Source organism: Pantoea sp., assembly GCF_028283705.1.
GTDB lineage: Bacteria > Pseudomonadota > Gammaproteobacteria > Enterobacterales > Enterobacteriaceae > Pantoea.
This window is the reverse complement of sequence record NZ_JAPWKD010000018.1, coordinates 1-115,343: the sequence shown is the minus strand read 5'-3', so window position 1 is coordinate 115,343 and position 115,343 is coordinate 1. Positions and strand designations below refer to the sequence as shown.

Below are 115,343 nucleotides of genomic sequence, written 5' to 3'. Positions count from 1 at the left end.
ATCGCTGATTGCCTGCGTCATCTGGCCGTCGGTACGGGCATCGCGATAGCTCACTGCCTCGCCAACCCGCTGTCCATCAGCATCCAGCAACACCAGGTCAACACCCCAGGTATCGATACCGATGCTGTCCGGCACGATACCTTCCTCATCCAGCTGTTGTAGCCCGCAACGTATCTCCTGCTCCAGATGGTCCAGATCCCAGCAGTCGTAACCGGCACGACGCACGCGTTGATTAGCAAAACGGCGCACTTCCCGCAGGGTGATGCGCTGAGACGCGGAGGTCCATTGAGCGAGCATTATGCGCCCGCTGGATGCGCCTAAATCAATGGCAACAATGTTACGCATACTCATGGCGAGTTCTTCCTGTGATGAGATGCGTACAGAGTAAAAATCCTGCCGTCTGGTCACCTTCCCCTTACTGCCAGCGCGCCAATACTGCTGGCACCGTTACAAAGATGTTCGTGAGACAGCTCACAGAACCACACAAGCATCGGGTTGTGACCTTCGCCGCATTTTCCCGAACAACACGCGAGATCTTGAAAAATTAGCCATTTTCCTGCATTGCCCGGTTGAAAATTCAAGGTAAGGTGGCAGCCGCCTGAGTAGACTCGGTTACGATTTTGTTAATAATGAGAGGCGAGCCATGACCGTTCTACACAGCGCAGATTTTTTCCCTGCCGGGGATTACGCCATCGCCATCGAGCCGCGCGTGCCGCAGCAGGCGTTTCCTGAACATCACCATGATTTCCACGAAATTGTGCTGGTAGAACAGGGTTCCGGCATTCATGTGTTCAATGGTCAGCCGCAGGCGCTATGTGCCGGTTGTGTGTGTTTCGTTCGCGATCACGATCGCCATCTTTATGAGCAAACCGACAACCTGTGTCTGACCAACGTGCTGTATCGCAGTCCGGCGGCCTTCCGCTTTCTCTCCGGTCTGCAAGCTTTGCTACCGCGCGAGGAGGATGGCAATTACGCGTCACACTGGCGGATTAACCACAAGGTGATGGACCAGGCCTTGCAGATTGTTACGCAGATGAATCCGCCAGGCGTCTGGTCACTGGAGAAGCAGGCACGTCAGGAACAGTTGTTCCTGCAACTGCTGGTGTTGTTGCGCGAGGCGGGTCACAACGACGAAGCCCAGGATCAGGAAGCCCGATTGCATCGGTTGCTTGACTGGCTGAATGAGCACTACAGTGAAGAGATTGTCTGGGAGGCACTTGCTGACCAATTTTCACTGTCGCTGCGCACCCTGCATCGTCAGATGAAGCAGCAAACCGGGAATACGCCGCAACGCTACCTGAACCGGTTGCGCTTGCTACAGGCGCGCCACCTGTTACGGCACAGCGATTTGCGCATTACGGATATCGCCTTTCAGTGTGGATTTGGTGACAGCAACCATTTTTCCACCTTGTTCCGGCGGGAATTTGGCTGTGCACCCAGAGCGGAGCGCCAGCAGATGTTGTGATTAGGAGTGACCCTCATGTCGCTAATATTGTCGCGCGAAGACTATTTCCCGGCACCCTCTTTGCCGATTGCGGTAGCTGAACGCCTGCCGCAGCCTTCTTTCCCGCCGCATCGTCATGAGTTCAGTGAAATTGTGATTGTCTGGCGCGGCAACGGCTTGCATGTGCTCAACGATCGACCATGGCTGATTACCTGTGGCGATGTGTTTTATATCCGTGATAACGACTGCCACAGCTATGACAGCGTCAACGATCTGGTGCTGGACAATATTCTCTACTGTCGTGACCGCTTTCATCTTGGACTGGACTGGAGCCAGCTGCTGCCGCCCGACGATGCGGAATCGCCCGGTTGCTGGCGCTTAACCACGCGCGGCATGGCGCTGGCACGCGGGGTGATCACCCAGCTGGAGCGGGAAAGCCGCAAAAGCGATCCTCTCTCCATTCAGCTTTCTGAAGCGCTTTTTTTGCAGCTGGCGCTGATACTGCGCCGCCACGGTTATGCGGCGGATCGTCCCTGGGTATTGCCGGAGGGAGAACAGCTGGACCTGCTGATGTCTGCCTTGCAGGGCGCGATTGACCGTCCTTTCGACCTCGCTACGTTTTGCGAGCAGAATCAATTAGGTGAACGGGCACTCAAACAGTTGTTTCGCCAGCAGACCGGCATGACCATCGGCCATTATCTGCGTCAGCTACAGCTATGCCAGGCGAAATACCTGCTGCGTACTCAGGATTGGTTAATCAGTGAAGTGGCCGCCCGTTGCGGCTTTGATGACAGCAATTATTTTTCGGTGGTATTTACGCGTGAAACCGGCCTGACGCCGAGTGCGTGGCGGCAGCGTTTTTTGCCAAACCGCCCGATAATGGTGAATGAAACACATTAAATCATTGCGGCGCGATAATTCGCGCCGCAATGATTAATCAGGATGCCATGCCCAGCCCGACTATATTCGCCGCAATGATGATCACCACACAGCCCAGCGACAGTACACGTACCGGACGTTGCCCAACAGCTTTCCATTCCTTCATGACCAGCCCAACCAGGCCACCACACAGCACATACAGGCTCATATGCAGCATCCAGCTGACGAAGTCATACTGTGCCGGGATTTTGGCGTGTCCCCAGGCATAGAAGAAGAATTGCAGATACCACATGGTGCCGCCCAGCACGGCGAAGGCGATGTTAGCAATCAGCATCGGCTTCGCAATTGAGAAATCGGCCCGTACAGAGAGATCCGACTTCACCGCCAGACGGATAAAGCAGTAGGCCAGGTTAACCAGCGCCCCTCCCCCCATGATCACTACATAACTGGGCAATGCCACATACAGCGGGTTAATGCCAAGATTCGCCGCGGCCTCGTGCATCGGTTTCGCAGCGTCCATGGCAAAAGACATGCCGGCTGAGAAGATGCCGCAAATCACCGCCAGCACCAGCCCCTTCTTCAAATTGAACTCTTCCGCATTGATGCCCAGGGCGCGTTCTTTTAACAATCCGGCGCGTGAGACGATGGCGACGCCAATCAACGCCACAAACACGCCGAGCAACGTTAATCGTCCGCCTTCCGAGCTGAACAACTCGACAAAGCGGCCCTGGAGCAGCGGCGTCATCAGCGTACCTACCACCAGGGTAATCCCTATGGCGATACCGATGCCCATCGACATACCGAGATAACGCATCGTCAGCCCGTAGTTGATGTTGCCGATACCCCACATGGCCCCAAACAAAAACACCGGCAGCAACTGCGAAAAGCTGAAGCTACCGTAGTAGGCCCAGAAATTCGGTAACAGCACCGCACTGACCACCCAGGGTAAAATCAGCCATGACATCACGCCACCGACCGACCACATGGTTTCCCATGACCACTTTTTCACCTGTTTAAACGGAGCATAAAAGCATGCGGCACTGGCGGCACCCACCAGATGCCAGAAAATACCTGCAATGATGGCACTGTTCATTGTTATTCCTTCGTAAGGTTGAGGCCAACAGGAAACCGACGGTCTCCCGATTACCCGAGAGTCTACGGCGGTCAGCTTTTACTCAGCCTTTGGATGGTTGCCGGGGAACGGGCGGAGTTGGCAATATCCGGTGGGTATTCAACATTCGGATCACAAATCCGCATTTGCAGGCAGTTACACAGGTAAAATAGATAACTCATTTATTATTATCGATTTTTTCCGGGAATGTTGTGTTGATCAGCACAGTTTTAACCTGATTGCCAGACTTCCTCTTAACATGGCAATCACACAAAGCACGGATCATGCCTTCCCCCGGCCGCAATTAATCCGTATAACGTTGAGGAAAATCATCAGGACGAAGGATTGGGATGAACACCAAATGGTTGACGCTGATGCTCTCAAGGCCGGTGAGCCGCGTGATGCTGGATGATATCCGCGCGATTGTGCCGCCTGAGTCACTCAACATCTTCATTAATGGACTGGAAGAGACCCGCTATGCCCGTGTTGAATGCGTGCAAAGCGAGGATAACTGCGCCCTGCTGGCGTCGGCTATCGTGGTCTGGCGGCAACTTGGGCATATTCATAGTATTCAGTATCAAAAAGGTGAACATCTGCGTGAAGTTGACGATGCCACGCAGTTTCAGCTGTTCAGTATGATGAAAACGCATCGTGCCCTGGTTCAGCTGGGCTGAACCCGCATTCACTTTAGGATAATCATGAAAATCGGACTGCTTTTTCCTATCGCCATTATTGTTGCCGGTGTCAGCTTTCTGGCCTGGTTTATTGCCAGCGGCGCGATGATGCCAGGTTCCTGAGGTTTTCAGACTCTGCCGACCCACATAGTAACCTGCTGAATACGCAGCATTTCGCCAGTTATGCTGCGTTTATCATGTTGTTCTTCCCGTCTTTGCCATCCACACGCCCGTCCTGGCAGCCATAAAAAGGTGCTACACCTTGATCTGTTTCACTCTGCATTTCACACAAATTTAACGAAACCGATCGCGGAGACCCTACAGATGACAACGCACCATCAACATTTCATTAATGGCGAGTTTGTTGCAAACCAGAATGATAAATGGATTGAAGTGATTAACCCGGCCACCGAAGCGCTGCTGTCACGCGTGCCGGAAGGCACAAAGCAGGACGCCAGCCAGGCCATTGCAGCGGCAGAAGCGGCGCAACCCGGCTGGGAGGCGTTACCGGCGATTGAGCGCGGCAACTGGCTGCGTAAAATCGCCGCCGGTATTCGTCAACATGAGACGGAATTGACCGCTACCATCGTTGCCGAAGGCGGGAAAACCCAGGGGCTGGCGCAAACCGAAGTACTGTTTACCGCCGATTATCTTGAATATATGGCGGAATGGGCGCGACGCTACGAAGGGGAAATTGTTAACAGCGACCGCCCCAACGAAAACATTTTTGTCTTTAAAAAGGCGATTGGCGTCACCACCGGCATTCTGCCGTGGAATTTCCCTTTCTTCCTGATTGCGCGTAAAGCGGCACCGGCGCTGGTCACCGGCAATACCATCGTGGTCAAACCAAGTGAACTAACCCCCAACAACGCGGCGATCTTCGCCCGTATTCTGCATGACATCAGCCTGCCTAAAGGGGTGATTAACTTTGTTTACGGTTACGGTCCGGAAGTCGGCCAGGAGCTGGCGGCGAACCCGAAAGTCGGGCTGGTAAGCCTGACAGGCAGCGTCAATGCCGGTATCGCCACCATGGAAGCCGCAGCGAAGAACGTCACTAAAGTGTCACTGGAACTGGGTGGCAAAGCCCCGGCTATCGTGATGGATGATGCCGATCTCGATCTGGCGGTGAAAGCGATTGTCAGTTCACGGGTGATCAATACCGGGCAGGTGTGTAACTGTGCCGAGCGCGTTTATGTGCAGGAAGGCATCTACGATCGCTTTATCAACGCGCTGACTGAAGCCTTTAAGCAGGTGAAATTCGGCAATCCTGCGGAACTGACTGACATCGATATGGGTCCGCTGATCACCGCTGCGGCACTGGGGCGCGTCGAACAAAAAGTGGCGAAGGCGGTTGAGCAAGGCGGCAAAGTTCTGCTGGGTGGGAAACGTGCTGGCGATAAAGGTTTCTACTTTGAACCCACCATCATCACCGGCGTACGTCAGGAGATGGAGATCATGCGTGAAGAGATCTTTGGACCGGTGCTGCCAGTCATGACGTTTAAAACACTGGATGAAGCGATCACGCTGGCAAATGACTGTGAATATGGACTAACGTCGTCGATCTATACGCAAAACCTCAATACCGCAATGATCGCCCTGCGTCAGCTGAAGTTTGGTGAGACCTATATCAATCGCGAGAATTTCGAAGCGATGCAGGGTTTCCATGCGGGCTGGCGTAAATCGGGCGTCGGCGGTGCCGATGGCCGTCACGGGCTGGAAGAGTATCTGCAAACCCATGTGGCGTATTTGCAGTTTTCGTAAAAAAGACTTGCGCGATAAATCGCGCCGCTACGGAACAGTACGTTTCTTGACCGGGTCGGCATCAATGCCGACCCGGTTACGGTTATCGCAGTGGGTTAACTCAGGCGCTGTTTACTGCGCACCAGCGCGATACCACTCAGCAATGCCACTGCCATCAGATAATAGCTCGGTGCCAGGCTGGTGCCGGTCGCGCTAATCAGCAGAGTACAAATCAGCGGCGCAAAACCACCAAACACCGTCACCGCGATGTTATAGCTGATAGCCATGCCACTGGCGCGGGTACCCACCGGAAACAGGTCAGCCATCACCGAAGGTACCGTCGAGAAATACACCGACTTCAGCAGCGCCATCCAACCCACCAGCAGAATCAGCGTCGTCGGGGTGGTGTGGTTCACCACCATCTTAAACGCCGGATAGATGGTCACCAGCAGCAGAATAAGCGATCCCCACATCAACGGCACACGCCCGACTTTCTCAGCCCACAGCCCCATCAGCGGCGTAACCACGGTCAGAATCACCCCGGCCAGCAGCGTGGCAGTGAAGGCCGCCGCCCCCGGCAGATGCAGCGTTTTGGTGGCATAGGTCGGCACATAGTTGAGCATGTAGTTGACCGCAGTGGAGATCACCATCAACCCGATTGCCAGCAGCATCAGCTCTTTCTGGCGGCCAAACAGGCGCTTCAGCGGTGCCGCTTCCGGCTGTTGTGCAGCGAAGCTGGCCGGTTCATGCACATGGCGACGGATATAAATACCCAGCGGACCGATCAGCAAACCAAACGCGAACGGAATACGCCAGCCCCACTCCTGAATCTGGCTCTCGGTGAGGATCTGCGTCAGACCCAGACCAAACGCCGACGCCATCAGGGTGCTCGCCCCCTGGGTGGCGAACTGCCAGCTGGCGATAAAGGCTTTGCGCTCTGGAAAATGCTCAACCAGGAACGCCGTCGAGCTACCGAACTCGCCACCGGCGGAGAATCCCTGAATCAGGCGCGCCAGCAGAATCAGTACCGGGGCAATCAGGCCAATCGAGGCGTAACCCGGCATAAAGGTAATAATCGCTCCGCCCAGCATCATCAGGTTGATCGACAGCAGCAGCGCCTTTTTACGGCCATGACGATCGGCGTAGTTGCCCAGCACAATCGCCCCCAGCGGACGAATCAGGAAAGAAACGCCGAAGCTGCCAAAGGTCAGCAGCAGCGATACCGAGGGATCGCTGGTCGGGAAGAAAGCATGGGCGATATAACTGGCGAAGAAGCCATATACCGCAATGTCGAACCACTCCAGTGCATTGCCGATACAGGTGGCAAACAGCGTTTTATGCAGGCTGGGTTTGACCACGCTGGCCGGTGCGCTTTGGCTAAGGCTGCTCATTTGGCACCTCCGGCATGGGCACGGTGACGGGCTATCAGTTCCTCGCCCTGCTCACCCAAATCCCACAGCAGGCGCGTCATGATTTGCAGACCCTCACGCGCAATGGATTTCAGCATATGCTCGTTGACGCCATGCTGACCGCAGGCCGGATACGAGTGCGGCACCCACAACGTCGGCAGGCCGAGGATATCGGAGAACACTTCGTTCGGCAGTGAGCCACCGAGATTCGGCAACAGCGCCGGTTTTTTCCCGCTGATCTCCGCCATGCTTGCCAGCACCCAGTGCACCAGCGGATCGGTGGGATCAAGGCGCGTGGCTGGCGATCCGCGCATAAACTCCACTTTTACTTGATCAAAGCCATGTTGTTGCAGATGCGCCTCGATGTGCTGTACCAGGTTTTGCCAGTCAGTCCCGACGACAAAACGCAGCTGACAAACTGCGCTGGCCTCACCAGGAATGGCGTTCATCGGCCGTGCCGGATTGCCGGTGAGAAACGCCAGCACTTCCAGCGTGTTCCAGCCATACAGGCGTTCGGTTGGCGTCAGTCCTGGCTCACCCCAGTTAACCTCAATCTGCGGGTCGCCTGGCATGCCCCCTACTTCGATATCACTCAGAATGGCACGCACTTCATCCGTCAGTGAGGTCGGTTTCAGCGCCGCCACCTGCAATACGCCATTGGCGTTCACCAGCGAGGCAATCGCATTCGCCAGCTGAGTACCGGGGTTGGTCAGCAGACCGCCCCAGTTGCCGGAGTGGTAGGCATTGTCGCGTGCGTTAATGGTAAGACGAAAGTTGACGCAGCCGCGCGAACCAAGGAACAGCGTCGGGCGTACCGCATTGAGGCGCGGGCCGTCAGAGGCGATAAACAGGTCCGCTTGCAGCAATTCACCGTGTTCCTGGCACAGCTGCGCCAGCCCCGGCGAGCTGATCTCTTCGCCCATTTCAAACAGCATTTTACAGTTAAAGCCAAGCCGTCCGCCGCGCACCTTGAAGACCTGTTCCAGCGCCGCCAGATTGACGCAGTGCTGACCTTTATTATCAGCGCTGCCGCGACCGTACCAGCGATCGCCCTCTTCGGTCAGCTGCCACGGTGATAATCCGTCACGCCAGTTTTCATCATCGCCAAATACCACATCGCCGTGACCGTAACTCAGCAGCGTTGGCAGGGCCGGATTCTCCATACGCACCGCAACCAGGAATGGACGCTGGGCGGTGACCGGGTTGTCGATAAAGTGCAGCGTAAACCCGAGTGCCGCCAGTTGCGGCCCGATTTCCTGATGCAGGTAGTGATGCAGTTCGTCATCGCGATCCGCACGCTGGCTTTCAGTCACCAGCGCCACGCGGCGCGCCAGTAATTGCTGGAATTCCCCGCTGTCGAAATAGTCGCTGGCCTGATTAACGACCTGTTGTACCGTCATGTTTGCCCTGTCTTTTGTTGGTTTTATCATCATCCTTATCTTTGCGGAAAGGCTGATTTGCCACAATTATCAATTTATCGAGTAAGATTTGCTTTTAAAGCAAAGGTTAGCTGCCCGATTACGAGGCATGCACCATCAGGAGGCAGGTCAGTGCTCAGCAGTGAAATTCGTTATTTTATGGCGGTTGCCAATGCCGGATCGCTCAGCGCGGCCAGCGAGCAGTTGTTTGTCGCCATTTCGGCGATCAGCCGCCAGATTCAGCGGCTGGAAACTGAAGTCGGTGTGCCGCTGTTTGACCGCCACGCCCGTGGCATGGTGCTGAACGAAGCCGGAGAAATCTTTGCCCATCATGTGCGGAAAAATATGCTGGATATGGAATATGCCCTGGCGGAAATTAAGGGACTCACCGCCGTGCGCCGCACGCAGATTCGAGTGGCCTGCACCGATGGCATGGCGTTTACCCTGCTGCCGCGTCTGTTTGCCGAGTTCCGCGCCAGTAACCCAGGCGTGCTGTTCAGCCTGAAAGTGGCCAGCACCCAGGGCGTGGCTGAGTTAATTCGTAACGGCGAGTGTGATCTGGCGTTGCAGTTCAGCCTGTATGCCGAGCGAGGCGTTGAAGTCATCGGCTCCTGGCCCGCGCCAGTGCAGCTGGTGATGCATCATAACCATCCACTGGCGCAGGCTGATGAGGTGACGCTGGCTGACCTGGGCCAATATCCGCTGGCGTTACCGGAGCAAAACACCACAGTGCGCCAGTTGTTTGATCTTTCCTGCCATATGAGTGGCTATGTTATCGAACCGGTGCTGACCTGCGATAACTTCTCCACCCTGTTCCATTTTCTGCTGCGAACACCGCTGGCGGTCACCATTTGTAGCCCGTTTACCGTGTTGTATGAGGCGCAAACTCACGGGTTGCTATTGCGCTCGGTGCGCATTGATCAATTGAACCAGCGAACGCTGCAATTGCAGACATTATCAGGACGGCCGCGTAGTGCCGCCCTGAATTTGTTCCTCGATTTTCTGCACCAGCAGCTGAACACACTGGAACAATCGAGCGGTTAAAATCCGATTTCTCGCGATTAGTTGACTTCGATGAGTCTGCATCGTTATACAAGGCATTAATTAATAATTTGATTTAGTCGTTCTGCGAACGAACGCCCCGTTAAATTGATAAGGACTCCCGATGACAGATCAACTCGCCCGCCAGCTGACTCAGCGGTTTTACCGTTATCTGGCCATTTCCAGCCAGAGCGATGCCAAATCCACTACGCTTCCGAGTACCCCCTCACAACATGCCATGGCTGAGCTGCTGGCAGCAGAGCTGCGCGAGCTGGGGCTGGAAGAGATCGTCATCGACCAACATGCCACGGTAACAGCATTGAAGCGCGGTAATCGCCCTGAAGCCCCACGCATCGGGTTTATCACCCATATCGATACTGTTGATGTCGGGTTGTCGGCGGATATCCACCCACAAACCTTAACCTTTACCGGCGACGACCTGTGCCTGAATGCCGTGCAGGATATCTGGCTGCGCGTGGCTGAGCATCCTGAAATCGTACCCTACCTCGGCCAGCAAATTATCTTTAGCGACGGTACCAGTGTACTCGGTGCAGACAACAAAGCGGCGGTGGCGGTGGTGATGACGCTGATGGAGAATTTACAGGGTGATCATGGCGATATCGTGGTGGCCTTTGTACCCGACGAGGAAATTGGCCTGCGTGGTGCCAAAGCGCTCGATCTGGAACAACGTTTTGACGTCGATTTTGCCTGGACCATCGACTGCTGCGAGCTGGGCGAAGTGGTCTACGAAAACTTCAATGCCGCCGCTGCTGAGATTATTTTTACTGGCGTTCCGGCACACCCGATGTCCGGCAAAGGCGTGCTGGTGAATCCGCTGCTGATGGCGCATGACTTTATCCAGCGGTTCGATCGCCAGGCGACGCCGGAGCACACCGAAGGACGCGAAGGCTATATCTGGTTTAACGATATGCAGGCCAATGCCAGCCGTGCGGTGCTGAAAGCATCGATTCGTGATTTTGATCTCAATGGCTTCGATGCGAAGAAGCAGCAACTGGTGGAAATCGCCGATGAGATTGCCGCACAGTATCCCACCGGACTGGTGGCGCTGAGCATCAATGATGTCTACAGCAATATCAGCAATGCTATCGGTGAAGATCGGCGAGCGATTGATTTGATATTTGCCGCACTGGCGCAGCTGGGGATTGAACCGAAGGTGATTCCGATGCGAGGGGGTACTGATGGGGCAGCGCTATCGGCTAAAGGCTTGCTGACACCGAATTTCTTTACCGGTGCACACAACTTTCATTCGCGTTTTGAATTCCTGCCGGTGCCGTCGTTTGTGAAGTCGTATCAGGTTGCGGAAGCCTTGTGTTATCTGGCAGCCAGATAAACTCGCGCAATACGGTGTGCATCATTATTGATGCACACCGTAATAGGTTATTTCGCCACGCTAACGTCGATACCCGGGAAGAATTTCGCCGCCAGTTTGGTCACGGTGCCATCAGTCTGCACTTTGGTGATCGCCGCATCCAGCTCCTGCTTCAGCCTGGCGTCACCCTTACGCAGGCCAAAACCGATGCCTGAGCCGAGGATAGTATCGTCTTCCACTGGCTTGCCAACGAAAGCAAAACCTTTGCCCTGCGGCTTATCAAGGAAGCCGGACTGACCCGCGGCTGACATCACCAGCGTGCCATCCAGACGCCCGGCGACCATGTCGTTATACACCTGGTTTTGATCCTGATAGGACGTTACGGTCACGCCCTCCGGCTCCCAATGCTTTTTGGCATAGGTTTCCTGGATGGAACCCTGCAATACGCCGATGTTTTTCCCTTTCAGCGATTCTGCAGTCGGCAGCAGACCCTGGCCCTCTTTCGCCACCAGCATGGTCGGAATACGGTAAATCGGTTTGGTGAAGTCGATGCTTTTCGCGCGTGCTTCGGTGATGTTCATCGCTGAGTTGATGGCATCAAATTTCTTGGCCTGCAACGCCGGGATCAGGGCATCAAAGCTGCTTTCGACCCAGCTGCATTTGAAGTTTCCGCTCTGGCAAATGGCTTTACCCAGCTCAATATCGAAGCCTTCCAGCTCGCCCTGGGCGTTGCGGCTTTCAAACGGTGGGTACTGTGATTCCAGACCGTAGCGTAAGGTCTCCTGGGCGAATGCATGCACAGAGGTCATCATGCCCAGCGCCACAAAAAGTACGTTTAATTTTTTCATTGTTATACCCCTAAGTTACCCTTTGACCCGGCAGAGTGCTTCTGCTCCGGCCTGTAATGTCGCGTCGTCTTTGGCAAACGACAGACGGATTAATTTATTGTCTGTGCCATCCATATAAAACGCCGACAACGGAATGGTCGCCACACCGCTCTCGACGATGAGACGTTTTACCATTTCGCTATCACTTTCGTCACTGAAATGTCCGTAACTGGCTAAAACAAAGAAGGAACCGGCGCACGGCAGCAGTTTAAACGGCGAATCCGCCATCAATGACATCAGACGATCGCGCTTCTGCTGGTAGAACGGCGACAGTTGCAGATAATTTTCCGGATGTTGCAGGTAATGGGCGAAACCCACCTGCATCGGGGTATCGGCAGCATACATCATAAACTGATGTACCTTGACGATTTCCGTCATCAGCGCGGCCGGTGCCAGCGCATAACCGACGCGCCAGCCGGTGACGTGAAAGGTTTTGCCAAAGGAAGAGACAATCACACTGCGCTGCGCCAGCTCCGGATGCGTCGCCATACCGCAATGCGGACGACCATCAAACACGATGTGTTCGTACACTTCGTCGGACAACACCACGATATCGGTATTACGCGTCAGTGCTGCCAGCTGATCCAGATCCGCCGGGGTTAACACCTGCGCACTCGGGTTGTGTGGCGTGTTGATGATGATCATGCGGGTACGTGGCGTAATGGTGGCTCGCAGTTCGTCCCAGTTGATGGCAAAATCCGGCACCTGCAATTTCAGGCCAATCGGCTTACCACCCTGCAAACGGACCACCGGCGCATAGCTGTCGAAGGCCGGTTCGAAGAAAATCACTTCATCACCTGGATGCACCAGCGCGGAAATCGCCATATAAATACCCTGGCTGGCGCTGCCGGTGATCAGCACTTCACTGCCGACATCGTACTGCTGGCCATACAAAGTATGCACTTTCTGCGCCAGCGCTTCTTTCAGTGCAGGCAGGCCCGTCAGCGGCGCGTACTGGTTATGACCCTCGCGCATCGCTTTGCTGACCAGCTCGACCAACTGTGGATCGCAAGGGAAATTCGGTGCGCCCTGTGACAGGTTGATGGCTTTATGCTGCGCCGAAAGCTGACCAATCACACTGAAAATAGTGGTGCCAACATCGGGTAATTTTGAAGAGGTCTGAACACTTGATTGAAGAGACATCGTAACTCCGCCAGATAGGTTGCATAACCACGTAATAAAATCAGATTTCTATTCAACGGCCTGCTGCTTGAGTCCACAAGCGAATTGTTGTCATAATAGCCATGACTTAAAATCATAGCTTGAGGCTGTTATGTCCCGCTCTGCTCTGCCGCTCAACGCCATTCACGCCTTTCTGGTCACGGCGCGTCACCTTAATTTGACGCGTGCCGCCAGTGAGCTTTGCATTACGCAGGGCGCGGTCAGCCGCAAAATTGCCGCACTGGAGAGCTGGCTGGGATTCGCATTATTCGAACGACACGCACGTGGGCTGCATCTGACCTCGCAGGGGGCGGCGCTGCTGCCTGAGCTGCAACAGGGATTCGCCATGCTGGTCAATGCCACAGAAAAAGCCAGCCGCAGCAATGTCTCGATACGCCTGAAAGCTCCCACCTGTGCCATGCGCTGGCTGGTGCCGCGTCTGGTGGCGCTGGAGCAACAGCGACCGGACATCCATGTAGCGCTCACCACCACCCTCGATCATGCCTCGCAACTGGATAACTTCGATGCGGCGATTGTCTACGGCATTGCCCCCGCCGAGGCCATCCATTTATTCGATGAGCGTCTTACCCCGGTGCTGGCCAGCAGCGTCACGCCGCCCGCTAGCGTGGCTGCCCTGTCCCGCTTCACCTTTTTACATCCCACCAATGACACCCGCGACTGGCAATTGTGGCTGCATGCACAGCAGGCCAGTGTTCCGATGGCGCGCAACCAGCATTTTGCCACCATGGATCTGGCGATCAGTGCGGCGATTCAGGGGTTTGGTGTGACGGTGGCGGATGTGTCGCTGGTGCAGAATGATCTGGTAAATGGTCGGTTGATCGCCCCGTTTGACCACTGCGTCTCTACCGGGGCGAGTTATAGCTTATTACAGCGAGCGGAACGTGATGCGCCACCCTTCCTGCAGGAACTGGTGGCGTGGTTGTGTCAGCCTCAGAATGAAACCCATTCGTCGGTGCTGGCGGATTTGGATTGAGCTACCGGCGGCGCGTTGAGCGCCGGACGGCGTAACACAGGCCCAGCCGGTGGTTTGGCCGTGACCGTAACCGGGGTGCTTGGCGCAAGGCGGAATTTCGCCACTGACGCCTGCAACTCTTCGGTCTGACGTTCCAGCGCGCTGGCCGCCGCAGAAACCTCTTCAACCAGTGACGCGTTCTGCTGTGTCACGCTGTCCATCTCCGTCACTGCCGTGCCCACCTGCGAAATCCCTTTGCTTTGTTCTTCCGAGGCAGCGGCGATGTGCTTCATGATCTCATTCACATCCTGAACCGATTTCAGGATGTCATTCATGGTATGACCGGCATTGTTCACCAGCTCTGAGCCTTTACCGACGCGCTGTACCGAATCTTCAATCAGGGTAGCAATCTCTTTCGCCGCATTGGCGCTGCGCTGGGCGAGGTTACGCACTTCGCTGGCAACTACGGCAAAACCACGTCCCTGTTCACCGGCACGCGCAGCTTCCACCGCTGCATTGAGTGCCAGAATATTGGTCTGGAAGGCAATGCTATTGATGACGTTGGTGATTTCAGCGATTTTCTTCGAACTGCCGGAAATCCCTTCCATAGTGGTCACCACTTCACCCACCAGACGGCCCCCCTGCTGTGCGGTCCCGGTGGCGGTTTCCGCCAGTGAACTGGCCTGACGCGCGTTGTCGGCGTTAAATTTCACCGTGGCGGTCAACTGCTCCATGCTGGCAGCGGTTTGCTCCAGCGCGGCAGCCTGCTCTTCGGTGCGGGAAGAGAGATCGTTGTTGCCTGCGGAAATTTCCGCCGCACCACGGTAAATGTTTTCCGTACCGCTGCGAATGGCGCTCACCGCTTCACGCAGGCTGTCCTGCATCGCGCGCAGTAACGGCACCAGTTTGCCCACACAGTTGCGGCCAAACTCCTGCACCGGCTGGCTGAGATCGCCCTGAGCGATAATGGCGAAGTGATCGCGAATCTTATCCAGCGGCTTAACCAGCATGGTGACGAGGTAGCGATCGGTAAACAGCAGGATCAACAGCCCCACCACTACCGCCGCCAGAATAATGACCTTCGTCACGTTAGTCAGTTTATCGACGTTGACACGCGTTTCATCCAGCTTGATAGCCGCCGCCTGATTAAAACTCTCTGCGCTGGCACCAAACGCACGGCTCAACGCCGGTGTGACATTATTGGCCTGCGCACGGTAAGCCTCCAGTGTGCCCTGCTGCGCCAGCGCGACCTGCGGCGCAATCCCTTCATCCAGCAGTTTTTGCCAGTTGGCGATCACGCTATTGGCAGTGTCCGCATCCATCGGCCCGGGAGCCATCGATTTAAACTGTTCCAGCTGCTGCTTCATGCTGTCCAGTGCCTGCTGTACCGGCCCGAATGCATCGGCCGGAGGTGTGGCACCTGAGGCACGGATTTCCATCACGCGCGACATGCGTGTGACCACACGAAAATATTGATCGTTGCCTTTGCTCAGCACCGTCATCTGATTGACCAACTGACGATCAACCTCGTTGCCGTCACCCAGAGCGTTTAGCGAGTGCACGCTAAATAGGCCGACGACGCACCACAGCAGGCAGAACAGCCCAAGAATGGTTAGCATGACGGCACGAATAGTAAAATTTTTTAAGATACCCATACGAAATCCCTTGATGTGAAACGCAATGGAGGCCCGATAAAATCGGGCATATTGCGTTTATCGGCAGTCGATTCAGAAAATGTACTGGTTTAGTAAGCTAATTAATTGCTGGATCGGCCACAGATACAAAAGGATTGTCTGAGCTAAATCAGAGGGATGCGGAAAAATTTGCCTTAAAAAAACGTTTGCGGAATTTAATCATTAGCAGGTTAATTAAAGTTTCACCATGCTGCGCATCATCAGGCGGAACAAGCGCAGTCGCCCACGCATAAAACGAGGCTGTAACCGCAGGGGATTGTCTTTATCCTGGCCAAACACCAGCGTCACATCTTCACTGGCACGCCAGGCGGGCCAGGCAACGTCACCCTGCAACTGATGGCTGAACTCATTGGCGTCCCGGGCAAACGTCACCCAAAAGGCGCTGACTTTGGCGGCAAAGGCATGGTCGGCTGCGGTATAACTGCGCCCTTCTGGCGGAGGCAGCGACTGCAGCGTATTAAAGACATAGGGGATTTCATTGCCGTGCCAGGCACCGTGAGGATAGAGATCGCGTGATTGTTCGGAAACATAATCGAACCAGTAACGCCAACCAGGCATACCAATATTATGTTGCGCTTTAACGATCAACAACGGCATCACCGTAAAGGCCATATCACGCGCCACGGCACGTCCCAGCAGGGCGTCATCATGAAGATCGTACAGCCACTTAATCACCCGATAGCTGAAGCGATTTTTACGTCGCAGCTGCTGAAGCACCTGGGTGGCATCGACACCAAAATACTCAAGCACGCTGGCTTCATCGCTATTGCTGCCAATCATCAAGGGCACCCGGTGCTGTTTGCCCGCCAGAAAAGTGGCCAGCATCGGCCGGGGCAACACCGTATCGCCACTGATCGGCACTGGCCCCAGCGCCAGCGGGCGTTGCAACGGCCAGAACGCCTCCGCAGGCAACTCGCGTAACTCGGAGGCAGAAGCGTCCTCCGTCAGCCCGAAATGCGCCACCACCTTTTTGCCCGCCTGCTGCGCTTCCGCACGCGGAATATCCGGCAGGCTATAGGCGCTCTGCACAATGCCTTTGTGGAACAATCCCTCGGCCAGCGGGGAACAACATAAAGACAATACGCTACGCGCCCCCGATGACTCACCAAACAAGGTGATATTGTGGCGATCGCCGCCAAATGCCGGGATATTGCGCTGCACCCATTGCAATGCCGCAATCTGATCGAGCAACGCGAAGTTATTCACCATGCCGCCATCGGGATATTCCGCATCCAGTGCCGGGTGGGAAAAAAAACCGAAATGCCCGAGGCGATAATTGAGAGTGACCACCACCACGCCCTGCGCGGCCAGCGCTTTGCCACGATAAGGATCGAGGCTGCCCGCGCCAATAGCAAATCCGCCGCCATGCAGCCACACCATAACCGGCAGCGGTCTGGAGGGGTCGATATCAGGCGTCCAGATATTCAGATAAAGGCAATCTTCGCTAAAACGCCCCGGATCACCGCCACCTGCCGCGACGCAGTAGTCCCGATTTTGCCAGCTGGCATCGCCCCATGCTGTGGCATCATGCACCCCCTGCCAGGGTTGCAGCGGCTGTGGTGGCCTCCAACGCAAGGCGCCAACCGGAGGGGCGGCATAGGGTATCCCCTTGAAGACAAAAAGATCATCATCCATTGTGCCTCTGAGTTCACCTTCCGCTGTCACGATCCTCAGACGTCGTTCGTTTTTCATCTCGGCTTCCCTGATCATGGATTCCTCCATTATTTGCAGGCCCGGCGTGATTGTCCATGTTGCTGAGGAATTTGCAGATTAAGCCGAAAACCCGCACGCGAGATTCAACATCCCATTCTGATTTTTTGTCGGGTTGCCATTTACCGATTAGATTTAATGTTACAGGTTGATCTGGCGAAATGGAGAAGCGCAATGTTCGGTGGCATTAATCAGCTGTTTACCCGGATGTGTGATCATCCGGACTTCGCTAAATTGTTGCTCCGCCTGACGTTTGGCGGATTACTGTTGTTTCATGGTGAATTTAAAGTCGTTCACGGTGTGGCATGGATTGAGCATCTGCTCACCGTCAGAGGTATGCCTGGCTTCATCGCATACGGTGCTTATATCGGGGAAATTCTGGCACCCGTGATGATGATCATTGGTTTCATGACCCGCCCTGCGGCGTTCATTATCGTGATCAACATGATTGTCGCTACGTTGCTGGTCAAAATGGGCGTGGTCTGGCACCTGACAGATGTGGGTGCATGGTCGCTGGAGACGGAAGCCCTTTACACACTTGGCGCACTCGCCATTATGTTTCTGGGGGCCGGAAAATACTCGCTGGTGCGGACTCCGCGCCTGCAATAATGATACCAAGCCGGTCCGCAGACCGGCTCTTTTTATGCCAATCCGCAGCGTACCAGACTGCGCTGCTGCATCTGCTGATACAACACCATTTCATCCTGCACCGCTGCACCCAGCGCGTTTTCAAATGCTTCACGGCTGGCATAGCCCGCACTGCGTACCTGGGCTTCATCCCCCAGATTAGACTGGAAAATCCCCGCTGCGCTTACCGGTAAAAAATCTTCATAAGTGATGGGTTCTGCCAGCAATCGACCTTCTTTCATCAGCTGCTCCATACTCTCTTCCGCACGCGGAGGAGACTGGACCCCCTTTTCCGTTAGCCGATAGCGGAACCATGCCAGCTGCTGTTCCCGCAGGCTGGTTTCATCATCAGGGAAGTCACTGAACACCGCAGCCAGATGTTGCTGATGGTGCTGATTATCAGGACCGGTTCCCGCTTCGGCCAGCAACTTATCATACAGCGCACGGCCTTTCGGCGTCAGCGCCACGCCACGCTGCTCGATTTCGCCGAACCGGGCGGTGTGCGTCCCCTGAAAGCCATCCTGAAAATGAACCGGCTCTTCCAGCGCCTTGAAGCTGGTCTGGCGCAACAGAATCGGCACCTGACGTTGCGGTGGGCCTTCGATCAGCGTTTTAGGATCGATACCGCGTGACGGCATCAGCGCCTGCACACGGTCAATATCCAGCGTGCGCGGGGTCAGGTGGTTGATATGACAACCGCGGAAACACACCACATCGGCGATCAAACGATGTTGCTGGCTCAGCGCACGATAGGTGGCGCTGTCTACCGTGGTATGCGCATGCCAGCGGAAGGTTTCCAGCGCTTCTTTGACAAATAACGCAGCATCGGCAGCGGTAAGCCCCCCCTGCTGCTGGTGTTTCGCAATCAGCGCCCGGCAGCCTGGGGTAAAAATATCGCGTGCCGCGAGGATAGCGGCAGCTTTGGCACGCAGCGCCTCATCGTTAATCAACTCCAGCCGCAACAGTGAGGTAAAAACGCGGAAGGGATTGCGCCGCAGCGCACTATCGCTGACAGGGCGAAACGCGGTGGAGTGCACCGGCACGCCAGCCTGTGACAGATCGTAGTACCCCACCGGATACATCCCCATGACGGCAAACATCTGCCGCAACAGGCTTAACTCCGCAGCCGTACCCACACGGATGGCACCATGACGCTCCACGCTTAAGCGGCTGAGTTCATCGGCAGCCGCCAGACGATTTTTCAGGGCGGGATTGGCTTCCAGCGTCCGTTCGTTAACGGCGCTGACCAGTTGCGTCAGAGTGCCATATTGCGGCACCTCTTGCTGGTACATCGCCGACATGGCCTGAGAAAACAGCGTGCGAATGGCATCACTGGCGAGAAAGTTGTCCATGATTATCACCTCGGGCTAAAGGGTTGTTGCTACTGTAGATCAACCGTTTAACACCGGGTAACAATTTCGTGGAACTGTGATCTCGCCTGCTTACTCTGGATCGCCAAAGCGAAATTTCAGGACCAGCATCACCGTGGTTAACGCCGCCGGGAATGCCAGCATCAGAAAGATATGACTGAATGACCAGCCGAGCGACAGCAATTCCGCGCCAACAAAGGCACTCAGGATGGCACCGACGCGCCCTACGCCATGCATCCAGCTGGAACCGGTCGCACGCGCATGGGTGGGATAATAACTGGCAGCAAGCGCGTTCATGCCGGTATTGGCGCCGTTAAAACAAAAGCCGCTGCAAAAGGCGATGCCACTCATCAATCCGACCTCGGCCGGGGAGAAGCCGAGGACGATAATCGCGATACCGCCACAAAAATAGATCACTGCCAGCGCCAGGTTGGCATTGACGCGGTCCATCAGCCAGCCAGCGAACAGTGAACCCAGGGTGCCGCCAGCCTGGTACATCGCGGTGATGATTGCGGCTTCGGTAACCGACATCCCCAGCGTATTCACCAGTGACGGCAGCCAGCTGCCAATCAAATAAACCAGGAACAGCCCCATAAAATAACCGCCCCACAGCATCAGGCTGCCAAACAGGTAACGGCGGGACACTACGGTGGCTATCGCGCCATGACGTGCTGCGGGTGGCTCGGCACTGTGAAAATGGCTATTGGCTTGCACTGCGCCCGGCATCATACGATCGAGAATGGCATGTATCCGCGCCGCAGGTGCCCGACGACTGATAAGAAAACGCACCGATTCCGGTAAACCGTGTAGCAGGAAAGGCAGTACCACCAGCGGCAGCACACCGCCGAGCAACATCACCGCATGCCAGTTATACCGCGGCAGCAACCAGGAGGCGGCAAAACCACCCGAGGCGGCACCGAAGGTGAAACCGCAAAATACCACGGTGATAATGAAGGAGCGACGGCGTTCAGGGGCGTATTCCGCCACCAGCGTACCCACGTTGGGCATGGCCGCGCCAAGGCCTAATCCGGTCAGGAAACGGAACAACATCATCTGTTCGATGTTTTGTGCCATCGCAGTGGCCAGCGTCCATATGCCGAAGAACAGTACGCTTTGCAGAATCAGCAGGCGGCGACCAAAACGGTCGGCCAGTGGCCCCGCCACCACAGCACCCATAGCCAGCCCCACCAATGCGGCGCTGATGACCATGCCGAGTTGATGATTGCTGACTCCCCAGGCGGCTTTGAGCGTCGGTGCGATAAAGCCCATCAGTGCGATATCCATACCGTCCAGCGCCACAACAATGAAGCAGAGTGCAATCAGGCGCTTTTGCCAGCTACTTAATGCGCTCTGATTAATGAGCTGGCGGACATCTACTGCTTCAACGCTGGTCACGTCTGAACCCCTGCTTCGGCTTACCGATTTAAACATCAGTTTTGGTAAAAAAAACGGCGCTTATGATAGCTCATCGTTAACAATAGCGGGCAGTAATTTTGAATGTAATTGAGAATTATTCAGGATTTGTGATCTTAACCCTCTGATATTACAGGCGGTGATAATGTATCAGGCAGCTTAATATGCGGTATTTCCCATGATTACAGCGACTTATGCGTTTAGCACAATACAATCTAAAATTGTTAATATAATTTTGCAGCCAGGTTAACAAAATTTCAGTTTGCCAGTTGCCTGCACGCTGGAAATCTCATTAAGTGTGAGGTTATGGACAAAAATATCCTTTTCAATCAGCGCATTCGCTTGCGCCACTTACATACCTTTGTTGCGGTAGCGCAGCAGGGCACCCTTGGCCGGGCAGCAGAGACTCTCAGCCTGAGCCAGCCTGCGCTATCGAAAACCCTCAACGAGCTGGAGGAACTGGCAGGTGCCCGTTTATTTGAACGTGGCAGACTCGGTGCGCAACTCACCACCCTGGGGGAACAATTTCTTACTCATGCGGTGAAGGTGCTGGATGCATTGAATCATGCCGGGCAGAGCTTCAACGCCCCGCTGCCAGGACGCCCAATGGTGATTCGTCTTGGCGCGCTGACGACGGCAGCGATGGGCATGCTGCCGCAAATTCTCGATCGTTTTCATCAGCAGCAACCCAACACCACGGTTCAGGTCGCGACCTTGCATAACAACGTACTGCTGGCGGGTTTACGGGCCGGAGAATTTGATATCGGTATTGGCCGCATGGCCGACAGCGAAATGATGGCTGGCCTGACTTATGAGTTGCTGTTTCTGGAGTCGCTGAAGCTGGTAGTGCGCCCGGAACATCCGTTATTAGGTGACAACGTCACACTATCACGCGCCATGCAATGGCCGGTGGTGATCTCCCCGGAGGGCACAGCACCACGCCGTATCGCCCAGCAGATGCTGGATGAACAGGACTGCTCCCTGCCCGCCAACTGCGTTGAAACCTCTTCCACCTCACTGGCGCGTCAGCTGGCGCTGCGTTACGACTATGTGTGGTTTGTGCCGTCCGGAGCCATTAAAGAAGATTTGAGCCATAACGCGCTCTGCGCCCTGCCCATCAGTTCCGTTGGACCTGGCGAGCCGGTGGGTATTATCACTCGCACCGGTAATACATTAAGCCTGAGCGCAGAAGTCTTAATGGCGACGATCCGTAAGTTCCACAGCTAGCGGCTGCGCTTGGCATGCCGTTCGCGGTTATCCAGGCGCGCCTTATCAGTTTTACGTAATCCAACGTAGAGCGCTCCCGCGCCGCCGTGCTGCGGTTGCGCCACGCAAAAGGTTTGCACTTCATCAAACTGTTGCAGCCAGCGAGCGAGGTAACTGCGCACGATATTGGCGTGCGATTCATCCTCCCGCCCCTTACCGTGAATGATCAGCAGATTGCGTAACCCCTGCTTGCGCGCCTGCATCATAAAGCTGAACAACGACTGGCGGCAGGTTTCTACCGGCTGACGCAGCAGATTGAGACTGGCATCCAGTGGGTATTTGCCCAGCCGCAGCTTATCCAGCACCCCTTGCTGGATACCGTCGGCTTTGTACTCCAGCGGCGTCCCCAGGGAAATAATCTCCAGAAAGCCACGCGTGAGAAAGTTTTCCTGTTCATCATTGCGTTGTGGCACCCGCGGCGCTTTGGTGGACGGTGTACGCAGCCACTGGGTATTGGCGCAATCTTTCAACGGTGTTACATCACCCATGGCATCCCGGAAAAGGTCATCATCATCAAGGTTCATGGTTTATTCCCACATAACAATTTAGCGAAGAAAGAGTAGCAAAAGCTTTCTGGCATCACATCTGTCACTTTTTGTACAAAAATCCAGCAACGGGTGGTGCAAAAAAAGTGTCAACAAATCGTTCCAGATCAAAAAACACCCTTGCGGAATTTATAGGCAAATAGCGGAATTAGCGCTGATCAACTATTTTTGCGTCACCCCCACTTTTTTTGAGGATTATTACTGCTCGGATGAGTGCCCTTTGCACGGAAAAATGTTAAAATTGACCACAGTCAATAATCATCGAGCGTAGACATTATGATCCCGGAAAAACGCAGCATTCGACGTATTCAGTCTGGCGGTTGTGCCATCCATTGTCAGGATTGCAGTATCAGCCAGTTGTGTATTCCCTTCACGCTGAACGAGCACGAACTGGATCAGCTGGATAATATCATCGAACGCAAAAAGCCGATTCAGAAAGGCCAGACATTGTTCAAAGCCGGTGATGAACTGAAATCTTTATACGCTATTCGCTCTGGCACCATCAAAAGTTACACCATCACTGAACAGGGTGACGAACAGATTACCGGCTTCCATCTGGCAGGTGATTTGGTAGGTTTTGACGCCATTGTCAGCGCCCATCACCCCAGCTTTGCCCAGGCACTGGAAACCGCGATGGTGTGCGAGATCCCGTTTGAGACTCTCGACGATTTGTCCGGAAAAATGCCTGCCCTGCGTCAGCAGATGATGCGCCTGATGAGTGGCGAGATTAAGGGCGATCAGGACATGATTCTGTTGCTGTCGAAAAAGAACGCTGAAGAACGCCTGGCAGCCTTTATCTGGAACCTGTCACGCCGCTTCGGTCAGCGCGGTTTTTCCCAGCGCGAGTTCCGGTTGACCATGACGCGTGGCGATATTGGTAACTATCTGGGACTAACCGTAGAAACCATCAGCCGTTTACTCGGTCGTTTCCAGAAAAGTGGCATGCTGGCGGTAAAAGGCAAATATATCACTATTGAAAACCATGCTTTGCTGGCAGAACTTGCTGGTCAGACTGAGCAGGCTGCCTGACACTCAGCCGGATCGATAAATGTTATTTTATTGATCCGGCAACAACTTTTTCCCTTCTGCACTGTCCTAACTTAGGCTATCTTTATCCCAACTTGCTTTGGTTTTGAGGAGATTGCCTTATGTCCCGGTACCAAAATATTCTGGTCGCGATTGATGCACAGCAGGACGATCAACCCGCGCTGCGGCGTGCGGTTTATCTCAATCAACGCATCGGCGGAAAAATCAAAGCTTTCCTGCCTATCTATGATTTTTCATACGAAATGACCACGCTGCTGTCGCCAGATGAGCGTGGCAATATGCGCAAAGGCGTGATAAGCCAGCGTACCGAGTGGATCCGTGAACAAGCCCACGCCTATTTAGAGGCGGGGGTCGATATTGAAATCAAGGTGATCTGGCATAACCGCCCCTTTGAAGCGATTATTCATGAGGTCATGACCCATCAGCACGACCTGGTGCTGAAGATGGCGCACCAGCACGATCGGCTGGAAGCGGTGATCTTCACCCCCACCGACTGGCATCTGCTGCGTAAATGCCCTTGCCCGGTGTGGATGGTTAAAGACCAGCCGTGGCCGGAAGGCGGCAAAGCGCTGGTGGCAGTGAACCTCGCCAGCGAAGAACCTCATCATGATGCCCTCAACCAAAAGTTGATTCAGGAAACCACGGTGCTGGCGGAAATGGTTAACCATACCGAAGTGCATCTGGTGGGTGCCTACCCGATTACCCCGATAAACATCGCTATCGAACTGCCGGACTTCGATCCCAGCGTTTACAACGATGCGATTCGCGGTCAGCATCTGGTGGCGATGAAAGCGCTGCGGCAGAAGTTTTCCATCAGTGAAGAGTTCACCCATGTGGCAAAAGGTTTGCCGGAAGAAGTGATCCCCGATATCGCAGCTCATCTGGGCGCGGGAATTGTGGTGCTGGGCACCATTGGCCGTACCGGATTATCTGCGGCGTTCCTCGGTAATACCGCTGAACAGGTGATCGACCATCTGCGTTGCGATTTGCTGGCGATTAAGCCGGATGACTTTAAATCACCCCTCGAACTCGATGATGATGACGAAGAAGACGACGACGAATAAAAATGATAAGGGCGACCAACCGGTCGCCCTTATTTTTTGATGATTACAACGCGCGCAGGATGCCTTCTACGCTGGCCTTCGCATCACCAAACAACATCTGGGTGTTGTCTTTGAAGAACAGCGGGTTCTGCACACCGGCATAGCCGGTATTCATGGAACGTTTGAAGACAATAACGTTCTGCGCTTTCCAGACTTCCAGCACTGGCATACCCGCGATAGGACTGCGTGGATCTTCCTGCGCTGCCGGGTTCACGGTGTCGTTCGCACCGATAACCAGTACGGTGTCGGTATCGCTGAAATCATCGTTGATCTCATCCATCTCCAGCACTACGTCATACGGCACTTTGGCTTCCGCCAGCAGCACGTTCATATGACCAGGCAGACGACCGGCCACCGGGTGAATACCAAAACGCACTTTGATACCGCGTGCGCGCAATTTCTCGGTGATTTCCGCCACCGGATACTGCGCCTGCGCCACCGCCATGCCGTAGCCGGGGGTGATGATCACTGAGGTTGAGGATTTCAGCAGCTCTGCGGTTTCTTCGACGTTGATCTCACGGTGTTCACCGGCTTCTTCGCTTTCACCACCGACGCTGGTATCCGTACCAAAGCCACCGGCAATCACGCTGATAAACGAACGGTTCATCGCCTTACACATAATGTAAGACAGGATGGCACCGCTCGAACCCACCAGCGCACCGGTGACGATCAACAGGTCGTTGCTCAGCATGAAACCGGCCGCCGCCGCTGCCCAACCTGAATAGGAGTTCAGCATGGAGACCACTACCGGCATGTCAGCACCGCCGATCGAGGCCACCAGGTGCCAGCCAAATGCCAGCGCGATCACCGTCATCAGCAGCAGCGCAAACACCTGTGCACCGGTACTTTCCGTGCGGACAAACCACACCAGCAGCGCAAATGAAACCACCAGCGCCAGCAGATTCAGCTTGTGGCGATGCGGCAGCATCAGTGGACGCGATGAAATTTTACCGCGCAGTTTGCCAAAGGCGACGATTGAACCGGTGAAGGTGACCGCACCAATAAAGATGCCGAGAAACACTTCGGTCAGATGGATGTTTTCCATCACCGCCGACAGCCCCGGTGCGTGGTCGAGGTAGCTGTTAAAACCTACCAGCACCGCCGCCAGACCAACGAAGCTGTGCAGAATAGCAACCAGTTCCGGCATTTCGGTCATTTCGACTTTCTTTGCCAGACGGACACCAATTGCACCGCCGATCACCATCGCCAGCAGGATCCAGGCAACGTGACCACTGTTGGGACCAAAGATGGTTGCGAGTAGCGCGAGAGCCATCCCGCTCATGCCAAAAATGTTACCCTGCTTTGAAGTCTCATGTTTAGAGAGACCGGCAAGGCTGAAAATAAACAGAATCGCGGCAACAATGTATGCTGCAGTGACTAATCCGCCAGACATGTTGTTACCCCTTAATTCTTACGAAACATTTTCAGCATGCGCTGGGTGACAGTAAAGCCACCAAAGATGTTGATACTGGCGATCAACACCGCGATAAATGCCAGCAGCGTAACCCAACCGCCGTGCCCCATCTGCAACACTGCGCCAACCACGATAATGCCGGAAATGGCGTTGGTCACGGACATCAGCGGGGTATGCAGCGCGTGGCTGACGTTCCACACCACGTAGTAACCCACCACGCAGGAGAGCGCAAACACGGTAAAGTGCGACAGGAATTCCGGCGGTGCGACGTTTGCCAGGCAGGCGAACAGCACCACGGCCAACGCCAGCAGCACAAATTTACGCCACGGCGATGCCGGCTTTTCTTCGACTTTTTGTTTCGGGGCCGCAGCAGGCTGCGCGGCTTTCGGTGCAGCGGAAACCTGAATCGGCGGGGCCGGCCATGTCACTTCGCCGTCACGGATGACCGTTACACCACGAATCACCACGTCTTCGAAATCGACAGTGATTTGACCGTCTTTCTCTTTACACAGCAGTTTCAGCAGGTTCACCAGATTGGTGCCATACAGCTGAGAAGACTGGGTCGGCAGACGGCTTGGCAGATCGGTGTAACCAATGATCTTCACGCCGTTGCTGGTCAGCGTGACCTGATCGGCGACGGTCAGCTCACAGTTACCGCCGGTTTGCGCCGCCAGATCGACAATCACGCTTCCCGGTTTCATGCTGGCAACCATCTCTTTGGTAATCAGCTTCGGTGCCGGGCGGCCTGGAATCAGTGCCGTGGTGACGATGATGTCCACGTCTTTTGCTTGTGCGGCAAACAGTTCCATCTCCGCCTTAATAAAGGCTTCTGACATTACTTTGGCATAGCCGTCGCCGCTGCCCGCTTCTTCCTCGAAATCCAGCTCAAGGAACTCGGCACCCATACTCTGTACCTGTTCCTTCACTTCAGGACGGGTATCGAATGCACGTACGATAGCGCCCAGACTACCCGCCGCACCAATCGCAGCCAGACCTGCCACGCCCGCACCAATCACCATCACTTTGGCGGGAGGCACTTTACCTGCCGCCGTGATTTGCCCGGTAAAGAAACGACCAAATTCATGCGCGGCTTCAACAATGGCACGATAACCGGCAATATTCGCCATCGAGCTGAGTGCATCCAGCGCCTGGGCGCGGGAAATACGTGGCACGGAGTCCATCGCCATCACGGTGACGTTACGTGCCGCCAGTTTTTCCAGCAGCGCCGGATTCTGTGCCGGCCAGATAAAGCTGACCAGGGTGCTACCTGCACGCGTCAATGCGATTTCGTCATCGTCGGGCGCATTCACTTTCAGCACGATATCTGACTGCCACACCTCAGCGGTGTTGCTGATGGTGGCACCTGCAGCAACAAAACTTTCATCATCAAAACTGGCACGAATACCTGCGCCCTGCTCGATGGTGACGCTGAATCCCAGCTTGATCAGTTGCTCAACGGTTTTCGGCGTGGCAGCCACGCGCGATTCATTGGCTAACCGCTCTTTGGGTATCCCAATTAACATACTGTTTCCTTTCATCGGTTAAAGGATGAGGGTCTGTAAGCGGCACAGGCTCAGGTAACTGAAACAATGTTTCAGCTACTTATGAGCGAAATGCGCAATGTAACAAAGTCTTTATAACCTACTGAAAATATGAATAGCGATCCACAGTGATAATGCATACTTATGACATTCACACAAATATTCAGAAGCAAAGATTGAATGCCACGTTTTGCCACTGCGTTTTGGTCATATTAAAAAATTATATGCTGTGCAAAATCGTGTCACGGCGAATTTAGTGTTATCAAAAACCTTTATTTAACAATACCTTAACTATTACAGCACTAAATGTTACCAGATTTAGTGGTAACGCGCACAAAAAAACGCCATAGCAGATACTGATGACAGTCCAATGAATAATCCGGGTAGATTGTCAATCTGTGTCGGATAAATTGGCTGAGACAGGCTGATTATTACATGTAATAATCAGCGGCTAATCTGTTATACATCAAGAGTCCAGCACGTTTTCGTACTCATTTTTGCGTAAGGCGAAGGATCATTTTTATGAAGCTTAAGAACACTATTCTGGCGTCCACCTTGTTATCACTGCTGGCAGCCAATGCGTTTGCTGCGCAGGAACTGACGCCGGAAAAAGCGGCCGCGTTGAAGCCATTCCAACGTATTAATATCACCGGCCGTTTCAACGCGATTGGCGACGCTGCTGACGCCGTCTCTAAACGTGCTGACGAATTGGGCGCTGCCTCTTATTACATTCAGGGCATCAACGACAGCAACGGCAACAGCGGCAACTGGCGCGTCACCGCAGATCTTTACCACGCGGACGCTCCGGAAGCATCAAAGCAGACTGAATACCTCAGCTACAATGGCGTAAAAGCGCTGCCAAAAGCGGAAGCTTACCGTCTGGAGCCGTTCGATACCGTTTCCGTCAGCGGCTTTTTCCCCAGCCAGCCTGATGTAAACGACGCTATTTCTAAAGCAGCGAAAGAGAAAGGCGCGGCCTCTTTCTTTATTGTTCGTCAGATCGATGCCAACAATGGCGGTAACCAGTACGTCACCGCTTATGTCTACAAAGCCGATGCCAAAGAACGCAAAGTTCAGAGCCCGAACCTGATCCCTGCTGATTCTGAAGCGGGTAAAGCCGCACTGGCCGCAGGTGGTGCTGCCGCGAAAAACGTTGAGATCCCGGGCGTTGCCTCTTCAGAAACCCCAACCACTAAAGTGGGTCGTTTCTTCGAAACCCAGACCTCCACCGGTGAGCGTTACACGGTAACCTTAGCCGACGGTAAGAAAATTCAGGAAGTGAACGCGATTACTGCGGCACAAATGCAGCCGTTTGATACCGTGACCTTTACCGGCCACTTCGGTTCACCGACTGAAGTTTCTGAAGAAGTGGCGAAACGTGCCGGAGATAAAGGGGCGAAGTATTACCACGTCACCCGTCAATGGCAGAACCAGAGCGGCGGCAACCTGACCGTCACCGCAGACCTGTTCAAGTAATCTTCAGGCAGGGCGGCACTCGTCGCCCTGCTGTTTGCATAAAAGCTAACCATATCTGCATCATCATTCATTGCCTTCCCGCTACGCACTCCGTAAAATCTGCCGCCTGATTTTCAGGGCATTCCGTTTAAAACCCGACGATTTGTCGCGTCATTATCCAACGGAATCGTTTTTACCCAGCATACTCTGCTGCTCAGGAATGGCGTTTTGGATAAAAAATTAGGTCTTAGTGCACTCACTGCGCTGGTACTCAGTTCAATGCTGGGAGCGGGTGTTTTTAGCCTGCCACAAAATATGGCCGCAGTCGCTGGTCCGGCGGCATTGCTGATTGGCTGGTTAATTACCGGTGTGGGAATTCTGTTTCTTTCCCTGGCGATGCTCTTGCTGACACGCCTCAAACCCGAGCTGGATGGCGGTATCTTTACCTATGCCCGTGCCGGGTTTGGCGAGCTGATGGGTTTCTGTTCTGCGTGGGGATACTGGCTTTGCGCGGTCATTGCTAACGTTTCCTATCTGGTGATTGTGTTTTCTGCGCTGAGCTTTTTTACCGATACGCCCGATCACGTGGTGTTTGGGGATGGTAATACCTGGCAGGCGATGCTCGGTGCATCGGTGTCGCTGTGGCTGGTCCATGCGCTGGTGCTGCGCGGCGTGCAGACGGCAGCCAGCATCAATGTGCTAGCGACACTGGGCAAACTGGTTCCGCTACTGCTGTTTGTGGTGCTGGCGGTAATGGCATTTAACTACGATCATTTTCGCCTCGATTTTAGCGGTGTGGCGCTCGGTAAACCGCTGTGGGAGCAGGTGAAGCAAACCATGCTGATCACCCTTTGGGTGTTTATCGGTGTTGAAGGTGCAGTGGTGGTCTCAGCCCGCGCGCGCCATAAGCAAGATGTGGGTCGCGCGACAATGCTGGCGGTGCTGGCCGCGCTGCTGGTTTATCTGCTGGTGACGCTGCTGTCGCTGGGTGTGGTACCGCGCGCGGAGCTGGCGCAAATGCGTAATCCCTCGATGGCCGGATTGATGCAACATCTGATCGGCCACTGGGGTGACGCAGTCATCGCCATCGGCTTAATCATCTCGGTGTGCGGTGCCTATCTGAGCTGGACCATTATGGCCGCTGAAGTCCCGTTTCTCGCCGCGCAATTGGGGGCGTTTCCGCGCAGCATTGCCCGGCAGAACCGCCATAACTCCCCCGCTGCCTCGCTATGGCTGACCAATGGCAGCGTGCAGGTGTGTCTGATTCTGATTGCCGTCACTGGCGCGGATTACAATACTCTGCTCACCATCGCCTCGGAGATGATTCTCGTGCCTTACCTGCTGGTCGGTTTGTATCTGATCAAGGTGGTTCGCGGGCAGCAAAAACCCCTGGCGATGCTGACGGGTATCGGTGCCAGCCTGTACGGTATCTGGCTGTTGTATGCGTCAGGTCCGTTGCATCTGCTGCTGTCCGTGGTGCTGTATGCGCCGGGTGTGCTGTTGTTTCTGTATGCGCGCCGTGGCGGCCGTGCCAGTCAGACGCTGTCACAGCTGGAACGTATCGCTATCGTCTTGTTAATCGCCGCCTCACTGCCCGCCGTGTGGCAGCTGACAAATTAATGCGGCTGTCCAGGGATGGTCACGCACAGCAGGTCACCCTGCTGTGTCAGGTTGAGCGGCTTACGGTATTCCTGATGGATGGCGTCAAGCTGCTCCGCTGACAGCGGATAAGGTAACTGGATATCGAAACGGCTGATGTGCTGCTGTTCAGCCAGGGTGATCAGGCGCGCAATGTTGATCTCATCACTGACCTGAGTTGAAATGATTTGTAATGCTAATTCTTTCAGATGATCGTCGCTGGCCTGTAGACTGTGCGCTGATTTACGGGTGACCATACCAAAAATGGGCAACACACCATAAATGGCGTCAACGAAGCTCCAGCGTTTTTTGCACGAGGCGGAAAGGAAATCACTGTAATTGAAGCAGATGCGGTCACTGTATCCGGCTGAAGCCAGCTCTTTATCAGACACCCTCGCACTCCTCCTGTTTTTCATTACGGTTCCGAACCTTGCGCCACAACGCGCTGCTAATAATGGCACATTTCACGGCCCGGATACCAGAGAGCAAAGGATATTTCGTGCTGTAGCATAGAGCTCGACAGCTGAAAACGCTATGCTGCTGTCCATACTCACCAGTCATAGTGGATTATGAACAAGATTGTATATGTGGAAGATGAACCGGAAGTCGGTGAGCTGATCGCTGCCTACCTCGGACGTCATGACATTGAAGTAATTGTGGAAACGCGCGGTGACCGCGCTGAAGCCACCATTGCCGCCGCCGATCCCGATTTAGTGATGCTGGATATCATGCTGCCGGGCAAAGACGGCATGACTTTATGTCGCGACTTACGTGCCAGCTGGCAAGGCCCCATTGTGTTGCTGACATCGCTCGACAGCGATATGAACCACATTCTGGCGCTGGAAATGGGTGCCAACGATTATATTCTGAAAACCACCCCACCTGCGGTGCTGCTGGCGCGCCTGCGTCTGCATTTGCGTCAGGCGCATATCGGACAGCCGGAAGTTACCCCGGCGGTACAAAGTTCGCAGAAGGTACTACGCTTTGGCTCGCTGACTATCGATGCGCTGAATCGTCAGGTCACGTTGTTTGAGGAAAACATCACCCTTTCGACCGCGGACTTTGACCTGCTGTGGGAACTGGCCAACCACGCCGGGCAGATTCTCAACCGTGATGCGTTATTACAAACCCTGCGTGGCGTCAGCTATGACGGGATGGATCGCAGCATTGATGTGGCAATTTCGCGCCTGCGCAAGAAACTTTATGACAGCGCCACCGAGCCGTTCCGCATCAAAACCATCCGCAACAAAGGCTACCTGTTCGCGCCGCAGGCCTGGGATACCCGTTCCGCATGAGAAAGCTCTTTATCCAGTTCTATCTGTTACTTTTCGTCTGCTTTCTGGTGATGACCTTGCTGGTAGGGCTGGTGTACAAATTCACCGCCGAACGCGCCGGACGCCAGTCGATGAATGATTTAATGGCCAGTTCGCTGTTTTTGATGCGCAGCGAGTTGCGTGAGATCCCGCCGCGTGACTGGAACAAAACCATCCGCAGCCTCGATCTCGATTTATCCTTTAATCTGCACATCGAGCCGATGAGTAAGTATGAACTGGACGAGCCGGATATGAAGCGGTTACGTGCAGGCGAAATCGTGGCGCTTGACGATCAATACACCTTCCTGCAACACATTCCGCGCAGCCATTATGTGTTATCCGTTGGCCCGATTCCTTACCTGTTTTATCTGCATCAGATGCGTCTGCTGGATATCGCGCTGCTGGCTTTTATCGGCATGTCGCTGGCGTTGCCCGTGTTTATCTGGATGCGTCCCCACTGGAAAGAAATGCTGCGGCTGGAAAAGGCAGCACAACGCTTTGGTCGCGGTGAACTGGATGTGCGTACCCATTTTGACAGCACCTCCAGCCTGTTCCGTCTCGGCGTCGCCTTCAACCAGATGGCCGATAACATCAACACGCTGGTTGCCAGTAAAAAGCAGTTGATCGACGGTATCGCCCATGAATTACGCACCCCACTGGTACGTCTGCGCTACCGGCTGGAGATGAGTGAAAACCTGAGCGAAAATGAATCTGCAGCGCTGAACCGGGATATCGGCCAGCTGGAAAGCTTAATCGAGGAGCTGCTGACCTATGCGCGCCTCGACCGTCCGCGTGTCGATCTCACCCTGAAATCTTTCGATCTCGCCGAATGGCTGCGCCTGCATATTGAAGATGTGCAGGCGGTGAATCCGCAGGCGCAGATCTATCTCGACATTCCGCAACGTGAAAACGTTGGCGTCGCTGATACCCGTCTGATGGAGCGCGTGCTGGATAACCTGGTCAATAACGCGCTGCGCTACGCACAACAACGGCTGCGCGTCAGCCTGTGGTTTGATGGCAGTATCGGGTGTTTGCAGGTGGAAGATGACGGCCCGGGCATCCCACAGGAAGAACGTGAACGCGTGTTTGAGCCTTTTGTGCGCCTCGATCCCAGCCGCGATCGTGCCACCGGCGGCTGCGGCCTCGGTCTGGCGATCGTCCACTCCATCGCCCTTGCGTTGCAGGGCAATGTCACCATTGAGAGCAGCCCGCTGGGCGGTGCCAGCGTTCGCTTTTGCTGGCCGGTTGATCTACCCTTGCGGGAAATCCCGTCGCGCTTAACCTAACAAGGAGTTTGCCCGTGTCCTCAGCTTATCAGGAACTTAGCCGCACTTTTCTGCGTCTGTCTCGCTTCGGCCATTTAGGCGCTATCGCCGGTGTGGATATGCAAACTACCATGCCTGCCGGTGGCAGCCGCGCCCGTGGTGAAGCCATGGCCGAGCTGAGCGTATTTATGCACGAAATTCTGACCGATAAACGCCTCGGTGGCTTGTTTGATGCCGCGCAGCAGGAATCTCTCAATGATGTGGAGCAGGCAAACCTGACGGAAATGCGCCGTGCCTGGCAACAGGCTACCCTTCTCCCGGCCTCATTAGTTGAAGCAAAATCGCTGGCGGGTTCCCGTTGTGAGCACGCCTGGCGTCAGCAGCGTCCGGCGAATGACTGGCAGGGATTCGCCGCCAATCTGAAAGATGTGGTGAAACTGAGCCGCGAAGAAGCACAGCTGCGTGCTGAGGCGCTGGGCGTCTCCCGCTACGATGCACTGCTTGACGTGTTCGAACCGGGTATGACCAGTGCTCAGCTTGACCAGACCTTTGGCGAGTTAAAAAGCTGGCTGCCGGAACTGCTGCAAAAAGTGGTGGCAAAACAACTGCAGCATCCCGTCACCACGCCGGTCGGTCCGTTTGCTATCGAATCACAAAAGCAACTCGGGTTGAGCCTGATGGGCACCCTCGGCTTCGATTTCAATCATGGCCGTCTCGACGTCAGTGCCCACCCTTTCTGCGGCGGTGTGCCGGAAGATGTCCGCATCACCACCCGTTACAATGAGAACGAATTTCTCAGCGCGATGATGGGGGTGATCCACGAAACCGGTCACGCCCGTTATGAACAGAATCTGCCCCAGCAGTGGCGCGGGCAGCCGGTTGCGCATGCGCGTTCCACCGCGATGCACGAATCGCAAAGTCTATTTATGGAGATGCAGCTGGGACGCAGCCGCGAGTTTCTGCAACGAATCCAGCCGCAGGTGATTGCGCTGATGGGCGATCAGCCCGCCCTCGCCAGTGATAATTTTATCCGTCTGACGCAACGTGTGAGACCGGGCCTGATCCGTGTTGATGCCGACGAACTTAGCTATCCGGCACACGTGATTTTACGTTACGAGATTGAACGTGCGTTGATTGAGGGCGAGATCGAGGTAGACGATATTCCTGCGCTGTGGGATGAAAAGATGCAGGATGCACTCGGCATGGATACACGTGGCAATTATCGTGATGGCTGTATGCAGGATATCCACTGGACGGATGGAGCCTTTGGTTACTTCCCGACCTACACCCTCGGAGCCATGTATGCGGCACAGCTGTTCCAGGCGGTGAAGCGCGCCATTCCACAGGTCAGCGAGCTGATTCTGCAGGGGGATTTACAACCGGTGTTTGACTGGCTGCAACAGAATATCTGGCAGCACGGCAGCCGTTTCCCGACCGGGCAATTGCTGGTCAACGCCACCGGAGAAAGCTTAAATCCGCACTATTTCCGCCAGCATCTTGAACAACGTTATCTGGCTGATTAAACTGCGCGGCGGCCTTGCTGGCCGCCTTTTCCATTCCTTTACCTTCCTTTGTACATTCCGTTACACGCCGATACCAATCCCTCACGGAAAGAATCCCTGCAATTTCATATAGTCATTTCACCGGCCCCGCAGTGGGCTACACATGAAAAAATAGTTCGAGGAATTTGCAATGAAAAAATTATTTGCGCTGGTGATCGCCGCTGCTATGGGTCTGTCTTCTGTAGCTTTCGCAGCTGAAACCACTGCTACCCCGGCTCCGGCTGCTGCTGCAACCACTACCGCTGCACCGGTTAAACACAAAGCGACTACTCATAAACACAAGAAAGCCGCTGCACAGAAAGCTCAGGCTGCCAAGAAACACAAAAAAGCAGCAAAGAAAAAAGCAGCACCAGCCGCACAAAAAGCTCAGGCTGCCAAAAAGCACCACAAAAAAGTAACCAAACCTGCTGCACAGAAAGCTCAGGCTGCTAAAAAGCACCACAAAAAAGCAACCAAACCGGCTGCACAGAAAGCCCAGGCTGCTAAAAAGCACCACAAAAAAGTAACTAAACCTGCTGCACAGAAAGCTCAGGCTGCTAAAAAGCACCACAAAAAAGCGACCAAAAAAGCCGCTAAATAAGGTTGCCTCTGCGCGCCCGACCTTGCATTAATGATTAAAACACCCGGTTCTGCCGGGTGTTTGTTTACTGGAGTAGCGGAACATGGTGCGTCGCTATCGCTTCGAAATCATTCTGATTGTGGTGATCCTTTGCGGCATTGTCGCAGCCAGCTTCTTTATTTAGTCGTTGTAGCGTGCTGATTATCCCAATATTTCTCCCTATTTTACCGCTTACCGACTATAGTTATCGCTCAAGCGTGATGACCAAAACCTCTACTTATTCTCGCCATTGAGAGAACTATGCGCCTGGCTATCCTGTTATTTGTTGGTATTTTCAGTTTTAACCTTGCAGCACATGCCGATGACGAAGACGGGCCAAGCCCGGACGAGATTAAAACGCTGTTCTTTGGCAAGGATCACCGCAAAGCCATTACCGATGTCAGCGCTGCGCCCTGGGATGCCATTGGTCAACTGGAGACCGAAAGCGGCAACCTCTGCACTGCTACGCTGATTTCTGCCCATCTGGCATTAACCGCAGGTCACTGTTTACTGACCCCACCAGGCAAATTCGATAAACCCGTGGCGCTGCGTTTTATGGCTGGCAAAAAAGGCTGGCGCTATGAAATTCATGATATCGATGCTCGCGTGGAACCCTCTCTGGCACGCAAGCTGAAAGCCGATGGTGAAGGCTGGATTGTTCCGCCTGACGCCGCACCTTTTGATTACGGTTTGATTATCCTGCATAACCCGCCCTCCGCTATTACGCCGATTCCGCTGTTTGACGGTTCGCGTGGCGATCTGACGGACGCGCTGAAAGCCACAGGACGTCAGGTAACTCAGGCTGGTTACCCGGCAGATCATCTGGATACGCTGTATTCGCACAGCGATTGTTTGATAACCGGCTGGGCACAGCGCGCGGTGTTGTCGCACCAATGTGACACCCTGCCCGGCGACAGCGGTTCACCGCTGCTGCTGAAGAAAGATGACGGCTGGCAATTAATTGCGGTGCAAAGCTCCGCCCCTGCACCCGCCGATCGTTACCGTGCAGATAACCGCGCCATTGCGGTCACCTCGTTCCGCGACAAGCTGGAGGAGTTAGCGCAATAACATTGCGCTAACCCGATGTCGCAGCGCGATTTATCGCGCGTTTTTTTAACCCCAAAGGTCAAAAGAGCGCGATAAATCGCGCCGCTACGATGAACGTGCGATTAATTCATCTGCTCCATGGTCTGCAAAATACGCTTATCCGAAATCGGGTAAAGGCGTCCCCAGTTGCTGGGCAAAGTAGCTGATACGCAACTCTTCCAGCATCCAGCGTATCGCCAGCACTTCCGCATCATCCTGACGCTGCGGCGGCAGCTTGTTACGCCAGCTTTGCCACGCCTGCTCCACAGCCTGTACTTTCAGCATGCGGGCGCGATCGCTATGTGGATCGACCGGCAATTTCTCCAGACGACGCTCAATGCCCTGCAAATAACGCAAGGTATCTGCCAGACGCTGCCAGCCGTTGCCGGTCACGAAACCGCGATACACCAGCCCACTCATCTGATTCTTAATATCCGCCAGTGCCAGCGCCAGTGACATATCCAGCCGACCTTTCAGGCGTTTGTTGATATTGAAAACGCAGGTCAGGATCTGCTCCACCTGTTTCGCAATGGTGACAACCGTCTCGTTGAGTTCGGCACGGACTTTGTCGCGCAGCTGTTCAAAGTTTTCCTGTTGCCACGCCGGCCCCCCTGCTTCGCTCATCAGCTTATCCACACCGCAGGCGATGCAGTCGTCAATCAGCTCCAGCACTTTGCCATACGGGTTAAAGTACAATCCGAGTTTGGCCTTATTGGGCAGCTTTTCGTGCAGATACTTGATCGGCGATGGAATGTTCAGCAGCAATAAGCGACGCTGACCGCGCCACATCATTTTTTGTTGCTCCTGCTCGCTGTCAAACAGGCGAATCGCAACGCTATCTTTCTCATCCACCAGCGCAGGCCAGGCTTTAACCTGATAGCTACCGCGTTTCTGCTCATAGCTTTGCGGTAAATCTCCGAAACTCCAGATATGCAGACCGCTCTGCTCCAGCCCGTCATCCGCCACTTTAGACAGCGTTTCCTGCACTTTCCCTTTCAGCGCCAGCTTCAGCTGATGCAGATCTTTGCCTTCCTGTAACTTGCGGTTGTGTTCATCCACCACACGGAAGGTCATTTTCAGGTGATCGGGCACCTGATCCCATTGCCAGGCTTCGCGGTCAATGGTGACCCCCGTCATTCGGCGGAACTCGCGCTCCAGCGCATCCAGCAACGGCAATTCCAGCGCGGTTACACGACCGAGGAAGGCTTCAGCATAGTTCGGGGCGGGCACCAGATTGCGTCGTACCGGTTTCGGTAACGATTTAATCAGGGCAATCACCAGTTCGCGGCGCACGCCGGGGATTTGCCACTCAAACCCGGCCTCATCAACCTGATTAAGCAGCGGCAGCGGGATATGTACCGTTACCCCATCGGCATCGGCACCCGGTTCAAACTGGTAACTCAGTTTCAGCTTCAGGTTGCCCTGATGCCAGAAATTCGGGTAATCAAGCTGGCTGACCTTTTCCGCACCATCCTTAATCAGCATCTGCTTATCGAAGCTGAGCAGGTCGGGATTATCTTTGCTGGCTTTTTTCCACCAGTTGTCAAAATGACGCGCCGAAACGACGTCACTGCCGATACGCCGATCGTAAAAGGCAAACAGCATCTCATCATCCACCAGGATATCGCGGCGACGTGATTTATGTTCCAGATCTTCGACTTCGCTACGCAGCTTCTGATTGTTGCGGAAAAAGGCGTGACGCGTCTGCCAGTCACCTTCCACCAGCGCATGGCGGATAAACAATTCACGGCTCAGTGGCGCGTCGATTTGGCTGTAATTCACCTTACGTGCCTGCACTATCGGCAAACCGTACAGTGTGACCTTTTCAGTCGCCATCACTGCGCCCTGAGCTTTCTCCCAGTGCGGCTCGCTGTAGCTGCGCTTGATCAGATGCTGCGCCAGCGGCTCGATCCACTCCGGATCGAGGCGGGCGGCGATACGTCCCCACAGACGGCTGGTTTCCACCAGTTCCGCCACCATGGTCCATTTCGGCGGTTTTTTAAACAGACCAGAACCGGGGAAGATGGAGAAGCGGGCATTGCGTGCGCCAGTAAACTCCTGTTTATCGGCATCTTTCTGACCAATATGCGATAGCAGCCCGCTCAGCAAAGCGCAGTGAACTTCACGATAGGGTGCCGGTTCGCTGTTGACCGGCATCCCCTGCTCACGCACCACCTGGCGCAGCTGGGTGTAAATATCCTGCCATTCGCGTACGCGCAGATAGTTGAGGTAGTCGCTTTTACACTGGCGACGGAACTGATTCCCCGACAGCGCTTTTTGCTGTTCCTGCAGGTAGTTCCACAAATTCACGAACGTGAGAAAGTCGGACTCTTTATCTGCAAATCGCCGGTGTTTCTCGTCCGATGCCTGCTGTTTCTCCACCGGACGTTCACGCGGATCCTGAATCGAAAGCGCCGAGGTGATGATCATCGCTTCACGCACACAACCAAATTTCTGCGCTTCCAGCACCATACGCGCCAGGCGCGGGTCCACCGGCAGCAATGCCAGCTGCCGCCCGGACGCGGTCAGTTTGTAGTGCCCGTCTTCATTGACGGTGATCGCCCCCAGTTCCTCCAGCAACCTGACCCCATCCTGGATATTGCGTTTATCCGGGGCTTCAACAAACGGGAACGCGCCAATATCGCCGAGGCCGAGCGCGGTCATCTGCAAAATAACCGACGCCAGGTTGGTACGCAGAATCTCCGGGTCGGTAAATTCCGGGCGGCTCAGGAAATCGTCTTCTGAGTACAGCCGGATACAGATGCCTTCCGAGACACGGCCGCAGCGGCCTTTACGCTGATTCGCCGAGGCCTGGGACACCGGCTCAATCGGCAGACGCTGCACTTTGGTGCGGTAGCTATAGCGACTGATACGCGCAGTGCCGGGGTCAATAACGTATTTAATGCCCGGTACAGTGAGCGAGGTTTCCGCCACGTTGGTGGCCAGCACGATGCGTCGCCCGCTGTGAGACTGGAACACCCGGTTCTGTTCCGCGTTCGACAGACGCGCATACAGCGGCAAAATTTCGGTGTGTGGCAGATCACGCTTCATCAGCGCATCGGCGGTGTCGCGGATTTCACGCTCACCGCTCATAAAAATCAGGATATCGCCACGGCTTTCCTGGCCCAGTTCATCCACCGCATCAAAGATGGCCTGTAACTGGTCACGATCGGTGTCTTCCGCTTCTTCAACGATGGGACGATAACGCACTTCCACCGGGAAGGTGCGGCCAGACACTTCAATCACCGGCGCGTTGTTAAAGTGACGTGAAAAGCGCTGCGGATCGATGGTAGCGGAGGTGATGATCACCTTCAGATCCGGACGACGCGGCAGCAACTCGCGCAGATAGCCCAACAGAAAATCGATATTCAGGCTGCGTTCATGCGCTTCATCGATGATGATGGTGTCGTACTGCAACAACATGCGGTCCTGCTGAATCTCGGCCAGCAGAATACCGTCGGTCATCAGCTTCACCTGGGTGGTGTCGCTGACCTGATCGTTAAAACGGACCTTGTAACCAATGCAGCCACCGAGCGATGTCTCCAGCTCGTCGGCAATACGGTTAGCGACGGTACGCGCAGCCAAACGGCGCGGCTGGGTATGACCAATCAACCCTTTCACACCCCGACCCAGCGTCAGACAGATTTTCGGCAGCTGTGTCGTTTTGCCCGAGCCGGTTTCACCCGCCACGATGACCACCTGATGGTCGCGAATGGCTTCGGCAATTGCCTGCTGTTTCTGGCTGACGGGCAGATTTTCCGGGAAAGTGATGCGGGGTGTCGCGGCCATACGCTGGGCGACGCGCTGCTCCGCCTGGATGAATTCGGCCTCCAGCTCGGCAGCAATCCCCTCTTGTGCGGCAGGATTTTTCACTTTGGTTGCGCCATGTAGCCGACGCTGCAGGCGCTGGCGATCGCGCAACATCAGGTTTTCGAGTCGCGTCCAGAACGGGGCCAAAGGAGAAGTAACGGATGATGACATAGTGATGAGTTACCTGTTGTGGCAATGCTCAGGCACTGCCGGCCGGAAATACCGGCGGATTCAATCAATTAATGAGCGGCATCATAGCATAATTTGCCTCTGCTGCCCTGACCGTGCGTGCTGCCTTATTCAATAAATTCGAACATAGGTCTCGAAATATTGCGCTTTTACCCGGCCCTGAATCTTCGTAGAGTGTAACGCATTGAGCGGTAAGCCTTCCGCGTAGACAAACAGGAAAACACCATGAGCAAAGTATTAGTTCTGAAATCCAGCATCCTTGCAGGTTACTCTCAGTCCAGCCAACTGGCTGATTTCTATGTTGAGCAGGCAAAGAGCAATGGTGATGAAGTCACCGTTCGTGACCTGGCCGCTGACCCGATTCCGGTTCTGGACGGTGAGCTGGTTGGCGCGCTGCGTCCTTCTGACGCTCCGCTGTCACCGCGTCAGCAGGAAGCGCTGGCTCTGTCAGACGCCCTGATTGCTGAGCTGCAGGCTCATGATGTGGTCGTTATCGCGGCGCCGATGTACAACTTCAACATCCCGACCCAGCTGAAAAACTACTTCGACCTGATTGCCCGTGCTGGCGTCACTTTCCGTTACACCGAAGCGGGCCCGGAAGGTCTGGTGAAAGGTAAACGTGCGGTGATCCTGTCCAGCCGTGGCGGCATCCACAAAGACACCCCGACCGACCTGCTGACCCCATACGTTAAGCTGTTCCTCGGTTTCATCGGCATCACTGATGTGAACTTCGTGTTCGCAGAAGGTATTGCTTACGGTCCGGAAGTGGCGACCAAAGCAACCAGCGATGCTAAAGACGCGATCAAAGAGATTGCTGCTGCGTAAGCAAAACTGTGTCATCTTTTAGCCGGGCCTGAGCGCCCGGCTTTTTTTTGCCTATTTTTGCAACCATTGCCCGTTAATTCCCTGCACATACTCGCCAGATCCGGCACGATTCACCAGTTTTTCTCCAGCGATGCGCGCCACTTCACCAGTGGTCAAATTGTTCTGCTGCGCCACGCGCTGATATTGCTGGCTACGTCCGTCGTTGATGCGTTTGACCAGCGCCAGCGTTTCGCTGTCCTGCTGACGTGCGGCAATGTAGCCACTCAGCGTTTCACCGACCCGCCCCTGCTGGCGGGCCTGGTCGAGCGTCAGCGCCCAGGCAGAAGGCGCCAGTAACAGCGCCAATAGCAGAACCATCCCTTTACGCTTCATCGCCCCCCTCCTCAAAATAAACCGCTCTGATTCTTCAGCAGGGCTTCCACATCTTTATCCACCTTGATGTGAATTTCATGCTCGATTTTTACATTCATATTGATGGTGATCGGCTCTTTCGGTGCCGCGACTTCAATACGCGGCACGCAGCCAATCAGCGGCAGCCCGGCTGCCAGCACCAGTAATGCCCTCAGGCTCATGGTTGGGGGTCCTTTTTGGATGGCAGGGCGGCATTTTGCTCCACCCAGGATTGCAAATTATCGCCAAAGCGCAGGCTGCGCCACAGCTGGAACAAATTTTCCTGATGACGGTAATTAAGGTTGACCGATTGTCGGCGATTGCTGAACTGGCTGGTGCCCTTCACCTCCGATTGCATGGTCAGATTGCCGAAGTTATCCAGGTCCAGCGTGGCCCATGAACGGGAGATCTCCATATAACGTAGCCAGTCCATCGCCGCACCGGCGGCAAAATTGTTGCTGGTGATGGCATCCGCCATGTCTTTGTCCATGCGAAAGGTCAGCGGGCCGCTGTTGGCGATCCAACCTTTCTCAACCAGCCAGCGTGGATTATTCACCCACAACGGCAATTCGCCATTGACCTTGCCGGACATGGCGAACTGTTTCGGTTTAATCGCGGTAATCAAGCGGCTCAGGTCGATATCTCGCAGCGAAATACGCGCGGGGTCATGCTGCGGCAGACGCAGCTCCGGCAGGCTGACGTGGCCGCCTAGCAGGTCGAGGTTGACATTGGAGAGCGTCAGCGGCTGCCGTTCCTGCCACGGATAATGGCCCTGCAAATCGGCGGTGATATTCTGCAAAGCAAACTGATTTTTCACTTCCGCGATGCGCAGGGATACCGGCCCACGTCGGCCAAGCTGCCATTGATGATCTTTCAGGCGGAACGGCAGCGAGAAATCGATGCCATTGATTTCGCTATCTGGCATCCAGACGCTGCCGTTTTTTACCACCCAGTGTCCCCCCGCCTCGAATCCCTGATCGCTGGCGGCAGAAAACGCCACCTGCGCCTGAAGATCGCCCGACTGAATGCGCATCTTCAGATCGCTGCTGAGTAAAGGCTGAAACACCGCCAGCGATTGTTTTGGCCACCAGGCTTCACCACGTAATCGTTCGCCATCCCAGCGTCCATGCACCCGCAGCGGACCGATATCGCCTGCCCTGAGCTGACCACGCCAGATAAACTGGCTCGGGTCGCTGCCTTTCGCTTCAAAATTGAGTTCCGAGGGCGGTAACCAGCCTCCGTAGCTGAAGCGGGTCTGGCCCGACTTGAGAACAAAACCGCCGTTAAAAGCGGGTTGTTGTACGTCGCGCTGCCAGCGCACCGGCGCGGTGAGGGTAAGACGTGGTTTGCTCACCTCTACCATGCCGTAAGCCAGCTGATCAAAACCGGTGTCCAGCGTATCAAGACTGATGAGCTGGTCCTGCCAGCTACCGGTGCCTTTCACATCCCATTTGGCATTCAGCGGCTCCATCACCCCGTCGCCCCAGTAGCGCCAGTTCCAGCGTCCCCTATCGGGCCAGAATTGTGTCGCACGGCCATCAAGATGCAGTCTGAAGCGACCAAAGCTGGGATCGTGTGCCTGCAGGATCGCCTGCAACCGTCCGTTGATCCCTGCTGTACTCAATGTCACCCCGGCCAGCGGCCAGCGTGCCTCATCCACTTGCAGTGTGGAAAGCAGACGGCCACGCAGGCGCAGCAAGGCACCGGGCCGCAGCGCCAGTTGCGGATCGGTCAGCATCCCCTGCAATACGCCCGGAATAGCACCGTATAATTGCAGCTCAGAAAATTTGCTTTCGCCGGTTAACTGGAATGGTAAATGGCTGTTTTGCAGGCTGAGGGAACCGGGTCCGACGCTCAGCACCAGGTTGCCTTTGCCGCCCTTACCTTGCGTCAGCAAATTGAAGCGCCCCTCGACCTGCGTGTTTTCCAGCCCCTGCTGCCAGTGAGTCAGCGTCAGAGCCAGACCACCCGCCAGCGGCTGCCCCTGCTGCGGCCAACGCCATTGTCCCTGGGCAATACGGATGTGTTGATCGTCGATCTGCCACGGCAGTTGCAGCAAAGGTTGCTCGTCCCCCAGCTGACGCACCGTCAGCTTACCCTGCTGCTGTTGCCAGTTGAGCGCCAGGCTGAGCGGCTGTGGCCACTGCGTCAGGCTGATATCGCCACTGAGTTCACCTGCCACCGGCAATCCATCAGCGAAGGTGGGCAATGTCAGGGTGCCATGCACATCCAGCGGTTTGGGCAGTAACGGGTGGGTTAATTGCAGCTGCGTGAGTTGCAACTGCTGGCCTTGCAGGCGCGCGTCAACGCTCAGGTTATTGCCCTGATAACGTAAGAGCTGTGCGTCTTTGTCGAGAGTCAGGTCAAACTGACCGGCATATTGCTGCCACGGTAAAAGAACCAGTTGATCAAGATGGATATCTGCACCCGGCAGCATCGCCTGCCACTGCGCCAGAGTACGCGGGGCATCGCTGGGAGCGCGGCTTTGCGGCAACGATTGCAGGCAGTCACTGTTGAGTTGTAGCTGGCGGGCGGCGAGTTGCCAGCGATGCTGATGCCAGCCGAGCCGGGCATCACTGACTTTAGCAAGTTCACAATCCCCAGCCAGGTAGCGGACTTCTGGAATAAACAGACCGCCCTGTTGCCAGCCGGGCGCAGCGTTCAGTTCCACGCGGGTATTGTCCGGCAGCCAGATACCGACCAGACGGGGCAACCATTGCGTCACCGTCAGTAATAATCCCAATAGCAACAATGTCAGCGCCAGCAGCGCTGCAAGTAATCGGCGTAGGCCCCGCGTCATGGCAGCTCACTTTCCTGTTCTTAACACAATCCTGACAAAGATGATGGCATGTTATGCCGGGTTTATGAAGGCTTAAACCCTGCTTTGGGTATTCACCAGCAAAGTTATGCAGAAACCGTTATCCTGTGAACATACCTGCATTCCATTTTTCAGGAGCGAAACAATGAAAGTTGCGGTTTACAGCACCAAACAGTATGACCAGAAATACCTCGAACACGTCAACGCCAGCTACGGTTTTGAACTGGAGTTCTTTGACTTTCTGCTGACAGAGGCCACCGCCAAAAACGCCGTCGGCTGTGATGCCGTCTGTATTTTCGTTAATGATGATGGTGGCAAAGTGGTGCTGGAGGAACTGGCTGCACTGGGGGTGAAATATATCGCGCTGCGCTGTGCCGGATTCAATAATGTCGATTTGACCGCCGCTGCGGCGCTCGGTTTACAGGTAGTGCGCGTACCCGCCTATTCGCCGGAAGCCGTAGCGGAACATGCGGTGGGCCTGATGATGACGCTGAACCGCCGCATCCATCGCGCTTATCAGCGTACCCGTGACGCTAACTTCTCGCTCGATGGCTTAACCGGTTTCAATATGCACAATAAAACCGCAGGCGTGGTCGGCACCGGTAAAATTGGTGTGGCTGCCATGCGTATCCTGAAGGGCTTTGGTATGCGCCTGCTGGCGTTTGATCCTTATCCCAGCCCGCAGGCGCTGGAGCTTGGTGCAGAATATGTGGATTTGAAAACCTTATTTGCCGAGTCCGATGTCATCACTCTGCACTGCCCGTTGACGCCGGAAAATCATCATCTGCTGAATGCCCATGCTTTCAGCCAGATGAAAGATGGGGTGATGATCATCAACACCAGTCGTGGTGGCTTAATTGATTCTCAGGCCGCAATTGACGCGCTGAAGCAGCAGAAAATTGGCGCGCTGGGGATGGATGTGTACGAAAACGAGCGGGATCTTTTCTTTGAAGATAAATCGAATGATGTGATTCAGGATGACGTGTTTCGTCGCCTCTCGGCATGCCACAACGTATTATTCACCGGCCATCAGGCATTCCTGACGGCGGAAGCCTTAACCGCCATCTCCGAAACCACGCTGAGTAATCTGGGGCAGCTGGAACGGGGAGAAGAGTGTCCCAACCTGGTAAAAGCCTGACTGTGTGCGCCTGCGTTAGCGGGCGCATCTCCCACCCATCAGCGCCTGCTCATCACAACGACGACCATTTGCCAACTGGCACATCCCGATACGGGAACCATCGAGCTGACGTGAAAACGCCAGTGTACCCCCGGCATTCGAGCAATTCGATTCCGCCAGCGACGACATCACCACCTGCGGTTGTATATGTGCGGCAGTCGCCTGTTGCGGCGGTTCATTATCACTATTGCTGCTGCAGGCAGAAAGTAACAGTGCAGCACCGGCCAGCAGGAAGGAAGCGGCTTTCATCGTTCAGGCTCCGGGCGGATAGGGAAAAATTCGAACCAGCATATGTCAGGCGCAGCAAGGGGTCGAGAGGCGACACAGCTTTTTACAAAATTTTCTTTCCGGCTTTGCAACCAGAATTTTCCTGATTGACGTTTTTTTACCACTTAGCGGCGAAAAGTGCCCACCTTTCAGACCCACAGCAACCTGCCGTAAGTGGCGTAAAAAGCGGCAAAGTTAGATTTCGATGCGCAGGATTCAGCACACCACACAGATAAGAAAGTGACGACAGGTCGCTTTGCTAGACTGAGATAATTAACCCCGGCAATTTTACGGGCATTTTCAGCTTAGCAAAGGACGATCTATGATTACCGTCGACGGCAACGGTGCTGTGGCTTCTGTCGCCTTCCGTACCAGTGAAGTTATCGCCATCTACCCCATCACGCCCAGCTCAACCATGGCAGAGTTGGCGGATAGCTGGGCAGGCGTTGGCCGCCGCAATATCTGGGGCGACGTCCCGCGTGTGGTGGAGATGCAATCCGAGGGCGGTGCGATTGCCACCGTTCACGGTGCACTGCAAACCGGCGCACTTTCCACTTCGTTCACCTCATCGCAGGGCCTGCTGCTGATGATCCCGACACTCTACAAACTGGCCGGGCAACTGATGCCGTTTGTCCTGCATGTGGCGGCACGTACCATTGCTACCCATGCCTTATCGATTTTCGGCGATCATTCTGACGTGATGGCGGTACGTCAAACAGGTTGTGCGCAACTTTGTGCCTCCAGCGTGCAGGAAGCGCAGGATTTCGCCCTGATTGCGCAAATGGCATCGCTTAATAGCCGCATTCCGTTTATCCATTTTTTTGACGGTTTTCGTACTTCGCACGAGATCAATAAAATCGTCCCGATCAGTGACGAGACGCTGCTGGCACTGATGCCACAGGAAGCGATTGCGCACCATCGCGCCCGCGCCCTCACCCCGGATCACCCGACAGTGCGCGGCACCTCTGCCAATCCGGATACGTATTTTCAGTCACGCGAAGCCACTAACCTGTGGTACGACGCCTGCACCGGACATGTGATTAACGCCATGGAGGCGTTTGCCGGGCAAACCGGCCGCCGTTATCAGCCGTTCGAGTTTTACGGCCATCCGCAGGCGGAGCGGGTGATTATCATGATGGGGTCCGGCTGTGGCACCGCCGAAGAAGCCATTGACGCGTTATTGCAGCGTGGCGAAAAAGTCGGTCTGGTCAAAGTCCGCCTCTATCGTCCGTTCTCCGCCAGCCATCTGTTGACCGTTCTGCCCGAATCTGTCCAGCGTGTCGCGGTGCTGGATCGCACCAAAGAGCCGGGCGCGCTCGGTGAACCGCTGTTTCTGGATGTGATGACCGCACTGGCGGAAGCCTACAGTCGCGGCGAGCGCAGTACGTTGCCGCGGATTAGCGGTGGACGCTACGGTTTATCATCGAAAGAATTCGCACCCGATGCGGTACTGGCGGTGTTCCGCGCCCTGCAACGTCCTGAACCACCGGCCCGCTTTACCGTCGGTATTTATGACGATGTCACTCATCTGTCGCTGCCGCCGGAAACCAATATTGTCCCCAATCGCGCCCACCTGGAAGCCTTGTTCTACGGGCTGGGCAGCGATGGTAGCGTCAGTGCCACCAAAAATAACCTAAAGATTATCGGCAATGCCACGCCCTGGCAGGTGCAGGGTTATTTTGTCTATGACTCGAAAAAAGCCGGCGGGCTGACGGTCTCGCATTTGCGTGTCAGCCAGCAACCTATCCAGTCGGCCTATCTGATTCAGCAGGCCGATTTTATCGGCTGTCACCAGCTACAGTTCATCGACAAATATGCGATGTTAGACCAACTCAAACCCGGCGGTATTTTTCTGCTGAATACCCCCTACGCGGCCGATGAAGTGTGGTCTCGTCTGCCACAGGAAGTGCAGACGCAGCTTAACAACAAACAGGCGCGTTTTTACGTGATCAACGCCGCCCGCATTGCGCGCGAATGCCAGTTAGGGGCACGCATCAATACCGTGATGCAAATGGCTTTCTTCCAGCTGACGCAAATTTTGCCGGGGGACAGCGCCCTGACAGAACTGCAAAACGCTATCGCCCGCAGCTATCGCAGCAAAGGTGAGGAACTGGTGCAGCGCAACTGGCAGGCGCTGGCAATGGCACAACAGGCGCTGGAGGCGGTGCCGTTGCAACCGGTCGATACCCGCAGCCCGCATCGCCCACCGGTTGTTGCAGATAATGCACCTGATTTTGTCAAAACCGTGACGGCAGCGATGCTGGCCGGTCTGGGTGACAAATTGCCGGTATCCGCTTTACCCCCCGATGGCAGCTGGCCGACCGGCACCACCCAATGGGAAAAACGCAACATTGCCGAGGCTGTACCAATCTGGCAGCCCGATCTCTGTACCCAATGCAACCACTGCGTGGCGGCCTGCCCCCATTCCGCCATTCGCGCCAAAGTCGTGCCGCCGGAAGCGCTGGCGGGGGCGCCCGCTACTCTGGCCTCACTGGATGTTAAATCGCGCGATATGCGCGGACAAAAATACGTGTTACAGGTCGCCCCCGAGGATTGCACCGGCTGCAACCTGTGCGTTGAAGTGTGCCCGGCCAGCGATCGTGAACATCCGGAAATCAAAGCCATCAACATGAAATCTCGTCTGGAGCATGTTGAAACGGAAAAAATCAATTACGACGCCTTTCTTGCCCTGCCGGAGATCACAGCCGAGCAACTGGACCGTATCGATATCCGTACCTCTCAGTTGATCACCCCGCTGTTTGAATATTCCGGTGCCTGCTCCGGCTGCGGCGAAACGCCTTATATTAAGTTGCTGACTCAGCTCTACGGCGACCGGCTGTTGATCGCCAATGCAACCGGCTGTTCCTCCATTTATGGTGGCAATCTGCCGTCTACGCCTTATACCACCAACGCGGAAGGACGCGGGCCGGCCTGGGCAAACTCCCTGTTTGAAGATAACGCCGAGTTTGGCCTGGGGTTCCGGCTGAGCGTTGATCAGCAACGTCAGCGAGCACTGCGTCTGCTGGAACAGTGCGCCGCGCAACTACCAGAGAACCTGGTCGCCGGCCTCAGAAGTGACAATGTCACACCATCATTGCGCCGTGAGCAGATCGCGCAACTGCGCAACCTGCTGCAAAGCTCGACACTGCAGGATGCTCAGGCGCTAATGATCGCAGCCGATGCGCTGGTGGATAAATCGGTGTGGCTGATTGGCGGCGATGGCTGGGCCTATGACATCGGTTATGGTGGGCTGGACCATGTGATGAGCCTGAGTGAAAACGTTAATGTGCTGGTGCTTGATACCCAATGCTATTCCAATACCGGCGGACAGGCTTCGAAAGCCACTCCACTGGGGGCCGTCACCAAGTTTGGCGAACAGGGAAAACGTAAGGCGCGTAAAGACCTCGGCATGGCAACCTTACTGTACGGGCATGTTTATGTGGCGCAGATTTCGCTCGGTGCCCAACTCAATCAAACGGTGAAAGCGATTCAGGAAGCCGAAGCCTGGCCGGGGCCGTCGTTGATCATCGCCTACAGCCCCTGCGAGGAGCACGGCTATGACCTGGCCTATAGCCATGAACAAATGCGCCTGCTGACCACCAGTGGATTCTGGCCGCTCTATCGCTTCGATCCACGTCGTGCGGAACAGGGCAAAGCCGCCTTGTCACTCGATTCACGCCCACCCAGCTCTGAGCTGGAGCAGGCATTGATGAATGAGCAGCGCTTCCGGCAGCTGCAAACCAGCGAACCGGAAGCCGCTGCCCGGTTGTGGCGTGATGCCAGCGACGCTGCTAATCAACGTTATCAGCGGCTGGCAGAACTGGCAGGGAAAGCAGAGAAAAACGAGTCATAAACAAAGCCCGGCACAAATGGCCGGGCTGCAAGCTTATCAACAGGGCTTGAGTTGCGTAATTGCCATCTCCACTGCCCGGTTCGGGGATCCGGTTAATTCGCGATAACGGAGTTGCAGATTTTGTAGCTCCGTTGCCAGCACATCTTTTTCTGTCGCCGCGCCACGCTGCGCCAGTTCCAGGTAACATTGCCCCACCAGGCGGCACGCTTCTTCAAATACCATGTCGTACGTTTGCATCTGCCTCTCCTCACCTTTAGAAACTAAAGTAACTTATGCTTCCATCCTGTCAGTGCAGACAAAGCAAAATCTTCGCGCAGATCAATAAATGCACAAATAATTCAGGCAAAGAATGCTGATCCGGTTCCAGTGGCTGACTTAGCCAGAAAAACGTGGCTTCTCCATGCGGAATCCCAGTCCGATCAGGCGACCAAATACAAAACGCAGAAAGGGAAAGCGGCGGATAAGACCAGGCATCGGGCTTTTACTGCCGGGCTTACGTTTATTGCTGCTCATTTTAATTTGCAGAAATTGTGTTGCCACCGTCGGAAACTGACGGCGTTTCTGTACCTTCGCCAAATCGCGCACACTGACTTCACCCCGGCGCAGCGGTTCCGTCAGATAATTGGCGGCTGCGACCGCATCCTGAATCGCCAGATTGACGCCAACCCCACCTATCGGCGACATCGCGTGCGCCGCATCGCCGATGCAAAGCACACCGGGCTTCGTCCAGCTATCGAGCCGGTCAATACGGATCGACAGTAACTTAAATTGCTGCCACTCCTCCAGCATTGACATCCGTTCCACGCTAAAGGGGGCAACGGCAGCGATAGCCTGTTTAAACTGATCCAGGCCCGCCACCTTTAATTCCTCAAACTGGCCTTTCGCAATGGTGTAGCCGCATTGCCAGTAGGTGCCGCGATCGATAACGATAAAGTTTTGCCGTGGCCCCTTATGTCCCATTCCCCAGGTCGGATCGCCCGACTGTTTATCCAGCCGAAACCACACCACATCCTTTGATGCGCCAAACGCCCGACTGGTCAATCCGGCGGCGAGACGGACCGCTGAATTGCGGCCATCAGCCCCCACGATCAGCGGGGCCTGAATTTCCACCGGGCCCTGTTCGGTGTTCGCCCGAATTCCCCGCACAGTGTCATGCTGGTAGAGAAAACTGTCGAAAGTGGTGGATTGCAGCAGAGTGAAACCGGCAAACTGCGCGCTTTTCTGCGCCAGAAAGTTGAGAAAGTCCCATTGCGGCATAAACGCGATAAAACGGCATTGCACGGGCAGTCGGGTGAAATCGGCCATGGTGACTTCCTCACCGGCCAATTCAGCCTGTAACTTTTCTGCACGCTGGTGTGGCAATAGCAAAAGTTCGTCCAGTAAACCGAGCTGATGCATGATTTCGAGTGTAGAGGGATGAATGGTATCTCCGCGGAAATCGCGCAGGAAGTCGGCGTGTTTCTCTATCACCACCACGCGTAACCCCGCGCGCACTAGCAGATACCCCAGCATCAACCCCGCCGGGCCTCCGCCAACAATACAGCAATCGGTTTTCAGGATGTCATTCGCTTCGGGCTTCATAACCACTCCTTTGTTAGCACCCGATCAGTTTATGATAATAATTATCATTTGTGTATAGATGATAATTCTGCGCTTATGATGATCATACCCATCTTTTTCCCGTGCCTCGTACCTGATAAAATATAACGTCAGCAAGGTTCTAATACTCATCAGGTACGCAAGGTAGAAAAACAATGACACGGACTTTCACAGCTCTTTTTTTTATTATTTTCCTGTGTGCATTTTCTTATTTAAAGCTAAAAGGAATTTCCCACTATTCAGATGATGTCGTGTTTTCGCAAGAAGCACATACCCCAGATATTTTCCAATGGCTTATTACACGCTATCAATCATGGTCCTCCCGCACCGCCATTGAATTCGCATTATTGAAAATAATAAACCATAAACAAACATGGGCATTTTTAAATTCATTCTTCTTCGCTGTAACCGTATGTTCATTATCCTGGATAGTAGCGAAAAATAAAAAAGATGCCATTTTAGCTAGCCTGTTCTTTGTACTGGTCATACTTTTTACTATTAAAAAAGGATTTATCAAGGACGGCATCCTGTGGATGACTGGCTCAGTTAACTACTTGTGGCCGTTTGCCCTTTCCATATTAGGCTTTGCTCTGCTTAAACGATGCACGACAGAACAGCATCTCTACAGAAATGCATTCTTCACCGCGGTAATTTTTTTCTTGTCGTCGTTCAGCGAACAGATTGTGGTCATCAATCTCTTTCTATTGCCGACTATCGCTTTGCTCTATCGGGGACCAGTGAGAAAAGCGGCACTCATCTCTCTGGCAGCCACTCTGCCGGTGTTCACGTACATCGTACTCAGCCCGGGAAATACGCGTAGATTATATCTTGAGATTGGGCGCTGGATGCCTGATTTTGTTAATCTCAATCTTGTTGATAAAGTGCTCATGGGATTGAGTCTGGCCTTTGACCAGATGTTCACTGTTCAGCCAGTCGCAGTTGGTATTATTTATTTATGTTTAGCCCTGATACTCCGCAACAATAAAAAGGCTCAAATATTTTCTCTGTTACTGCTTATTGCAACCATCATCTTGTCACTGATTGAACGCAGAGTTTTTGCCACAGCAAATTTTGATGCCATCTATAAGTTCAGTTCAGAAAATATAACCAGCTCTTTCGCCATTGCCAGAGCCGCTACGGTTATCATCTTTGCTCTCGCCACCACCTTGCTATTGTTCCTGGCGCAACAGGAGAGGAGAACGGCATGGCTCATCGCGATAGCCTATATCGTCTCATATTCAGGAACGGTGATGCTCGGCCTGTCACCTACCATCTATGCTTCAGGGCAACGAGTGCTGATGGTGTCAGGAATGATGGTGTCTGCGCTGGCAGCGTATCTGGCTCTTCAGGCGTGTGCAATGCGTCGGAGCAAGCTGCTCCGGTGATTATCGCGGCAGAATGCAGGCACTTTATCTGAAGAATCTCAGTAGCCGTATAACCAGGATAACTGCAAAATGCGCTGGCGTTCAGCGCTGCAATCCGTACCATACGCACTCATGTCAGAGGGGTTTTCAGTCGCGGGATGCGTTCTGTGATGCTTCACACCTCAAGCCGTCATTGTAAAGCGTGAAAATAATGTCAGAAAATCAAGAAGTCACAAAAAAAGAGCAGTACAACCTGAACAAATTACAAAAGCGTCTGCGTCGTAACGTGGGCGAAGCCATTGCTGATTTCAATATGATTGAAGAAGGCGATCGTATCATGGTGTGTCTGTCGGGCGGCAAAGACAGCTATACCATGCTGGAAATCTTACGTAATCTGCAACAAAGCGCGCCGGTTAACTTTTCACTGGTGGCGGTGAATCTTGATCAGAAGCAGCCCGGCTTCCCGGAACACATACTGCCCGCGTATCTCGATAACCTCGGCGTTGAGTATAAGATTGTTAACGAAGATACTTACTCCATCGTTAAAGAGAAGATTCCGGAAGGCAAAACCACCTGTTCATTATGCTCGCGTCTGCGTCGCGGCATTCTCTATCGCACCGCGACTGAGCTGGGTTGTACCAAAATTGCCCTTGGCCATCATCGCGACGATATTCTGCAAACGCTGTTCCTGAATATGTTCTACGGCGGCAAGATGAAGGGTATGCCACCAAAGCTGATGAGCGATGATGGCAAGCATATCGTGATCCGCCCGCTGGCCTACTGCCGCGAAAAAGACATCATCCGTTTCTCTGAAGCTCGCCAGTTCCCGATTATCCCGTGTAATCTGTGCGGCTCCCAGCCTAACCTGCAACGTCAGGTGGTGGCCGATATGCTACGCGACTGGGATAAACGCTACCCGGGCCGTATCGAAACCATGTTTAGCGCGATGCAGAACATCGTGCCGTCCCATATGGCCGACATTAACCTGTTTGACTTCAAAGGCATTCAGCATGGCGATGCGGTGATTGATGGCGGCGATCTGGCATTCGACCGTGAATCGCTGCCCGTGCAACCTGCTGGCTGGCAACCGGAAGAGGAAGATGCTGCCGATTTAAGCGTCCGTCTGGATGTGTTGCAGATAAAGTAATTCGCCCCGACAGAAAAAGGCGCGTCGCTTCGGCTACGCGCCTTTTTTATTAGCGATGCGGTGGCGGATCGATAATCGGTGGAAACTCAGGATCGTAGGGCGGATCGGGTTCAGGAATGGGTTGTGGATGCGGAATCGGTTCCGGAATCGGTGGCGGATCGGTTGGTATGGGATCGGTGGCGCGGATAACTGACATGCCGTTCTCCTTGTCGCTGAATGTCTTATAAGCATAGGAAAAGATAAGCGGCACTGGCAAACGGGCAAAAAAAAGCCGGCGGATTAGCCGGCGTTGTACGAATCAAATGTGCTATGCAGTAATTCAAAAAAGGAAGTAAGACAATATGGAGCGCAACGCCCATCGCTTGACGTTGCATTCACCTGCGAGAGAGAGTTTGCTCCTGTTGCCTGATGTGGATATTGACGTCGATCAGTTTTTTTACGCTTTTTTACCCTCGCATCCTTAATTTACAGCGGGTTACCTTCTGCTAACCCGCCATTAACATCATCAGTAGCGCTTATAGCCATTTGCGTTGTCTTAGCCACCAGGCCAGTCCCACTACCATGATTAATAACAGCAGGCAGAACACGCCAAAACCCATATGCCAGCTATTGCCCGGGATACCCCCGAGGTTGACACCAAACAGGCCGGTTAAAAAGGTGGTCGGCAGGAAAATCATCGCCAGCAATGACATGGTGTAGGTACGCCGGTTCATCGCTTCCGCCAGCACTGCGGCGATTTCATCGGTCAGCACTGCCGTTCGTGCCACCCCCGCATCCAGATCGTCCAGCCCGCGGCCAAGTCGGTCGGCAATATCCTGCATGCGACGACGGTTATCGTCGTCCATCCACGCCAGCTTTTCACTGGCCAGTCGTGCATAGACATCCCGCTGCGGGGCCATATAACGACGCATCACAATCAGTTGCTTGCGCAGCAACGCCAGTTCACCCCGGGCCGGGACCTGTTGATCCATCAGGGCATCTTCCAGCTCGATAATCTTGTCATGCATCTCTTCAATAAATTCACTGGCATGATCGGTAAGCGCATCACACACATCCACCAGCCAGCTGCCGCCGTCTACCGGGCCATTGCCGTTTTGCAGATCGGTCAGCACTTCATCGACGGCGTAGACTTTACGACGACGCGTCGAAACAATCAGTTTGTCATTAATAAATACCCGCATCGCCACCAGTTGATCCGGTCGTGAATCACTGTTGTGGTTAACGCTGCGCAGCACAATCATAAAACCATCGCCAAGGCGTGACACGCGTGGCCGCATGCTATCGCCAGCCAGCGCATCACGCACGGCATCGGGGATGAGTGGGGTTTTTTGCAGCCATTCAGCGCTCTGCTCCTGGGTGTAATTCAGGTGTAGCCAGCAAGGACGTTCACAATTGATGACCTCAGTCTCATCAATAGCGATCACCCCACCTTTGCCGTCGAGCTGACAAGCCACAATGGCATCTGAAACCTTCAATTCTTTACCTTCAATGACGTTCACGAACTCGCCTCTCCATCAAAATCAATACGATACAGTCTAGCGTGGCGACGACGAGTTGCAATCTTCAGGCTGTGAGCAAACATGACAGGCGGCCAGAGCGGCCGCCAGGGAGATTAGTGTTTTTCAATCCACATTTCGCGGCTGTAGGCCACGTCTTCCGGATTGGTAATCGGGTAGCCTTTCACCCAGGGTTTAATCAGACGTCCATTGGTGTACTGATAAATCGGCGCAATCGGTGCCTGTTCAGCCAGAATTTGCTCGGCACGGTTGTAGTCCTGATTTCGTGCCTGCGCGCTGGTTTCGTTACTGGCTTTTGCCAGCACGGCATCGTAATCGGCATTATGAAAACGCGCGATATTGCCGCTATGGCTGGAAGTCAGCAGGCTGAGGAAGGTAGAGGGCTCGTTATAATCTCCCACCCACGAGGCACGAATAACGTCAAAGTTGCCGCTGTTGCGGCTATCGATATACGTCTTCCATTCCTGATTTTGCAGCGTGACATCCACGCCCAGATTCTTTTTCCACATCGATGCCACCGCAATTGCGATTTTCTGATGGCTTTCTGAGGTGTTGTACAGCAGCGTCAGATGCAGCGGTTTAGCCGGTCCATAGCCCGCAGCCGTCAGCAGCGATTTAGCCTGCGCATTGAGTTCCTGCTGGCTATGCTGCTGCATATAACTTTTCTGCGGCGTAAAACCTGCTGTTACATCCGGCGTGAAGCGCCAGGCGGGCTTCTCACCGGTGCCCAGCACTTTTTCGGCGATGATGCGGCGATCGATGGTCCATGTCAGCGCCTTACGCACACGGATATCGGCAGTCGGGCCTTTTTCGGTGTTAAAGGCGTAGTAATAGGTGCCAAGCTGGTCCGGAGTATAGACCTGGCCCGGCAGCTCTTTTTTCAGCAGCGCGTACATGTTTTTCGGAAAGGATTCAGTGATATCGATATCGCCAGCACGATAACGTTTGGTAGCGCTGGATTCCTCATTGATTGGAATGAAGGTGACTTTAGTCAGTACCGAGTGCGCATCATCCCAATAATGGCTGTTACGGATCAGCACAATTTTTTCATTCACGACACGATCCTGGAGCTGATAAGCGCCGTTGCCGACCAGCTTACCGGGGGCCGTCCAGCCATCACCCTCTTGTGCAATGACTTTTCCCGGCACCGGAAACAGCGCCGCATTGGCTACCATGCTGGGAAACCACGGCACCGGGCGTGACAATGTCACCTTAAGACGATTACCATCCAGCACGCTGACACCCAACTTGTCAGGGCTCATCTGCCCTTTGGTGATGGCTTCAGCGTTCTCGATGCCGCTCAACGTCGCAAACCAGGCTGAAGGCGAGCTATTTTTCGGATCAACCAGCCGTTGCCAGCTATAAACAAAATCCTGGGCGCTGACCGGGTCGCCATTGGACCAGCGGGCATCTTTGCGGAGGTTAAAAATCCAGGTCTTGTTATCGTTACTGCTCCAGCTTTGTGCCACGCCTGGCACGATATGGCCCTGCGCATCCTGATTGGTCAGCCCTTCGAACAAATCACGCATGACCTGAATTTCCGGCAGGCCGACGGCTTTCATCGGATCAAGCGATGCAGGTTCATCTTTAATATGGCGCACGATTTCCTGTACCGGTGCCAGTTGTGCGCCCGGCGGCACATTGGCGGCGAATACCGGCGAAGTTGCACCGATAACCATTAAGGCAGCAAGCGTCTTGCGAAAAGTTATTTTCATCACCACTCCTTTACCCAAAAAAAGGCGGCCGCCAAAAAAAATGCGCCACCTGCGGCTTTCGGCACTTTATCGCAAATTGCTGATTGATAAATAGCTATTTTCCCGCGCGCTGTTTACCGTTATGTTGAGGCTGGATCCCCGGTCACAATTTGAGGAAGTTTCTTATGTCGTCACTACACCCGCGCCCACTGCGCGGCAAGCTGGATGCTGTCTGGCAACAATATGGGCAATCGGTGCTGGGTGCGCCGCTGCTATGGTTTCCTGCTCCGGCTGCCGATGCCGAGAGCGGTCTGATTATCGCGGGGACTCACGGTGACGAAAATGCCGCAGTGGCGACGCTATCGGGCGCTATGCGTACTTTACCGGAGTCACTGCGACGTCATCACGTTATCCTGGCAGTCAATCCTGATGGCTGTCAGCTTGGTCTGCGCGCCAATGCCAATGGTGTCGATCTCAACCGTAATTTTCCGGCGGCTAACTGGCAAAGTGGTGACACCGTATATCGCTGGAACAGTGTGGCAGACCAGCGCGACGTGGTGCTGTCTACCGGGGAACGTCCCTCATCAGAGCCAGAAACCAGCGCGCTGTGTCAGCTGATTCATCACATCAAGCCGCGCTGGGTGGTGACCTGGCATGAGCCTCTGGCCTGCATTGACGATCCGCACAATAGCGAACTGGCGCAGTGGTTGTCGCAGCAGACGCAACTGCCGGTCGTCAGCAGTGTCGGGTATGCTACCCCCGGCTCGTTTGGCAGCTGGTGCAGTGATCTTGACCTGCTGTGCATCACTGCCGAGATGCCACCGATTTCGGTGGACGAAGCCACCGAGGTGTATCTGGAAACCATGATTAATCTGCTGCGCTGGCAGCCGCAGGGATAAGCAGCCCGTTAGCAAAATGCAGCGACGGTTCCACATCCGCAGCCAGCCAGGTGGGACCGTCGAGATCGGCAAACTGCGCCAGCGGCGTCAGCGGAAGCGCCGCACGGATGGCACGCGACGTGCACAGCATGCAGCCCAGCATGATGCCGAATCCCTGCTGCCGCGCACTGACAGCCAGCGCCAGTGCCTCCGTCAACCCACCGGTTTTATCCAGCTTAATGTTAACCATTTCATAGCGTCCTTGCAGGGCAGCCAGGCTTTCGCGGGTATGGCAGCTTTCATCGGCGCAGATCGGCAGCGGGTGAATAAAATTCGCCAGCGCCGCATCCTGGGCAGCAGGGAGTGGCTGTTCCAGCATCGCCACCTGAAGGTCGGCCAGCAGCTGACAACGTGCCGCCAGCCCTTCTGCCTGCCAGGCCTCGTTGGCATCAACAATCAGCGTGGCTTCCGGCACGGCGCTGCGAATCGCCACCAGACGCTCGCTGATGAAGTTATTGTCCAGCTTAATTTTTAACAGCTTTGCACCGTGCTGCCATAGCGCCAGCGCGCTGCTGGCCATGGCATCAGGTGTGTCGATGCTGACGGTATGCGCGGTGACGATACGGCTGGCGAGGCTGACACCACATAGCTCCGCCAGGCTTTGCTGTTGTTGCTGGCGCTCCAGATCCCACAATGCACAATCAACGGCATTACGCGCAGCCCCCGGCGGCAGTGCCTGTTGTAAGGCTACCCGTGTCATACCCGCCTGCAACTGCGGTAGCACGCTGGCAATTTGTGCCAGCACAGAGGCTTCGCTTTCCCCATAGCGCGCGTAAGGTGTTGCCTCGCCCACGCCGCGAATCCCTTCATCTTCAATTTCCACCACCACCACTTGCGCTTCAGTGCGGCTGCCACGCGAAATGACAAACGGTGAATGCAACGGCCAGGCTTCCGGATAACTCTTTACTGTTCTCATTATTTCTCCTTTAATCCGTCACTTAAATGCGAGGCAGCTCAGTAATCGCTACGATTTGCTCTCGTAAACCCTTAAAAAATATGTCATAAACAACGGCTATACCTGTACTGACGTGTTAAAAGTCAGCTATTTTCATCGTTAAAAGGAAATCGTATGTCTCAGAATGTTCACTTCCAGGGCAACCCGGTGCCAGTTGCAGGCCAGTTCCCGCAGGCAGGCACCCAGGCTAAACCGTTTTCTCTGGTAGCTAAAGATCTCGCTGATGTGACTCTTTCTCAGTATGCAGGCAAACGCAAAGTCCTGAACATTTTCCCGAGCATTGATACCGGCGTCTGTGCCGCTTCTGTGCGCAAGTTCAACGAACTGGCGGGTAAAGCCAACAATACCGTGGTGCTGTGCATCTCCGCTGACCTGCCGTTTGCGCAGTCGCGTTTCTGCGGTGCAGAGAGCCTGAACAATGTGGTGACACTGTCTACCCTGCGTGGTGCTGAGTTCAAAGAAGAATACGGTGTGGCGATTGCCGAAGGCGCGCTAAAAGGCCTGACCGCGCGTGCGGTGGTGGTGATCGACGAAAACGATAAAGTCATTTATAGCGAACTGGTGAACGAAATCACCAGCGAGCCAAACTACGATGCGGCGCTGGCTGCGCTCAACTAAGTCGTAAGTTAAAAAAAACCGTCTTCAGCAATGAAGACGGTTTTTTTATGCCGAATTATTCGCTTTCGTTGCGTTTCTGGCTTAACCCATATTCGCGCAACTTATTGGCAATGGCAGTGTGTGACACGCCGAGTCGCTTCGCCAGCTTACGCGTGCTGGGATAAGAGAGATACAGGCGCGTCAGAATCGAACGTTCAAAACGACTGGTGATCTCATCCAGCGTCCCTTCCATCGCCTCTTCTCCCATCGATACATCCAGCGCCTGCTCCGGCAACACGATATCCTGCGGACGGAGTTCATAGCCTTCCAGCTGCGTCAGGGCTCGGTACAGGGCATTTTTCAGCTGTCGCACATTGCCCGGCCAGCTGTAACGCGTGAGAAAGGCTGTCAGCTGCGGAGAAAGACGCGGGCGTGGCAACCCCTGTTCATCAGCAAAACGGGCGACAAACATTTCAGTGAGCGGCAGGATATCCTGCGGACGTTCACGCAGCGGCGGCAGGTTCAGCGTCAGTACATTCAGACGATAGAACAAATCTTCACGGAATTCGCCACGTTGTACCAGCTCAATCAGGTTCTTTTGCGTGGCACAAATCACGCGCACATCAACGTGCACCTCGTGCTCCTCGCCGACGCGACGGAAAGTGCCATCGTTCAGGAAGCGCAACAGCTTGGTCTGCATACGCGGTGACATCTCACCAATTTCGTCCAGCAGCACCGAACCGCCATTCGCCTGCTCGAAGAACCCTTTTTTCCCTTCCAGCGCATTAGGATAGGCACCTGCCGCATGACCAAATAATTCACTTTCCGCCACATCATCAGGCAACGAGGCGCAGTTCAGCGCCAGGAAAGGTTTCTTGCCGCGCGCGCTGCGCAAATGACAGGCGCGCGCCAGCATATCTTTACCGGTGCCGGTATCACCGACAATCAGCAGCGGTGCATCGTGCATCGCCAGCTTACGAGCCTGGTCCAGCACCTGACGCATTTTTGGCGTGACCGCTACGATATGGTCGAATTCCGACTCATCGGTTACCGTCAGATTCTGCAACTGACGGCCCATCCGCGCGGTGGATTTCAGGGTAATCATCGCACCCACAGGCTGATCGCTCTGGCCTTCTTCTTCAGCGAGGTAAATCGGGCGCGCTTCCAGCAGGAAATCACGTCCCTGAATCACCACGTGCTGCACCTCAGCATCAACCCGATCATTCTCAATCCAGCGCTGGAAATTAAAGCCGCTGATCAGCGTCCCCGCGTTCTGGTTGCGGATTTTTTGTTCGTCGAGATTAAACAGATTTTGTGCCGCCGGATTCGCCAGTTCCACTTTGCATTTCAGATCGATGGACAATACCGGTTCCGGCATCGCCACCAGTAACGCGCTCAGCGCCCGGTGTTCACGTTCTGATGGCATGTAAGCCACGGTGCGTACATCTGTCACGCCAGGTGTACGGCGAATTTCCGCCATCAGTGAGCTGAATTGTTCAAATTCCAGTGCGGAAAAGTTGAGGTAGATGCGCCCGAGTGGCGCAATTTCAATGCCGCGCAGGTCGATATTGCGGGCAACCAGCAGGTCGAGCAGCTCGCGCGCCAGCCCGATACGGTCCTGGCAGAAAACTTCCAAACGCATTGCGATGGCCTTATTCAGGTTTTGATTTTAGTGATAATACGCTAACTTGCGACGCCTCAGAAGGGGCCTGTCAGGAAAAGTTGACAGTATGAAGCCGACGATTGACAAAAGTGTAACGGAACAACCAATAATAATCCCGCCAAAAATCACAATTAACAAAGAAAATCTCACCTTTCACACCCTTTTCAGTGCGAAAGGTGAGCGGGTGCTGATTATTTAGCACTCTGCCCTGCCTTAGCCTCGCTTTTGCTGAGGGTTTCTTTCAACTGACCAATCAGTTCACGGCGGAAATCACCCAGCCGCGGTTTATCATCTTCCAGCCATGGCAGAGGTCGACACAGCTCCATCGCCTTAATACCCAGGCGTGCCGTGAGCAGTCCGGCACCAATCCCCTGGGCTGCGCGGGCAGAAAGCCTTGCAGCAATATCCTGCGATATCCAATCCATGCCCACTTCATGTACCAGTTCTGAGGCTCCGGCAAAGGCCATATTCAGCAGCACCAGACGGAACAGACGCAGACGGCTGAAGTAGCCCAGCTCAATGCCGTAAAGGGTGGCGATACGGTTCACCAGGCGTAAGTTACGCCAGGCGATAAAAGCCATATCCACCAGTGCCAGCGGGCTGACGGCAATCATCAGGGTCGCTTCCGCCGCATGACGGCTGATTTCACGCCGGGCCTGACGATCCAGCACCGGCTGCACCAGCTGCGCATACAACGTGACTATCTCACGATCGTTATGCGTTTCATGCAAGGCAGCATGCCAGCGTTGCAATGCAGGATGCGCCTGATCCAGCTGCGCCTGCTGTGCCAGCTTTTCACAAAATGCACGCCCTTTACCGATACCATGGCTATGGAGTAACTCACGCCCTACATCACGCTCCTCAGCGCGCTGCCGCAATCGATATAACCGACGCCACTCGCTAATCAGCGCACCCGCCCCGGCGGCGATGATCAAGCCACCGGCAACGCCGCTGCCTAGTGCAAACCAGTCACGTGTCAGCCAGGCATCGTGCATCCACTGCACTCCCTGAGCCACCACGCTGACGCCAAAAATGCCCAGGCCGGCACCCACCATTTTGCGCCACAGGCTGCGTTTCGGACGCAGCGCCGCTTCAACCACTTTTTCACCCGCGCCCTCTTCCAGCGGCTCCTCTTCACGGGTGGCGAGAAACGCCACGTCAGTGTCGGCGTTAAAGGTTTGCGCCGCACGCAGCGGTTTATCTGCTTCGCGATCCAGAGGCCGGGCAAAGTCGATGCGCGGTTTCAACGGTGTTTCATCGTTCATCGCAACTTATCTCCCAATAAAAACTCCAGCGCCGCATCCATACGAATGTGTGGCAGTGGACGGTCAACGTCGAGCTGCTGCGGGCGGAATTGTTCAAACTGAAATCCCTGCTGTTGCCAGAAGGTGTGGCCAGGCAGGCGTGGCGGCACTTCGCCGGGATAGAAAGTCAGCGCTTCACCATCGTCCAGACGGTTACCGCGCAGCGCGGGGAGCTTCTCGCCACGATGATCAACCAGCCCGCTTTCGGTCGCCTGCACCGAGGCCAGACCGAGACAATCCATGGTGATGCCTTCGAATGCGGCGTTCTGCCACGCATCCTGCACCAGCTGCTGCAATAACGACACCATATTGGCGTGCTGATCGGCGGTGATGTGATCCGCTTTGGTTGCGGCGAATAGCAGCTTATCGATGACGGGTGAAAACAGACGGCGAAAAAGCGTACGCTGGCCGTAATGAAAGCTCTGCATCAGTTGTGTCAACGCCAGACGCATATCGTTAAACGCCTGCGGTCCGCTGTTCAGCGGTTGCAGGCAGTCGACCAATACAATCTGCCGATCGAAGCGCAGGAAATAATTTTTATAGAAACCTTTCACCACATGCTGGCAGTAGTAGTTAAAACGCTGCTGCAGCATCGCGAAATTACTGCCCGCCGGTGCCTGCCGCTGGATATCGTCCTCCTGAGGCCAGGGAAAAAACTGTAATGCAGGCGCACCAGCCATATCTCCCGGCAACACAAAACGCCCCGGCTGAATAAAATGCAGCCCCTCGGCTTTGCATTGATGCAGATAATCGGTCCAGGCGGCGGCGATGGCGGCCAGACGATTTTCATCGGCCTGAGCATAAGGATCGAGATCGGCACACAGACTGCGCCAGCGCTGCGCCCATATGGCGCGATCGCCCTGCAACAATCCCAGCATCTGCCGTGACCAGCCAGCATAATCCTGCGCCAGCATCGGTAAATCGAGCAGCCATTCGCCGGGATAATCGACAATTTCCAGATACAACGTGGCCGTGTCTTTGAAGTGGCGCAGCAGCGATTCATCCGGGCGATAACGTAGTGCCAGACGCATTTCACTGACGCCGCGTGTCGGCGTGGGCCAGCTGGGCGGCACGCCATACAGTTGGGCCAGACCTTCGTCATAAGTAAAACGTGGCGTACCCAGTTCGCGTTGCGGCACACGTTTGACCCCGAGCAGACGCTCCTCGCGCACCACAGAAAACAGCGGCAAACGAGCGCCGCTGTGGACATTCAGGAGCTGATTAACCAATGAGGTGATAAAGGCCGTTTTGCCACTGCGGCTCAGGCCCGTCACGGCAAGGCGCAGGTGACGGTCAACTCCCCGATTCACCAGCGCCATCAATTCATTTTGCAGTCTTTTCATCGTTTTCCCTGATGAAGCGTGCCGACAGGCGACTAAACACCTTCGTCAGCAACGGTTCCAGCGCAAACGCCAGTAACAACTTTAACGGACGCCGCGCCACCGATTTCACTGCCCAGCCAGCGAGGCCGCCAGGGGCATATGTGACTGCACTGATGATGATAAATTTTCCCGCCGACTTCAACGCAGGTGCTGCGCGGCGACGCAGAGTTGTAAAACGTTGGGCGGACAAGGCAACCTCCGGCAATTAAATTTGACGAAAACGGCTACGCACGCTGAAAGTTTCCGAGGTGACGTAGCGCTCAATATCACGCACATGACGTTCATCGACCTGCAGCGCTGCATCCAGCTCGTCCAGCAACTCACTGGCGCTGGGTTTATGTACGTCCGGCGCATCATCCGGTTTCACATCCAGCACGAAGCCGAGGATAAAATAGGCGATCAGGACAAAGCCGAATAGCCCAAAAAACATCGACAGCACCAGAATCACCCGCAGCAGCGTGACGGGGACATCAAGATATTCCGCCAGGCCAGCACAGACCCCGCGCACTTTACCTTGCTGGGGAATCCGCCATAGCTTACGCCCTTTCAGGCTTCCACCACTCATGGCTGCCTCCAGTTCGGGTGTTCGGCATCAAGAATTGCTTCCAGCGCTTCGACGCGCTCGCGCATCCGGCGAGCATCCTGGGTCATCTGTTGCAGACGTTGCATGTCACTCGATGAAAGCTCCGCACCGCCGTTGCGTTTGTTGCTGTAATGAAGCCATAACCAAATAGGTGCGACAAACAGCACGAAGATGGTCAGCGGTATGGCCAGAAAAAGTGCGCTCATTGACTCTCCTTAATCATTTAACCCGTGACTGGTTCAGCACCATTACTCGCTGCGATTCATTTTGGCTTTCAGGGCCGCCAGCTGCTGGCTGATTTCATCATCGGCTTTCAGCTCAGTGAACTCCTGATCGAGGCTTTTCGGTTTACCAAAACGCTGGCTTTCCGCTTCTGCTTCCATGTGATCGATACGGCGTTCAAACGATTCGAAACGTGCCATCGCGTCATTCAGTTTATTGCTGTCGAGCTGACGACGAACATCGCGCGATGAAGAGGCTGCCTGGTGGCGCAGGGTCAACGCCTGCTGACGGGCACGGGTTTCGCTGAGTTTTTTCTCCAGCTCACCAATTTCCCCTTTCATACGTTCCAGCGTCTCTTCCACCTGCGACACTTCCTGTTGCAGCGCAGCGATCAAATCGGTCAGTTTCTGTTTTTCAATCAGTGCCGCGCGCGCCAGGTCATCTTTATCTTTGCGCAGAGCCAGCTCGGCTTTTTCCTGCCATTCGGCCTGCTGAATATCGGCTTGCTCAATACGGCGCAGCAATTGTTTCTTTTCGGCCAGGGCACGGGCCGAGGTGGAGCGCACTTCCACCAGTGTGTCTTCCATTTCCTGAATCATCAGGCGTACCAGTTTCTGCGGATCTTCGGCGCGCTCCAGCAGAGAGTTGATATTAGCGTTCACGATGTCGGCAAAACGAGAAAAAATACCCATAATGATGTTCCTCAGAGTGTAATGTGGTTGCGTAAGACGCTCATCACTAATACAAAAGGCGTGCCAGTTTTTAACTGTATGAATTTATTGATCTTGATTGTTTTACATCCCGCCAGCATTCGCATAAGGTAGTGAAATTGATTAACTGATGGTGAAATTCATCATGGCAAATGGTAATGACAACCTGCTGGGCGAATCCAACAACTTTCTTGAAGTGCTGGAACAGGTTTCGCGGCTCGCCCCGCTGGAAAAACCGGTACTGGTGATTGGCGAACGCGGTACCGGTAAGGAGCTGATTGCCAGCCGTTTACATTATTTATCCGATCGCTGGCAGGGTCCTTTCATCTCCCTTAACTGCGCCGCATTGAATGAAAATCTGCTCGATTCTGAACTGTTCGGCCATGAAGCCGGTGCCTTTACCGGTGCGCAGAAACGCCATCTCGGTCGTTTTGAACGCGCCGATGGCGGCACGCTGTTTCTCGATGAACTGGCGACAGCGCCCATGCTGGTGCAGGAAAAATTGCTGCGCGTCATTGAATATGGGCAGCTGGAGCGCGTCGGCGGCAACCAGTCACTACAGGTCAATGTCCGTCTGGTGTGCGCCACCAATGAAGATCTGCCTGCGCTGGCAGCGGAAGGCAAATTCCGCGCGGACCTGCTCGATCGTCTCGCCTTTGACGTCGTCCAGCTGCCACCGCTGCGCGAGCGCCGCAGTGATATCCTGGTAATGGCAGAACATTTTGCCATTCAGATGTGCCGCGAGCTGGGTCTGCCGCTGTTCCCCGGCTTCAGTGAACAGGCGCAACAGGCGCTGTTGCACTACAACTGGCCGGGTAATGTGCGCGAACTGAAAAACGTGGTAGAACGTTCGGTATACCGCCATCACAGCATTGAGGAGCCGCTGGATAACATCATTATTAACCCGTTTGCCCCGCGCAGTGCGTCGGTTTCGGTTGCCGCCAGTACTGAAAGCAGCCAGCCCGCTCTGCCACTCGATCTGCGTCAGTGGCAGAACCAGCAGGAACGTCAGCTGGTGGAACGCAGCCTGGCGGAGGCGAAATATAACCAGCGCCGGGCGGCGGATTTACTTGGCGTGACCTACCATCAGTTGCGGGCGATGATGAAAAAGCATGGTATTCAGCTGCGGGATGAAGGATAAAACCGTTAACGTTTCGCCTCCGCAAACTCGGCAATTTCCAGCACCATATCGGATACGGTATCGGGGTTGTAGAGAATAAATTCACGCCTTAACTTACTGTTATTGATAAATGTGGTTATCGCCTCGTCATAAGTGCTGGCCTGCATTGCGGCGATAAACCCTTCACGTTGTTTATCTGAGAACTGAAGATAATGCTTCGCTCTGCTGCTGGCGATAGAGCGGTGCCATTGTCTCCGTATTTCAATTTTGTCTTCCAGCGGAATCGTCTTAACGATGAAATTACAATTAGAATTACAAAAATCCTTTTCTGTTACGGGTGCGCCAACGTAATAATTATCCGGCAACGGTTCCGTGCCTGTACCCTCTCCCTTAGTAACTTTAGCATGTACCGACTCATGGATAAGTATCTGCGCCTGTTCCCATATGTTTTTTGACCAGAACAATTCAGGAAGGCCGATTTTATTTAGCAAGGGATAATAGACGGCATTGGCTTTTATTCCCCCCTGGTACTCTAACTCCAGCACGCTCTTGTCTTCATCAGCCAGCCATTTTTGTGCTTCTCTCAGTTCTGATACGATTTTAGTTACTTCAGCGAAGATAGCATCACTGACTCCATTTGGTTGAATACCAAGATATTCAGAAATGACCTCTCTGGCTCTGATATCTTTAGCGGCAAGCAAAGGTTCAACTCTGTCGAGAGTCATTTCAAAATTTCTAATCGCCTGTACTATCGCAATTTTATGCGCAATATTATTTTGCCCGATGCTATTCTTCCCTTCAGCCACCACTCTGTTTCTTTTTATTACATCGTCTGTGGCATCATCCCTGCCCCATATAATTTCACCTTCTAAATTTTCCGGGATACTGGACATGCCCGCCCCGCCACCCATGATCCTTTCGTCAAGTTTCCATTGCCCCTTTTCACCATCGAAAGTATACGCCAGTGGTGATGCACCTTCAGGTTGGATGTAACTGGATGGCAATTTTATTTGCACCCGTTTATTTTCTAATATATCGATCGCAACATAAGAATCCCTGCCATTAGTATTTCCCGTTCTGAGATAACTTTTTCCGTCATTTGTTCCATAAACTTCTGGTAATTCAGTGACTGGCGTTAAATTCAGCTCACGGGATAATTTCAGCTTTAGTTCTTTCGGTATGGTATGATCAAAAACTGGCGAGGTTATTTCGCTTCTTTTCCATTGTTTCATTTTTTCATTATAGATAAACTTCGTCTGACTTAACCCCCCTTTCTTAAACGAATTCACATCATTAAAATGCCGTTTTGGCGTCGTAAAACCCTGACCGTCCACGACAACCTCTATATACTCAGCCTGTCCCTCTTTTTGCCCAATGCGCAAGAAGTACTGCCTGGTTTTTTCCTGAAAATACACCCCTGGATAACCCTGAATACGACTGAGCCCTCCGATACCAGAAAGTTTACTGGCGATTTCAGGAAGATTATCTAAACTTCTGAAGGCTTTTCTGTCGTAAACCCAACCTGCATCCTTATCAAAAAAATAGCTTTTCTGCTGTGAGCCATATATGGGGTGATTACTCTTCTCCTTCACGGTAAGGAAATCACCTTCAAAAAAAACATTCACATATTTATACGTATTATCCGATTCTTTAATCCGCAGATATAAATCCTCATTCTCATCGCGCCACAGGATCATTCCTTCCCCATAATCATAAGATTTAAGGGTTTTCTCCGGCCATGAAAATGTTTTCATTTCTGGTAAGAGCAGGACATGTTCCGTTTGCCAGCCAACATCCCCGCGCTTATATTCAGCGGTTTCCTGGAGACCTGCGGTGAACCTGACATTCAAAAGATCCATCAGCGCAGACTCCAGTTCGTTTCGGTCAACCGCCCTTCCCGCAAGATGATCATTTATCAATGAAAAGATAGATCCCAGAGAACTCCTGATGAGTCCGGCCGGATGCAGTGAGCTGGCGAGGGATTCTATTTTTCCAAGCTGGATAGCCAATGATTTCAAAGCCTGTTCAGTTTTGGTTTCTAAAAGCCTGGCGGAAGCATATTGATAGAGTTCAATTGCCGCGCTAATAAATGATTCAACCGGTCGTTTAAAGGCTTCCGTCAAAAGACCGGTAATATCCAGGAGGGTATATTGGGTTTTAATTCCTTCATCCAGTCTCCTGATAATAATGACATCGACAGGATTAAAAGGGGCTGATGTCGTTTGCATCTGTCTGACAGGAAGTGACCGGACATTTCTTATCTGATTATCGTGTGGTAATAAACGCCAGTCTGCTGTGTCACCCAATTCACGTCTGGTTTTATCATCCCGTTGTTGCTGCCGATTGCGTGTCCGGGTGCGTTCAACGTCTTTATCGTTCCTGATTAGTCTGTGTTTTTCTTCATGCGGACGATTCAAAACATGAATTGCTGTCTGGGCAGGATTATCAGAACGGACATTGATCACTGGTGCATCACGCGCCCGGGATTTTACAGGATGGTGCTTAGCCGGGTTGAGGGCCGAAATAACCTGGTAATGGTGCCTGACAACAGCTTTTCTCAAGGGAAGAGGTTTCTGACTTTTATTATGATACCCGGAAACCGGGGCCGGTTGTGATATTGCCTTTACCGGTGGCGCATGTATGGTAACGCCGGACGTTCGGGCTGCGATTTGCTGTGGCCTGCCCGATGGTGAATATAACGGTGTGCTACACACCGCCGTGGCGATGGCCCCCGTTGTTAACGCGCCAGTAAAAAAATAGCGTCCGGGTTTGAAATAATGTTTACGAACCGATGCTGGTTTTGCTGCGGTGATATTTTCGAAGCTGACCTTGCAGGCTTTGCCGTTTAACAGGATGGTCGTTGAATCCTTAACTTTCGAGCCTCTGCGCGAACCGGCAGCTGTCCTCGGTATCCCTACAGCTGTTGATGATATCCTCGTCATAAACGCCTCCATGATAATAACGTTCACTATGAGAGTTTACTGCACAGGTTTTCGAAATAGTTTGCGCTGTAGCAAGGCGGCAAGGGAGCAAGTCCCTGGGAGCATACATAAGTATGTGACCAGGAGGGCGAACGAGTGCAGCCAACACAGCTACAGCGCAAAATATGAAGAAAAAAAAGCCCGCTATAAGCGGGCAACAAATACTGGAAGCAATGTGAGCAATGTCGTGCTCTTCTTCGGTAGAGCCACCGTCGAAGCGCAGAAGAATAATAATCATTCTTATTATCATCTGTAAACCCCTAATTGAGAATTTTTCTCATCTCCACACTAACGTTGTGATTACCCCACCCTCGGTTTGCTGAAAAAGACACCATAACTGTCCTTAATTTGGGGAGTACCCAGCGTTTGCGATACACTCTCGCTATTGCCTCAGAATCGTTGAGTTCTATGCCAAAATTATTCCCCACGCTGTTGCTCGGCCTCAGCGTATTGAGTGCGTCTGCATGGGCGCTGCCTGCGAACGATATTCGCCATACCGGCTTCGTTTATTGCGTCAACGGCACGGTGAATACCTTCAACCCGCAGCTGGCCAGCAGCGGGTTAGTGGTCGATACCCTTGCCGCGCAGCTTTACGATCGCTTGCTTGATGTCGATCCCTATACCTATCGGCTGATACCCGACCTGGCACAAAGCTGGGAAGTGCGTGATAACGGCGCAACGTATCGCTTCCACCTGCGTAAAGATGTTGCCTTTCAGCACACCAACTGGTTTACGCCGACACGAAAAATGAATGCCGACGATGTGGTGTTCAGCTTTGCCCGTATGTTTGATCGTCAGCATCCATGGCATAACGTTAACGGCGGCAGCTACCCTTATTTTGATAGCCTGCAATTTGCGGACTCGGTGCAGAGCGTGAAAAAACTCGATGATGATACCGTCGAGATTCGCCTGAACAGTCCGGATGCCTCGTTCTTGTGGCATCTCGCCACCCATTACGCGCCAGTGCTCTCCAAAGAGTATGCCGATCAACTGACGGCCAAAGGTCAGCAGGAGAAACTGGATCGTGAACCCGTTGGCACAGGCCCATTCCAGCTCAGCGAATACCGTACCGGGCAATATCTGCGTCTGGCGCGCAACCCGCAATACTGGCGCGGAGTGCCACGTCTCCAGCAGGTGGTGATCGATCTCGGCGTCGGTGGCACCGGTCGTCTGTCGAAATTGCTGACCGGTGAATGTGACGTGCTGGCCTATCCCGCTGCCAGCCAGCTCAATATTCTGCGCGACGACCCACGTTTACGTATGACGCTGCGTCCCGGCATGAATATCGCTTATCTGGCCTTTAACACCCGTAAACCGCCGCTGGATCGACCTGAAGTGCGGCACGCGCTGGCGCTGGCGATAAACAATGAACGTTTGATGGAGTCGATTTATTACGGCACCGCTGAAACCGCTGCATCGATTCTGCCGCGCGCCTCGTGGGCGTATGATAATAACGCGCGTGTTACCGAATATAACCCGGCCAAAGCGCGGGAAACCCTGAAGGCGCTGGGTGTGGAGGATCTGCATTTGCGCCTGGTGGTGCCCACTGCGTCGCAGTCGTGGAACCCCAGCCCGCTGAAAACCGCTGAGTTGTTACAGGCCGATCTGGCGCAGGTCGGGGTGCGCGTCACCATCGTCCCGGTGGAGGGTCGTTTTCAGGAAGCTCAGCTGATGTCCATGAACCATGATATTACCCTCACCGGCTGGGCCACCGACAGTAACGACCCCGACAGTTTCTTCCGTCCGCTCCTGAGCTGCGCGGCGATTCGCTCGCAAACCAATTACGCGCATTGGTGCTCACCCGCCTTTGATGAGGTGCTGCAACAGGCCCTGCTGTCACAACAGCTCGCGGCGCGCATTGAAAGTTACGATAAAGCGCAGCAGATGCTGGCGCAGGAGCTGCCGGTGCTGCCACTGGCGTCGTCACTACGTTTGCAGGCCTATCGCCATGATATTAAAGGCCTGGTGCTGAGTCCGTTTGGTAACGCCTCATTCGCAGGCGTTTATCGTGATGAAAGCAGCGAGGAATAAGCATGATCATCTATATATTGCGTCGCCTGCTGTTGTTGATCATCACGCTGTTTTTGCTGTCGCTGGTCAGCTTCAGCCTGAGCTATTTCACCCCCAATGCCCCGCTGGAAGGCGCGTCCTTGTTTGATGCCTGGTGGTTCTGGTTTAAGGGGCTGCTGCAGTTTGATTTTGGGGTGTCCAGTACCAATGGCCAGTCGATTGATATCCAGCTACGCGAGGTGTTTCCCGCCACGCTGGAGCTGTGCATTCTGGCCTTTATGCTGGCGCTGATGGTCGGGATTCCGCTCGGGATCTGTGCCGGGGTGATGCGGAATAAATGGCAGGACAAGGCGATTAGCGCGCTGGCACTGCTTGGTTTCTCCATGCCGGTGTTCTGGCTGGCATTACTCTTCACGATGTTTTTCTCGTTAACCCTCGGCTGGTTGCCGGTATCTGGCCGGTATGATTTGCTCTATCCGGTGCAGAACGTCACGGGTTTCGCGCTGATTGATGCCTGGCTGAGTCATTCACCGTGGCGACATGAGATGCTGATCAGCACCCTGACCCATATGATCCTGCCGGTGGTGGTGCTGGCCGTTGCCCCGACCACCGAAGTTATTCGCCTGTTGCGTAGCAGCACCAGCGAGGTGATGGATAAAAACTACGTTAAAGCGGCGGCGACGCGTGGGCTGTCGCGTTTTACCATTATCCGCCGCCATGTGCTGCATAACGCGCTGCCCCCGGTGATCCCCCGACTGGGTTTGCAGTTCTCCACCATGCTAACGCTGGCAATGATTACAGAAGTGGTGTTCAACTGGCCAGGTCTGGGGCGCTGGCTGATCAATGCTATCCGCCAGCAGGATTATGCCGCGATTTCTGCCGGCGTGATGGTGGTAGGCAGCCTGGTGATCGTAGTTAACGTTCTGTCAGATATTGTTGGCGCGGCGCTTAACCCGTTGAAACATAAGGAATGGTATGCCCTACGATAATATCTACGCCGAAAAACGGCAGCCCGGCACCTTCCGACTCAGCTGGCAGCGCTTCTATCACGACACCAGCGCAATGGTCGGCTTATATGGCTTCGGTGCCATCCTGTTTCTGTGTCTGTTTGGCGGCCTGCTGGCTCCCTATGGTATCGATCAGCAGTTCCTTGGCTACCAGTTACTGCCGCCCTCATGGTCACGCTATGGCGATGTCTCGTTCTTCCTCGGCACTGACGATTTGGGCCGCGATGTCCTTAGCCGATTGCTGAGCGGTGTGACGCCAACCGTGGGTTCGGCGATTCTGGTTACGCTGCTGGCGGCGATCTGCGCGCTGGTGCTCGGCGTGCTGGCTGGCATTACCCACGGTCTGCGTTCGGCAGTGATGAACCACGTACTGGATACACTGCTGTCGATCCCCTCGTTGCTGCTGGCGATCATTGTGGTGGCGTTTCTTGGCCCACGGCTGGAACACGCCATGCTGGCCGTGTGGCTGGCGTTGATCCCGCGTCTGGTGCGCGAAATCTACACCGCCGTGCACGATGAGATGGAAAAAGAGTATGTGGTGGCACTGCGTCTGGATGGGGCGCGTAACTTCAATATCCTGTGGAGTGCGGTACTGCCTAACGTCCTCCCGCTGCTGGTCAGTGAATTTACGCGTTCGCTATCGATGGCGATTCTCGATATCGCCGCGCTCGGTTTTCTCGATCTTGGCGCACAGCTGCCCTCGCCCGAATGGGGCGCGATGCTGGGTGACTCGCTGGAACTGATTTATGTTGCCCCCTGGACGGTCATGTTACCCGGGGCTGCGCTGATGGTGAGTGTATTGATTGTTAACCTGCTGGGCGACGGCATCCGTCGCGCCGTAGAAGCGGGAGCTGAATAATGCCGTTACTCGATATCCGCAATCTGACCATCGAATTTATGACCGCAGAAGGCCCGGTCAAGGCGGTCGATCGTATCAATCTGACCCTCACCGAAGGCGAAGTGCGCGGTCTGGTGGGCGAATCTGGCTCCGGCAAGAGCCTGGTCGCCAAAGCCATCTGTGGCGTCACTAAAGATAACTGGCGCGTCACCGCCGACCGTATGCGCTTCGACGATATCGATCTGCTGCGCCTGTCCCCGCGCGAACGCCGTCGCATTGTCGGTCACAACGTCTCAATGATCTTTCAGGAGCCACAGTCCTGTCTTGACCCCTCGGAAAGCATTGGTCGCCAGCTGATGCAGGCGATACCTGGCTGGACATTTAAAGGCCACTGGTATCAGCGGTTGTGGTTCTGGCGCAAAGCGCGTGCCATTGAGTTGCTGCATCGCGTCGGTATCAAAGATCATAAAGACATCATGCGCAGCTTTCCTTACGAGCTGACCGAGGGTGAATGCCAGAAAGTGATGATTGCTATCGCCCTGGCGAACCAGCCACGGTTGTTGATTGCCGATGAGCCGACCAACGCCATGGAACCCACCACCCAGGCGCAGATTTTCCGCCTGCTCAGCCGCCTCAATCAGAACAACAACACCACCATTTTGCTGATCAGCCATGACCTGCGCACCATGAGTCAATGGGCCGATCGCATCAACGTGATGTATTGCGGCCAGACGGTGGAAACCGCGCAGAGTGATGACCTGATGGGGACACCGCATCACCCTTATACTCAGGCGCTAATCCGCGCGATGCCGGATTTTGGTAGCGCTTTGCCGCACAAAAGCCGCCTGAATACCTTGTCCGGTGCCATCCCATCGCTGGAGCATTTACCGATTGGCTGCCGTCTTGGCCCACGCTGCCCCTATGCGCAACGTAAATGCATCGAAACACCGCGTCTTAGCGGCAACAAAGCGCATCTGTTTGCCTGCCACTTCCCGCTGAATATGGAGGGTCAGTAAACATGGAAACGCTGCTGGAAGTGCGCAATCTGAGCAAAACCTTCCGTTACCGTACCGGTTTGTTTCGCCGCCAGCATGTCGAGGCGGTGAAGGAAGTCAGTTTTACCCTGCGCGAAAAACAGACGCTGGCGATTATCGGGGAAAATGGTTCCGGTAAATCAACGCTGGCGAAGATGCTGAGCGGCATGGTTCCCCCCACAGATGGACAAATCCTGATTGACGATCATCAGTTGGAGTATGGCGATTATGGTTATCGTAGCCAGCGCATCCGCATGATTTTTCAGGACCCGACAACGTCGCTGAACCCGCGCCAGCGCGTCAGCCAGATCCTCGATTTCCCGCTGCGCCTGAATACCGATTTGGATGACGACGCGCGGGAAAAACGCATCATTGCCACGCTGCGCCAGGTGGGCTTATTACGCGATCATGCTGGTTATTACCCCCATATGCTGGCTCCCGGGCAGAAGCAACGTCTGGCGCTGGCGCGTGCGTTGATTCTGCAACCCAAAGTGATTGTGGCAGATGAAGCGCTGGCCTCGCTGGATATGACCATGCGTTCGCAACTGGTGAACCTGATGCTGGAGCTCCAGGAGAAGCACGGTATCTCCTATATTTATGTCACCCAGCATATCGGCATGATGAAGCACATCAGCGACCAGGTACTGGTGATGCATCAGGGCGAAGTGGTGGAGCGTGGCGGTACCGCCGATGTGCTGGCCTCCCCGCTGCATGAACTGACCAAACGGTTGATCGCCAGCCACTTTGGCGAAGCCCTGACCGCCGAAGCCTGGCGGCGTGAGCGTTGATTGTTCACTGCGTCGCGGAAAACGCGGCGCGATTTACCGCATTTGACAGAGACGTGCTAGAATCCGCACGTCGATTAACGTCGGTCGCGCACTTTTTAACCATTGCGGCCGCCAACAACAATGACCATAAGGATTACAGCTATGGGTTTTCTTTCCGGTAAGCGCATTCTGATTACTGGCGTTGCCAGTAAACTTTCCATTGCCTACGGTATTGCGCAGGCGATGCACAAACAGGGCGCAGAGCTGGCTTTCACCTACCAAAACGACAAACTGAAAGGTCGTGTGGAAGAGTTTGCTAAAGACCTGGGTTCAGACATTGTTCTGCCGTGCGATGTGGCAGAAGACGAGAGCATCACTGCGCTGTTCACCGAGCTGGCAAAAACCTGGCCAAAATTTGACGGTTTCGTTCACTCCATCGGTTTCGCCCCGGGCGACCAGCTGGATGGCGACTATGTAAACGCCGTTACCCGTGAAGGCTTCAAAATCGCTCACGACATCAGCGCCTACAGCTTTGTTGCTATGGCGAAAGAGTGCCGTGCGATGCTGAACCCGAATTCAGCGCTGCTGACCCTGTCTTACCTGGGTGCTGAGCGCGCCATCCCGAACTACAACGTGATGGGCCTGGCTAAAGCGTCTCTGGAAGCCAACGTGCGCTACATGGCGAACGCGATGGGTCCGGAAGGTGTGCGTGTTAACGCCGTGTCTGCGGGTCCGATCCGTACGCTGGCTGCCTCTGGCATCAAAGATTTCCGTAAGATGCTGGCACATTGCGAAGCCGTTACCCCGATTCGCCGTACTGTAACCATCGAAGACGTAGGTAACTCTGCGGCCTTCCTGTGTTCTGACCTGGCAGGTGGTATCACGGGCGAAGTGGTACACGTTGATGGCGGCTTCAGCATTGCCGCGATGAACGAGCTGGAACTGAAATAAGTTCCTGAGGGCGAGCCTGGCTCGCCCTTTTCATTTATGTCCGCAATCCTCTGCATCAAAAAAGCGCGATAAATCGCGCCGCTACGTCCTTATACATTCTTGCTATTAATTATCACCGATCATTCTTTTGCCCCGGACAGCCCTTCGGCGACGATAAGCTAGCCCTTCGGTGCGCGCCCGTTTTCGGATTGCGGCCACCGCTACCGAGTCCGTTTTTTGCAAAAGGAATGACCATGGAACAACGCCGTTCTCCAGGCCATGACCAGTGGTTTTATGAAAGTCAGACCCGTCCGCAACATAGCGCTGCGGCACCGCTGGTCCCTGAAGCTGCCCATATTGAGGATCGTTTTCTGCTCGGTTTACAGCAGGAAGCTACCGCCTTACAGCCGTTGTTTATTCGCTTTCAACCCGCCCTGCTGGCGGCGCGCGATCTCAGCCAGATTCTGTTTCCCGACACCTTAACCCCCACCCTGACGCATACTCTGACGCTATATGATCGTCTCAGCACCGCGCTGACCGTGGCACAGGTGGCAGGCGTCCAACGCTTATGCAATCACTATGCTGCACGACTGAACCCGCTGCCGGGCCCGGACTCCTCCAGAGAAAGTAATAACCGGCTGACGCAGATCACCCAATACGCGCGCCAGCTGGCGATGCAACCGGCGCTGATTGCTGGCAGCAGTATCGGCGCGCTGGATGCCGTCGGCCTGACGGAACCGGATATCGTCACCCTTAATCAACTGGTGGGATTTGTCAGCTATCAGGCGCGTGTGGTTGCCGGGTTACAGGCGATGATCGGCCTGCCCGTTCGCTGGATCCCCGGCGTATCACCACCACCCGATGCCGACGCCGCATTGTTTCAGCAACCCTCCCACTGGCAGCACGCGCTGAAACCGGTTGAGCTGCGTTATGCCACGGCGGAACAACTGGCGGCCGTCACCTTTTGTCAGGGAATCGATGGGCTGGATGACGCGGTCTGGTTGCTGGTACATGATGCCCAGGCCTTGTACGGCTGGGCGACGTTGCATCAACGTTTAAGCGAGCATTTTGACGCGGATGAGGCTCAGGTACAGGCGGTGAGCGCACGGATTCTCGGCTGCCAGCGCCAGTTTGATCGCCATGCCAGAGAGAAGCGCGACATGCTGGTTAATGGGATTGCCGGTGACGACGAGCCACTCACCGCGTTGAGCGCACAACTTACCCGGCTTCCTGAGCGTTTCAGCGCTGCCCATCTGCAACCGCTGCTCAATGCCGGTTGGGGAACAGAAAAGATCTTTACCCTGCTACAGGCGGTGGCGCTGGCAAACTGGCAGGACCGCCTACTGATGGCGCTGGGCGAGACACGTTAATCGGGCAAATGCCCACGCGCTTCATCGAAAAAATGCTGAGCCAGCGGCGTTGCCCGGCCTGGTTCAGCAATCACCAGAGCCGCCTGGCGTCCCATCGGCGCAATCTCAATCGGTCGACGTTGCAGATTTTGCAGCATTTCCGGCAGCAGATGCCCACAAGGCGAGACCATCACTCCTAACCCCACCTGCGCGCTTTGCAGCAACTGCATAATGGATGCGCTCTCGACAATCACCCGTGGCTGGAGCCCAGCCGCGCGCAGCTGGCTATCGAGATAACGGCGGAAATAACGTGTCGGTTCAGCGAGACACAGCGGCTGGGTAGCAAGCAGTGCCAGATCAAGCGTCTGATGCTCCAGCAGCGCCGGGAAAACCCCGGGATTGAACACCGCCTCGACACCGCGATCTTTCAATAGCGCCGTCTGGAAATGCAATTCGCGCAGCGCATTGAGTTCAAAAAAACCAATACCACCATCTACCGTATGGCTGTTCAGCGCATCCAGCAACTGATCGGCGCTCATCGCCGACACGCGATAATCCAGCTGCGGATAGCGTGCCTCAACCGCCTTCAGCAGCGCCGGTAGCGCCACGCTGCACTGCGGCATCACCCCGAGACGCAGAGTGCCATTCACGCCGTGTTTGAGCGATTCCACTTCCAGTTTAAGTCCCTGATACACCGAGACGATTTCCCGCGCCCAGGCCAGTACCCGTTCACCTTCCGGGGTAAAGCCATCAAAATTGTTGCTGCGGTTAATCAGCGACAGACCCAGCTCGCGTTCAAGATTTTTCAGGCGCATCGATAGCGTAGGCTGGCTGACAAAACTAGCCTCCGCTGCCCGGCCAAAGTGACGTTCGCGTTCCAGATTGCAGAGATAAATTAACTGTTTGATATCCATGTATTTTCACAAAGTTACAGCGACACCTGGCGTGCGCGTCTGAGGGCGGTCAGAGACATCATCGTCAACATCAGGCCGATCATTAATAACAATTTAAAACTGATGGCCTTCAGCAGCACGATACCCACCACCCCGCCGCCGAGGAACGCCAGCACCGTATACAGATGCAGCTTCAGCCGCTCGATATATAACGGCGCATCTTTAGGCGATTCCTTGCGCCGTAGCACATCAAATAACATCGCCAGCTCGATACCGATATCGGTCGACGTGCCGGAAACATGGGTGGTTCTGACACGCGCGTTGGAAATCCGCGTCACTACCGCATTTTGTAGCCCGAGGAGAAAACTCAGGCTGAGGATCAGCTGCACCCCGGAATCACCGTTAGGAAACCAGCTCTCCAGCACACCCAGCACCAGCAACGCGATGCCTTCGATAAAGATATTGATGGCGTAAATGCCACGAATTTCACGCCGCCGTCCGGCGTTGATTATCAGGGTTGAGACCGAGGATCCCGCAATAAACAGCAGGATAATCAGCAGAAAAAACAGGCCGATATGCAGGTCAACTTTTGCCAGATGATCTGATAACAGCGAGACGTTACCGGTCATATTGGCGGAGAAAAAACCCACAGTTTCGAACGCTGCCGTGTTCAGTGCGCCGGCCACTGCCGCAAGGGTACAGGCCAGACTACGGTCGGTATTATAGGTTCTGGAACTCTCAGTGCTTACCAGCATGGCATTTCCCTGACGACCATCAACCCGGCTATCATCCTGCCAGCGCTGAATATTCTCAAGCGCTTCGCTTCTTTTTCCCGTCAGGCCACTCCCAGCGCACTTTTCACTTCACTGGCAATCTTCTCCACCTGTGGGCCATAAATCACCTGCACATCGTGCTCACTGACCCGGTTCACGCCATTCGCCCCGGTGGTCATCAGCGTTTGATCGACGACTTCATTCATTTGCTTAACGCGCACCCGCAGGCGGGTAAAACAGCAATCGACATCCTCTATATTGGCCTCCCCACCCAGCCCACTGATGATCACTTTGGTGCGTTCATCCGCTGCCACCTGCTCCGGTTTCTGTTCATCCTCAGATTCGCGTCCCGGGGTTTCAACCCCCATCCGCGTGATGACAAAGCGGAAACCGTAGTAGTAAATCGGCGCATAGACGATACCGAGCACCAGCGTCCACCACCAGTGTGTTTTGCTCCCCCCCAGAATGCCAAACACCACCAGATCGATGGCACCGCCCTGCACGTTGCCAATCATTAAATGCAGCATCGACATCAGCATAAACGACAGGCCCATCAGCAACGCATGCAGGAAATACAGCACCGGTGACACAAAGATAAAGCAGAACTCCAGTGGCTCGGTGATACCGGTAGTAAAGGAGGTGAGCGCACCCGCCAGCATTAGCGCTTTGACACGTTGCTTATGTTCCGGGCGTGCGGTGTGGTAGATCGCCAGCGCCGCAGCAGGCAGACCAAACATCATCACCGGAATTTTGCCCTGCGCGAGGAATTGGGTGGCGGTACGGACCGTCTCATCCGGGATCGCCCCTGGATTGGTCAGCGAGGTGTTGAAAATATTCAAGGCTCCAACGATGGTCTGTCCATCCACCGTCGCCATGCCGCCAATCGGTGTGAAACGCACGGTTTCATTGAGGATATGATGTAAACCAGTAGGGATTAGCAGGCGTTCGCAGGCCCCCAGCAGGAATGCACCATATTGACCGCTTTTACCGATCATTTGCCCCACCCAGGCGATGCCAGCACCGATGGTTGGCCAGATCAACGCCAGCACGATCCCCACCAGCGGCAGCAGCACCACGGTGACAATCGGCACAAAACGCCGCCCACCAAAGAAGCTGATAGCCGTGGGTAACTGCTGGGTATAAAAACGATTATGCAACGTCACCGTGATCAGCCCGGCAATCACCCCGCCGAGTACGCTCATGTTGTAGGTAAAAATGCCCAGCATCTCGATATATTCCGCCGAGGTCATCATCGCCGTGGTCTGGTCCATCCCCGATTGCTGCAAGGCTTGTGCGGTGGTGGTGGCCGCCGTCAGTCCTTTCGCCGCCAGCGTGGCGCTGATCCCCACATTCATGACGATATAACCAATTACAGCAGCAAAGGCAGCGGTGGGTTTCTCAGCTTTTGCCAGACCTATCGCACTGGCAACAGCAAAGAACACCGGCAGATTAGCGAACAACGCCCCGGCGACTTTACGAATAAAACCAATAACTAATTGCGGCACCTGCATCTGCGTGAAGGCATCCCCGGTGATCGCCGGGTTTTGCATCGCCGCGGCCAGACCGAGGAATATCCCGGCAGCGGCAATCACCGAGATGGGCATCATTAAGGCTTTACCGAAGGCGTGAATTTGGCTGGCCAGATTCTTCATGGTTCAGACCCTTGCAATAATTGAAAGTACAATTATTAGCCAGTTATCCGGGTGGCACGTACCCTCACGCCCTGAGCGGCCAGTAAAGTTTGAACTGGCTCACGCTTCTGTCCGATTTACGCGATAAACGCCAGCTATCGCACCATTAAGTCAATCAATTAGACAACTTTTGCTGTCAGTCGCACACTTTGCGTCAACAGTCGTCATATCCTGATAACAACTCCTAAACAATAAGCCTGCAATTACTATGAAATTTAAACGTAAGATTCAGCCCTACCGTGCTGCTGCCGGTGGATGGGGCTCTTTGGAAGCGACCACCCGTTTCGTCTTCGACAGTAAAGCTGCACTGAAAAACATGCGTAACCTGCTGCGTATGAACAAAGCACGCGGCTTTGACTGTCCGGGCTGTGCCTGGGGCGATGACAACAAAAGCACCTTTAGTTTCTGTGAGAACGGTGCCAAAGCGGTGACCTGGGAAGCCACCCGCCGCGTGGTTGAACCGGCGTTCTTCGCCCAGCACAGCGTCAGCACGCTGTATCAGCAAAGTGATTATTTCCTCGAATATCAGGGCCGTCTGACCCACCCGCTGCGCTACAACCGCGATACAGACCATTACGAGCCGATCAGCTGGGATGATGCCTTCGCGCTGATTGCCAGCCATTTACAGGCGATGGACCACCCTGACCAGATGGAGCTGTATACCTCTGGTCGCGCCAGCAACGAAGCCTCCTGGCTGTATCAATTGTTTGGCCGCGTGATGGGCACCAACAATTTCCCTGACTGTTCCAATATGTGCCATGAAGCCAGTGGCTCCGGTTTGAAACGCAGCATTGGCGTGGGCAAAGGTACCATCCGTCTCGACGATTTTGACCATGCCGATGCGATTTTTGTCTTCGGTCAGAATCCCGGCACCAACCACCCGCGTATGCTGCACAGCCTGCGTCACGCCGCCGATCACGGCGCGCGTATCGTCACTTTCAATACCCTGCGTGAGCGTGGTCTGGAGCGTTTTGCCGATCCGCAAAAACCGCTGGAAGTGGTGACGTCGATGGCGGGCACCATCAGTTCCGCCTATTATCAGCCTAATCTGGGCGGTGATATGGCGGCCATCCGTGGCATGGTAAAAACGCTGCTGGAAACCCATCGCGCGCTGATCGCGGCCGGTGAAAAAGGTCTGTTTGACGAAACCTTTATCAACGCCGCCACCCAGGGCGTGGAAGCCTATCTGACCGCAGTGGATAACACCCGCTGGGATGACATTGTGCGTCAGTCCGGGCTGAGCGAAGCGCAGATTCGTGAGGCAGCTGCCATCTATCAAAGCGCCGACCGGGTGATCTGTACCTGGGCGATGGGGATCACCCAACATAAACACTCTGTTGATACCGTGCGTGAAATCGTCAACCTGCAACTGCTGTTTGGTCAGCTGGGCAAGAAAGGCGCAGGCCTGTGCCCGGTGCGTGGTCACAGTAACGTGCAGGGTAACCGCACCATGGGTATCGATGAAAAACCCAGCAAGGCGTTCCTCGATGCGCTGGGCAAACATTTTGACTTTGAACCCCCGCGCGAACACGGTCACAACACCGTGGAAGCCCTCAACGCCATGCTGCGTGACGAAGTGAAAGTGCTGATCGCGCTGGGTGGCAACCTGGCGGCAGCGGCACCTGACTCGCCGCTGACCGAAGAGGCGCTGCAACGTTGCGGTCTGACCGTGCACATCAGCACCAAACTGAACCGTAGCCATCTGGTACCCGGTCACGAAGGTTTGATTCTGCCAACCCTCGGTCGTACTGAGCGTGATCGTCAGGCAACGGGTAACCAGTTCATCACCGTGGAAGATTCATTCAGCATGGTGCATGCCTCTGAAGGCGTCGGTATTCCGCTGGCGGACACCCAGCGTTCAGAAACTGCGATTGTCGCCGGTATCGCCTATGCCACCCTCGGCAAAGAGAAAATTGACTGGCTGGCGCTGGCCGATGATTACAATCTGATCCGTAATCACATTGCCGCCACCATCCCAGGCTTTAGCGATTTCAACACCAAATGTGATCTCCCGGGTGGGTTCTACCTCGGTAACGCCGCCGCAGAACTGCGTTTCAATACCCCGTCACAGAAAGCAGAGTTCAGCAATGCTGCCCTGCCCACTTCGCTGTTTCCACAGCTGGGAGATGTCGAGGTGCCGTTTACGCTGCAAACTCTGCGTTCCCATGACCAGTACAACACCACCATTTACGGCCTCGATGACCGTTATCGCGGTGTGTACGGCCAGCGTGAAGTGGTGTTTATTCACCCGGACGATTTACAGGCGCTCGGTTTCAGTGAAGGCGAACTGGTGGATATCGAAACCCTATGGAACGACGGGATTACTCGCCGGGTGAGCGGTTTCAAACTGGTGCCGTATAATATTCCTCGTGGCAATCTGGCCGCTTACTACCCGGAAACCAACCCGCTGGTGCCCCTTTCCAGCTTCGGTGACGGTAGCGGCACCCCGACTTCGAAGTCAGTGCCGGTGAAGCTGGCCTTAACAGCCGCTGTACCAACCCAACGTATTGCCTGACGCCGGGTTATCAGAAGGTAAAAAGCCGCGTAAAGCGGCTTTTTAGCCTGTTTTGGCCTTGCCGCACGGGCATGATTCGCGTAAAACTGTCAGCCGCTCTTAGGCCACGAAACTAAAAAAATTATGTTCCAGAATAACCCGCTGCTCGCGCAGCTGAAAGAGAAGCTCCACGCGCAGACCCCGCGCGCCGAAGGCGTGGTGAAAGGTACGGAAAAAGGATTTGGCTTTCTGGAGGTTGATGCTCAGAAAAGCTACTTCATTCCACCGCCGCAGATGAAAAAAGTGATGCACGGTGACCGCGTGGTTGCTGTGATTCACACCGACAAAGATCGCGAGAGCGCCGAGCCGGAAAGCCTGGTTGAGCCGTTCCTGACGCGTTTTGTCGGCCGCGTACAGAAAAAAGATGATCGTCTGTCCATCGTGCCCGATCATCCGCTGCTGAAAGATGCCATCCAATGCCGCGCAGCCCGTGATGTCAGCCATGACTTCCAGGCCGGTGACTGGGCTGTGGCCGAAATGCGTCGCCATCCGCTGAAAGGCGACCGTGGTTTTTATGCTGAACTGACCGAATTTATCACCACCGCTGACGACCATCTGGCGCCGTGGTGGGTGACGCTGTCGCGCCACAATCTGGAGCGCGAAGCACCGGAAGTCGGTTTTGGTGAAATGATTGACGAGCATCTGCAACGTGAAGATCTCACTGCGCTGGATTTCGTCACCATCGATAGCGCCAGCACCGAAGATATGGATGATGCGCTGTACGCAGAAGAGACTGCCGAAGGCAACCTGCTGCTGACCATCGCCATTGCCGATCCTACTGCTTATGTCCCTGAAGGCAGCGCGCTGGATAAACTGGCCGCGAAACGCGCCTTTACCAACTACCTGCCGGGCTTCAACATCCCGATGCTGCCGCGCGAGCTGTCTGACGATGTGTGCTCACTGCGTCCGAACGTGCGTCGTCCGGCGTTGGCCTGCCGCGTCACCGTACTGAAAGACGGCAGCCTGGCTGATGACGTTCACTTCTTCGCCGCATGGATCGAATCCAAAGCCAAGCTGGTGTATGACGAGGTTTCTGACTGGCTGGAAAACAGCGGTAGCTGGCAGCCATCCAGCGACGCTATCGCCCAGCAGATTCGCCTGCTGCACCGCCTGTGCCTGGCGCGCAGCGACTGGCGTCAGACGCACGCGCTGGTGTTCAAAGATCGTCCGGATTACCGCTTCGTGCTGGGCGAAAAAGGTGAAGTGCTGGATATCATTGCCGAGCCACGCCGCATCGCTAACCGCATCGTCGAAGAAGCGATGATCCTGGCTAACGTCTGTGCCGCTAAAGTGCTGCAACAGAAACTGGGCTTCGGTATCTACAACGTGCACACCGGTTTTGACCTCGCTAACGCGGAACAGGCAGCTGGCGTGCTGGCCGGCCACGGTATCACCGTGGATCCACAGGCCATCACCACGCTGGACGGTTTCCGTCAGCTGCGTCGTGAGCTGGATGCCCAGCCGACACAGTACCTCGACAGCCGTATCCGCCGTTTCCAGGCCTTTGCCGAGATCAGCACCGAGCCAGGCCCGCACTTTGGCCTCGGTCTTGAAGCGTACGCAACCTGGACCTCACCGATTCGTAAATCTGGCGATATGATCAACCATCGCCTGCTGAAAGCCATTATTCGTGGTGAATCGATCGCGCGTCCGCAGGATGAGCTGACCGTGACCATGGGTGAACGTCGTCGCCTGAACCGCATGGCCGAGCGCGATGTGGGTGACTGGCTGTACGCACGCTTCCTCGCACCGTTTGCCGGTGGCGATCGCAAGTTCAGCGCTGAGATCATCGACGTTTCCCGTGGCGGTATGCGCGTACGTCTGCTGGAAAATGGCGCGGTTGCCTTTATCCCGGCTCCGTTCATCCACGCCGTACGTGATGAGCTGGTGTGTTCGCAGGAAAACGGCACCGTACAGATCAAAGGTGAAGTCGCTTACCGTGTGACTGACGTGATCGACGTGACCATCGCCGAAGTGCGTATGGAAACACGTAGCGTGGTGGCTCGCCCCGCCGCCTGAGCATGAAATTGTGCGGGATAACAGTCGTTATCCCGCATTTTTCCCCGTCTGTTTAAACAATTGTTAAATTTGTATTCCGCTTCACACTTCTTCATCTAATCACTGTCGCTTACATTCCATTACATTATTTTTAACTTGTTGTATTCGATCGTTTATTTTTCCCGGTCCCTACAAGGAGTTAACTCATGAACAACGTCAGAACCGGATTGATCTGGTTAGCGGTGGCGTTAATTGGTGCCGCATCGTTTGCCATGCTGGCGCTCAGTCGTGGCGAACACGTTAACGCGGTCTGGCTGGTGATTGCTGCCGTGGCCTGTTACAGCATTGCTTATCGCTTCTATAGCCTGTTTATTGCCCGCCGCATTTTCGAGCTGGATGATCGTCGCCGGACCCCGGCGGAACGTTTCAATGATGGTCTGGATTATGTGCCGACCAATAAGTGGGTGCTGTTCGGTCATCACTTTGCCGCCATCGCCGGTGCCGGTCCGCTGGTCGGCCCAATCCTCGCCGCCCAAATGGGTTTTCTGCCTGGCACTATCTGGATCCTGGTCGGCGTGATGCTGGCCGGTGCGGTTCAGGATTTCCTGGTGTTGTTTATCTCCACCCGTCGTGATGGCCGCTCGCTGGGCGAAATGGCGCGGCAGGAGCTGGGTGCCTTTGCCGGGGTGATTACCATGCTCGGCGCGTTCGGCGTAATGATCATTATTCTCTCAGCCCTCGCGCTGGTGGTGGTAAAAGCGCTGGCAAACAGCCCATGGGGATTATTCACCATTGCGGCCACTATCCCGATCGCCTTATTTATGGGCGTGTATATGCGTTTTCTGCGTCCGGGAAAAATCGCTGAAATCTCAATTATTGGCTTTGTGCTGATGATGGCGGCGATCATTTTTGGTGGCGATATCGCGCAACATCCCTTCTGGGGACCATTCTTTACCCTGAAAGGCACCGAACTGACCTGGGTGCTGGTAATTTACGGTTTTGTCGCCTCGTCACTGCCGGTGTGGCTGCTGCTGGCCCCGCGTGATTACCTCTCTACCTTCCTGAAAATTGGCGTCATTCTTGGTCTTGCGGTGGGCATTTTGTTTGCCATGCCTGAACTAAAAATGCCCGCCGTCACTAAATTTATCGATGGCACCGGCCCGGTGTTCTCCGGTGCGATGTTCCCGTTCCTGTTTATCACCATTGCCTGTGGTGCGATCTCCGGCTTCCATGCATTGGTGGCCAGCGGCACCACGCCGAAACTGGTAGAGCGTGAGAGCCATATCCGCTTTATCGGCTACGGTGCGATGTTGATGGAGTCTTTTGTCGCCATCATGGCGCTGATTTGCGCCTCAGTGCTTGATCCGGGCGTCTACTTCGCCATGAACGCACCAGCCGCACTGATCGGCACCACGGTCGAAAATGCTGCGCAGGTGATTAATGGCTGGGGCTTTGTGGTGACGCCGGAAATGCTGACCTCCATCGCCGGTGAAGTGGGAGAACAAACCATTCTGTCGCGTGCTGGTGGCGCGCCGACCTTTGCGGTGGGCATGGCACACATCATCACCGAGGTGTTTAACAGCCGCGCGATGATGGCGTTCTGGTATCACTTCGCCATCCTGTTTGAAGCGCTGTTTATCCTGACTGCCGTGGATGCTGGTACGCGCGCCTGTCGTTTTATGGTGCAGGATCTGGTGGGCACGGTAGTCCCATCACTGGCGAACAACCGTTCATGGCTGGGCAATATGGCCGGGACGACCGTGGCAGTCGCAGGCTGGGGATTCTTTGTCTATCAGGGCGTGGTGGATCCACTCGGGGGCATCAATACCCTGTGGCCACTGTTCGGCATCGGTAACCAGATGCTGGCCTCGATGGCGCTGATCCTCGGCACAGTGGTGCTGTTCAAAATGAAGAAGCAGCGTTACGCCTGGGTGACCATTTTGCCTACCGTCTGGCTGTTTATTACCTCGATGACCGCGGGCTGGCAGAAGATTTTTCACGAAAAACCCTCAATTGGTTTCCTCGCTCAGGCCAGCAAATTCCGTAAAGGCCTCGACGAAGGCGTGATTATCGCACCGGCCAAAACCGTGGCGGATATGCAAACCATTGTCTTCAGTAACCAGATAAACGCCTTGCTGTGCGGCTTCTTTATGCTGGTGGCGATCACCATGCTGATCGCCGCGTTCTTCGTAATTCGTCGTGCATTACGCAGTGAAGTGCCGACCGTACATGAGTCGGTGGTGTCACTGCGTAAGGAGGTGCGTAATGTCTGATGCTATTCATCACCCGCGAAAACCGGCAGGAACCTGGCAAATCCGCCAGTGCCTGCCACTGGCAAGTGTGGCGAGGGATGCGCCACGCACGCGCTGGCAACGATTGTGGCGAGGTCTGCAGCAAAGTTTCCGCTTAATGGTCGGTGTCCATGATTATCAAAATTATCTGCAGCATATGCGTCTGCATCATCCTGACCAGACGCCGATGAATGAGCGTGATTTTTATCGCTACTGTCTCAATGCCCGCTTTCCCAGTGAGCCAGGAAAACTGGGAAAATGCCCTTGTTAATGCTGCATAGCCCCAAATTTTTGGGGCTTTTTCGTGCCATTCATTTCTCTAAACAAAAATATATGCGGATTGCATCTTGTGCTTACGCAAGAGGATGAATACTGTTGCTAAAATAATGAGATACCGCCTGCTGAGCATTCCCCGGAGGAAGTTTCCATGACCGATGAACAAGGGCAAACGTTGCTATACACCTTGTTTGGCACCACCAGCCCTCATTGGCGTCTGACAGCGGACAGCGATGCATTGCACTTTGCCGAAGAAGAACATGCCCATACCAATCTGGCCGTTCCTCTTACCCCTGCGCAGGCGAGTTTGCTGCGCGCCATGACCGTTATAACCTCCAGCATTAACCTGACGTTATCGCTGCACGGCACGCCTGTGCCAATGCATTTTGTCGGCCGCAAAGTGAATCAGGCCACCTGGGCCGGTACCGCTTCTGCATGGGGCGATACCTCATCTGTCGCACGCGATTTGACCCTCGGACTTTCCTTTGCGGAACAAGTAGTTTCTGAAGCCAACTCGGTGATTGTCATCCTTGATCAGCGAGGAAATATTCAACGTTTCAATCGGTTAAGTGAAGAATACACTGGCCTTAAAGAACACGAAGTGATTGGCCGTAACGTATTCCAGCTGTTTATGACCAAACAGGAGGCCCAGGCCTCACGTCGCAACATCGCCGGATTCTTTCGTGATGGCAGTTCTTACGAAGTTGAACGCTGGGTGAAGACCAAAAAAGGTCAACGACTGTTTCTGTTTCGTAATAAGTTCGTCCACAGTGGCAGCGGCAAAAATGAAATATTTCTCATCTGTTCAGGAACGGATATAACCGAGGAGCGCCGCGCCCAGGAGCGTCTGCGCGTACTTGCCAATACCGATACCGTCACCGGTTTACCCAATCGCAACGCCATCCATCAGCAAATTAGTCTGGCTCTGGAGATGGCGAAAGGCACGCAAACCGGCGTGGTTTACCTCGATTTGGATAATTTCAAGAAGGTGAATGACGCCTACGGCCATATGTTTGGCGACCAGTTACTCCAGGCCGTATCGCTGGCCATCCTTAGTTGTCTCGGGAAAGATCAGACTCTGGCGCGGCTGGGTGGTGACGAGTTTGTGGTGCTGGCAGAAAACACCAGCCAGGCCGCACTGGAGGCGATGGCTTCACGCATTCTTGAACGGCTGCGTCAGCCATTCCGCATTGGCCTGATTGAAGTGTATAGCGGTTGTTCGCTTGGTATCGCCCTGGCCCCGCTGCATGGTGAGGATCGTGAAAGCTTGATTCGCAATGCAGACACCGCAATGTATCACGCGAAAGAAAATGGTCGCGGTAAGTTTTGCGTCTTTGCCAGTGAGATGAATCAACGCGTGTTTGAATACCTGTGGCTCGACACCAATCTGCGCAAAGCGCTGGAGCAGGATCATCTGGTGGTCTATTACCAACCGAAAATCGATCGCGATGGCGAGGTGCGTACCGCAGAAGCGCTGGTGCGCTGGAATTCGCCGGAGCGCGGTCTGGTGCCACCAGGGGACTTTATCGCTTATGCGGAAGAGTCCGGCCTGATTGTGCCCCTTGGCCGTTGGGTGATGCTCAATGTGTTGCAGCAGATCATCGCCTGGCGTGAGGAAGGTATCTGGTTACGGATAGCCGTGAATGTTTCGGCGAAACAATTGATTGATCAGAGCATTTATAGCGACCTGAAACAGGCGCTGGCAGAAAGCGGCCTGACGGATTGTCCGATTGATATCGAACTAACCGAAAGTTGTCTGATCGAGAACGAAGCCGATGCACTGAAGCTGATGAAGCAATTTCAGGAGTTGGGGGCGCAGGTCCATCTCGACGATTTCGGCACCGGTTATTCCTCATTGTCTCAGCTGGCGCGCGTACCGATTGACGCGATCAAGCTGGATCAGAGTTTTATTCGTAATATCAATAAGCAACCGGTGGCGCAGTCACTGGTGCGTGCCATTATGGCGGTGGCTAAAGCCCTTGATTTGCAGGTGATTGCCGAAGGTATTGAAACCAAAGCCGAAGAAAAATTTGTTATGGCTAACGGCGTCGATGGGCGTCAGGGTTATTATTATGCGAAACCAATGCCCGCAGACCAGCTCGGGCATTGGCTTAAGCATCCTGCCCGCGTTTAACGCTGGTCTGCGAGATTATCCGGCTTTGCGCAGGGATGCGCTATGACGGTTCTGCAGTTGCACCAGACGTTCCATATATGCAATGTCTTTTGGTTCCAGCGTGAAAGCATAATCAACCCAATCCTCCGTAATATCCATTAGCTCCGCCCTGGAGAGTTGCAATACACGCTGACGCGCTTTCAGCATTGCCCGTACGCCATTCAATTTCGGACGCAGGGTATCGATGAAGGTGCGCGTGGCGCGATAGCTATCGCCAGGCTGGAACACTTTATCCACCAGACCGCGGGTTTCATACCATTCCGCGCTGTGTGACTCCCCTTCACAAATTAATTCTTCAGCCAGCTTCATGCCGGCCCGCCGTGCAACTAACGAATAGCCGCCCATGCCCGGGAACAGATTGAAGGCAATTTCCGGGAATCCCAGACGTGCGCTGTTCTGCGCCAGAATGAAGTGGTGCGCCAGGGCGGCTTCAAAACCACCGCCAAGTGCACTGCCCTCAATCATGGCCAGCGTTACCGCTCCGGTGTCGAAACCCTTCGCAGCTGAATGGATGCAGTCCACACAGGCACGGGCATAAGCACGCAATGCTTCCCGCCGGTTGTTACGAATGCACTCGACAAAGAACCGCAAATCGCCCCCGGCGTTAAACATTTGTGGTACCAGCGATCCCGTCACCCAAAAATCGATCGGCAGACCGGAACGCTGCGCAGCGTAGCTCAGGTTCATGATCTCCTCGATTAATTCGTGGTTGAAGCTGGGACGCGGTTGCGCCCGCAGCATCATCCACATGGTGTGCCGCCCTTCCTCATAATAGGCAGCCAGTTGCGTGGTTTGTCCGACTTCGGTGAACAATCTGCATGTAGGTTGGTTAATCACTGTCATAGTCTCATCCTCTGTTTATATGATGCGTTGAACGCAATATCAGCGTAATCCAGAGTGAGGCCAGACCAAATGAGAGATTGATTTATATAGCAAATTCCAGAGATTTCCCCGACACAGGGGTCGGGGAAAGATTAGCAGGATTACTTGATGGCCGCGCGTTGCCCTGCCGCAACATGAAAACGCTTAACGCGCCGTGAATAAAGCGCCGTAATGATGGGGACCAATACTGAAGTAACAATGACCGATGTCGCCACCAGCGCGGTAGCCGCAGGAGCAACCGGTTTAAACTGTGGCAACATCTCGGCAATCAAGACCGGCGTTGCCACTGCGGCACCCGCAGTGCTGGAAGCAGCAATGCCTGCGGTACCGTCGCCACCGCCAATCAGACGATCGGCAAGGATTAACGGTATGCCGGTGATGATGATCACCGCGACGCCCAGCAACACACCGAGTAAACCGGTTTGCGCAATAACCGCTAAATCAATGGTATTGCCGAGCGCAAAGGCGAAAAACGGAATCAGGGTATGCACCGCTTTGCCGAAGAAATCCCGCAACTCCGGGTCGAGGTTGCCGAGGGCAAAACCAACGAGGAATGGCAGCACCGCGCCGACAAACACATGAGGTTCAAACGAGGCGATGCCCGCTGTACCCAGAATCACCATGGTCATCAGTGGCCCTGATTCCAGTGACATCAGCACAAACGCACCCGCTTCTTCTTTGGAGCCATATTGCTGCATGATCGAGGCATACAAACCGCCGTTGGTCATATCCATCGCCGCCACTAACGCCAGGGTGGAAAGGCCAGCAAACATGCCAACTTCCACCCCGTTTTCCGGCATCACGCGTGAGGCTATGGCTGCCACCACCCAGGCCACCGCGATTTTGGTTAGCACCAGCGTACCGGATTTGCGTAAAACGGTGCCGGTAGCGCTGAGTTTAATGGATGCGCCCATGCAGAAGAACCATACCGCAAGGATGGGTACAGTACCACTCATGAGTCCATTGGTGAACGAACCGAAGTATTTGCCCGCGCCGGGCGAAAAGGTGTGGCACAGTGCGCCAAAGAACAACGGGATCAACATCATACCGCCAGGGATTTTATCGATTGCACGTTTGATATGCATATTAGTGTCACCTTGACTTCGCCAGAGGGAGGTGCGTTAAAATTTGCCAACAGGCATGGCAGGCAAGATAACGGCTCAAGGCTGGCAAAAAAGTGATCGCCAATATATTTATGAAACGTTGTTTTATTTTTATTGGTTTATCATTTTATTTTTTGATCATGCTCGCCATACCAGTTAGCTTTTGGCAATAAAAAAGGCACCTTCTGGTGCCCTGGTGGTGTTTATTACTTCTGCCCATACCAGGCATTTTTCCCATGCTTTCTTAGGTAGTGCAGATCAAGCAGCGTTTGTGAGATAGAGGGCAGATCCTGACGTAACTGTTCCGTATGCAACGCCATATAGGCGACTTCCTCCAACACCACGGCGCTGTGAACCGCGGCATCCGCATCTTTACCCCAGGCAAAGGGACCATGAGAATTGACTAATGCCGCAGGAATGGCCGTCGGGGCAATTTCGCGTTTGGCGAACGTCTCGATAATCACCTGTCCGGTATTCCACTCATATTCCTGCTCAATCTCTTCACGCTCCATCGCGCGGGTGCAGGGAATGGTACCGTAGAAATCGTCGGCATGAGTGGTTCCCCACGCCGTGATATCCCGCCCGGACTGGGCCCAGATAGTGGCATGACGCGAATGGGTGTGTACGATGCCACCAATCTCCGGCCAGGCAAGATACAGCGCACGATGCGTTGCGGTGTCTGAGGATGGCCGCATTTTCCCCTCTACCACCTTGCCGCTTTCCAGTTCCACCACCACCATGTCGTCGCGCTGCATGTTGGTGTATTTCACCCCGGAAGGTTTGATCACCAATAAGCCGCTGGCACGGTCGATAGCACTGACATTACCCCAGGTAAAGGTCACCAGGTTGTAGCGTGGTAAATCCAGATTGGCTTCCAGTACCTGTTGTTTCAACGCTTCCAGCATGTTTTTTCTCCTGCAAGATGTGATGGAGAAATTGTGCAAAGCCTGCGGCAAAAACGTTATGGAGGGAATGGCTGTAAAAGCAGCGGAAAGTGGCTGAGGGCGTAAAAATGTGGCGTGAATTAGGAGTTTTCTATCTTCGGAAAAATTCCGTAATGATTAGACTTGTCTCCAGCCAACCGTGGAGCGTTTTTGCTCCCACACGGCAGGGTTAACACGCTGTTTTCGCATTCGGGCTGCGGATTGCAGGCTTAAGGATGAGGACCGTGATGACATAACGGTGTGAAACAGTTTCAGGGAGCAACGCCTATACTTAAAGAGTTGCCTCTGTATGTACAATCAAGGAGAAGTTTATGACAACAACAATGAAACGTCTGACCGCGGCCGTGCTGGCGACCACCTTAGTTATCGCCCTGAGCGGTTGTTCAAACTGGTCCAAACGCGATCGTAATACCGCCATTGGTGCGGGTGCTGGCGCGATTGGCGGTTCGGTTCTGACTAACGGCAGCGCATTGGGTACCATTGGTGGTGCCGCAGTGGGTGGCATTATCGGCCATCAGGTCCACTAAAGGACCTTACATAATATAAGGCTACGCAGCGCATCTACAGCACAGGGCCACTCATTGAGTGGCCCTTCTTTATTTAGCCACCAGCGAGTTTAACCTTCATCCCTTTGGCTTCCAGCAACGATTTCAGCAGGTCACGCTTGTCGCCCTGGATTTCAATCACGCCATCTTTCACTGCGCCACCACAGCCACACTTTTTCTTCAGTTCGGCAGCCAGTTTCGCTAACGCATCATCATCCAAATCGACACCGGTGATCAGACACACGCCCTTACCTTTGCGGCCACTGGTCTGACGCTGGATGCGCACCACGCCATCACCCTTAGGACGTGGTACTTTTTCTTCGACGGGCGCAATACGCCCACTTTCGGTGGAGTAAACCAGCGGATTGTCCTGAGCCATTAGCCCTCCTGTAAACTGCGCAGAATTTGTTGCAATGTTGCCGCAGGATCGGCTGATTGGGTGATCGGACGCCCAATCACCATATAATCAACCCCTGCCTGCTGTGCCTGCTGCGGTGTCATAATGCGGCGCTGATCGCCCGCATCACTGCCAGCCGGACGAATACCGGGCGTGACCAGCGCGAAATCCTTGCCAATAACCTGTTTAAAATGTGCCGCTTCCTGTGCGGAGCACACCACACCATCCAGCCCGCAATCGTGCGTCAGGCGCGCCAGACGTTCTGCCTGGGCTGCCGGTGACAGAGTGATGCCCAGACCTTTGAGATCCTCTGCATCCATGCTGGTCAGTACCGTAACGGCAATCAATAACGGAGCATCATTACCATATGACACCAGCGCCTCACGCGCCGCATTCATCATGCGCGCCCCGCCACTGGCATGCACGTTCACCATCCACACCCCCAGGTCTGCTGCTGCCGCAACCGCATGTGCCGTAGTGTTAGGGATATCGTGAAATTTCAGATCGAGGAAAATCTCGAAACCACGCGCCTGTAACGTTTTGACCAGCGATGGGCCAAATAGCGTGAACATCTCTTTGCCGACTTTCAGACGGCATTGGCTGGGATCGATCCGATCGACAAATTGCAGTGCGCTGTCGAGATTATGATAGTCGAGTGCCACCAGGATAGGTGAAGTGGTAACAGGCATAACGTTTCCTCAGTTACAGGCACCCGCAGGCGCGTTAGACAAACGGCAAGCATTCTACCTGCGTGTCCTGGTGACGACAATCTCAGTGCTGCGATTAACCGGGTGATTGAACGCAGGCTGCACAAGGCCTAAGGTTATTGAGTTTCTTTAGCTTATAGTATGTTGTAACTATAATGATGTTTTTTTAAAACTGACGACCATTACTGGCCGTCAAGTCCGCGAATAGGTTTCACCGATGACCAGGTGCGGCATGAAGGACAATGCCAGTACAGCGCATGTGCGGTGAAGCCACATTTCTGGCAACGATAGCGCGGTTTGGTGCGAATTTGCTCGCCAACCATATCCCGCAGCACCATCAGGCTTTCTTTTGCACGGCCATCTTCCGCTTCATGCAGGTGAAAATCCATCAGGCGATGGAACACACGCATGGTCGGATGACGTTGCAGCTGGCGGTTGATATAGAGCTGTGCCGCTTCCGGGCCTTGCTGCTGCTCAAGGATATCGGCGAGATACAGTTCTGCCGCCGCCCCGGTGTTCTCCTCCACACAACGTTGCAGGAATTGCGCCCATTGTTCCGGCTCTTCCATCCGTTGATAGCAGGTTTCCAGCATCGGCAGGGTTTCGCTGACCAGCTCTTTATCCTGCTCCAGCACACGTTGCAGACGTTCCACCGCTTTCGCGTATTCACCCTGCTCCATAAGGATGCGTCCGGTCATAATGGAGACACGCGCACTCTGACGATCGGCTGCCTCGCCTTTTTTCAGCAGCGACATCGCACGATCGAGATCATCACTGCTGAGCGCCTGCAGCGCCAGTTCACAATAAAAGTGAGCAATTTCACCTTTCTGCTTATCCTTGCCCAACTTGACCAGCTTTTCCGCCACCTCAATCGCCTGTTGCCAGTCACTGGTTGCCTGATGGATTAACAGCAACTGTTGCAACGCGCCGATGCGAAAATCGGTCTCATCGACCAACTGGCTAAACATATCTTCTGCACGGTCATACAGGCCAGCCGCCATATAATCGCGGCCCAACTGTTGTATCGCCAGCAAACGCTGTTCATAACTGAGTGAGGCACTTTCCATTAATGACTGGTGAATGCGGATGGCACGGTCAACTTCACCGCGGGAACGAAACAGGTTACCCAGTGTAAGGTGGGCTTCAACCGTGCCACTGTCCTCTTTCAACATGTCGAGAAAGAGGTCAACAGCCTTGTCCTGTTGGTTAGATAGCAGAAAGTTAACCCCCGCAACGTATTCACGTGACAGGCGGTTGGCTTCCTGTTGCTTATCCTGTTGTGCACTGCGTCGGCCCATATACCAGCCATACGCTGCAGCGACAGGAAGAAGCAAAAACAGCAATTCAAGCATCGAAGCTTAATCCCGACGACCGGCGGAAGGTGAGGTTGTCACCGCGGTCGATTGTTCATTTTGCGCCTGCATACGTTTCAGTTTGCGCTGCGCGTGTGCCAGCGATACCCGTAACCGTAACCAGAACAGCCCACAAATTGCCCATCCCAGCAGAAATCCGGCACCAAACAGACCAGCCAGCAATGTTGAAATACGAAATTGGCCCTGCGCCAGCAGATAGTTAAAAGTGATGATTTGGTCGTTATGCGCCCCGAGCGTAACGGAGACGATAAAAATGACCAATACCACGAGAAAAATCAGCAAATATTTCACAATGCATCCTGTCTGAGGTTATCCAGTAGAAGTATGCCAAAAAAGCGACGCCGATGCTGCTAATCACCACATCAAACGGCCTGATTTACGCAAGTGCAATCAATAATATGGGGCTGGATAGGAAAATTACAATCCGTCGTCCCGCTGTGCAATCTCTTTTGCCTCCGGCGGCGGGACACTAAGGGGACCACAAAACCGCTGTGCCAGCCATGTTGCTATCATCACCAGCAACCAGGAAATCAGCGTTGCCATTACCAAATCACGCGGCCAGTGCATCCCCAGCATCAGGCGGCTGCCCATCACCAGACTCGCCCAGACAAACACCACTACGATGGTCAGGGTGTGACGTCGCGGCCACAGCAAACCGATGGCCAGTAACGCCCAGCTGGCGGCAAACAGGGTATGACCAGAAGGAAAAGCAAAACCCGTTTCAAATGCCCAGTGTTTTTTTAACCAGCCAGGCAGCGTCGCATCATTCGCCAACAGTTGTTCTACCACCTGGCTGCGCTGCTTACGTTTTAGCTCGTAAAACTGGTGTTCATCGAGACCATGGCTTTTTGCCAGCCACATTACGTAGGGGCGAGGCTCCTGGACCTGATCTTTAATAAAGGATTTGGTGTACTGCCCGGTGAGAATAGCGCCATTCATGATGATGAGCAGCAAAATCGCGGGCCTGAGACGGAAGCGCAGGCACCATAATACCCAGGCACTGAGAAGCAGGCTGGTAAGCGTTCCCCATGGGCTGGTAACGGTTTCCGTCATCCAGAACAGGAATTTCAACAGTGCTCCATGGGATCCAGGCTGCCACTGCCAGCCAGAAAGCCAGACGCTCAGCGGCATTATCAGCAATAAAAACGCCCCGATCGTCGTGCGTTGTACAATCTTTAACATCCACTTTCCCTTACAACCGCGTAAAACACTGTGCCATGCATAACTTTAGCTGAAAAAAGAATAACATAACCATTGCGGCTTAGATAATTGTGCTTTATCACTACAATAACTCTGACTGATTAACTGCCTGATGTCAGGTTGTGGCACAATATTGTCAGTTTTGGGGCCACACAGGCCCATGCGTTATCATGATGATAGCGCATCCTATGAAGGTTCTGGAGAGTCACATGCAGCTTAAACGGGTAGCAGAAGCCAAACTGCCCACGCCATGGGGAGATTTCCTGATGGTTGGTTTTGAAGAACTGGCAACCGGTCACGACCACGTCGCGCTGGTTTATGGTGATGTTAGCGATCACACTGCGGTGCTGGCGCGCGTTCATTCTGAATGTCTGACCGGTGACGCTTTATTCAGTCTGCGCTGTGATTGCGGGTTCCAGCTTGAAGCAGCGCTGACGGCGATTGCTGAAGAGGGCCGCGGCGTGCTGCTTTATCATCGTCAGGAAGGTCGCAATATCGGCCTGTTAAACAAGATTCGTGCCTATGCACTACAGGATAAAGGCTTTGACACCGTAGAAGCCAATCATCAGTTGGGCTTTGCCGCAGATGAACGTGATTTCACGTTATGCGCTGATATGTTCAAACTGCTGGGTGTCAATGAAGTGCGCTTGCTGACCAATAACCCGCGCAAAGTGGAAATCCTCAGCGAAGCTGGCATCAATATTGTTGAGCGCGTGCCGTTAATCGTTGGCCGCAATCCAAAGAATGCCCATTACCTCGATACCAAAGCGGAAAAGATGGGGCATCTGTTGCCGAAGTCGTAATAAAAAAGCCGGGATACTCCCGGCTTTTCCTTAGTTCAGCATGTTACGAATCACGTAGTGCAGAATGCCATCGTTCTGGTAATAGGTCAGTTCATTCCCCGTATCAATTCGACAGCGCGTCTCCAGCGTCTCGCGGCTGCCATCGGCGCGAGTTAGGGTCACGTTGACGGTACATCCCGGTTTGAGCTGTGCCAGGTTTGCCACATCAATATGCTCCTCACCGGTCAGTTGCAGCGTTTTACGCGTGACCCCCTGAGGAAATTCCAGCGGCAGAATCCCCATACCAATCAGGTTTGAACGATGGATACGCTCAAACGACTCGGCAATCACCACGCGCACGCCTTGTAAACGCGGGCCTTTGGCCGCCCAGTCGCGACTTGAGCCGGAGCCGTACTCTTTGCCCGCAATCACCGCCAGCGGAATCCCCTCCTGCTGATACTTCATGGCAGCATCGTAAATCGCCAGTTGTTCATTGCTGGGGAAATGTCTGGTATAGCCTCCTTCCACACCAGGGACCATCTCATTACGAATACGAATATTGGCAAAGGTGCCGCGCATCATCACTTCGTGGTTACCACGACGCGATCCATAGGAGTTGAAGTCGTTGCGCTCCACACCATGCGCCAGCAAATAACGCCCCGCCGGACTTTCTGCCTTGATACTGCCGGCCGGTGAGATGTGGTCGGTGGTGACTGAATCACCGAGCATCGCCAGAATGCGCGCACCGGTGATGTCCTGCACCGGTTTTGGTGTTTTTTCCATATCGTCAAAAAACGGTGACAACCGAATATAAGTTGAACCTTCATCCCAGTCATAGGTGGCTGCTTCACTCACTTTGATTTGTTGCCATTCCGGAGTGCCATCAAATACTTCGGCATACTCTTTATGGAACATATCACTGGTTACCTTTTGTACTGCCTCGGCAATTTCTTCCGGTGACGGCCAGATTTCTTTCAGATAAACATCATGGCCGCGTTGATCCTGGCCGATCGGATCGCTCTGCAAATTAACCTTCATATTACCCGCGAGAGCATAAGCCACCACCAGCGGTGGCGAAGCCAGCCAGTTGGTTTTTACCAGGGGATGGATGCGGCCCTCGAAGTTACGGTTACCGGAAAGCACTGCGCCGACGGTCAAATCTCCCTCTTTGATCGCGCTCTCGATACTATCCGGTAGCGGTCCCGAGTTACCGATACAGGTAGTACAACCGTAGCCGACCAGATTGAATCCCAGTTCGTCGAGGTAAGGAGTCAGTTGCGCGACAGCCAGATAATCAGAAACCACTTTAGAACCTGGTGCCAGCGATGCCTTCACCCAGGGTTTGCGCATCAGCCCTTTTTCCACGGCTTTTTTCGCCAGTAATCCCGCCGCCATCAGTACGCTGGGATTTGAGGTATTGGTGCAAGAGGTAATCGCCGAGATCACCACCGCCCCATCATCCAGCTGATAGCTGTCACCGGTTTCGCTGTCGCGATAACTGACGCTTTTATGCGGTTTCAGTGCCTGGTTGAGTTCCAGTTCATTACTGGCGGCGAAAGCCGCAGGGACATCACCCAGCGAAACACGGTCCTGTGGACGTTTTGGACCGGCGAGGCTGGATTCAACATCATTCATATCCAGCGCCAGGGTGCTGGTAAATACGGGCTCATCACCGGGGTTACGCCACATACCCTGCGCTTTAGCGTAGGCCTCCACCAGTTGCACCTGCACACTATCGCGGCCAGTCAACGTCATATAACTCAGGGTGACATCATCAATCGGGAAGAAACCACAGGTTGCACCGTATTCCGGTGACATATTCGCTATGGTGGCACGGTCAGCCAGCGGCAAGTCCGCCAATCCATCACCATAAAATTCGACGAATTTACCTACCACGCCATGCTTACGCAGCATCTGCGTGACGGTTAAGACCAGGTCAGTTGCAGTGATGCCGGGACGTAATTTCCCGGTAAGTTTAAAACCCACTACATCCGGGATCAGCATTGAAACTGGCTGTCCGAGCATGGCCGCTTCTGCTTCGATACCCCCTACCCCCCAGCCCAGCACACCGAGTGCATTAATCATAGTGGTGTGTGAATCGGTGCCGACCAGCGTGTCGGGGTAGGCCACCTCCGTACCGTCCACGTTTTCATGCCAGATGGATTGACCGAGATACTCAAGATTCACCTGATGGCAAATACCGGTGCCGGGTGGCACAACGCGAAACCGATTAAAGGCTTTTTGCCCCCAGCGCAGGAAAACGTAACGCTCATGGTTACGTTCCATCTCTAACCGGACGTTTTCCTCAAAAGCCTCATCGTCACCAAAGTGGTCAACCGTGACCGAGTGGTCAATCACCAGATCGACCGGCGACAGCGGGTTCACCTTTGCAACATCGCCGCCGAGACGTTTTACTGCTTCACGCATTGCCGCCAAATCGACCACTGCCGGTACGCCGGTAAAGTCCTGCATCAGTACCCGCGCCGGGCGATAAGCTATCTCACGATCGGCATGTGCATCTTTTTGCCATGCCACCAGCGCCTGAATGTCTTCTGCCGTTACTGAGTCTTCATCCTGCCAGCGCAGCAGATTTTCCAGCAGAACTTTCATTGATTTGGGTAGACGATCGATATTGCCTAACTGGTGGGATGCTTTTTGCAGGCTGTAATATTGCCAGGTATTTTTACCAACTTTCAGCGTCTCCTGACTCTGCTCGCGTAACGTGGACATAGCTCCTCCTTAATAATGACACTCTTAACCTCAGTAACCACAAGGTTTAGCTTAAAGATAGACCACATTCTCGTTAACGTTTTGATAACAACACGAATTGACACATTCAGCTATGTATTTAACGACAAACAAAAATGCCCCGACGATGGGTCGAGGCATTTAAAATGAGAAACAATTTGAGTTATTGGATTACATTATCATCCACACAGCAGCGGCCCAAAAAAGGAATGAAAAGGCATATATGCTGAACCATGACATTGTTGTTGTTGCATTCATAGAGTCACTCCCTCCCGGATTCCGGGTAAAAAGGGATAACGTCCTCAGCCAGAGCTGATGACACCATTTTTATATGCTGAGTGTTAAAAGAGGGGCTTTAAAGTTGCCCGCCGGATAACCCGGAAAAGAAGGACTGCTCGTTGATATAAAAAGAGCAGAACGCAGACCTGCGTTATTTGGACTTCGGATCCATGAATGATTCAATAAAGTGACGCTGCTTTTCACTCAGTTCCCACGATGAAGGGATCGCCACTTCCTGTTCCGTGCTGGCAGCATCTTTTGCTTTACACACAGGTGTGTTGGGCTGACGTGCAGAAACTGAAGATTTACTGCTGAGTGTATTTGCCCACATGGCTTAACCCCACATACGCCAAATCATTAGTGCCACCACTACCCAGAACAAGGCTGATGCAGCGAAGACAGTCAACCAGGCTTTGCGACGGATGTTACCTGAACGCTCAACCTTAGTGCTTTTAGCCCGGAAATCCGGTTGTACTGTTAATCTCGTAGCCATAGTTTTTGATAATCACTCTCAATAAAACGATTGATGACATCGATTAAGATTTAGGACGAATCCTAAACACGTTAAGACCAAAAATCCAGTTATTTTTATTGAGCACAACGATTAATGCTATTTATCAAAATGTCAGAAACTGATGAGATAAATTTAATAACTAAGCAAACTATTAATTAAATAGTTACATTGTAAATTTGGGTTAAATCAAAATTAGATCCAATCTTAATTCAACCTTAATTTACCGGACCAGCTAAAAAGCCCTTCCCCATCAACTCTTAACTGGAGTATGGGAATATTCCTGGGATCTCGCAAAGCGGTAAAGTAAAAAATGTGTACTAATTCGCATTTAAGAACTAACAATGAAAAAACATGTGACCGATGTTTCATTTACAAAAAAATAATGAAAATTTTTGAGCTACGGCTGGCGCTAAGTAAGGAAAAAACTGAGGGTACCAGTCAGGCACCCCGAAAAAATAATGACTTAGCGGATCACTTAAAAGGTAACTTGATATCACGGAACATGGCTTCAATATCTTCATTGGAGCGCAAGGCGACTGCGGTATCCACTACATCGCGGGTCAGATGCGGAGCAAAACGCTGAATAAAATCATACATATAACTACGCAGGAAGGTACTGCGTCTGAAACCAATCTTCGTGGTGCTATTGGTAAATATCTCTGATGCTTCAATGCGGACTAAATCCGGGTCGGAAACCGGGTCCACCGCCATGCTGGCAATCACTCCCACCCCTAATCCTAAACGGACATAGGTCTTGATGACATCCGCATCGGTGGCGGTAAAGACAATACGTGGCGTCAGTCCCGCACGATTAAACGCGGTATCCAGCTCAGAGCGTCCGGTAAAGCCGAAGGTGTAAGTCACCAAAGGGAACTCGGCCAGCTCCTCAATCGTCACCTGCGCTTTCCCCGCCAGCGGATGGTCCGGCGTCACCACTATTGCGCGGTTCCAGTGATAGCACGGCAGCATAATCAGGTCGTCGTAGAGATGCAGCGCTTCGGTGGCAATAGCAAAGTCAGCATTGCCTTTAGAAACCGCTTCAGCAATCTGGGTAGGTGAGCCCTGATGCATATGCAGGGACACACGTGGATAGCGTTCGATAAAGCCTTTAATGACTCCCGGCAGCGCATAACGGGCCTGAGTATGGGTCGTCGCGACATACAGTGAACCTTTATCTGGCCAGGTATGCTCACCGGCAACCGATTTGATCGCATCGACTTTGGATAGCACTTCACGGGCAATGCGAATGATTTCCTCACCCGCTGGGGTAACCTGCGTGAGATGCTTACCGCTGCGGGCAAAAATCTGCACGCCCAGTTCATCTTCCAGCATTCTGACCTGTTTACTGATGCCTGGCTGCGAAGTGTATAAGCCTTCTGCGGTGGAAGAGACATTGAGGTTGTGATTGACCACTTCAACGATGTAACGCAACTGCTGCAATTTCATAGTTATATCTTCCCGGTAGGCGACAGAGTAGCAATCCCCCATGAGCGTGTTTCCGCCCTGGTTGAGGTATTTCAGGGAATGCGCGTCAGCGAAACGTAAAATCTATAACCACTATATCAGTTAAAGAAAGAATGTAGAACGATTAGCTATAAGGATGGGAAAAAGGCCAGCAAATGCTGGCCTTGGGGAGATTACTTTTTCGCTTCCTGCCATTTGCCGTCGATATAGAAGGCAGACCAACCGGTCGCTTTGCCCTCTTTTTCTGAGGCAACATATTGCTGCTTAGTCTTGCGACTAAAGCGCACCATGGTTTTGTTGCCTTCAGGATCGGCGGCCGGTGCTTCTGCCAGATATTTCAGTTTTTCCGGCAGGCGGTCAGCGAAACGCTGTAACTCTTCCACCAGCGGCGCACGGGTCTCGCGCGATTTCGGGAAGGTATTGGCGGCCAGGAATACACCGGCTGCGCCATCACGCAGGACGAAATACGCATCCGATTTCTCGCACGGCAGTTCCGGCAACGGTACCGGATCTTCCTTCGGCGGCGCGACTTCACCGTTACGCAGGATTTTGCGGGTGTTTTTACACTCGTCGTTGGTACAGGCCATGTACTTACCGAAACGTCCCATTTTCAGGTGCATTTCAGAACCACATTTTTCGCATTCAACGATCGGGCCGTCATAACCTTTGATACGGAACTCGCCCTGCTCGATTTCGTAGCCATCACATTCCGGGTTGTTACCACAGACATGCAACTTGCGCTGATTATCAATCAGGTAGCTGTCCATCGCAGTGCCGCACTTCTGGCAACGGCGGCGGGCGCGTAATGCGTTGGTTTCCGCATCGTCGCCTTCCAGCACGTTCAGCACTTCGTTTTCCGGGATCAGGTTGATGGTCTGCTTACAACGCTCTTTCGGCGGCAGCGCATAACCGGAACAACCGAGGAACACGCCGGTGCTGGCGGTGCGAATGCCCATCTTACGTCCACAGGTGGGGCAATCGATGGAGGTCAGCACCATCTGGTTCGGCTGCATGCCGCCTTCTTCCGGCTCTTTTTCGGCCTGATCCAACTGCTGGCTGAAATCGCTAAAGAAAGAGTCCAGCACACCTTTCCACTCGGCCTGGTTGTTTGCCACCTGATCGAGGCTGTCTTCCATGTGCGCGGTGAAGTCGTAGTTCATCAGCTCACGGAAGTTCTCTTCCAGACGATCGGTGACAATCTCACCCATTTTTTCCGCATAGAAACGACGGTTCTCGACCCGTACATAACCACGGTCCTGAATCGTCGAGATGATGGAAGCATAGGTAGAAGGACGACCAATACCGCGCTTTTCCAGCTCACGCACCAGCGAGGCTTCACTGAAACGGGCTGGCGGCTTGGTAAAGTGCTGGCTTGGCAGCAATTCTTTCAGATCCAGCACATCGCCAACATTCACCGGCGGCAACGTCAGATCTTCATCATTCTTGCGCAGCGCAGGCATCACGCGAGTCCAGCCATCAAAACGCAGAGTGCGTCCTTTGGCTTTCAGTTTGAAGTCAGCTGCGCCCACGGTCAGCGTGGTGGAGTCATACTGCGCTGGCACCATCTGGCAGGCAACGAACTGACGCCAAATCAGCTGATAAAGCTTCTGCGCGTCCGCTTCCATATCCTTCAGCTTATCCGCCACGATCTCCACGTCAGAAGGACGAATCGCTTCGTGCGCTTCCTGCGAATTGTCTTTGCTGGCGTATGTGTTAGGTGCCTCTGGCAGATATTTCTTACCAAAATTCTGGTCGATATAACCGCGTGCCATAGCAATGGCATCCTGACTCAGGTTGGTGGAGTCAGTACGCATATACGTGATGTGGCCCGCTTCGTACAGACGCTGTGCCATCATCATGGTTTTCTTCACGCCGAAGCCAAGGCGCGTACTGGCCGCCTGCTGCAGGGTAGAAGTAATGAAAGGCGCAGAAGGCTTGCTGCTGGTCGGTTTATCTTCACGATCAAGCACGTCATAACGGGCTTTCTGCAGCAGCGCAACCGCCGCATGGGTCTGTTCACGGTTAACCGGACGGAAGGCTTTATCACCCTGATGCGTCACCTGCATCGCCAGCGCATCGCCTTTGGGCGTAACGAAGTCAGCATCGATTTCCCAGTATTCTTCCGGGACGAAGGCTTTGATTTCGCGCTCGCGCTCCACCACCAGACGCACCGCCACTGACTGCACACGACCGGCAGACAGGCCACGGGCGATTTTCTTCCACAGCAGCGGAGAAACCATATAACCCACCACGCGGTCCATAAAACGGCGCGCCTGCTGAGCATTAACACGTTCGATATTCAGCTCGCCCGGCTTATCAAACGCCTGGCGAATCGCATTTTTGGTGATTTCGTTAAACACCACGCGGCTAAAACGCTTGTCGTCGCCACCAATAACCTCGCGCAGATGCCAGGCAATGGCCTCACCTTCGCGGTCAAGGTCGGTTGCGAGATAGATGTGATCAGCATCGGCTGCAAGGCTTTTCAGTTCTGAAACCACCTTTTCTTTGCCCGGCAGAATTTGATAATCCGCCTGCCAGCCATGCCAGGGATCCACGCCCATGCGGTTCACCAGCGCGGCTTTTTCATCTTTCTTTACCTTCTTACCGGCGGGTTTCGCTTTTTCCCCGTCGGCACTTTTACGGGTCGTTGAACCACTGGTCGGCAAATCACGGATATGACCGACGCTGGATTTCACCACGTAGTCATTACCGAGGTATTTATTGATTGTTTTGGCCTTTGCCGGGGATTCAACGATGACGAGTGCTTTACCCATATGTACCTTTACCTAATTGAAACGTCCTGATAAACGGGAGAGGATTGGAGACCCTGAAACCCAATGGGTTCAATATTGCTGCCACTTTTTCACTTTTCAAGGCAACCGGGACAATCTCAGGTCAGATTGCATCGACTTATGCAACTTTATGATTAGGAGCGAGTTTTCCATCTGACAGTATCACACATCCCGGTGTGATCTCCCTGAAATCTGAATCGCCCACACTCTACCTGATAAAATCCGTTACGCAACTTAATTAGCACTCTGTTTAATTTTGCGCCAGTTTTGTCTGTTGCCACTGATTTGCACCTCCCGCTCACTGGCAAGTAATATAGAAGGAGAAAAGTGACTGTCAAAAAAGGAGTGAATAATGTCAGCATTTACGGAATCCATTTCACGCCAGGTGTTACTGGAAAAAGCCAATCAGCTCATCAAAGAACACGATGATTATTTCGCCGGTATGGAAGCCAATGAGGTCATCCAGCAAGGGGACGTGTTAGTGTTTCGCGGCCCCTTCTTTCTTGATGAACAAGGTTTACCCACTGTCAAAACCACTGCCGTATTTAACGTGTTCAAATACCTGGCGCTGACCTTTTCTTCCCACTATCACCTGGAATAAAAAAACCCGGCCGGAGCCGGGTGGTTTTACAGTAGCGGCTTATTACCACGCTGCCACATTTTCAGAATTACCCGCTCCGCTGCCAGGCTGGCGCTATGGGTCACGCGATCGATCATTTTGCGTTTGCGGGCATAGTGCACGCCGAGCACAGTAAAGCGGTCCATCTGATGGATAATCAGCGCATCGCTGGTGCCAATTTCGTCAACCAGCCCCAGGTCAAGCGCCTGGCGACCATACCAATGCTCGCCGGTCGCCACCTTCTCCAGGTCAAGCGTCGGGCGCATCTGATGGACAAAATCTTTAAACAGCTGATGCGTTTCGTTCAGATCTTCGCGAAACTTTTCCCGGCCTTCGTCGGTATTTTCGCCAAACAGCGTCAGGGTACGTTTGTACTGACCCGCGGTATGCAGCTCGACATCGATATCGTTACGTTTCAGCAGACGGTTAAAGTTGGGGATTTGTGCCACGACCCCGATCGAACCAACGATCGAGAACGGTGCCGCGACAATGCGATCGGCTACACACGCCATCATATAACCGCCACTGGCGGCCACCTTATCCACCGCCGCCGTCAGCGTCAGACCCGCATCGCGGAGCCGTTGCAGCTGCGACGCCGCCAGGCCATAACCGTGCACCACCCCGCCGGGGCTTTCCAGCTTCAGCAGCACTTCATCGCCCGGTGTGGCCACCGCCAGCACCGCAGAAATTTCTTCACGCAGCGAGCTGACTTCCCCGGCATCCATACTGCCTTTAAATTCCAGCACATACAGCGTCGGCTTTTCCGCTTCCGCTACGCCGGCTTTGGCATTACGTTTGGCGGTTTTTGCTTTCTGCTTCTCTTCTTTTTTATGCTGTTTCAGCCAGACTTTTTGCATCTGAGGCTTCATTTTCGCCAGCTGCAAATCTTCTTTCATCTGGCGGTAGTCTTCATCCAGATGGGTTAAGCGCAGCTGACCGCCGCTGTGACGTTTACGCAGCGCCGCATTGAGCACAATCAGAACAATAGCTGCGATCGTCACCACCACGGTGACGGCCTTGGCCAGAAATAATCCATAGCTGGAGAGTAAATCCATTCTGCCGCCTTATTAAACAGTGAATTACAGACAAAGGCTGAGTTTACCCGCTTTACCCGCGTTCGTCGCCTGAATTGCCCGCAGGCGGCACAGAATGCACGGTAGAGCGATTGCACCGAACGCCAATTTGAGGCATAAAACCAAAAAAACCCTCTGACCTGTGCAAAGGACATCGCTGTGCATTATCAACCGAAAAGCGATCTGCTTGAAAATCGTATTATCCTGGTCACCGGCGCCTCTGACGGTATTGGCCGCGAAGCTGCATTAACCTATGCGCGCTATGGTGCGCAGGTGATCCTGTTAGGCCGTAATCCCGATACGCTGCAACAAACGGAACTCGCAATCAATCGACTCAACAAAAAACCCGCGTCATCGTTGCTACTGGATTTCTCCCATGCCACGCCAGAAAGTTGCCAGCAACTGGCACAACAGCTGGCCCAGCAAGTACCGCGTCTGGATGGCGTGCTACATAACGCCGGCATTCTCGGTGAAATTGTGCCGCTTGCCGAACTGGAGCCGCATATCTGGCGTCAGGTAATGCAAATTAACCTCGATGCCACCTTTTTTCTCACCCAGGCCCTGCTGCCATTGCTGCTGGAATCCGATGCCGGCTCTCTGATCTTCACCACCTCAAGCGTAGGCCGGGTGGGCCGTGCGGGTTGGGGAGCTTATGCCGTGTCAAAATTTGCCACCGAAGGCATGATGCAGGTGTTGGCTGATGAATATAAAAATCGCCATTTACGGGTGAATTGCATCAATCCAGGCGGTACTCGCACCAAAATGCGCGCCAGCGCCTTCCCGGATGAAGATGCCAGCCTACTGAAGACTCCGACTGATTTGATGCCGCTCTACCTTTATTTAATGGGTGATGATAGCAGACGAAAAACCGGCATCAGTTTTGACGCGCAGCCAGGACGCAAACCCGGACCAGCCAGCGCATGAGTGAACAACGTCATCAGCAACGCCAGCAGCGTTTAAAAGAACAGGTAGATGCACGTATCGCGGCAGCCAGTGAAACCCGTGGCATTCTGATTGTGTTTACCGGCAATGGTAAAGGCAAAACCACCGCGGCATTTGGCACCGCATTGCGCGCCTGTGGCCATGGCAAAAAAGTGGCGGCGATTCAGTTTATTAAAGGTGAATGGCCCAACGGCGAACGTAATCTGCTGGAGCAGCATGGGGTGGAATTCCAGGTGATGGCAACGGGCTTTACCTGGGAAACGCAGAACCGGGCAACCGACACCACCGCCTGCCAGCAGGTGTGGCAACACGCGCGACGCATGCTGGCTGATCCGCAGTTGGATCTGGTGATTCTTGATGAGATCACCTACATGGTCAGCATGGATTATCTGGATCTGGATGAATTGGTGACGGCTTTAATCGAGCGGCCGCTGGAGCAAACGGTAATCATTACTGGCCGCGGTTGTCACCGTACATTACTGGAGATGGCCGATACCGTGACGGAGATGCGCCCGGTAAAACACGCGTTTGATGCCGGCATTCAGGCTCAGCAAGGTATTGACTGGTAAAAACAATTGACGCCGCAAAGGCGGCGTCAATGATAACTCAGGAACCGCGCTTACTGCTGCGACGGGGCGAGTTACTGACCTGGCTGTGACGTTTCACTGCACGGCGAATCTGGTTCGCTTTCGTGCGGCGACGATCTTTCTCCACCGCCACTTTGGTCACCGTCTCTTCCGGCATCTCAACCAGGGTACGCAGATAGTTTACCGCCGGTAATTCCAGCTCCATCCAGCCACCACGTGGCAGGCCTTTAGGCAGTTGAATATCACCATAACGCACACGCATCAGACGGCTCACCTGCACGCCAACCGCTTCCCATAAACGACGGACTTCACGGTTACGGCCTTCGGTCAGCGTCACGTTGTACCATTGGTTGATACCTTCGCCACCCGCGAAACGCAGCGTTTTGAATGCCGCAGGGCCGTCTTCCAGCTGCACGCCTTTGCTCAGCTGGCGAATTTTATCATCGCCAACTTCACCGAACACGCGTACCGCGTATTCACGTTCAACTTCACGGCTCGGGTGCATCAGGCGATTCGCCAGTTCACCATCGGTGGTAAACAGCAACAGGCCACAGGTATTCACATCCAGGCGACCAACGGCAATCCAGCGCGATCCACGCAGGCGAGGCAGGCGGTCAAACACCGTCGGACGCCCTTCCGGATCGTTACGGGTGCAGAGTTCACCTTCGGGTTTGTAATACGCCAGCACCCGACACACTTCCGTGGTGGATTCAGCGATGGAAACCACATGGCCATCAATACGGATTTTCAGGGATTTATCATTTTCGATGCGATCGCCCAGCGTCGCCAGTTTGCCATCAACGCTGACGCGTCCGGCAGAAATCATTGTTTCGATTTCGCGGCGCGAACCATGACCGGCACGCGCTAATACTTTCTGTAGTTTTTCGCTCATTGAGCTGCCTCGTTGTCGCCTTCCCAGGCGTCGTGGTAAGAAGGTACAGATACAGGGATTACCAGTTCCCGTATCGGAATCTGTATCACCCGCGCGACATCAGCTGTCAGGTCGGCAGGCGGCCCGCGATTTTACACTAAGCATAGCAGCGTTAACACCTTTTCCTTTACTGCCGATAATAATGGCCGCAGCCATGCCTGTCTGTTTTATCAGCAAACCCCATACATTCGTCTTACTGATAGATCGCACCCACCATACCTTCCCTGCCGCAACTCAAGCCCCTGAATTTTTGTTATTTTAAAATGCGTTATTTCTTCTACAACTGAGCAGCACTTAAACAACCTGATACATTAGCCGCTTTCAAGACTGATCCGATAGCAGAGGCATCCAGACTTATAGATAATAACCAATACATAGACTGAAATATATAGACAAAACAGCATAAAAAACTGACCAAGCGAGTTAATTAAGACTTATTAGATCGCCAAATAAAAAATTATCAGCTTATTAATATTTCACGTTGGATTAAGTCTCTATTTTCTGAATTATTTTCCATGAATTAAAATTGATGAATTGTTCTGAATAAAAAACTGTGTAAAATTTGAACCTGAAATCCGATGTATCGTGATAATAAAAACATTGCCATGACAATTTAGATTCTATTTCCTAACATTTTGTTAACGATCATCGTGCAATTTCATTGATAATATAAACCGGCGCGCGCGGGAGTTGTTGCGTTAATTCATTCAGGTACGAATTAAACTTGCATGCCAAAAATCTTCACCAGGGATTTTACCGGCATGCCTGAATAAAGATCACTATCATGAGAACTTCTCTGCTTTGGCCTGCGCTCGCGTCGCTGGCACTGAGCGGTTGTTCCGTGGGCCATACTGAGTATAGTCGTGCGGCGCTGCAACACGTTGATATGAGCGTGACCGGCATCCCGACTGTACTGGGTTTAGGTGTCCTCGGCACAACCATCCCCTTAACGCCAGAATACAGCCTGACGGCAGCTCACGTGGCCACCACTGCCGTGCAGCGTGTAAAGGCGTATCATCCCTATTGTGATGTTGCCATTATTTATCACAAGAACGATCCTAAGACGTTGGTTAAATTCCGCAAAAGTGCCATTGGCGAGCCGATTAAGATGTACGGTTACAGCTTTATTTCTGCCATGCCCGTTGAATCAAATGGTGTGAATTTAGCGCGTACCGCAATCAATAATCACTGGAATAAAAAACCCTGCGTGGCGATGGCGACAAATGCTGGCGTGGTTCAGGGAATGTCAGGAGGTGCGGTATATAATGCAGACCAGACTATGGCTGGCGTTATTGTCGGATATAGCCATGAAATCGATAATGTGCGCAGTGGTAAAACGGTCCTGAAAGATGTGTCGCTCTATATTCCGTATGGCGAATTCAGAACCTGGCTGGAAACCAATATTGGCCAGACGCCGGAGACGACGCCTGACCACGCATAATTACAGGAAAGGGCGAATATCGCCGACGCCTTCACGCACAATGACTGGAGCATCGCTGGTGAGATCGACCACCGTGGTCGGCTGTTGTCCCAGCGTTCCGCCATCAATGATCAGATCGACCAGTTTACCGATGTTGTGCTGGATCTCTTCCGGGTCGGATTCGGTAAAGTCATTACCCGGCAGCATCAGCGAGGTCGACATCATCGGCTCATTGAGTGCCTCCAGCAGCGCCAGCGCCACCGGGTTTGAAGGCACACGCAAACCAATGGTCTTACGTTTATCGTTCATCAAGCGACGTGGCACTTCTTTGGTGGCTTTCAAAATAAAGGTGTAATTACCGGGCGTATTATTTTTGATGATACGAAACGCCGAGTTATCCACCTGCGAATACGTCGAGAGTTCTGACAGATCACGGCACATCAGGGTGAAATTGTGGTGCCCATCCAGCTGTCGGATACGGCAGATGCGCTCCATGGCATTTTTCTCTTCGAGACGGCAACCCAGCGCATAACCGGAATCGGTCGGATAAACAATAACCCCGCCTTTATTCAGATAGTCAACCGCCTGGTTGACCAGACGTGGCTGCGGATTATCCGGGTGAATATGGAACAGTTGACTCATAAAAACCTCATATCACCTGTCTGCTGGAACCAAATCAGGCGCAAGTGCAGGAAAACGTTCCCAGATCGGTTCGACACCGCCGGGTAACCACAACTTACGCCCCAACTCGATCCACGGACAGGGTTGGTGAAAATCAGATCCCTGCGACGCCGCCAGTTGATGATCGCGGGCATAGGTTGCCAGCTGACTGCGTTCATTAGGTGCCTGCTGGCATTGCGCCACTTCCATCGCGTCACCGCCCACCTCTGCGAAATGGGCGATCAGTCGTCTCAGCCATTTGCCGGATAGACCATAACGCCCCGGGTGAGCCAGCACGGCATAGCCACCGGAATCATGAATTGCATCAATGGCTTGTTTAATTGTACACCATTGTGGCGGCACATAACCGGTTTTACCGCGTGCCAGATAATTCTTAAACACCTGGGCCAGGTTGTCCGCTTTACCGATTTCCACTAAATAGCGGGCAAAATGACCACGGGTAATCACCCCACCCTGCGCCAGTCGTTGCGCTCCTGCCAGTGCGTCAGGAATGCGTGCACGCTCCAGACGCTCGGCAATCAGCAGCGCCCGTTCAACCCTGCATTGATGTTGTTGCGCCAGAAATTGCGTCAGCTGCGGATGCTGGCAATCCACATGCAGCCCAACGATGTGGATTTCATGATTCTCCCACAATGTTGAAGCTTCCAGTCCGGCCACAACCTTAAGCGGTAGCGCCTGCTCCAGCACCGTCGATTGTGCTTCCGCCACGCCAGCAACGGTGTCGTGATCGGTAATGGCGAGCACACCGACACGCATTTCAGCCGCGCGCTGCACCAGCGCCGTCGGGGTGAGCACGCCATCGGAAGCCAGGGTATGGCTGTGTAAATCGTAAAGGGGAAAACGGGGGATGTCCGTCAAGATAACTCCAGCAACTGCATGAACCGGCAGGCATGATAACGATTTTGCCCTGAACTGAAAAAGGGTATTGACTTTTTTCAGCCGAACCAGTTAACTAGTACACAAGTTCACACGTAACGGGTATTTAATCATGGCTGTTGTTCATACGCATTCAAATGGTTGGTGGCGCGATGTTCCCGAACACGGGCGACGTCGTCGTGCACAACTTGCGTAAACGCTGTGCAGATACCTGAGCCCGCCACCGAGCGGGCTTTTTTTTGAGCTAAATTCAGAGAAATCATCATGCCAAATGCGAAACCTACATTGAAGTTGATTACCGGCACCGCGCCCTATCGCGAAGATCCGGCCGCAGTGTTTCATCAATTATGCGGCGCACGTCCGGCAACCTTGCTGCTCGAATCCGCTGATATCGACAGTAAACGTAACCTGAAAAGCCTGTTAATCGTTGATAGCGCTCTGCGTATTAGCGCACTGGGCAACGTGGTCACTATTCAGGCACTGTCGGAAAATGGCCGGGCGCTGCTGGCGCTGCTGGATGAAGCGCTGCCACAGACGGTGCGCATTGCGGTGCGCCCGGATGGCCGTGAGCTGCACTTCCCACAGCCGCGAGACTTGCAGGATGAAGATTCCCGCCTGAAAGCGTTGTCGGTGTTTGATGCGCTGCGCCTGATCCCCCAGCTGGTGCAAAGCCCGGTGGAAGAACGTGAAGCCATGTTCCTTGGTGGTTTGTTTGCTTACGACCTGGTGGCAGGATTTGAAGATCTGCCTGAATTGCAGAATGACCAGCGCTGCCCCGACTATTGCTTCTATCTGGCTGAGACCCTGCTGGTGATTGACCATCAGGAACGCAGCGCCCGTCTGCAGGCCAGCCTGTTCTGTCCGTCCACCAGTGAGTTCCAGCGTCTGCAGAGCCGTATCGAACAATTACGCGGGCAGATGACGCAGGCCGCCCCTGCTCTGCCGGTGCAGACAGTGGAACATATGGTGTTAAGCACCAACCAAAGCGACGAGGTTTACTGCAACGTCGTCAGAGAGATGCAGGAAGCCATTCGCATTGGCGAAATTTTCCAGGTGGTGCCATCACGCCGTTTCTCACTGCCGTGCCCGTCACCGCTGGCCGCTTATGACACACTGAAGAACAGCAACCCCAGCCCGTATATGTTCTTTATGCAGGACCAGGATTTCGCGCTGTTTGGTGCCTCGCCGGAAAGTTCGCTGAAATACGACGCCACCAGCCGCCAGATTGAAATCTATCCGATTGCCGGTACCCGCCCGCGCGGCCGTCATGCTGATGGCTCGCTGGATCGCGATCTGGATAGCCGTATCGAACTGGAAATGCGTACCGACCATAAAGAGCTGGCCGAGCATTTGATGCTGGTGGATCTGGCGCGTAACGATCTGGCGCGCATCTGCGTACCTGGCAGCCGTTATGTGGCCGACCTGACCAGCGTTGACCGCTACACCTTTGTGATGCACCTGGTCTCACGCGTAGTCGGTACGCTGCGTCATGATCTTGACGTGCTGCACGCTTATCGTGCCGTGATGAATATGGGCACCCTGAGCGGCGCACCCAAAGTGCGCGCCATGCAACTGATTGCCAATGCCGAAGGCACCCGCCGCGGCAGCTACGGCGGTGCAGTGGGTTACTTCACCGCGCATGGCGATCTCGACACCTGCATCGTTATCCGTTCGGCATGGGTAGAGGATGGTGTTGCCACCGTGCAGGCCGGAGCCGGTGTGGTGCTGGATTCGCAACCCCAGGCGGAAGCCGACGAAAGCCGTAATAAAGCCCGCGCCGTGTTGCGCGCCATTGCCACCGCCCATCATTGCAAGGAGATTTTCTGATGGCCGACATCCTGCTGCTCGATAATATCGACTCCTTTACTTACAACCTCGTTGATCAGCTGCGGACCTTCGGCCACAACGTGGTGATCTACCGTAACAATCTGCCCGCCGAACTGCTGATTGAGCGTTTGCAACAGATGGAAAACCCGGTGCTGATGTTATCTCCTGGCCCGGGCGCACCGAAAGATGCTGGTTGTATGCCTGAACTGTTGCAGACATTACGTGGCCGCCTGCCGATTATCGGCATTTGCCTC

At 54.1% G+C, this 115,343-nt stretch carries 98 protein-coding genes, 2 pseudogenes and 1 other annotated feature (1 of these 101 running past the window's edge); of the genes and pseudogenes, 47 read left to right on the top strand and 53 right to left on the bottom strand.

The features are described 5' to 3' along the window. Nucleotides 1–351: the beginning of a rhamnulokinase gene (rhaB, locus tag PW844_RS16020; RefSeq protein ID WP_299453735.1), read on the bottom strand. It extends 1,131 nt beyond the left edge of the window; the window shows 351 of its 1,482 coding nt (coding positions 1–351); it begins with the start codon at nucleotides 349–351; the stop codon falls past the left edge of the window. A 292-nt stretch (nucleotides 352–643) separates the two neighbouring features. Here rhaB and rhaS point away from each other — a divergent pair, with 292 nt between their 5' ends. After that, a complete protein-coding gene (gene rhaS, locus PW844_RS16015; RefSeq protein ID WP_299453732.1) occupies nucleotides 644–1,465 on the top strand; it encodes an HTH-type transcriptional activator RhaS in 822 nt (273 codons plus the stop codon). A gap of 15 nt (nucleotides 1,466–1,480) precedes the next feature. Then, nucleotides 1,481–2,344 (top strand): HTH-type transcriptional activator RhaR, encoded by an 864-nt coding sequence (gene rhaR, locus PW844_RS16010; RefSeq protein WP_299453729.1) that lies wholly within the window; start codon nucleotides 1,481–1,483, stop codon nucleotides 2,342–2,344. A gap of 37 nt (nucleotides 2,345–2,381) precedes the next feature. Here the strand turns inward: rhaR and rhaT are convergent, their stop codons facing one another. Next, nucleotides 2,382–3,416, bottom strand: a complete 1,035-nt coding sequence (rhaT, locus tag PW844_RS16005) for an L-rhamnose/proton symporter RhaT (protein ID WP_299453727.1) — start codon at nucleotides 3,414–3,416, stop codon at nucleotides 2,382–2,384. A 368-nt stretch (nucleotides 3,417–3,784) separates the two neighbouring features. Here rhaT and PW844_RS16000 point away from each other — a divergent pair, with 368 nt between their 5' ends. From PW844_RS16000 to aldA, 3 genes are all read left to right on the top strand, one after another. Beyond that, nucleotides 3,785–4,108 (top strand): hypothetical protein, encoded by a 324-nt coding sequence (locus PW844_RS16000; protein ID WP_299453724.1) that lies wholly within the window; start codon nucleotides 3,785–3,787, stop codon nucleotides 4,106–4,108. Between the two features lie 24 nt (nucleotides 4,109–4,132). Next, nucleotides 4,133–4,231 (top strand): YoaK family small membrane protein, encoded by a 99-nt coding sequence (locus tag PW844_RS15995; RefSeq protein ID WP_139807978.1) that lies wholly within the window; start codon nucleotides 4,133–4,135, stop codon nucleotides 4,229–4,231. A gap of 201 nt (nucleotides 4,232–4,432) precedes the next feature. Continuing rightward, nucleotides 4,433–5,869, top strand: coding sequence for an aldehyde dehydrogenase (gene aldA, locus PW844_RS15990; RefSeq protein WP_299453718.1), 1,437 nt, complete (start codon nucleotides 4,433–4,435; stop codon nucleotides 5,867–5,869). A 95-nt stretch (nucleotides 5,870–5,964) separates the two neighbouring features. Here aldA and PW844_RS15985 read toward each other — a convergent pair whose 3' ends face one another. Together PW844_RS15985 and PW844_RS15980 are read right to left on the bottom strand one after the other, a co-directional pair. Further along, nucleotides 5,965–7,239, bottom strand: a complete 1,275-nt coding sequence (locus PW844_RS15985; protein ID WP_299453715.1) for an MFS transporter — start codon at nucleotides 7,237–7,239, stop codon at nucleotides 5,965–5,967. Next, the gene (locus tag PW844_RS15980; protein WP_299453712.1) at nucleotides 7,236–8,657 is read right to left on the bottom strand and encodes a M20 family metallopeptidase; all 1,422 of its coding nucleotides are present in this window, start codon (nucleotides 8,655–8,657) and stop codon (nucleotides 7,236–7,238) included. Before PW844_RS15980 ends, PW844_RS15985 begins: the two co-directional genes overlap by 4 nt. 150 nt (nucleotides 8,658–8,807) lie before the next feature. On the opposite strand from PW844_RS15980, the gene PW844_RS15975 reads away from it, so the two are divergent. After that, complete coding sequence (locus tag PW844_RS15975) at nucleotides 8,808–9,719, top strand: LysR family transcriptional regulator (protein ID WP_299453709.1); 912 nt, start codon at nucleotides 8,808–8,810, stop codon at nucleotides 9,717–9,719. A 121-nt stretch (nucleotides 9,720–9,840) separates the two neighbouring features. Beyond that, on the top strand, nucleotides 9,841–11,067 hold the full coding sequence (pepT, locus tag PW844_RS15970; protein WP_299453706.1) for a peptidase T: 1,227 nt from the start codon (nucleotides 9,841–9,843) through the stop codon (nucleotides 11,065–11,067). A gap of 47 nt (nucleotides 11,068–11,114) precedes the next feature. Here pepT and PW844_RS15965 read toward each other — a convergent pair whose 3' ends face one another. Beyond that, on the bottom strand, nucleotides 11,115–11,894 hold the full coding sequence (locus PW844_RS15965; protein WP_299453703.1) for a transporter substrate-binding domain-containing protein: 780 nt from the start codon (nucleotides 11,892–11,894) through the stop codon (nucleotides 11,115–11,117). Nucleotides 11,895–11,909: 15 nt separating this feature from the next. Next, complete coding sequence (locus PW844_RS15960; protein ID WP_299453700.1) at nucleotides 11,910–13,076, bottom strand: methionine aminotransferase; 1,167 nt, start codon at nucleotides 13,074–13,076, stop codon at nucleotides 11,910–11,912. A 130-nt stretch (nucleotides 13,077–13,206) separates the two neighbouring features. Here PW844_RS15960 and PW844_RS15955 point away from each other — a divergent pair, with 130 nt between their 5' ends. Further along, complete coding sequence (locus PW844_RS15955) at nucleotides 13,207–14,088, top strand: LysR substrate-binding domain-containing protein (protein WP_299453698.1); 882 nt, start codon at nucleotides 13,207–13,209, stop codon at nucleotides 14,086–14,088. On the opposite strand, the gene PW844_RS15950 is transcribed toward PW844_RS15955, so the two are convergent. Continuing rightward, nucleotides 14,046–15,722: a methyl-accepting chemotaxis protein gene (locus tag PW844_RS15950; protein WP_299453695.1), complete on the bottom strand. Its 1,677-nt coding sequence runs from the start codon at nucleotides 15,720–15,722 to the stop codon at nucleotides 14,046–14,048. The genes PW844_RS15955 and PW844_RS15950 overlap by 43 nt on opposite strands. 213 nt (nucleotides 15,723–15,935) lie before the next feature. Beyond that, nucleotides 15,936–17,453 carry a carboxylesterase/lipase family protein gene (locus PW844_RS15945; protein ID WP_299453692.1) on the bottom strand — a complete coding sequence of 506 codons (1,518 nt, stop codon included), beginning with the start codon at nucleotides 17,451–17,453 and terminating at the stop codon, nucleotides 15,936–15,938. 192 nt (nucleotides 17,454–17,645) lie between these two features. Between PW844_RS15945 and PW844_RS15940 the strand changes: the two genes are divergently transcribed. Continuing rightward, nucleotides 17,646–18,080: a DoxX family protein gene (locus PW844_RS15940; RefSeq protein ID WP_084874956.1), complete on the top strand. Its 435-nt coding sequence runs from the start codon at nucleotides 17,646–17,648 to the stop codon at nucleotides 18,078–18,080. 32 nt (nucleotides 18,081–18,112) lie between these two features. Here PW844_RS15940 and PW844_RS15935 read toward each other — a convergent pair whose 3' ends face one another. Together PW844_RS15935 and PW844_RS15930 are read right to left on the bottom strand one after the other, a co-directional pair. Beyond that, nucleotides 18,113–19,450, bottom strand: a complete 1,338-nt coding sequence (locus PW844_RS15935) for a VOC family protein (RefSeq protein WP_299453689.1) — start codon at nucleotides 19,448–19,450, stop codon at nucleotides 18,113–18,115. 90 nt (nucleotides 19,451–19,540) lie between these two features. Beyond that, complete coding sequence (locus PW844_RS15930; RefSeq protein WP_299453686.1) at nucleotides 19,541–20,863, bottom strand: aromatic acid/H+ symport family MFS transporter; 1,323 nt, start codon at nucleotides 20,861–20,863, stop codon at nucleotides 19,541–19,543. A gap of 324 nt (nucleotides 20,864–21,187) precedes the next feature. Between PW844_RS15930 and PW844_RS15925 the strand changes: the two genes are divergently transcribed. Next, complete coding sequence (locus PW844_RS15925) at nucleotides 21,188–22,108, top strand: LysR substrate-binding domain-containing protein (protein ID WP_299453684.1); 921 nt, start codon at nucleotides 21,188–21,190, stop codon at nucleotides 22,106–22,108. Here the strand turns inward: PW844_RS15925 and smrA are convergent. Beyond that, complete coding sequence (gene smrA, locus PW844_RS15920) at nucleotides 22,105–22,671, bottom strand: DNA endonuclease SmrA (protein WP_299453682.1); 567 nt, start codon at nucleotides 22,669–22,671, stop codon at nucleotides 22,105–22,107. The two genes, PW844_RS15925 and smrA, sit on opposite strands and share 4 nt — an antisense overlap. A 297-nt stretch (nucleotides 22,672–22,968) precedes the next feature. Here smrA and PW844_RS15915 point away from each other — a divergent pair, with 297 nt between their 5' ends. Further along, nucleotides 22,969–23,721, top strand: a complete 753-nt coding sequence (locus tag PW844_RS15915) for an FNR family transcription factor (protein WP_084874964.1) — start codon at nucleotides 22,969–22,971, stop codon at nucleotides 23,719–23,721. A 119-nt stretch (nucleotides 23,722–23,840) separates the two neighbouring features. Continuing rightward, the gene (gene uspE / locus PW844_RS15910; protein ID WP_299453669.1) at nucleotides 23,841–24,803 is read left to right on the top strand and encodes a universal stress protein UspE; all 963 of its coding nucleotides are present in this window, start codon (nucleotides 23,841–23,843) and stop codon (nucleotides 24,801–24,803) included. Nucleotides 24,804–24,846: 43 nt separating this feature from the next. On the opposite strand, the gene pntB is transcribed toward uspE, so the two are convergent. Together pntB and pntA are read right to left on the bottom strand one after the other, a co-directional pair. Then, the gene (gene pntB / locus PW844_RS15905; protein WP_299453667.1) at nucleotides 24,847–26,235 is read right to left on the bottom strand and encodes a Re/Si-specific NAD(P)(+) transhydrogenase subunit beta; all 1,389 of its coding nucleotides are present in this window, start codon (nucleotides 26,233–26,235) and stop codon (nucleotides 24,847–24,849) included. An 11-nt stretch (nucleotides 26,236–26,246) separates the two neighbouring features. Continuing rightward, nucleotides 26,247–27,779: a Re/Si-specific NAD(P)(+) transhydrogenase subunit alpha gene (gene pntA / locus PW844_RS15900; protein ID WP_299453664.1), complete on the bottom strand. Its 1,533-nt coding sequence runs from the start codon at nucleotides 27,777–27,779 to the stop codon at nucleotides 26,247–26,249. 540 nt (nucleotides 27,780–28,319) lie between these two features. On the opposite strand from pntA, the gene ydgH reads away from it, so the two are divergent. Together ydgH and PW844_RS15890 are read left to right on the top strand one after the other, a co-directional pair. Further along, the gene (gene ydgH, locus PW844_RS15895; RefSeq protein ID WP_208715146.1) at nucleotides 28,320–29,273 is read left to right on the top strand and encodes a DUF1471 family protein YdgH; all 954 of its coding nucleotides are present in this window, start codon (nucleotides 28,320–28,322) and stop codon (nucleotides 29,271–29,273) included. 207 nt (nucleotides 29,274–29,480) lie between these two features. After that, nucleotides 29,481–30,872, top strand: coding sequence for a basic amino acid/polyamine antiporter (locus PW844_RS15890; protein WP_299453657.1), 1,392 nt, complete (start codon nucleotides 29,481–29,483; stop codon nucleotides 30,870–30,872). Here the strand turns inward: PW844_RS15890 and PW844_RS15885 are convergent. After that, entirely contained in the window at nucleotides 30,869–31,282 is a 414-nt protein-coding gene (locus tag PW844_RS15885) for a hypothetical protein (protein ID WP_084874976.1), read from the bottom strand. The two genes, PW844_RS15890 and PW844_RS15885, sit on opposite strands and share 4 nt — an antisense overlap. Before the next feature lie 177 nt (nucleotides 31,283–31,459). Here PW844_RS15885 and rstA point away from each other — a divergent pair, with 177 nt between their 5' ends. From rstA to PW844_RS15860, 5 genes are all read left to right on the top strand, one after another. After that, nucleotides 31,460–32,185, top strand: coding sequence for a two-component system response regulator RstA (gene rstA / locus PW844_RS15880; protein WP_299453650.1), 726 nt, complete (start codon nucleotides 31,460–31,462; stop codon nucleotides 32,183–32,185). Then, nucleotides 32,182–33,489 carry a two-component system sensor histidine kinase RstB gene (rstB, locus tag PW844_RS15875; protein ID WP_299453647.1) on the top strand — a complete coding sequence of 436 codons (1,308 nt, stop codon included), beginning with the start codon at nucleotides 32,182–32,184 and terminating at the stop codon, nucleotides 33,487–33,489. The genes rstA and rstB overlap by 4 nt, the downstream gene beginning before the upstream one ends. A 14-nt stretch (nucleotides 33,490–33,503) precedes the next feature. Continuing rightward, nucleotides 33,504–34,991 (top strand): carboxypeptidase M32, encoded by a 1,488-nt coding sequence (locus PW844_RS15870; RefSeq protein WP_299453645.1) that lies wholly within the window; start codon nucleotides 33,504–33,506, stop codon nucleotides 34,989–34,991. 169 nt (nucleotides 34,992–35,160) lie between these two features. Next, nucleotides 35,161–35,610: an acid resistance repetitive basic protein Asr gene (gene asr / locus PW844_RS15865; protein WP_299453641.1), complete on the top strand. Its 450-nt coding sequence runs from the start codon at nucleotides 35,161–35,163 to the stop codon at nucleotides 35,608–35,610. 279 nt (nucleotides 35,611–35,889) lie between these two features. After that, entirely contained in the window at nucleotides 35,890–36,696 is an 807-nt protein-coding gene (locus tag PW844_RS15860; RefSeq protein ID WP_299453639.1) for a serine protease, read from the top strand. A gap of 101 nt (nucleotides 36,697–36,797) precedes the next feature. Here the strand turns inward: PW844_RS15860 and hrpA are convergent. Further along, a pseudogene (gene hrpA, locus PW844_RS15855) lies at nucleotides 36,798–40,695 on the bottom strand (ATP-dependent RNA helicase HrpA). Between the two features lie 243 nt (nucleotides 40,696–40,938). On the opposite strand from hrpA, the gene azoR reads away from it, so the two are divergent. After that, nucleotides 40,939–41,538 carry an FMN-dependent NADH-azoreductase gene (azoR, locus tag PW844_RS15850; RefSeq protein ID WP_299453637.1) on the top strand — a complete coding sequence of 200 codons (600 nt, stop codon included), beginning with the start codon at nucleotides 40,939–40,941 and terminating at the stop codon, nucleotides 41,536–41,538. A 51-nt stretch (nucleotides 41,539–41,589) separates the two neighbouring features. Here azoR and PW844_RS15845 read toward each other — a convergent pair whose 3' ends face one another. From PW844_RS15845 to PW844_RS15835, 3 genes are read right to left on the bottom strand one after another with little or no spacing between them, the layout of a single operon-like run. Beyond that, nucleotides 41,590–41,910, bottom strand: a complete 321-nt coding sequence (locus PW844_RS15845) for a YdbL family protein (RefSeq protein WP_299453635.1) — start codon at nucleotides 41,908–41,910, stop codon at nucleotides 41,590–41,592. A gap of 11 nt (nucleotides 41,911–41,921) precedes the next feature. Beyond that, nucleotides 41,922–42,110, bottom strand: coding sequence for a YnbE family lipoprotein (locus PW844_RS15840; RefSeq protein ID WP_013509194.1), 189 nt, complete (start codon nucleotides 42,108–42,110; stop codon nucleotides 41,922–41,924). Further along, nucleotides 42,107–44,728 (bottom strand): YdbH family protein, encoded by a 2,622-nt coding sequence (locus PW844_RS15835; protein ID WP_299453630.1) that lies wholly within the window; start codon nucleotides 44,726–44,728, stop codon nucleotides 42,107–42,109. Before PW844_RS15835 ends, PW844_RS15840 begins: the two co-directional genes overlap by 4 nt. Before the next feature lie 163 nt (nucleotides 44,729–44,891). On the opposite strand from PW844_RS15835, the gene PW844_RS15830 reads away from it, so the two are divergent. Beyond that, on the top strand, nucleotides 44,892–45,884 hold the full coding sequence (locus PW844_RS15830; RefSeq protein ID WP_299453628.1) for a 2-hydroxyacid dehydrogenase: 993 nt from the start codon (nucleotides 44,892–44,894) through the stop codon (nucleotides 45,882–45,884). Between the two features lie 15 nt (nucleotides 45,885–45,899). On the opposite strand, the gene PW844_RS15825 is transcribed toward PW844_RS15830, so the two are convergent. After that, entirely contained in the window at nucleotides 45,900–46,172 is a 273-nt protein-coding gene (locus PW844_RS15825; RefSeq protein WP_084874997.1) for a DUF333 domain-containing protein, read from the bottom strand. Nucleotides 46,173–46,512: 340 nt separating this feature from the next. Between PW844_RS15825 and nifJ the strand changes: the two genes are divergently transcribed. Beyond that, on the top strand, nucleotides 46,513–50,043 hold the full coding sequence (gene nifJ, locus PW844_RS15820) for a pyruvate:ferredoxin (flavodoxin) oxidoreductase (protein ID WP_299453625.1): 3,531 nt from the start codon (nucleotides 46,513–46,515) through the stop codon (nucleotides 50,041–50,043). A 36-nt stretch (nucleotides 50,044–50,079) separates the two neighbouring features. Here the strand turns inward: nifJ and PW844_RS15815 are convergent, their stop codons facing one another. Then, nucleotides 50,080–50,280: a DUF2767 family protein gene (locus PW844_RS15815; protein WP_084875001.1), complete on the bottom strand. Its 201-nt coding sequence runs from the start codon at nucleotides 50,278–50,280 to the stop codon at nucleotides 50,080–50,082. A gap of 138 nt (nucleotides 50,281–50,418) precedes the next feature. After that, nucleotides 50,419–51,624, bottom strand: coding sequence for an FAD-dependent oxidoreductase (locus PW844_RS15810; RefSeq protein ID WP_299453616.1), 1,206 nt, complete (start codon nucleotides 51,622–51,624; stop codon nucleotides 50,419–50,421). A 173-nt stretch (nucleotides 51,625–51,797) separates the two neighbouring features. On the opposite strand from PW844_RS15810, the gene PW844_RS15805 reads away from it, so the two are divergent. After that, nucleotides 51,798–53,027, top strand: coding sequence for a DUF6056 family protein (locus PW844_RS15805; RefSeq protein ID WP_299453613.1), 1,230 nt, complete (start codon nucleotides 51,798–51,800; stop codon nucleotides 53,025–53,027). A gap of 190 nt (nucleotides 53,028–53,217) precedes the next feature. Further along, nucleotides 53,218–54,153, top strand: a complete 936-nt coding sequence (gene ttcA / locus PW844_RS15800; RefSeq protein ID WP_299453610.1) for a tRNA 2-thiocytidine(32) synthetase TtcA — start codon at nucleotides 53,218–53,220, stop codon at nucleotides 54,151–54,153. A 49-nt stretch (nucleotides 54,154–54,202) separates the two neighbouring features. On the opposite strand, the gene PW844_RS15795 is transcribed toward ttcA, so the two are convergent. The 3 genes from PW844_RS15795 to PW844_RS15785 all read right to left on the bottom strand — a co-directional run bounded on the left by PW844_RS15795 (nucleotide 54,203) and on the right by PW844_RS15785 (nucleotide 57,385). Further along, complete coding sequence (locus PW844_RS15795) at nucleotides 54,203–54,349, bottom strand: hypothetical protein (RefSeq protein WP_167379243.1); 147 nt, start codon at nucleotides 54,347–54,349, stop codon at nucleotides 54,203–54,205. Nucleotides 54,350–54,668: 319 nt separating this feature from the next. Next, nucleotides 54,669–55,652, bottom strand: a complete 984-nt coding sequence (zntB, locus tag PW844_RS15790) for a zinc transporter ZntB (RefSeq protein WP_299453605.1) — start codon at nucleotides 55,650–55,652, stop codon at nucleotides 54,669–54,671. A gap of 113 nt (nucleotides 55,653–55,765) precedes the next feature. Next, nucleotides 55,766–57,385: an ABC transporter substrate-binding protein gene (locus tag PW844_RS15785; RefSeq protein WP_299453602.1), complete on the bottom strand. Its 1,620-nt coding sequence runs from the start codon at nucleotides 57,383–57,385 to the stop codon at nucleotides 55,766–55,768. A 164-nt stretch (nucleotides 57,386–57,549) separates the two neighbouring features. Between PW844_RS15785 and mpaA the strand changes: the two genes are divergently transcribed. After that, nucleotides 57,550–58,263, top strand: a complete 714-nt coding sequence (mpaA, locus tag PW844_RS15780; RefSeq protein WP_299453599.1) for a murein tripeptide amidase MpaA — start codon at nucleotides 57,550–57,552, stop codon at nucleotides 58,261–58,263. On the opposite strand, the gene ycjG is transcribed toward mpaA, so the two are convergent. Next, nucleotides 58,232–59,218 (bottom strand): L-Ala-D/L-Glu epimerase, encoded by a 987-nt coding sequence (ycjG, locus tag PW844_RS15775; RefSeq protein ID WP_299453597.1) that lies wholly within the window; start codon nucleotides 59,216–59,218, stop codon nucleotides 58,232–58,234. The two genes, mpaA and ycjG, sit on opposite strands and share 32 nt — an antisense overlap. A gap of 153 nt (nucleotides 59,219–59,371) precedes the next feature. Between ycjG and tpx the strand changes: the two genes are divergently transcribed. Further along, a complete protein-coding gene (gene tpx, locus PW844_RS15770; protein WP_084875021.1) occupies nucleotides 59,372–59,875 on the top strand; it encodes a thiol peroxidase in 504 nt (167 codons plus the stop codon). A 55-nt stretch (nucleotides 59,876–59,930) separates the two neighbouring features. On the opposite strand, the gene tyrR is transcribed toward tpx, so the two are convergent. From tyrR to pspA, 7 genes are all read right to left on the bottom strand, one after another. Further along, a complete protein-coding gene (tyrR, locus tag PW844_RS15765; RefSeq protein ID WP_299453594.1) occupies nucleotides 59,931–61,496 on the bottom strand; it encodes a transcriptional regulator TyrR in 1,566 nt (521 codons plus the stop codon). A 212-nt stretch (nucleotides 61,497–61,708) separates the two neighbouring features. Next, on the bottom strand, nucleotides 61,709–62,782 hold the full coding sequence (locus tag PW844_RS15760; RefSeq protein ID WP_299453592.1) for a YcjF family protein: 1,074 nt from the start codon (nucleotides 62,780–62,782) through the stop codon (nucleotides 61,709–61,711). Further along, nucleotides 62,779–64,164, bottom strand: a complete 1,386-nt coding sequence (locus PW844_RS15755; RefSeq protein ID WP_299453590.1) for a YcjX family protein — start codon at nucleotides 64,162–64,164, stop codon at nucleotides 62,779–62,781. Before PW844_RS15755 ends, PW844_RS15760 begins: the two co-directional genes overlap by 4 nt. Continuing rightward, nucleotides 64,145–64,393 (bottom strand): phage shock protein PspD, encoded by a 249-nt coding sequence (pspD, locus tag PW844_RS15750; protein WP_084875032.1) that lies wholly within the window; start codon nucleotides 64,391–64,393, stop codon nucleotides 64,145–64,147. Before pspD ends, PW844_RS15755 begins: the two co-directional genes overlap by 20 nt. A gap of 15 nt (nucleotides 64,394–64,408) precedes the next feature. Continuing rightward, nucleotides 64,409–64,768, bottom strand: a complete 360-nt coding sequence (gene pspC / locus PW844_RS15745; RefSeq protein WP_299453585.1) for an envelope stress response membrane protein PspC — start codon at nucleotides 64,766–64,768, stop codon at nucleotides 64,409–64,411. Continuing rightward, entirely contained in the window at nucleotides 64,765–64,992 is a 228-nt protein-coding gene (pspB, locus tag PW844_RS15740; RefSeq protein WP_299453582.1) for an envelope stress response membrane protein PspB, read from the bottom strand. Before pspB ends, pspC begins: the two co-directional genes overlap by 4 nt. A 42-nt stretch (nucleotides 64,993–65,034) precedes the next feature. Further along, a complete protein-coding gene (gene pspA, locus PW844_RS15735) occupies nucleotides 65,035–65,700 on the bottom strand; it encodes a phage shock protein PspA (protein ID WP_084875040.1) in 666 nt (221 codons plus the stop codon). A gap of 163 nt (nucleotides 65,701–65,863) precedes the next feature. On the opposite strand from pspA, the gene pspF reads away from it, so the two are divergent. Then, entirely contained in the window at nucleotides 65,864–66,859 is a 996-nt protein-coding gene (pspF, locus tag PW844_RS15730) for a phage shock protein operon transcriptional activator (protein WP_299453574.1), read from the top strand. A 5-nt stretch (nucleotides 66,860–66,864) separates the two neighbouring features. Here the strand turns inward: pspF and PW844_RS15725 are convergent, their stop codons facing one another. Beyond that, entirely contained in the window at nucleotides 66,865–69,780 is a 2,916-nt protein-coding gene (locus tag PW844_RS15725) for a hypothetical protein (protein ID WP_299453571.1), read from the bottom strand. 447 nt (nucleotides 69,781–70,227) lie between these two features. Here PW844_RS15725 and sapA point away from each other — a divergent pair, with 447 nt between their 5' ends. The 7 genes from sapA (at nucleotide 70,228) to PW844_RS15690 (ending at nucleotide 77,775) form a co-directional block, all read left to right on the top strand. Then, complete coding sequence (gene sapA / locus PW844_RS15720; protein ID WP_299453568.1) at nucleotides 70,228–71,850, top strand: ABC transporter substrate-binding protein SapA; 1,623 nt, start codon at nucleotides 70,228–70,230, stop codon at nucleotides 71,848–71,850. 2 nt (nucleotides 71,851–71,852) lie between these two features. After that, entirely contained in the window at nucleotides 71,853–72,818 is a 966-nt protein-coding gene (sapB, locus tag PW844_RS15715) for a putrescine export ABC transporter permease SapB (RefSeq protein ID WP_299453565.1), read from the top strand. Continuing rightward, nucleotides 72,805–73,695 (top strand): putrescine export ABC transporter permease SapC, encoded by an 891-nt coding sequence (gene sapC / locus PW844_RS15710; RefSeq protein ID WP_299453563.1) that lies wholly within the window; start codon nucleotides 72,805–72,807, stop codon nucleotides 73,693–73,695. Before sapB ends, sapC begins: the two co-directional genes overlap by 14 nt. After that, on the top strand, nucleotides 73,695–74,690 hold the full coding sequence (gene sapD / locus PW844_RS15705) for a putrescine export ABC transporter ATP-binding protein SapD (RefSeq protein ID WP_299453561.1): 996 nt from the start codon (nucleotides 73,695–73,697) through the stop codon (nucleotides 74,688–74,690). Before sapC ends, sapD begins: the two co-directional genes overlap by 1 nt. Before the next feature lie 2 nt (nucleotides 74,691–74,692). Beyond that, nucleotides 74,693–75,496 carry a putrescine export ABC transporter ATP-binding protein SapF gene (sapF, locus tag PW844_RS15700; protein ID WP_299453558.1) on the top strand — a complete coding sequence of 268 codons (804 nt, stop codon included), beginning with the start codon at nucleotides 74,693–74,695 and terminating at the stop codon, nucleotides 75,494–75,496. A 141-nt stretch (nucleotides 75,497–75,637) separates the two neighbouring features. Then, on the top strand, nucleotides 75,638–76,426 hold the full coding sequence (gene fabI / locus PW844_RS15695; RefSeq protein ID WP_013509224.1) for an enoyl-ACP reductase FabI: 789 nt from the start codon (nucleotides 75,638–75,640) through the stop codon (nucleotides 76,424–76,426). Nucleotides 76,427–76,659: 233 nt separating this feature from the next. Beyond that, a complete protein-coding gene (locus tag PW844_RS15690) occupies nucleotides 76,660–77,775 on the top strand; it encodes an oxidoreductase (protein ID WP_299453549.1) in 1,116 nt (371 codons plus the stop codon). Here the strand turns inward: PW844_RS15690 and PW844_RS15685 are convergent. The 3 genes from PW844_RS15685 to PW844_RS15675 form a co-directional block, all read right to left on the bottom strand. Further along, nucleotides 77,772–78,668: a LysR family transcriptional regulator gene (locus PW844_RS15685; protein ID WP_299453547.1), complete on the bottom strand. Its 897-nt coding sequence runs from the start codon at nucleotides 78,666–78,668 to the stop codon at nucleotides 77,772–77,774. The genes PW844_RS15690 and PW844_RS15685 overlap by 4 nt on opposite strands. A gap of 14 nt (nucleotides 78,669–78,682) precedes the next feature. Further along, nucleotides 78,683–79,402 carry a YoaK family protein gene (locus PW844_RS15680; protein ID WP_208715195.1) on the bottom strand — a complete coding sequence of 240 codons (720 nt, stop codon included), beginning with the start codon at nucleotides 79,400–79,402 and terminating at the stop codon, nucleotides 78,683–78,685. A gap of 80 nt (nucleotides 79,403–79,482) precedes the next feature. Further along, nucleotides 79,483–81,072 (bottom strand): PTS transporter subunit EIIC, encoded by a 1,590-nt coding sequence (locus PW844_RS15675; RefSeq protein ID WP_299453542.1) that lies wholly within the window; start codon nucleotides 81,070–81,072, stop codon nucleotides 79,483–79,485. A 247-nt stretch (nucleotides 81,073–81,319) separates the two neighbouring features. Here PW844_RS15675 and PW844_RS15670 point away from each other — a divergent pair, with 247 nt between their 5' ends. The 5 genes from PW844_RS15670 to pdeR all read left to right on the top strand — a co-directional run bounded on the left by PW844_RS15670 (nucleotide 81,320) and on the right by pdeR (nucleotide 90,364). Continuing rightward, a complete protein-coding gene (locus PW844_RS15670; RefSeq protein ID WP_299453540.1) occupies nucleotides 81,320–83,626 on the top strand; it encodes an FdhF/YdeP family oxidoreductase in 2,307 nt (768 codons plus the stop codon). Nucleotides 83,627–83,749: 123 nt separating this feature from the next. Continuing rightward, nucleotides 83,750–85,684 carry an exoribonuclease II gene (locus tag PW844_RS15665; RefSeq protein WP_299453538.1) on the top strand — a complete coding sequence of 645 codons (1,935 nt, stop codon included), beginning with the start codon at nucleotides 83,750–83,752 and terminating at the stop codon, nucleotides 85,682–85,684. A 185-nt stretch (nucleotides 85,685–85,869) separates the two neighbouring features. Beyond that, nucleotides 85,870–87,936, top strand: a complete 2,067-nt coding sequence (locus PW844_RS15660) for a carbon starvation CstA family protein (protein WP_299453536.1) — start codon at nucleotides 85,870–85,872, stop codon at nucleotides 87,934–87,936. Continuing rightward, a complete protein-coding gene (locus PW844_RS15655) occupies nucleotides 87,929–88,225 on the top strand; it encodes a CstA-like transporter-associated (seleno)protein (protein WP_299453534.1) in 297 nt (98 codons plus the stop codon). The genes PW844_RS15660 and PW844_RS15655 overlap by 8 nt, the downstream gene beginning before the upstream one ends. A 156-nt stretch (nucleotides 88,226–88,381) precedes the next feature. Then, a complete protein-coding gene (pdeR, locus tag PW844_RS15650; RefSeq protein ID WP_299453532.1) occupies nucleotides 88,382–90,364 on the top strand; it encodes a cyclic di-GMP phosphodiesterase in 1,983 nt (660 codons plus the stop codon). Nucleotides 90,365–90,379: 15 nt separating this feature from the next. Here pdeR and PW844_RS15645 read toward each other — a convergent pair whose 3' ends face one another. From PW844_RS15645 to araD, 3 genes are all read right to left on the bottom strand, one after another. After that, nucleotides 90,380–91,246: a crotonase/enoyl-CoA hydratase family protein gene (locus PW844_RS15645; RefSeq protein WP_208715207.1), complete on the bottom strand. Its 867-nt coding sequence runs from the start codon at nucleotides 91,244–91,246 to the stop codon at nucleotides 90,380–90,382. A gap of 140 nt (nucleotides 91,247–91,386) precedes the next feature. Further along, nucleotides 91,387–92,370, bottom strand: a complete 984-nt coding sequence (gene kdgT, locus PW844_RS15640) for a 2-keto-3-deoxygluconate transporter (protein WP_299453527.1) — start codon at nucleotides 92,368–92,370, stop codon at nucleotides 91,387–91,389. Between the two features lie 224 nt (nucleotides 92,371–92,594). After that, nucleotides 92,595–93,293, bottom strand: a complete 699-nt coding sequence (gene araD, locus PW844_RS15635; protein WP_299453524.1) for an L-ribulose-5-phosphate 4-epimerase — start codon at nucleotides 93,291–93,293, stop codon at nucleotides 92,595–92,597. A 350-nt stretch (nucleotides 93,294–93,643) separates the two neighbouring features. On the opposite strand from araD, the gene osmB reads away from it, so the two are divergent. Continuing rightward, nucleotides 93,644–93,859 carry an osmotically-inducible lipoprotein OsmB gene (gene osmB / locus PW844_RS15630; RefSeq protein ID WP_084875083.1) on the top strand — a complete coding sequence of 72 codons (216 nt, stop codon included), beginning with the start codon at nucleotides 93,644–93,646 and terminating at the stop codon, nucleotides 93,857–93,859. A gap of 73 nt (nucleotides 93,860–93,932) precedes the next feature. Here the strand turns inward: osmB and yciH are convergent, their stop codons facing one another. The 5 genes from yciH to pgpB form a co-directional block, all read right to left on the bottom strand. Beyond that, complete coding sequence (yciH, locus tag PW844_RS15625) at nucleotides 93,933–94,256, bottom strand: stress response translation initiation inhibitor YciH (RefSeq protein ID WP_299453522.1); 324 nt, start codon at nucleotides 94,254–94,256, stop codon at nucleotides 93,933–93,935. Further along, nucleotides 94,256–94,963 carry an orotidine-5'-phosphate decarboxylase gene (gene pyrF / locus PW844_RS15620; RefSeq protein ID WP_299453519.1) on the bottom strand — a complete coding sequence of 236 codons (708 nt, stop codon included), beginning with the start codon at nucleotides 94,961–94,963 and terminating at the stop codon, nucleotides 94,256–94,258. The genes yciH and pyrF overlap by 1 nt, the downstream gene beginning before the upstream one ends. Before the next feature lie 200 nt (nucleotides 94,964–95,163). Then, a complete protein-coding gene (gene lapB, locus PW844_RS15615; RefSeq protein ID WP_299453518.1) occupies nucleotides 95,164–96,333 on the bottom strand; it encodes a lipopolysaccharide assembly protein LapB in 1,170 nt (389 codons plus the stop codon). Between the two features lie 6 nt (nucleotides 96,334–96,339). Further along, on the bottom strand, nucleotides 96,340–96,645 hold the full coding sequence (locus PW844_RS15610) for a LapA family protein (RefSeq protein WP_299453517.1): 306 nt from the start codon (nucleotides 96,643–96,645) through the stop codon (nucleotides 96,340–96,342). 126 nt (nucleotides 96,646–96,771) lie between these two features. Next, a complete protein-coding gene (gene pgpB / locus PW844_RS15605) occupies nucleotides 96,772–97,536 on the bottom strand; it encodes a phosphatidylglycerophosphatase B (RefSeq protein WP_299453515.1) in 765 nt (254 codons plus the stop codon). A gap of 227 nt (nucleotides 97,537–97,763) precedes the next feature. On the opposite strand from pgpB, the gene ribA reads away from it, so the two are divergent. Then, a complete protein-coding gene (ribA, locus tag PW844_RS15600) occupies nucleotides 97,764–98,357 on the top strand; it encodes a GTP cyclohydrolase II (protein WP_299453512.1) in 594 nt (197 codons plus the stop codon). 30 nt (nucleotides 98,358–98,387) lie between these two features. Here ribA and acnA read toward each other — a convergent pair whose 3' ends face one another. The 5 genes from acnA to topA all read right to left on the bottom strand — a co-directional run bounded on the left by acnA (nucleotide 98,388) and on the right by topA (nucleotide 106,115). Continuing rightward, entirely contained in the window at nucleotides 98,388–101,066 is a 2,679-nt protein-coding gene (gene acnA / locus PW844_RS15595; protein WP_299453510.1) for an aconitate hydratase AcnA, read from the bottom strand. Between the two features lie 448 nt (nucleotides 101,067–101,514). Then, nucleotides 101,515–101,694, bottom strand: a complete 180-nt coding sequence (locus PW844_RS15590) for a hypothetical protein (RefSeq protein WP_299453507.1) — start codon at nucleotides 101,692–101,694, stop codon at nucleotides 101,515–101,517. 3 nt (nucleotides 101,695–101,697) lie between these two features. Further along, on the bottom strand, nucleotides 101,698–101,856 hold the full coding sequence (locus PW844_RS15585; protein ID WP_013509244.1) for a YmiA family putative membrane protein: 159 nt from the start codon (nucleotides 101,854–101,856) through the stop codon (nucleotides 101,698–101,700). Between the two features lie 492 nt (nucleotides 101,857–102,348). After that, nucleotides 102,349–103,323, bottom strand: coding sequence for an HTH-type transcriptional regulator CysB (gene cysB, locus PW844_RS15580; RefSeq protein ID WP_021183095.1), 975 nt, complete (start codon nucleotides 103,321–103,323; stop codon nucleotides 102,349–102,351). Nucleotides 103,324–103,514: 191 nt separating this feature from the next. Continuing rightward, complete coding sequence (gene topA / locus PW844_RS15575; RefSeq protein WP_084875105.1) at nucleotides 103,515–106,115, bottom strand: type I DNA topoisomerase; 2,601 nt, start codon at nucleotides 106,113–106,115, stop codon at nucleotides 103,515–103,517. Nucleotides 106,116–106,485: 370 nt separating this feature from the next. On the opposite strand from topA, the gene PW844_RS15570 reads away from it, so the two are divergent. Then, entirely contained in the window at nucleotides 106,486–106,734 is a 249-nt protein-coding gene (locus tag PW844_RS15570; protein ID WP_299453502.1) for a DUF2498 family protein, read from the top strand. Between the two features lie 26 nt (nucleotides 106,735–106,760). Here the strand turns inward: PW844_RS15570 and sohB are convergent, their stop codons facing one another. Beyond that, the gene (gene sohB, locus PW844_RS15565; protein WP_299453499.1) at nucleotides 106,761–107,807 is read right to left on the bottom strand and encodes a protease SohB; all 1,047 of its coding nucleotides are present in this window, start codon (nucleotides 107,805–107,807) and stop codon (nucleotides 106,761–106,763) included. A gap of 177 nt (nucleotides 107,808–107,984) precedes the next feature. On the opposite strand from sohB, the gene PW844_RS15560 reads away from it, so the two are divergent. Continuing rightward, nucleotides 107,985–108,749: a YciK family oxidoreductase gene (locus PW844_RS15560; protein ID WP_299453496.1), complete on the top strand. Its 765-nt coding sequence runs from the start codon at nucleotides 107,985–107,987 to the stop codon at nucleotides 108,747–108,749. Continuing rightward, on the top strand, nucleotides 108,746–109,336 hold the full coding sequence (gene cobO, locus PW844_RS15555) for a cob(I)yrinic acid a,c-diamide adenosyltransferase (protein ID WP_299453493.1): 591 nt from the start codon (nucleotides 108,746–108,748) through the stop codon (nucleotides 109,334–109,336). The genes PW844_RS15560 and cobO overlap by 4 nt, the downstream gene beginning before the upstream one ends. A gap of 37 nt (nucleotides 109,337–109,373) precedes the next feature. Here the strand turns inward: cobO and rluB are convergent, their stop codons facing one another. Beyond that, nucleotides 109,374–110,246 carry a 23S rRNA pseudouridine(2605) synthase RluB gene (gene rluB / locus PW844_RS15550; protein WP_208715232.1) on the bottom strand — a complete coding sequence of 291 codons (873 nt, stop codon included), beginning with the start codon at nucleotides 110,244–110,246 and terminating at the stop codon, nucleotides 109,374–109,376. A gap of 823 nt (nucleotides 110,247–111,069) precedes the next feature. On the opposite strand from rluB, the gene PW844_RS15545 reads away from it, so the two are divergent. Next, on the top strand, nucleotides 111,070–111,726 hold the full coding sequence (locus PW844_RS15545; RefSeq protein WP_299453487.1) for a serine protease: 657 nt from the start codon (nucleotides 111,070–111,072) through the stop codon (nucleotides 111,724–111,726). Here the strand turns inward: PW844_RS15545 and PW844_RS15540 are convergent, their stop codons facing one another. Continuing rightward, nucleotides 111,727–112,347 carry an L-threonylcarbamoyladenylate synthase gene (locus PW844_RS15540; RefSeq protein ID WP_299453484.1) on the bottom strand — a complete coding sequence of 207 codons (621 nt, stop codon included), beginning with the start codon at nucleotides 112,345–112,347 and terminating at the stop codon, nucleotides 111,727–111,729. Between the two features lie 12 nt (nucleotides 112,348–112,359). Next, nucleotides 112,360–113,244 (bottom strand): PHP domain-containing protein, encoded by an 885-nt coding sequence (locus PW844_RS15535; RefSeq protein ID WP_299453482.1) that lies wholly within the window; start codon nucleotides 113,242–113,244, stop codon nucleotides 112,360–112,362. A 154-nt stretch (nucleotides 113,245–113,398) separates the two neighbouring features. Next, nucleotides 113,399–113,503 (top strand) — a sequence feature (Trp leader region). Between the two features lie 23 nt (nucleotides 113,504–113,526). Between PW844_RS15535 and PW844_RS15530 the strand changes: the two genes are divergently transcribed. Beyond that, nucleotides 113,527–115,089, top strand: a complete 1,563-nt coding sequence (locus tag PW844_RS15530; RefSeq protein WP_299453479.1) for an anthranilate synthase component 1 — start codon at nucleotides 113,527–113,529, stop codon at nucleotides 115,087–115,089. After that, a pseudogene (locus PW844_RS15525) lies at nucleotides 115,089–115,343 on the top strand (anthranilate synthase component II); the annotation flags it as partial. The gene PW844_RS15530 and the pseudogene PW844_RS15525, both read left to right, overlap by 1 nt.

Bases quoted from the DNA above. Each gene is read 5' to 3' on its own strand.
- rstA (WP_299453650.1), top strand. From the start codon at position 31,460: ATGAACAAGATTGTATATGTGGAAGATGAACCGGAAGTCGGTGAGCTG.
- kdgT (WP_299453527.1), bottom strand. From the start codon at position 92,370: ATGCATATCAAACGTGCAATCGATAAAATCCCTGGCGGTATGATGTTG.
- PW844_RS15785 (WP_299453602.1), bottom strand. From the start codon at position 57,385: ATGAAAATAACTTTTCGCAAGACGCTTGCTGCCTTAATGGTTATCGGT.
- pntB (WP_299453667.1), bottom strand. From the start codon at position 26,235: ATGTCTGGCGGATTAGTCACTGCAGCATACATTGTTGCCGCGATTCTG.
- tpx (WP_084875021.1), top strand. From the start codon at position 59,372: ATGTCTCAGAATGTTCACTTCCAGGGCAACCCGGTGCCAGTTGCAGGC.
- PW844_RS15955 (WP_299453698.1), top strand. From the start codon at position 13,207: ATGTCCCGCTCTGCTCTGCCGCTCAACGCCATTCACGCCTTTCTGGTC.
- ycjG (WP_299453597.1), bottom strand. From the start codon at position 59,218: ATGAGAACAGTAAAGAGTTATCCGGAAGCCTGGCCGTTGCATTCACCG.
- rhaR (WP_299453729.1), top strand. From the start codon at position 1,481: ATGTCGCTAATATTGTCGCGCGAAGACTATTTCCCGGCACCCTCTTTG.
- pspF (WP_299453574.1), top strand. From the start codon at position 65,864: ATGGCAAATGGTAATGACAACCTGCTGGGCGAATCCAACAACTTTCTT.
- PW844_RS15815 (WP_084875001.1), bottom strand. From the start codon at position 50,280: ATGCAAACGTACGACATGGTATTTGAAGAAGCGTGCCGCCTGGTGGGG.
- nifJ (WP_299453625.1), top strand. From the start codon at position 46,513: ATGATTACCGTCGACGGCAACGGTGCTGTGGCTTCTGTCGCCTTCCGT.
- lapB (WP_299453518.1), bottom strand. From the start codon at position 96,333: ATGCTTGAATTGCTGTTTTTGCTTCTTCCTGTCGCTGCAGCGTATGGC.
- rhaT (WP_299453727.1), bottom strand. From the start codon at position 3,416: ATGAACAGTGCCATCATTGCAGGTATTTTCTGGCATCTGGTGGGTGCC.
- sapC (WP_299453563.1), top strand. From the start codon at position 72,805: ATGCCCTACGATAATATCTACGCCGAAAAACGGCAGCCCGGCACCTTC.
- PW844_RS15685 (WP_299453547.1), bottom strand. From the start codon at position 78,668: ATGGATATCAAACAGTTAATTTATCTCTGCAATCTGGAACGCGAACGT.
- PW844_RS15675 (WP_299453542.1), bottom strand. From the start codon at position 81,072: ATGAAGAATCTGGCCAGCCAAATTCACGCCTTCGGTAAAGCCTTAATG.
- PW844_RS15530 (WP_299453479.1), top strand. From the start codon at position 113,527: ATGCCAAATGCGAAACCTACATTGAAGTTGATTACCGGCACCGCGCCC.
- PW844_RS15860 (WP_299453639.1), top strand. From the start codon at position 35,890: ATGCGCCTGGCTATCCTGTTATTTGTTGGTATTTTCAGTTTTAACCTT.
- pspA (WP_084875040.1), bottom strand. From the start codon at position 65,700: ATGGGTATTTTTTCTCGTTTTGCCGACATCGTGAACGCTAATATCAAC.
- PW844_RS15995 (WP_139807978.1), top strand. From the start codon at position 4,133: ATGAAAATCGGACTGCTTTTTCCTATCGCCATTATTGTTGCCGGTGTC.
- PW844_RS15805 (WP_299453613.1), top strand. From the start codon at position 51,798: ATGACACGGACTTTCACAGCTCTTTTTTTTATTATTTTCCTGTGTGCA.
- PW844_RS15755 (WP_299453590.1), bottom strand. From the start codon at position 64,164: ATGAAAAGACTGCAAAATGAATTGATGGCGCTGGTGAATCGGGGAGTT.
- aldA (WP_299453718.1), top strand. From the start codon at position 4,433: ATGACAACGCACCATCAACATTTCATTAATGGCGAGTTTGTTGCAAAC.
- PW844_RS15925 (WP_299453684.1), top strand. From the start codon at position 21,188: ATGGACAAAAATATCCTTTTCAATCAGCGCATTCGCTTGCGCCACTTA.
- PW844_RS15965 (WP_299453703.1), bottom strand. From the start codon at position 11,894: ATGAAAAAATTAAACGTACTTTTTGTGGCGCTGGGCATGATGACCTCT.
- PW844_RS15945 (WP_299453692.1), bottom strand. From the start codon at position 17,453: ATGAAAAACGAACGACGTCTGAGGATCGTGACAGCGGAAGGTGAACTC.
- osmB (WP_084875083.1), top strand. From the start codon at position 93,644: ATGACAACAACAATGAAACGTCTGACCGCGGCCGTGCTGGCGACCACC.
- PW844_RS15830 (WP_299453628.1), top strand. From the start codon at position 44,892: ATGAAAGTTGCGGTTTACAGCACCAAACAGTATGACCAGAAATACCTC.
- sapA (WP_299453568.1), top strand. From the start codon at position 70,228: ATGCCAAAATTATTCCCCACGCTGTTGCTCGGCCTCAGCGTATTGAGT.
- PW844_RS15840 (WP_013509194.1), bottom strand. From the start codon at position 42,110: ATGAGCCTGAGGGCATTACTGGTGCTGGCAGCCGGGCTGCCGCTGATT.
- cobO (WP_299453493.1), top strand. From the start codon at position 108,746: ATGAGTGAACAACGTCATCAGCAACGCCAGCAGCGTTTAAAAGAACAG.
- pyrF (WP_299453519.1), bottom strand. From the start codon at position 94,963: ATGCCTGTTACCACTTCACCTATCCTGGTGGCACTCGACTATCATAAT.
- PW844_RS15660 (WP_299453536.1), top strand. From the start codon at position 85,870: ATGAACAACGTCAGAACCGGATTGATCTGGTTAGCGGTGGCGTTAATT.
- pgpB (WP_299453515.1), bottom strand. From the start codon at position 97,536: ATGTTAAAGATTGTACAACGCACGACGATCGGGGCGTTTTTATTGCTG.
- PW844_RS15585 (WP_013509244.1), bottom strand. From the start codon at position 101,856: ATGGCTACGAGATTAACAGTACAACCGGATTTCCGGGCTAAAAGCACT.
- pntA (WP_299453664.1), bottom strand. From the start codon at position 27,779: ATGTTAATTGGGATACCCAAAGAGCGGTTAGCCAATGAATCGCGCGTG.
- PW844_RS15655 (WP_299453534.1), top strand. From the start codon at position 87,929: ATGTCTGATGCTATTCATCACCCGCGAAAACCGGCAGGAACCTGGCAA.
- sapD (WP_299453561.1), top strand. From the start codon at position 73,695: ATGCCGTTACTCGATATCCGCAATCTGACCATCGAATTTATGACCGCA.
- sapB (WP_299453565.1), top strand. From the start codon at position 71,853: ATGATCATCTATATATTGCGTCGCCTGCTGTTGTTGATCATCACGCTG.
- azoR (WP_299453637.1), top strand. From the start codon at position 40,939: ATGAGCAAAGTATTAGTTCTGAAATCCAGCATCCTTGCAGGTTACTCT.
- PW844_RS15690 (WP_299453549.1), top strand. From the start codon at position 76,660: ATGGAACAACGCCGTTCTCCAGGCCATGACCAGTGGTTTTATGAAAGT.
- uspE (WP_299453669.1), top strand. From the start codon at position 23,841: ATGTCCCGGTACCAAAATATTCTGGTCGCGATTGATGCACAGCAGGAC.
- ydgH (WP_208715146.1), top strand. From the start codon at position 28,320: ATGAAGCTTAAGAACACTATTCTGGCGTCCACCTTGTTATCACTGCTG.
- pdeR (WP_299453532.1), top strand. From the start codon at position 88,382: ATGACCGATGAACAAGGGCAAACGTTGCTATACACCTTGTTTGGCACC.
- smrA (WP_299453682.1), bottom strand. From the start codon at position 22,671: ATGAACCTTGATGATGATGACCTTTTCCGGGATGCCATGGGTGATGTA.
- tyrR (WP_299453594.1), bottom strand. From the start codon at position 61,496: ATGCGTTTGGAAGTTTTCTGCCAGGACCGTATCGGGCTGGCGCGCGAG.
- araD (WP_299453524.1), bottom strand. From the start codon at position 93,293: ATGCTGGAAGCGTTGAAACAACAGGTACTGGAAGCCAATCTGGATTTA.
- PW844_RS15760 (WP_299453592.1), bottom strand. From the start codon at position 62,782: ATGAACGATGAAACACCGTTGAAACCGCGCATCGACTTTGCCCGGCCT.
- yciH (WP_299453522.1), bottom strand. From the start codon at position 94,256: ATGGCTCAGGACAATCCGCTGGTTTACTCCACCGAAAGTGGGCGTATT.
- PW844_RS15590 (WP_299453507.1), bottom strand. From the start codon at position 101,694: ATGTGGGCAAATACACTCAGCAGTAAATCTTCAGTTTCTGCACGTCAG.
- PW844_RS15645 (WP_208715207.1), bottom strand. From the start codon at position 91,246: ATGACAGTGATTAACCAACCTACATGCAGATTGTTCACCGAAGTCGGA.
- pspC (WP_299453585.1), bottom strand. From the start codon at position 64,768: ATGAGTGGTGGAAGCCTGAAAGGGCGTAAGCTATGGCGGATTCCCCAG.
- PW844_RS15795 (WP_167379243.1), bottom strand. From the start codon at position 54,349: ATGTCAGTTATCCGCGCCACCGATCCCATACCAACCGATCCGCCACCG.
- PW844_RS15665 (WP_299453538.1), top strand. From the start codon at position 83,750: ATGTTCCAGAATAACCCGCTGCTCGCGCAGCTGAAAGAGAAGCTCCAC.
- PW844_RS15940 (WP_084874956.1), top strand. From the start codon at position 17,646: ATGTTCGGTGGCATTAATCAGCTGTTTACCCGGATGTGTGATCATCCG.
- asr (WP_299453641.1), top strand. From the start codon at position 35,161: ATGAAAAAATTATTTGCGCTGGTGATCGCCGCTGCTATGGGTCTGTCT.
- rluB (WP_208715232.1), bottom strand. From the start codon at position 110,246: ATGAGCGAAAAACTACAGAAAGTATTAGCGCGTGCCGGTCATGGTTCG.
- PW844_RS15670 (WP_299453540.1), top strand. From the start codon at position 81,320: ATGAAATTTAAACGTAAGATTCAGCCCTACCGTGCTGCTGCCGGTGGA.
- topA (WP_084875105.1), bottom strand. From the start codon at position 106,115: ATGGGTAAAGCACTCGTCATCGTTGAATCCCCGGCAAAGGCCAAAACA.
- ribA (WP_299453512.1), top strand. From the start codon at position 97,764: ATGCAGCTTAAACGGGTAGCAGAAGCCAAACTGCCCACGCCATGGGGA.
- PW844_RS15915 (WP_084874964.1), top strand. From the start codon at position 22,969: ATGATCCCGGAAAAACGCAGCATTCGACGTATTCAGTCTGGCGGTTGT.
- PW844_RS15680 (WP_208715195.1), bottom strand. From the start codon at position 79,402: ATGCTGGTAAGCACTGAGAGTTCCAGAACCTATAATACCGACCGTAGT.
- acnA (WP_299453510.1), bottom strand. From the start codon at position 101,066: ATGTCCACGTTACGCGAGCAGAGTCAGGAGACGCTGAAAGTTGGTAAA.
- PW844_RS15835 (WP_299453630.1), bottom strand. From the start codon at position 44,728: ATGACGCGGGGCCTACGCCGATTACTTGCAGCGCTGCTGGCGCTGACA.
- rhaS (WP_299453732.1), top strand. From the start codon at position 644: ATGACCGTTCTACACAGCGCAGATTTTTTCCCTGCCGGGGATTACGCC.
- PW844_RS15825 (WP_084874997.1), bottom strand. From the start codon at position 46,172: ATGAAAGCCGCTTCCTTCCTGCTGGCCGGTGCTGCACTGTTACTTTCT.
- pepT (WP_299453706.1), top strand. From the start codon at position 9,841: ATGACAGATCAACTCGCCCGCCAGCTGACTCAGCGGTTTTACCGTTAT.
- sohB (WP_299453499.1), bottom strand. From the start codon at position 107,807: ATGGATTTACTCTCCAGCTATGGATTATTTCTGGCCAAGGCCGTCACC.
- PW844_RS15950 (WP_299453695.1), bottom strand. From the start codon at position 15,722: ATGGGTATCTTAAAAAATTTTACTATTCGTGCCGTCATGCTAACCATT.
- PW844_RS15570 (WP_299453502.1), top strand. From the start codon at position 106,486: ATGTCAGCATTTACGGAATCCATTTCACGCCAGGTGTTACTGGAAAAA.
- pspB (WP_299453582.1), bottom strand. From the start codon at position 64,992: ATGAGCGCACTTTTTCTGGCCATACCGCTGACCATCTTCGTGCTGTTT.
- PW844_RS15725 (WP_299453571.1), bottom strand. From the start codon at position 69,780: ATGACGAGGATATCATCAACAGCTGTAGGGATACCGAGGACAGCTGCC.
- rstB (WP_299453647.1), top strand. From the start codon at position 32,182: ATGAGAAAGCTCTTTATCCAGTTCTATCTGTTACTTTTCGTCTGCTTT.
- PW844_RS15960 (WP_299453700.1), bottom strand. From the start codon at position 13,076: ATGTCTCTTCAATCAAGTGTTCAGACCTCTTCAAAATTACCCGATGTT.
- ttcA (WP_299453610.1), top strand. From the start codon at position 53,218: ATGTCAGAAAATCAAGAAGTCACAAAAAAAGAGCAGTACAACCTGAAC.
- fabI (WP_013509224.1), top strand. From the start codon at position 75,638: ATGGGTTTTCTTTCCGGTAAGCGCATTCTGATTACTGGCGTTGCCAGT.
- PW844_RS15545 (WP_299453487.1), top strand. From the start codon at position 111,070: ATGAGAACTTCTCTGCTTTGGCCTGCGCTCGCGTCGCTGGCACTGAGC.
- PW844_RS15845 (WP_299453635.1), bottom strand. From the start codon at position 41,910: ATGAAGCGTAAAGGGATGGTTCTGCTATTGGCGCTGTTACTGGCGCCT.
- PW844_RS16000 (WP_299453724.1), top strand. From the start codon at position 3,785: ATGAACACCAAATGGTTGACGCTGATGCTCTCAAGGCCGGTGAGCCGC.
- mpaA (WP_299453599.1), top strand. From the start codon at position 57,550: ATGTCGTCACTACACCCGCGCCCACTGCGCGGCAAGCTGGATGCTGTC.
- cysB (WP_021183095.1), bottom strand. From the start codon at position 103,323: ATGAAATTGCAGCAGTTGCGTTACATCGTTGAAGTGGTCAATCACAAC.
- PW844_RS15540 (WP_299453484.1), bottom strand. From the start codon at position 112,347: ATGAGTCAACTGTTCCATATTCACCCGGATAATCCGCAGCCACGTCTG.
- PW844_RS15985 (WP_299453715.1), bottom strand. From the start codon at position 7,239: ATGAGCAGCCTTAGCCAAAGCGCACCGGCCAGCGTGGTCAAACCCAGC.
- PW844_RS15810 (WP_299453616.1), bottom strand. From the start codon at position 51,624: ATGAAGCCCGAAGCGAATGACATCCTGAAAACCGATTGCTGTATTGTT.
- sapF (WP_299453558.1), top strand. From the start codon at position 74,693: ATGGAAACGCTGCTGGAAGTGCGCAATCTGAGCAAAACCTTCCGTTAC.
- PW844_RS15980 (WP_299453712.1), bottom strand. From the start codon at position 8,657: ATGACGGTACAACAGGTCGTTAATCAGGCCAGCGACTATTTCGACAGC.
- PW844_RS15935 (WP_299453689.1), bottom strand. From the start codon at position 19,450: ATGGACAACTTTCTCGCCAGTGATGCCATTCGCACGCTGTTTTCTCAG.